Source organism: Micromonospora sp. NPDC049102, assembly GCF_043197485.1.
In the GTDB taxonomy this organism is placed as follows: domain Bacteria; phylum Actinomycetota; class Actinomycetes; order Mycobacteriales; family Micromonosporaceae; genus Micromonospora.
In genome coordinates this window covers 112,620-226,431 of the sequence record NZ_JBICTE010000005.1, presented here as the reverse complement: position 1 = coordinate 226,431, position 113,812 = coordinate 112,620, and the positions used below count along the sequence as shown (strand labels likewise).

Annotated in this window: 106 protein-coding genes, 1 tRNA gene and 4 pseudogenes (1 of these 111 running past the window's edge); 50 read left to right on the top strand and 61 right to left on the bottom strand. The window is 70.6% G+C overall.

Annotated elements, in window-relative coordinates:
* Nucleotides 1–63 precede the first annotated feature (63 nt).
* The 4 genes from ACGFH9_RS08545 to ACGFH9_RS08530 all read left to right on the top strand — a co-directional run bounded on the left by ACGFH9_RS08545 (nt 64) and on the right by ACGFH9_RS08530 (nt 2,184).
* Nucleotides 64–591, top strand: a complete 528-nt coding sequence (locus ACGFH9_RS08545; protein WP_393216962.1) for a DUF6244 family protein — start codon at nt 64–66, stop codon at nt 589–591.
* A gap of 209 nt (nt 592–800) precedes the next feature.
* The gene (locus ACGFH9_RS08540) at nt 801–1,187 is read left to right on the top strand and encodes a hypothetical protein (protein WP_393217019.1); all 387 of its coding nucleotides are present in this window, start codon (nt 801–803) and stop codon (nt 1,185–1,187) included.
* Between the two features lie 13 nt (nt 1,188–1,200).
* Entirely contained in the window at nt 1,201–1,650 is a 450-nt protein-coding gene (locus ACGFH9_RS08535; protein WP_393216960.1) for a SitI3 family protein, read from the top strand.
* A 69-nt stretch (nt 1,651–1,719) separates the two neighbouring features.
* Nucleotides 1,720–2,184 carry a PPC domain-containing DNA-binding protein gene (locus ACGFH9_RS08530; protein ID WP_393216958.1) on the top strand — a complete coding sequence of 155 codons (465 nt, stop codon included), beginning with the start codon at nt 1,720–1,722 and terminating at the stop codon, nt 2,182–2,184.
* A 37-nt stretch (nt 2,185–2,221) separates the two neighbouring features.
* Here ACGFH9_RS08530 and ACGFH9_RS08525 read toward each other — a convergent pair whose 3' ends face one another.
* Nucleotides 2,222–2,956: an HAD family hydrolase gene (locus tag ACGFH9_RS08525; protein ID WP_393216956.1), complete on the bottom strand. Its 735-nt coding sequence runs from the start codon at nt 2,954–2,956 to the stop codon at nt 2,222–2,224.
* Nucleotides 2,957–3,416: 460 nt separating this feature from the next.
* Here ACGFH9_RS08525 and ACGFH9_RS08520 point away from each other — a divergent pair, with 460 nt between their 5' ends.
* The 4 genes from ACGFH9_RS08520 (at nt 3,417) to ACGFH9_RS08505 (ending at nt 6,014) form a co-directional block, all read left to right on the top strand.
* Entirely contained in the window at nt 3,417–3,950 is a 534-nt protein-coding gene (locus ACGFH9_RS08520; protein WP_393216954.1) for an AAA family ATPase, read from the top strand.
* A gap of 71 nt (nt 3,951–4,021) precedes the next feature.
* On the top strand, nt 4,022–4,468 hold the full coding sequence (locus tag ACGFH9_RS08515; RefSeq protein ID WP_393216952.1) for a hypothetical protein: 447 nt from the start codon (nt 4,022–4,024) through the stop codon (nt 4,466–4,468).
* 74 nt (nt 4,469–4,542) lie between these two features.
* Entirely contained in the window at nt 4,543–4,968 is a 426-nt protein-coding gene (locus ACGFH9_RS08510) for a PadR family transcriptional regulator (protein ID WP_393216951.1), read from the top strand.
* Nucleotides 4,965–6,014, top strand: a complete 1,050-nt coding sequence (locus tag ACGFH9_RS08505) for a GlsB/YeaQ/YmgE family stress response membrane protein (protein ID WP_393216949.1) — start codon at nt 4,965–4,967, stop codon at nt 6,012–6,014. Before ACGFH9_RS08510 ends, ACGFH9_RS08505 begins: the two co-directional genes overlap by 4 nt.
* Nucleotides 6,015–6,074: 60 nt before the next feature.
* Here ACGFH9_RS08505 and ACGFH9_RS08500 read toward each other — a convergent pair whose 3' ends face one another.
* Nucleotides 6,075–6,674, bottom strand: coding sequence for a hypothetical protein (locus tag ACGFH9_RS08500; RefSeq protein ID WP_393216947.1), 600 nt, complete (start codon nt 6,672–6,674; stop codon nt 6,075–6,077).
* A 70-nt stretch (nt 6,675–6,744) separates the two neighbouring features.
* Nucleotides 6,745–7,554, bottom strand: coding sequence for a helix-turn-helix domain-containing protein (locus ACGFH9_RS08495; RefSeq protein WP_393216946.1), 810 nt, complete (start codon nt 7,552–7,554; stop codon nt 6,745–6,747).
* A 274-nt stretch (nt 7,555–7,828) separates the two neighbouring features.
* On the opposite strand from ACGFH9_RS08495, the gene ACGFH9_RS08490 reads away from it, so the two are divergent.
* Nucleotides 7,829–8,311 carry an NUDIX domain-containing protein gene (locus tag ACGFH9_RS08490; RefSeq protein ID WP_393216944.1) on the top strand — a complete coding sequence of 161 codons (483 nt, stop codon included), beginning with the start codon at nt 7,829–7,831 and terminating at the stop codon, nt 8,309–8,311.
* Nucleotides 8,312–8,371: 60 nt separating this feature from the next.
* Here ACGFH9_RS08490 and ACGFH9_RS08485 read toward each other — a convergent pair.
* Both ACGFH9_RS08485 and ACGFH9_RS08480 read right to left on the bottom strand, forming a co-directional pair.
* Nucleotides 8,372–8,659: pseudogene (locus ACGFH9_RS08485) on the bottom strand (transposase); the annotation flags it as partial.
* A gap of 8 nt (nt 8,660–8,667) precedes the next feature.
* Complete coding sequence (locus ACGFH9_RS08480) at nt 8,668–8,916, bottom strand: hypothetical protein (protein WP_393216942.1); 249 nt, start codon at nt 8,914–8,916, stop codon at nt 8,668–8,670.
* A gap of 497 nt (nt 8,917–9,413) precedes the next feature.
* On the opposite strand from ACGFH9_RS08480, the gene ACGFH9_RS08475 reads away from it, so the two are divergent.
* The 14 genes from ACGFH9_RS08475 to ACGFH9_RS08410 all read left to right on the top strand — a co-directional run bounded on the left by ACGFH9_RS08475 (nt 9,414) and on the right by ACGFH9_RS08410 (nt 24,699).
* Entirely contained in the window at nt 9,414–10,124 is a 711-nt protein-coding gene (locus tag ACGFH9_RS08475) for a GNAT family N-acetyltransferase (RefSeq protein ID WP_393217018.1), read from the top strand.
* Nucleotides 10,125–10,671: 547 nt separating this feature from the next.
* Nucleotides 10,672–11,784: a polyprenyl synthetase family protein gene (locus tag ACGFH9_RS08470; RefSeq protein WP_393216940.1), complete on the top strand. Its 1,113-nt coding sequence runs from the start codon at nt 10,672–10,674 to the stop codon at nt 11,782–11,784.
* 56 nt (nt 11,785–11,840) lie between these two features.
* Entirely contained in the window at nt 11,841–12,857 is a 1,017-nt protein-coding gene (locus ACGFH9_RS08465; protein ID WP_393216938.1) for a hypothetical protein, read from the top strand.
* Between the two features lie 2 nt (nt 12,858–12,859).
* Nucleotides 12,860–13,654, top strand: coding sequence for a class I SAM-dependent methyltransferase (locus ACGFH9_RS08460; RefSeq protein ID WP_393216936.1), 795 nt, complete (start codon nt 12,860–12,862; stop codon nt 13,652–13,654).
* A complete protein-coding gene (locus ACGFH9_RS08455) occupies nt 13,542–14,705 on the top strand; it encodes a Rieske 2Fe-2S domain-containing protein (RefSeq protein WP_393216934.1) in 1,164 nt (387 codons plus the stop codon). The genes ACGFH9_RS08460 and ACGFH9_RS08455 overlap by 113 nt, the downstream gene beginning before the upstream one ends.
* Before the next feature lie 62 nt (nt 14,706–14,767).
* Nucleotides 14,768–15,973: a cytochrome P450 gene (locus ACGFH9_RS08450; protein WP_393216932.1), complete on the top strand. Its 1,206-nt coding sequence runs from the start codon at nt 14,768–14,770 to the stop codon at nt 15,971–15,973.
* A gap of 37 nt (nt 15,974–16,010) precedes the next feature.
* On the top strand, nt 16,011–17,099 hold the full coding sequence (locus ACGFH9_RS08445; RefSeq protein WP_393216930.1) for a polyprenyl synthetase family protein: 1,089 nt from the start codon (nt 16,011–16,013) through the stop codon (nt 17,097–17,099).
* Nucleotides 17,096–18,142, top strand: a complete 1,047-nt coding sequence (mvk, locus tag ACGFH9_RS08440) for a mevalonate kinase (protein ID WP_393216928.1) — start codon at nt 17,096–17,098, stop codon at nt 18,140–18,142. Before ACGFH9_RS08445 ends, mvk begins: the two co-directional genes overlap by 4 nt.
* Nucleotides 18,132–19,178, top strand: coding sequence for a diphosphomevalonate decarboxylase (gene mvaD / locus ACGFH9_RS08435; protein WP_393216926.1), 1,047 nt, complete (start codon nt 18,132–18,134; stop codon nt 19,176–19,178). Before mvk ends, mvaD begins: the two co-directional genes overlap by 11 nt.
* A complete protein-coding gene (locus ACGFH9_RS08430; RefSeq protein WP_393216924.1) occupies nt 19,175–20,284 on the top strand; it encodes a phosphomevalonate kinase in 1,110 nt (369 codons plus the stop codon). The genes mvaD and ACGFH9_RS08430 overlap by 4 nt, the downstream gene beginning before the upstream one ends.
* Entirely contained in the window at nt 20,281–21,366 is a 1,086-nt protein-coding gene (gene fni, locus ACGFH9_RS08425; protein WP_393216922.1) for a type 2 isopentenyl-diphosphate Delta-isomerase, read from the top strand. Before ACGFH9_RS08430 ends, fni begins: the two co-directional genes overlap by 4 nt.
* A 3-nt stretch (nt 21,367–21,369) precedes the next feature.
* The gene (locus tag ACGFH9_RS08420; protein WP_393216920.1) at nt 21,370–22,431 is read left to right on the top strand and encodes a hydroxymethylglutaryl-CoA reductase; all 1,062 of its coding nucleotides are present in this window, start codon (nt 21,370–21,372) and stop codon (nt 22,429–22,431) included.
* 2 nt (nt 22,432–22,433) lie between these two features.
* On the top strand, nt 22,434–23,630 hold the full coding sequence (locus tag ACGFH9_RS08415) for a hydroxymethylglutaryl-CoA synthase (RefSeq protein ID WP_393216918.1): 1,197 nt from the start codon (nt 22,434–22,436) through the stop codon (nt 23,628–23,630).
* Nucleotides 23,623–24,699: a 3-oxoacyl-ACP synthase III family protein gene (locus ACGFH9_RS08410; RefSeq protein WP_393216916.1), complete on the top strand. Its 1,077-nt coding sequence runs from the start codon at nt 23,623–23,625 to the stop codon at nt 24,697–24,699. Before ACGFH9_RS08415 ends, ACGFH9_RS08410 begins: the two co-directional genes overlap by 8 nt.
* 28 nt (nt 24,700–24,727) lie before the next feature.
* Here ACGFH9_RS08410 and ACGFH9_RS08405 read toward each other — a convergent pair whose 3' ends face one another.
* Both ACGFH9_RS08405 and ACGFH9_RS08400 read right to left on the bottom strand, forming a co-directional pair.
* Nucleotides 24,728–24,931, bottom strand: a complete 204-nt coding sequence (locus ACGFH9_RS08405; RefSeq protein ID WP_393216914.1) for a ferredoxin — start codon at nt 24,929–24,931, stop codon at nt 24,728–24,730.
* Nucleotides 24,932–24,967: 36 nt separating this feature from the next.
* Complete coding sequence (locus tag ACGFH9_RS08400) at nt 24,968–26,179, bottom strand: cytochrome P450 (RefSeq protein ID WP_393216912.1); 1,212 nt, start codon at nt 26,177–26,179, stop codon at nt 24,968–24,970.
* A gap of 200 nt (nt 26,180–26,379) precedes the next feature.
* On the opposite strand from ACGFH9_RS08400, the gene ACGFH9_RS08395 reads away from it, so the two are divergent.
* Nucleotides 26,380–27,585: a pyridoxal phosphate-dependent aminotransferase gene (locus tag ACGFH9_RS08395; protein WP_393216910.1), complete on the top strand. Its 1,206-nt coding sequence runs from the start codon at nt 26,380–26,382 to the stop codon at nt 27,583–27,585.
* Here the strand turns inward: ACGFH9_RS08395 and ACGFH9_RS08390 are convergent.
* From ACGFH9_RS08390 to ACGFH9_RS08380, 3 genes are read right to left on the bottom strand one after another with little or no spacing between them, the layout of a single operon-like run.
* Nucleotides 27,579–27,734 carry a hypothetical protein gene (locus tag ACGFH9_RS08390; protein ID WP_393216908.1) on the bottom strand — a complete coding sequence of 52 codons (156 nt, stop codon included), beginning with the start codon at nt 27,732–27,734 and terminating at the stop codon, nt 27,579–27,581. The genes ACGFH9_RS08395 and ACGFH9_RS08390 overlap by 7 nt on opposite strands.
* A complete protein-coding gene (locus ACGFH9_RS08385; RefSeq protein WP_393217020.1) occupies nt 27,731–28,123 on the bottom strand; it encodes a hypothetical protein in 393 nt (130 codons plus the stop codon). Before ACGFH9_RS08385 ends, ACGFH9_RS08390 begins: the two co-directional genes overlap by 4 nt.
* On the bottom strand, nt 28,102–28,527 hold the full coding sequence (locus tag ACGFH9_RS08380) for a hypothetical protein (protein ID WP_393216906.1): 426 nt from the start codon (nt 28,525–28,527) through the stop codon (nt 28,102–28,104). Before ACGFH9_RS08380 ends, ACGFH9_RS08385 begins: the two co-directional genes overlap by 22 nt.
* A gap of 336 nt (nt 28,528–28,863) precedes the next feature.
* Here ACGFH9_RS08380 and ACGFH9_RS08375 point away from each other — a divergent pair, with 336 nt between their 5' ends.
* Nucleotides 28,864–29,346: an ATP-binding cassette domain-containing protein gene (locus ACGFH9_RS08375; RefSeq protein WP_393216904.1), complete on the top strand. Its 483-nt coding sequence runs from the start codon at nt 28,864–28,866 to the stop codon at nt 29,344–29,346.
* 11 nt (nt 29,347–29,357) lie between these two features.
* Nucleotides 29,358–29,658 (top strand): annotated as a pseudogene (locus tag ACGFH9_RS08370) (kinase); the annotation flags it as partial.
* Nucleotides 29,659–29,868: 210 nt separating this feature from the next.
* Here the strand turns inward: ACGFH9_RS08370 and ACGFH9_RS08365 are convergent.
* The 10 genes and pseudogenes from ACGFH9_RS08365 to ACGFH9_RS08320 form a co-directional block, all read right to left on the bottom strand.
* Nucleotides 29,869–30,870, bottom strand: a pseudogene (locus tag ACGFH9_RS08365) (ISAs1 family transposase); the annotation flags it as partial.
* Nucleotides 30,871–32,087: 1,217 nt separating this feature from the next.
* The gene (locus ACGFH9_RS08360) at nt 32,088–32,360 is read right to left on the bottom strand and encodes a hypothetical protein (RefSeq protein WP_393216902.1); all 273 of its coding nucleotides are present in this window, start codon (nt 32,358–32,360) and stop codon (nt 32,088–32,090) included.
* A gap of 14 nt (nt 32,361–32,374) precedes the next feature.
* A complete protein-coding gene (locus ACGFH9_RS08355) occupies nt 32,375–33,352 on the bottom strand; it encodes a DnaB-like helicase N-terminal domain-containing protein (protein ID WP_393216900.1) in 978 nt (325 codons plus the stop codon).
* Nucleotides 33,353–33,361: 9 nt separating this feature from the next.
* Entirely contained in the window at nt 33,362–34,057 is a 696-nt protein-coding gene (locus ACGFH9_RS08350) for a hypothetical protein (RefSeq protein WP_393216898.1), read from the bottom strand.
* Nucleotides 34,054–35,835, bottom strand: a complete 1,782-nt coding sequence (locus ACGFH9_RS08345) for a type IV secretory system conjugative DNA transfer family protein (RefSeq protein ID WP_393216896.1) — start codon at nt 35,833–35,835, stop codon at nt 34,054–34,056. The genes ACGFH9_RS08350 and ACGFH9_RS08345 overlap by 4 nt, the downstream gene beginning before the upstream one ends.
* Nucleotides 35,836–37,332, bottom strand: a complete 1,497-nt coding sequence (locus ACGFH9_RS08340) for a VirB4 family type IV secretion system protein (RefSeq protein WP_393216894.1) — start codon at nt 37,330–37,332, stop codon at nt 35,836–35,838.
* A gap of 5 nt (nt 37,333–37,337) precedes the next feature.
* Nucleotides 37,338–38,873, bottom strand: a complete 1,536-nt coding sequence (locus ACGFH9_RS08335; RefSeq protein ID WP_393216892.1) for an SCO6880 family protein — start codon at nt 38,871–38,873, stop codon at nt 37,338–37,340.
* Nucleotides 38,870–40,438 carry a type IV secretion system protein gene (locus ACGFH9_RS08330; RefSeq protein WP_393216890.1) on the bottom strand — a complete coding sequence of 523 codons (1,569 nt, stop codon included), beginning with the start codon at nt 40,436–40,438 and terminating at the stop codon, nt 38,870–38,872. Before ACGFH9_RS08330 ends, ACGFH9_RS08335 begins: the two co-directional genes overlap by 4 nt.
* Nucleotides 40,435–41,160, bottom strand: coding sequence for a hypothetical protein (locus tag ACGFH9_RS08325; protein ID WP_393216888.1), 726 nt, complete (start codon nt 41,158–41,160; stop codon nt 40,435–40,437). Before ACGFH9_RS08325 ends, ACGFH9_RS08330 begins: the two co-directional genes overlap by 4 nt.
* Before the next feature lie 8 nt (nt 41,161–41,168).
* Nucleotides 41,169–41,468 (bottom strand): hypothetical protein, encoded by a 300-nt coding sequence (locus ACGFH9_RS08320; protein WP_328654499.1) that lies wholly within the window; start codon nt 41,466–41,468, stop codon nt 41,169–41,171.
* 206 nt (nt 41,469–41,674) lie between these two features.
* Here ACGFH9_RS08320 and ACGFH9_RS08315 point away from each other — a divergent pair, with 206 nt between their 5' ends.
* The 7 genes and pseudogenes from ACGFH9_RS08315 (at nt 41,675) to ACGFH9_RS08285 (ending at nt 46,632) form a co-directional block, all read left to right on the top strand.
* Nucleotides 41,675–42,136, top strand: a complete 462-nt coding sequence (locus ACGFH9_RS08315) for an XRE family transcriptional regulator (protein ID WP_393216886.1) — start codon at nt 41,675–41,677, stop codon at nt 42,134–42,136.
* A gap of 117 nt (nt 42,137–42,253) precedes the next feature.
* Complete coding sequence (locus ACGFH9_RS08310; RefSeq protein WP_357396172.1) at nt 42,254–42,790, top strand: hypothetical protein; 537 nt, start codon at nt 42,254–42,256, stop codon at nt 42,788–42,790.
* The gene (locus tag ACGFH9_RS08305) at nt 42,783–43,931 is read left to right on the top strand and encodes an MAB_1171c family putative transporter (RefSeq protein WP_393216883.1); all 1,149 of its coding nucleotides are present in this window, start codon (nt 42,783–42,785) and stop codon (nt 43,929–43,931) included. The genes ACGFH9_RS08310 and ACGFH9_RS08305 overlap by 8 nt, the downstream gene beginning before the upstream one ends.
* On the top strand, nt 43,928–44,521 hold the full coding sequence (locus ACGFH9_RS08300) for a phosphoesterase PA-phosphatase (RefSeq protein WP_393216881.1): 594 nt from the start codon (nt 43,928–43,930) through the stop codon (nt 44,519–44,521). Before ACGFH9_RS08305 ends, ACGFH9_RS08300 begins: the two co-directional genes overlap by 4 nt.
* A gap of 135 nt (nt 44,522–44,656) precedes the next feature.
* The gene (locus tag ACGFH9_RS08295) at nt 44,657–45,469 is read left to right on the top strand and encodes a M23 family metallopeptidase (protein ID WP_393216879.1); all 813 of its coding nucleotides are present in this window, start codon (nt 44,657–44,659) and stop codon (nt 45,467–45,469) included.
* Nucleotides 45,470–45,481: 12 nt separating this feature from the next.
* Nucleotides 45,482–45,715 (top strand): annotated as a pseudogene (locus tag ACGFH9_RS08290) (M23 family metallopeptidase); the annotation flags it as partial.
* A gap of 170 nt (nt 45,716–45,885) precedes the next feature.
* Complete coding sequence (locus ACGFH9_RS08285; RefSeq protein ID WP_393216877.1) at nt 45,886–46,632, top strand: hypothetical protein; 747 nt, start codon at nt 45,886–45,888, stop codon at nt 46,630–46,632.
* A 269-nt stretch (nt 46,633–46,901) separates the two neighbouring features.
* Here ACGFH9_RS08285 and ACGFH9_RS08280 read toward each other — a convergent pair whose 3' ends face one another.
* The 3 genes from ACGFH9_RS08280 to ACGFH9_RS08270 all read right to left on the bottom strand — a co-directional run bounded on the left by ACGFH9_RS08280 (nt 46,902) and on the right by ACGFH9_RS08270 (nt 50,648).
* Nucleotides 46,902–47,924: a DUF5954 family protein gene (locus ACGFH9_RS08280; protein ID WP_393216875.1), complete on the bottom strand. Its 1,023-nt coding sequence runs from the start codon at nt 47,922–47,924 to the stop codon at nt 46,902–46,904.
* Nucleotides 47,925–48,167: 243 nt separating this feature from the next.
* Nucleotides 48,168–48,881 carry a sulfotransferase domain-containing protein gene (locus tag ACGFH9_RS08275; RefSeq protein WP_393216873.1) on the bottom strand — a complete coding sequence of 238 codons (714 nt, stop codon included), beginning with the start codon at nt 48,879–48,881 and terminating at the stop codon, nt 48,168–48,170.
* Nucleotides 48,882–49,484: 603 nt separating this feature from the next.
* A complete protein-coding gene (locus tag ACGFH9_RS08270; RefSeq protein WP_393216871.1) occupies nt 49,485–50,648 on the bottom strand; it encodes an acyl-CoA dehydrogenase family protein in 1,164 nt (387 codons plus the stop codon).
* A 251-nt stretch (nt 50,649–50,899) separates the two neighbouring features.
* Here ACGFH9_RS08270 and ACGFH9_RS08265 point away from each other — a divergent pair, with 251 nt between their 5' ends.
* Entirely contained in the window at nt 50,900–52,327 is a 1,428-nt protein-coding gene (locus ACGFH9_RS08265) for a UDP-glucose dehydrogenase family protein (RefSeq protein WP_393216869.1), read from the top strand.
* A gap of 151 nt (nt 52,328–52,478) precedes the next feature.
* A complete protein-coding gene (locus ACGFH9_RS08260; RefSeq protein ID WP_393216867.1) occupies nt 52,479–57,380 on the top strand; it encodes an SCO7613 C-terminal domain-containing membrane protein in 4,902 nt (1,633 codons plus the stop codon).
* A gap of 169 nt (nt 57,381–57,549) precedes the next feature.
* Here the strand turns inward: ACGFH9_RS08260 and purE are convergent, their stop codons facing one another.
* The 6 genes from purE to mca form a co-directional block, all read right to left on the bottom strand.
* Nucleotides 57,550–58,041, bottom strand: coding sequence for a 5-(carboxyamino)imidazole ribonucleotide mutase (purE, locus tag ACGFH9_RS08255; RefSeq protein ID WP_355621975.1), 492 nt, complete (start codon nt 58,039–58,041; stop codon nt 57,550–57,552).
* A 31-nt stretch (nt 58,042–58,072) separates the two neighbouring features.
* Entirely contained in the window at nt 58,073–59,248 is a 1,176-nt protein-coding gene (locus tag ACGFH9_RS08250; RefSeq protein ID WP_393216865.1) for a 5-(carboxyamino)imidazole ribonucleotide synthase, read from the bottom strand.
* A gap of 28 nt (nt 59,249–59,276) precedes the next feature.
* Nucleotides 59,277–61,370 carry a thioredoxin domain-containing protein gene (locus ACGFH9_RS08245; protein ID WP_393216863.1) on the bottom strand — a complete coding sequence of 698 codons (2,094 nt, stop codon included), beginning with the start codon at nt 61,368–61,370 and terminating at the stop codon, nt 59,277–59,279.
* A gap of 40 nt (nt 61,371–61,410) precedes the next feature.
* The gene (locus ACGFH9_RS08240; RefSeq protein ID WP_393217017.1) at nt 61,411–63,891 is read right to left on the bottom strand and encodes a putative bifunctional diguanylate cyclase/phosphodiesterase; all 2,481 of its coding nucleotides are present in this window, start codon (nt 63,889–63,891) and stop codon (nt 61,411–61,413) included.
* A 229-nt stretch (nt 63,892–64,120) separates the two neighbouring features.
* Nucleotides 64,121–64,414, bottom strand: coding sequence for a hypothetical protein (locus ACGFH9_RS08235; protein WP_355239615.1), 294 nt, complete (start codon nt 64,412–64,414; stop codon nt 64,121–64,123).
* A gap of 48 nt (nt 64,415–64,462) precedes the next feature.
* Nucleotides 64,463–65,344: a mycothiol conjugate amidase Mca gene (mca, locus tag ACGFH9_RS08230; RefSeq protein ID WP_393216861.1), complete on the bottom strand. Its 882-nt coding sequence runs from the start codon at nt 65,342–65,344 to the stop codon at nt 64,463–64,465.
* A 201-nt stretch (nt 65,345–65,545) separates the two neighbouring features.
* On the opposite strand from mca, the gene ACGFH9_RS08225 reads away from it, so the two are divergent.
* Both ACGFH9_RS08225 and greA read left to right on the top strand, forming a co-directional pair.
* Nucleotides 65,546–65,986, top strand: a complete 441-nt coding sequence (locus ACGFH9_RS08225; protein WP_393216859.1) for a DUF4307 domain-containing protein — start codon at nt 65,546–65,548, stop codon at nt 65,984–65,986.
* A gap of 167 nt (nt 65,987–66,153) precedes the next feature.
* Nucleotides 66,154–66,651: a transcription elongation factor GreA gene (gene greA / locus ACGFH9_RS08220; protein WP_151490837.1), complete on the top strand. Its 498-nt coding sequence runs from the start codon at nt 66,154–66,156 to the stop codon at nt 66,649–66,651.
* A gap of 48 nt (nt 66,652–66,699) precedes the next feature.
* Here the strand turns inward: greA and ilvA are convergent, their stop codons facing one another.
* The 5 genes from ilvA to ACGFH9_RS08195 all read right to left on the bottom strand — a co-directional run bounded on the left by ilvA (nt 66,700) and on the right by ACGFH9_RS08195 (nt 72,744).
* Complete coding sequence (gene ilvA / locus ACGFH9_RS08215) at nt 66,700–67,920, bottom strand: threonine ammonia-lyase (RefSeq protein WP_393216857.1); 1,221 nt, start codon at nt 67,918–67,920, stop codon at nt 66,700–66,702.
* A gap of 26 nt (nt 67,921–67,946) precedes the next feature.
* Nucleotides 67,947–68,966, bottom strand: a complete 1,020-nt coding sequence (locus tag ACGFH9_RS08210) for a DUF4328 domain-containing protein (RefSeq protein WP_393216855.1) — start codon at nt 68,964–68,966, stop codon at nt 67,947–67,949.
* A 47-nt stretch (nt 68,967–69,013) separates the two neighbouring features.
* Nucleotides 69,014–70,405 (bottom strand): amidase, encoded by a 1,392-nt coding sequence (locus ACGFH9_RS08205; protein ID WP_393217016.1) that lies wholly within the window; start codon nt 70,403–70,405, stop codon nt 69,014–69,016.
* 30 nt (nt 70,406–70,435) lie between these two features.
* Nucleotides 70,436–71,578, bottom strand: a complete 1,143-nt coding sequence (locus ACGFH9_RS08200) for a cystathionine gamma-synthase (protein WP_393216853.1) — start codon at nt 71,576–71,578, stop codon at nt 70,436–70,438.
* A 113-nt stretch (nt 71,579–71,691) separates the two neighbouring features.
* The gene (locus tag ACGFH9_RS08195) at nt 71,692–72,744 is read right to left on the bottom strand and encodes a YncE family protein (protein ID WP_393216851.1); all 1,053 of its coding nucleotides are present in this window, start codon (nt 72,742–72,744) and stop codon (nt 71,692–71,694) included.
* 102 nt (nt 72,745–72,846) lie between these two features.
* On the opposite strand from ACGFH9_RS08195, the gene ACGFH9_RS08190 reads away from it, so the two are divergent.
* From ACGFH9_RS08190 to ACGFH9_RS08175, 4 genes are all read left to right on the top strand, one after another.
* Nucleotides 72,847–73,269 (top strand): HIT family protein, encoded by a 423-nt coding sequence (locus ACGFH9_RS08190; protein ID WP_393216849.1) that lies wholly within the window; start codon nt 72,847–72,849, stop codon nt 73,267–73,269.
* Nucleotides 73,270–73,342: 73 nt separating this feature from the next.
* Nucleotides 73,343–74,005 carry a peptide-methionine (S)-S-oxide reductase MsrA gene (gene msrA, locus ACGFH9_RS08185; protein WP_393216847.1) on the top strand — a complete coding sequence of 221 codons (663 nt, stop codon included), beginning with the start codon at nt 73,343–73,345 and terminating at the stop codon, nt 74,003–74,005.
* A gap of 368 nt (nt 74,006–74,373) precedes the next feature.
* The gene (locus tag ACGFH9_RS08180; protein ID WP_393216845.1) at nt 74,374–75,303 is read left to right on the top strand and encodes a ribonuclease Z; all 930 of its coding nucleotides are present in this window, start codon (nt 74,374–74,376) and stop codon (nt 75,301–75,303) included.
* On the top strand, nt 75,300–75,809 hold the full coding sequence (locus tag ACGFH9_RS08175; RefSeq protein WP_393216843.1) for a GNAT family N-acetyltransferase: 510 nt from the start codon (nt 75,300–75,302) through the stop codon (nt 75,807–75,809). Before ACGFH9_RS08180 ends, ACGFH9_RS08175 begins: the two co-directional genes overlap by 4 nt.
* A gap of 230 nt (nt 75,810–76,039) precedes the next feature.
* Here ACGFH9_RS08175 and ACGFH9_RS08170 read toward each other — a convergent pair whose 3' ends face one another.
* Together ACGFH9_RS08170 and ACGFH9_RS08165 are read right to left on the bottom strand one after the other, a co-directional pair.
* Nucleotides 76,040–77,410: a cystathionine beta-synthase gene (locus tag ACGFH9_RS08170; protein ID WP_393216841.1), complete on the bottom strand. Its 1,371-nt coding sequence runs from the start codon at nt 77,408–77,410 to the stop codon at nt 76,040–76,042.
* Nucleotides 77,411–77,482: 72 nt separating this feature from the next.
* The gene (locus ACGFH9_RS08165; RefSeq protein ID WP_355239578.1) at nt 77,483–77,839 is read right to left on the bottom strand and encodes a YkvA family protein; all 357 of its coding nucleotides are present in this window, start codon (nt 77,837–77,839) and stop codon (nt 77,483–77,485) included.
* 150 nt (nt 77,840–77,989) lie between these two features.
* Here ACGFH9_RS08165 and ACGFH9_RS08160 point away from each other — a divergent pair, with 150 nt between their 5' ends.
* The 3 genes from ACGFH9_RS08160 (at nt 77,990) to ACGFH9_RS08150 (ending at nt 81,189) form a co-directional block, all read left to right on the top strand.
* The gene (locus ACGFH9_RS08160) at nt 77,990–79,039 is read left to right on the top strand and encodes an SGNH/GDSL hydrolase family protein (protein ID WP_393216839.1); all 1,050 of its coding nucleotides are present in this window, start codon (nt 77,990–77,992) and stop codon (nt 79,037–79,039) included.
* Entirely contained in the window at nt 79,036–79,848 is an 813-nt protein-coding gene (locus ACGFH9_RS08155) for an SGNH/GDSL hydrolase family protein (RefSeq protein WP_393216837.1), read from the top strand. Before ACGFH9_RS08160 ends, ACGFH9_RS08155 begins: the two co-directional genes overlap by 4 nt.
* Nucleotides 79,849–79,926: 78 nt before the next feature.
* Nucleotides 79,927–81,189, top strand: a complete 1,263-nt coding sequence (locus tag ACGFH9_RS08150) for an acetyl-CoA C-acetyltransferase (RefSeq protein WP_393216835.1) — start codon at nt 79,927–79,929, stop codon at nt 81,187–81,189.
* Between the two features lie 10 nt (nt 81,190–81,199).
* Here ACGFH9_RS08150 and ACGFH9_RS08145 read toward each other — a convergent pair whose 3' ends face one another.
* From ACGFH9_RS08145 to ACGFH9_RS08130, 4 genes are all read right to left on the bottom strand, one after another.
* Entirely contained in the window at nt 81,200–81,520 is a 321-nt protein-coding gene (locus ACGFH9_RS08145; protein WP_393216833.1) for a hypothetical protein, read from the bottom strand.
* A gap of 35 nt (nt 81,521–81,555) precedes the next feature.
* Complete coding sequence (locus tag ACGFH9_RS08140; RefSeq protein ID WP_393216831.1) at nt 81,556–82,314, bottom strand: Bax inhibitor-1/YccA family protein; 759 nt, start codon at nt 82,312–82,314, stop codon at nt 81,556–81,558.
* A gap of 137 nt (nt 82,315–82,451) precedes the next feature.
* A complete protein-coding gene (locus ACGFH9_RS08135; RefSeq protein WP_355239563.1) occupies nt 82,452–83,267 on the bottom strand; it encodes a Bax inhibitor-1/YccA family protein in 816 nt (271 codons plus the stop codon).
* A 111-nt stretch (nt 83,268–83,378) separates the two neighbouring features.
* A tRNA-Leu gene (locus tag ACGFH9_RS08130) sits at nt 83,379–83,459 on the bottom strand.
* Between the two features lie 101 nt (nt 83,460–83,560).
* Between ACGFH9_RS08130 and ACGFH9_RS08125 the strand changes: the two genes are divergently transcribed.
* Nucleotides 83,561–85,420, top strand: coding sequence for a hypothetical protein (locus ACGFH9_RS08125; RefSeq protein ID WP_393216828.1), 1,860 nt, complete (start codon nt 83,561–83,563; stop codon nt 85,418–85,420).
* Nucleotides 85,421–85,479: 59 nt separating this feature from the next.
* Here the strand turns inward: ACGFH9_RS08125 and ACGFH9_RS08120 are convergent, their stop codons facing one another.
* The 11 genes from ACGFH9_RS08120 to ACGFH9_RS08070 all read right to left on the bottom strand — a co-directional run bounded on the left by ACGFH9_RS08120 (nt 85,480) and on the right by ACGFH9_RS08070 (nt 94,950).
* Nucleotides 85,480–86,811 (bottom strand): NAD(P)/FAD-dependent oxidoreductase, encoded by a 1,332-nt coding sequence (locus tag ACGFH9_RS08120; RefSeq protein ID WP_393216826.1) that lies wholly within the window; start codon nt 86,809–86,811, stop codon nt 85,480–85,482.
* 103 nt (nt 86,812–86,914) lie between these two features.
* A complete protein-coding gene (locus tag ACGFH9_RS08115) occupies nt 86,915–87,475 on the bottom strand; it encodes a hypothetical protein (protein WP_393216824.1) in 561 nt (186 codons plus the stop codon).
* A gap of 55 nt (nt 87,476–87,530) precedes the next feature.
* On the bottom strand, nt 87,531–88,961 hold the full coding sequence (locus ACGFH9_RS08110) for a DUF58 domain-containing protein (protein WP_393216822.1): 1,431 nt from the start codon (nt 88,959–88,961) through the stop codon (nt 87,531–87,533).
* On the bottom strand, nt 88,961–89,968 hold the full coding sequence (locus ACGFH9_RS08105; RefSeq protein ID WP_393216820.1) for an AAA family ATPase: 1,008 nt from the start codon (nt 89,966–89,968) through the stop codon (nt 88,961–88,963). Before ACGFH9_RS08105 ends, ACGFH9_RS08110 begins: the two co-directional genes overlap by 1 nt.
* Nucleotides 89,968–90,552: a hypothetical protein gene (locus ACGFH9_RS08100; protein WP_355239537.1), complete on the bottom strand. Its 585-nt coding sequence runs from the start codon at nt 90,550–90,552 to the stop codon at nt 89,968–89,970. Before ACGFH9_RS08100 ends, ACGFH9_RS08105 begins: the two co-directional genes overlap by 1 nt.
* Entirely contained in the window at nt 90,549–91,352 is an 804-nt protein-coding gene (locus ACGFH9_RS08095; protein ID WP_355622020.1) for a DUF4129 domain-containing protein, read from the bottom strand. The genes ACGFH9_RS08100 and ACGFH9_RS08095 overlap by 4 nt, the downstream gene beginning before the upstream one ends.
* A gap of 20 nt (nt 91,353–91,372) precedes the next feature.
* Nucleotides 91,373–92,113, bottom strand: a complete 741-nt coding sequence (locus tag ACGFH9_RS08090; protein WP_393216818.1) for a uracil-DNA glycosylase — start codon at nt 92,111–92,113, stop codon at nt 91,373–91,375.
* The gene (locus tag ACGFH9_RS08085) at nt 92,106–92,789 is read right to left on the bottom strand and encodes a dienelactone hydrolase family protein (RefSeq protein ID WP_393216816.1); all 684 of its coding nucleotides are present in this window, start codon (nt 92,787–92,789) and stop codon (nt 92,106–92,108) included. The genes ACGFH9_RS08090 and ACGFH9_RS08085 overlap by 8 nt, the downstream gene beginning before the upstream one ends.
* Before the next feature lie 202 nt (nt 92,790–92,991).
* Nucleotides 92,992–93,495 carry a hypothetical protein gene (locus ACGFH9_RS08080; RefSeq protein WP_393216814.1) on the bottom strand — a complete coding sequence of 168 codons (504 nt, stop codon included), beginning with the start codon at nt 93,493–93,495 and terminating at the stop codon, nt 92,992–92,994.
* Nucleotides 93,496–93,625: 130 nt separating this feature from the next.
* Nucleotides 93,626–94,621: an HAAS signaling domain-containing protein gene (locus ACGFH9_RS08075; protein ID WP_393216812.1), complete on the bottom strand. Its 996-nt coding sequence runs from the start codon at nt 94,619–94,621 to the stop codon at nt 93,626–93,628.
* Nucleotides 94,618–94,950 carry a PadR family transcriptional regulator gene (locus ACGFH9_RS08070; RefSeq protein ID WP_007455685.1) on the bottom strand — a complete coding sequence of 111 codons (333 nt, stop codon included), beginning with the start codon at nt 94,948–94,950 and terminating at the stop codon, nt 94,618–94,620. Before ACGFH9_RS08070 ends, ACGFH9_RS08075 begins: the two co-directional genes overlap by 4 nt.
* A gap of 269 nt (nt 94,951–95,219) precedes the next feature.
* Here ACGFH9_RS08070 and ACGFH9_RS08065 point away from each other — a divergent pair, with 269 nt between their 5' ends.
* Nucleotides 95,220–95,411 carry a hypothetical protein gene (locus ACGFH9_RS08065; protein ID WP_355048846.1) on the top strand — a complete coding sequence of 64 codons (192 nt, stop codon included), beginning with the start codon at nt 95,220–95,222 and terminating at the stop codon, nt 95,409–95,411.
* A gap of 96 nt (nt 95,412–95,507) precedes the next feature.
* On the opposite strand, the gene ACGFH9_RS08060 is transcribed toward ACGFH9_RS08065, so the two are convergent.
* The 5 genes from ACGFH9_RS08060 to eno all read right to left on the bottom strand — a co-directional run bounded on the left by ACGFH9_RS08060 (nt 95,508) and on the right by eno (nt 99,604).
* Complete coding sequence (locus tag ACGFH9_RS08060; protein WP_393217015.1) at nt 95,508–96,434, bottom strand: exopolyphosphatase; 927 nt, start codon at nt 96,432–96,434, stop codon at nt 95,508–95,510.
* A gap of 49 nt (nt 96,435–96,483) precedes the next feature.
* Nucleotides 96,484–97,005 (bottom strand): amino-acid N-acetyltransferase, encoded by a 522-nt coding sequence (locus tag ACGFH9_RS08055; protein ID WP_355239520.1) that lies wholly within the window; start codon nt 97,003–97,005, stop codon nt 96,484–96,486.
* Nucleotides 97,002–97,559, bottom strand: a complete 558-nt coding sequence (locus ACGFH9_RS08050) for a DUF501 domain-containing protein (RefSeq protein ID WP_355239517.1) — start codon at nt 97,557–97,559, stop codon at nt 97,002–97,004. The genes ACGFH9_RS08055 and ACGFH9_RS08050 overlap by 4 nt, the downstream gene beginning before the upstream one ends.
* Before the next feature lie 34 nt (nt 97,560–97,593).
* Nucleotides 97,594–98,235 carry a septum formation initiator family protein gene (locus ACGFH9_RS08045; RefSeq protein ID WP_393216809.1) on the bottom strand — a complete coding sequence of 214 codons (642 nt, stop codon included), beginning with the start codon at nt 98,233–98,235 and terminating at the stop codon, nt 97,594–97,596.
* An 85-nt stretch (nt 98,236–98,320) separates the two neighbouring features.
* Nucleotides 98,321–99,604, bottom strand: coding sequence for a phosphopyruvate hydratase (eno, locus tag ACGFH9_RS08040; RefSeq protein ID WP_355239512.1), 1,284 nt, complete (start codon nt 99,602–99,604; stop codon nt 98,321–98,323).
* A gap of 213 nt (nt 99,605–99,817) precedes the next feature.
* Here eno and ACGFH9_RS08035 point away from each other — a divergent pair, with 213 nt between their 5' ends.
* Nucleotides 99,818–100,510, top strand: coding sequence for a hypothetical protein (locus ACGFH9_RS08035; RefSeq protein WP_393216807.1), 693 nt, complete (start codon nt 99,818–99,820; stop codon nt 100,508–100,510).
* 66 nt (nt 100,511–100,576) lie between these two features.
* Here the strand turns inward: ACGFH9_RS08035 and ACGFH9_RS08030 are convergent, their stop codons facing one another.
* The 4 genes from ACGFH9_RS08030 to mfd form a co-directional block, all read right to left on the bottom strand.
* Complete coding sequence (locus ACGFH9_RS08030) at nt 100,577–102,196, bottom strand: DUF885 domain-containing protein (RefSeq protein WP_393216805.1); 1,620 nt, start codon at nt 102,194–102,196, stop codon at nt 100,577–100,579.
* Nucleotides 102,197–102,286: 90 nt separating this feature from the next.
* Nucleotides 102,287–103,273, bottom strand: a complete 987-nt coding sequence (locus ACGFH9_RS08025) for a nucleoside triphosphate pyrophosphohydrolase (RefSeq protein ID WP_393216803.1) — start codon at nt 103,271–103,273, stop codon at nt 102,287–102,289.
* A 2-nt stretch (nt 103,274–103,275) separates the two neighbouring features.
* Complete coding sequence (locus ACGFH9_RS08020) at nt 103,276–104,064, bottom strand: hypothetical protein (RefSeq protein ID WP_393216801.1); 789 nt, start codon at nt 104,062–104,064, stop codon at nt 103,276–103,278.
* Nucleotides 104,065–104,307: 243 nt separating this feature from the next.
* The gene (mfd, locus tag ACGFH9_RS08015; protein WP_393216799.1) at nt 104,308–107,946 is read right to left on the bottom strand and encodes a transcription-repair coupling factor; all 3,639 of its coding nucleotides are present in this window, start codon (nt 107,944–107,946) and stop codon (nt 104,308–104,310) included.
* Between the two features lie 303 nt (nt 107,947–108,249).
* Here mfd and ACGFH9_RS08010 point away from each other — a divergent pair, with 303 nt between their 5' ends.
* The 3 genes from ACGFH9_RS08010 (at nt 108,250) to ppc (ending at nt 113,041) form a co-directional block, all read left to right on the top strand.
* Nucleotides 108,250–108,837: a helix-turn-helix domain-containing protein gene (locus tag ACGFH9_RS08010; protein ID WP_393216797.1), complete on the top strand. Its 588-nt coding sequence runs from the start codon at nt 108,250–108,252 to the stop codon at nt 108,835–108,837.
* Between the two features lie 275 nt (nt 108,838–109,112).
* Nucleotides 109,113–110,126: a hypothetical protein gene (locus ACGFH9_RS08005; protein WP_393216795.1), complete on the top strand. Its 1,014-nt coding sequence runs from the start codon at nt 109,113–109,115 to the stop codon at nt 110,124–110,126.
* A 128-nt stretch (nt 110,127–110,254) separates the two neighbouring features.
* A complete protein-coding gene (ppc, locus tag ACGFH9_RS08000) occupies nt 110,255–113,041 on the top strand; it encodes a phosphoenolpyruvate carboxylase (protein WP_393216793.1) in 2,787 nt (928 codons plus the stop codon).
* A gap of 109 nt (nt 113,042–113,150) precedes the next feature.
* Here the strand turns inward: ppc and ACGFH9_RS07995 are convergent, their stop codons facing one another.
* On the bottom strand, nt 113,151–113,812 hold the 3' portion of the coding sequence (locus tag ACGFH9_RS07995) for a hypothetical protein (RefSeq protein WP_393216791.1). It continues 154 nt past the right edge of the window; the window shows 662 of its 816 coding nt (coding positions 155–816); its start codon lies beyond the right edge, outside the window — the gene reads right to left on this strand; the stop codon is at nt 113,151–113,153.

The following is a 113,812-nucleotide window of genomic DNA, read 5'->3' as shown; positions in this document are numbered from 1 at the left end:
GGAACGCCAGGTAGTTTCAGCTGTCGAGCACTTCTACTGTCATCGATTGGGGATGCCGCCCACGTGTCGCAGATCGAGAAGATCACCGGTGAACTCCGCGCGATGATGACCGGAGTCGAACGCGCGCAGGGGTTGGCAGCCGCCGCCGACAGTCAGGCGCAGGAGGTGGCGTTGCGGGCCGCGGGTGCGGGCTTCGTCGCCGTGGCGGCGGGTGTGGCGCGGGTGCGTAACGCGATCACGGGCATCCAGGGCGGCCTGGGAAGTCTTGCCGGTTCGATCGGTGAGGCGACGAAGGCGACCGCGGCGGTGCCGAACGAGGCCACCCCGCAGGAGACGATCGCCGGGTTGGCGCCCGTGCTGAGCGCCGTGGACGCTGCTCGTGAGGCGGCGGCCGGGGTCATCACCGGAGTCGGTGAGGCGCAGCAGCTCGTCGCCGTGGTCCTGCAGGGTGGGCAGCCCGGGCCGCTGTTGCAGGCTCTGGAGGCCATCAAGCAGGTCCTGGTGCTGGTCGTTCAGCGCACCGGCGGGGCCCGGCAGGCCATCGAAGGGGCGATCGCGCAGGCCCGGCAGTTGGGGTCGTCGGGAAACTGACGGGGGCTGGCGGTCATCCACCGGCCAGCCCCGCCCCTGCTACCACCGGCAGCCCATCCCCGACGACCCCCACCCTGGGCGGAACGGTCTTCACAGAGACTGACGCGTCAAACCCGTGGACCAGGCGTCCCACCGGCGTCGTCGGCGGGTCGCCTACCGGACGTCGAACCCGGATTTCCGCGAACGAGAAGCCGCGGGAGCGGCGTGCCCTGGAGTTGGAGAACGAGTGTGCCGACAGGGTCGCCGGCAAGGGGTACCGGGTTCACCAGAACCCCACGAGGCAGGAGGTCGCGGACGCGCGACTCGAAACCGGGGATTCTGGGAGGCCGGAAAAGGCACCCGACTTCCTCATCGAGGGGCATGTCTTCGACTGCTACGCGCCCACTGCTCCCGTGCCGGCCCGCGCCGTCTGGAGCGCGGTGTCCAGGAAGGTCGACACGGAGCAGACCCAACGCGTCATGTTGAACCTCCACGACTGGCGGGGCGACCTCGCCGCCCTGCACAAGCAGTTCCACGACTGGCCCATCACAGGGCTGAAGGAACTGGCAGCGGTAACGCGCGACGGTGCGATCATTCAGATCATCCGGCGAGACTGATGAAGGGGTGCAAATGGCTGTCGAGTACCGGCTGACGCTGGCGGGCAACATCCCACTCAAACAGGTAGCGGAGCTTGCTGCTCCCGGAGCAGTCGAGACGTCCACGGCGTCCGGCGGCAGGATGCTCAGCGCCGACCTGAACGACGAGCACGGGTACGTCGTGGACATCACCGGCGGCCGGCACGGCTACTACAGCGCCGAGGACGACGGTGGCGCTCTGTGGGAATGGGAGCCGGAGACCTACGTCGACGTCAGCTTCTACATGCGCAAGGACACCCTGGTCGACACGGGCAAGGCCCACATGCTGGCGACCGTGGCCAGAATCCTCACCGGCAGAGCTGAAGACGCCGCCCTGACCCTCAACGGCGACGTGCTGATGCTGACACGCGTCGCGGGGACCATCCAGAAGCACAACACCGACGGCTGGTACGACGAAGACTACGACAGGATTCTTCACCTCTGACGGGCATGCGTCCCCGGCTGGACCCACCACAGCCACTCCCCCGACCAACCCGACCGGAAGTGCCTCAGTATGCGCAGCCATGACCTCACGCCCGGACGGATGATCGGCGTCACCTTCGATCATGGCGAGGACTTCTTCACCGCCCTCGCCGACGCCTGCCGCACCAACGGCATCCGGCACGGCTACATCCCCGTCTTCATCGCCGGGTTCAGCACGGTCGAGATCGTCGGCACCTGCCAGCGTCTGGACGACCCCCAAGCCCCGGTCTGGGACCGGGTGCACCTGACCAACGTCGAAGCGCTCGGCGGCGGCACCATCGCCTACGACGACGCCCACGACCGGATCTCGGCGCACATCCACGTCAGCGTCGGGCTCAAGGAGCACAGCGCGACCGGCCCCACCAGTCACCTGCTCGCCGCTACGGTCCAGTTCCTGACCGAGATGCTGATTCTCGAGGTCGCTGCGCCCGTCATGCGTCGTATCCCCGAGGCGAGCCTCTACGACGTGCCGCTGTTTCGGATCGGCGACAACTGACGCTGGTTATGCTCGAACTTGAAGAGCAGATGAGCGGCTAACAGGCAGTCGACGACCCACCCGACATCAACAGCGAACTGACGGCAGCCACCACCTTCTTTGGTTCAAGACTGTCGAACACCAGGTCAGGTTCGTAGGTAGTCAACTCTTGCCGTCCAATTCGGTGAGCGACGACGGCGATATGAAAGTCGGCATGGCGCGCGCAGGCGATATCGTTGGGCGCATCCCCGATGACGATGACGCGCGCAGAATCGAGCTGATCACCGTAGATCGCGGAGTAGCGTCGGGCGACGACTGCCGGAAGCTGAAAGCGATCGCGCTCGTCTGAACCGAACCCGCCGATGCGGAGATCAAGAAACTCATCCAAGCCCGCCACGTGCAGCTTTACCTCGGCGGCCGATCGCAGATTGCCGGTCAGCACGGTCTGGATGAAGCCACGGTCGTGCAACTCCGCGATGCTCGCCGCAGCACCTGGATACGGCGGCTGGACCTCAGCGAGCTCCTGCCGGTCCTCTTGCATGACCGCGGCAATGGCCTGACGGAAGGCGGGTATGCCCGCCTCCGCAGCTAACGGGTCGACGCCCGAAGCGATCGCCGTGTCGATGGCGATCGACTCGTCCGTATACCCATGCACCTTCTTGTCAGGAAAGATAACCGCGGACTCCGCGAGACCGTACGCGCGAGCGATGGCGCGCGTCAGCCAGCGCAAGTCCGCGGGGATGAGGGTCCCGTCAACGTCCCAGATCACCAAGCCGGCGCTGCGGTGGTTCACAGAACCATCGTCGCACGGACGCACGGACGCACGGGCGGGCGAGTGAGGCCGATGACGGTGCCGAACTGGCTGCCGAGCGTCGGTGGTTCTCATTCGGGGTTGCCCGCGGCGACTTGATCGCCTACCGGGCATGGCGTCCGACCGACAATGAATCGGAGGCCGAACTCGGTGCCCACGCGTTCGGGCCGCACGGAAAGAACGCCGCTGCGGCTGTGACGGAACAGATCCAGGCATGGGACCAACGGGCTCGCCGCGGGCCAAGTCCGAGTTCGCCTACTGTCCAACGGGCACCAGCCCCGGGATGCCCACGCCGAGAACATAGCGGTGCTGGCAGAGACTCATGGTCTTCTTACGATCTCCTCGCTGGCGGTGAACCGGCCGCCCTCAACTGGGCGAGCCACCCCCTCGTTAGGTCAAGTAGTAGTGCAGCCGTTTGATGCCTGAGGAGCGACACGCGGGCATGATCTGGATCAACGGTGCGTTCGGCGCTGGGAAGACGACTCTGTCGCAGCAGTTGACGATGGAGGACCCTCGGCTGCTGATGTTCGATGCGGAGTTGCCAGGGTTCATGCTCCGCGAGATCGTTCCGCCACCCGTGAGCGGCGATTTTCAAGACCTGCGGGTATGGCGGCGTAGCGTCGCGGATACGGCAACAGCGCTGCTTGAGGAGTACGGACGGACGCTTGTCGTACCGATGACCGTGGTGGTGCCGTCGTATCTTGACGAGATTTTCGGCCAGCTGCGGGCCCACGACGTGCTTGTCGACCATTTCTTCATCGACGTGCCCACCGGCGTCCTACGGACGCGCATCGCGGCGCAGTCGGTCTGGCCGGATGACCCGGATCGTGATGCGCAGGTGCGTGCTTGGCGGCTGGAACAGGTAGCCCGCTGCGCTGCAGCTGTCAGCGTGCTGCCGGCCGACACGGTGGTGCTGGATGGTCAGCTGCCGGTGGCGCAATTGGCCTCGGAGATCCTGGCACGGTCAGCAACGTGATCTCTCGTAGCGGCCAACCGAGCTCATTCGGGAACGGCGGCGCGGCTGACGGCGGCCGCGAGCCCATCCTCATGTCGCTGAATCCCCTGTACTACGACCTCCTCTGGGCAGGCGAGAAGACGCACGAGTTCCGACGCCGGTTCCTGACCGGCCAGTCAGCGCGTTGGTACGTCTACCTCACCTGGCCCGTCGCCCGGCTCGGCGCGGTGATCGACCTCGGGCCCGCCATCATCGACACTCCGGAACGAATTGCCGAGATCGCCGAACGGTCTCGCCCCGGCAACGGCGCCTCGGTGCTCGAGTACGTACAGGACCGGGACCAGGCCTTCGCGATCCCGATCCAACGAGTCGCGGAGTACCCCGGGTTGTCGCTGGAGCAGCTCAGGGCTCAGCTGGGCGCATTCCATCCTCCCCAGGGGTACACCAAGTTGCGCAACCACCCTGAGCTGCTCAGCATCTGCGAAAAGATCACGGCCAGCTCACCGAGCCGCGAGATGACCGTGACTGATCGCACCTAGGCGGCGGCACCAACCGCGCGGCGTTTCTAACAACTTTGTCACCGATATAGCTTCATCACCGATACATTGAGGGCATGGCCACACCCACGCCACTTCGAGAGCCCACCTTCCTGATCCTCACCGCGCTCGCGCGGGAATCCATGCACGGCTACGGCATCATCAGCGACGTCGCGGCCCTCTCCGATGGGCGGCTAGCGCTGCGGCCCGGCACCCTCTACGGCGCACTCGATCGCCTCACTGACGAGGGGCTGGTGGAGCGGGACCACGAGGAGGTCGTCGAGGGACGACTACGCCGCTACTACCGGCTCACCGAAAACGGCCGGTCCGTGCTCACCGCCGAGACCGAACGGCTACGCCGCAACGTCGAGGCCGCCAGCCAGCGACTGCGGGCCCGGCCCGCCGGCATCCCCGCCGTCGGCGGCACCTCACGTGGCCCCCTCAAACTTCCCGGGGCGGCGGCGGCCCGCCCCATCCTTCGACCGACCGGAGGCCCCGCATGAACCAGCCCAACCCTGCGCCGGAACAGGCGGGGTCGCCGTTGGAGTCCCGCTACCGGCGGCTGCTGCGGGCCTACCCGGGCGCCTACCAGGCCGACCGGGGCGACGAGATCGTCGGGACGTACCTCGACACCGTCGAACCGGGGCGGCGCTGGCCCTCCCCACACGACGCCCTCGACCTGCTCGGCGCCGGACTCCGAGAGCGGCTGCGCGGGTACGGCGCCCTCGGACTGGCCGCCGCCTTCCCACTGGCCGCAACCGCCGCGCTCAACACCCTCATCGCGGTCGCGACCTTCCTACTCCTGCAGGTCGAGTTTGAAGACCCCCGCTTCGCCCGACTGGACCCGGTCGGCCCGGTCCAGACTCTCGGCGCCGTCATCTGGCTGGGCTGGCTTCTCGTCGGCCTCACCGCCACGGCGCTGCCCGGATCCTGGACCCGCACCGCCGCGGCCGGCGCTCTCCTGCTGACTGTCGCCGTGCCGCCCGTGGCCGCCTTCATCGGACAACCCGGGCCGCCGCTGTTCGTGCTACTCCCCGCCGCCGCGCTCGGCCTGGCAACCCTCGCGCTGCCCTCCCACCCCGGCTGGGTCGCACGGAGCCTGCCGCCGTTCACCGCCGGCTGCATAACAGCCGCATCCATGGCATTGAGCGCCGCCGAGAACGGCGGCAACATGTTCACCTCGTACAGTTCGACCCCAGAGCTGCTGGCGATGGCTGGTGGGCTGATGTTCACACTGGTCCTGCTCGTCGGCCTCGGCCGCGCTCTACGCGCCGACGACGCCGGCCTCTGGGCGGCCCTGCTGCTCGCCACCCCGGCCGGCCTGTTCGGTGCCGACCAGCTCAGCCAGGCGATCTGGGGTACCAGCGGCGGCGGACCCAGCCCGGCGGCCTTCGCCACCACAACCGGATCGATTTTCCTCGCCGGTGCAGCGCTGCTCGCCGCGGCGCTCGCCGGTCAGGCCGCACGACACCGGACCGTACGTCGACGAGTCCTCGACGAAGCCTGCCCGACCTGCGGACACCGGCCGGAGGTGACAGCGAAGGCGTGACCCTCCCCCAGACCTCAGCCACTCCCGGGTACCAAAGCGTGCCGTCGGGTCCGAGCGTGGTTAGCCGGTCGTCTCGTCGGTGTCGGGCCAGAGCCGGACTGCCCGCGCGGCGGCATCGAGGATCACCTGGCCGTCGACCTCCAGCCGCGACTCGGGCATGTCGTACGCCGGCCACTCGCAGACGAAGGTGACGGGCCCGGTCGGCGGCAGCGGCCAGACCCAGTAGTGCGCCACATGCCGCCGGGCGTCCGACTCAGCGTTGCCCGGAAACAACAACCGGCCAGGGGGCTCAGCATCCATCGGCGTGAGTGAGCGCCGATCCATGTTGGTGACGGTGCTCCCGTCGGCGAACTGCACACCCACCCGGAGGAAATCAGCTGGCACGGGCTGCCCGGCCCAGTACCCGACCCGGTGGTGGTGCATCAGGTCAACCCGACGATCCGGCGTGCGCAGAACCGCGGTCACGCTGAACTCAAAGCCCGCAGGGTAGGCGAGTAGACCGCTGATCGCGACCGCGACGCGATCGGTGTGGACCAGCACGTGGCTTTCGGCCACTACACTGGGGATCACCGCCTCGGGCTTCATCCAGGCGGGACGAGGCTCTCTGATCGGTTCTGGCTCGACGTCCGATGCCGCTACCTGGCGGTCGAAGAAGCCCATGTGGCCCCACCTTCCCACAATTCGGAGCTCTCGTACGGCCGGGTCTATCTGCCCTCCTCCGACTCGGTGCTTACCCGGCACCGCCGGCCCCCGACGCATCATCGCGCAGGTAAGCCGTGGCCCGACTGTCCATCGATAAGGCGGGATGTTTTCGGCGTAGTGCGATCAGTGTTGCCCGCACCTCAGGTTGCTGCGCGGCTTCGGCGAGGTCGAAGGCTTCGGCGGCGTAGGCGTGCGCGACACGGGTCGCGCCCAGGTCCAGGGCGAGGGCGCCGAGCAGCCCGGACAGGTGAACGGCGACGGTGTAGAGCCGGGCGCGCTGTGGTGGGTGCTGTTGCCCGGCCATGAGCTCATCCACACAGGTACGCAACGGCCGCAGGCGCGCCAGGCGGACTGCTGGCGGAAGGCGTTCATCGTCGGCGATCGCCTGTCGGACCTCGTCTTCGAGGTAGCTGAGCCGGGCGTCTTCGTCATTGCAGGACTTAAGCGCAGCCCGTCGGGCGTTGATGCTGTTCTCGTCTTCCCAGAGAGCCGATTCACCTTCTCCGCTGTCGTTGGAATCGGTGCTGGCGACGGGCTTCGGCCGGTTCGGGTTCTTCGCCGACGGGACCGACGGTGACTGTGGTTGGTGCCGCTGGATTCGCCTGGTGAGGCAGTCGTACTCCTGGGTGAGGGTGCCGTCGGTGTGCAGGGCGGTGTCGCAGCGTGCCCAGAACTCGCGCTCGGGGTGTTGGCGGCCGGTCTCGGTGTTGGCGACGGAGCTGCGGCCGTACTGCACGAGCCGGGCGAGGCCCTGCTGGGTGAGGTTGGCTTGCTTGCGCAGCTGTGCGAGGTGGCGGCCGAGTGCGCGCCGTGCCGTCGTGATCTCGTCGTCGGCCATGGTTTGCCACCCCCTGGCGGTGCCGAGATGCGGTCACGGTGCGGGCAGACCGTATCCGCCGCCTCCGACAATTCCTGGTCGGTTACTGAGGGCTGTCGGGGGTAGCGGGGTTTGGTCGACAGCCGGGCAGCCTAGTGGCTGCGTTGGCCGCCGGTAGAGGTCACGCGCGGCCGACGATGTCGCCGTCTTGTCGGAGTCGGCAGCGGAATCTGCCGACAATGTCGTGGCACGGCGCGGCGGGCGTGTCGGACGGCTGGCGTCCTACGGTCGACTCATGCCCGCCGAACGCCGTGACTTCACCGCCGATCTACCTCGCAAGCGGATGGCCGCAGGGCTGCTCCTGACCGATCCCCACGGTCGAGTGCTGCTTGTCGAGCCGGCATACAAGGCCTCGTGGGAGATCCCCGGTGGGTGCGTCGAGGCCGACGAGTCGCCCTACCAGGCGGTGGTCCGGGAGTGCCGTGAGGAACTCGGGCTGGCCCTGACGCCCGGCCGGCTGCTGGTCATGGACTGGGTGCCACCGCAGCCTGGCCGCACCGAGGGGGTCATGTTCGTCTTCGACGCGGGCACGCTCACGTCCGAGCAGACGGACCAGATCGTCTTGCCGCCGACCGAGTTGCGCACCTGGTCCTGGTGCGACCAGCCGGCGGCTAATGAACGCCTGCCGGCGCTGCTGGCCCGACGCGTCGCCGCGGCCCGGGAAGCACGCGGCCACGGGTTCACCAGGTACCTGGAGAACGGGCTGCCGGTCACCTGAGCCCCGGCCAGCCGCATCCACGATTCGACTCATAGCCCTCTGCTGAAAATCCGATCTGCGGGAGAGTTTTAGGAGTTCACGAGTGGCGCCGGCCCCGTCGACGCGGATGAGGATCTTGCGGCGATAGCCGGCGGGCAGCTGTGCGATCGCGTCGGTGAGGACCTGGACGTGATCGGCGACGGTGTTCGAGCCGGCCTTACCAGGCCGTAGCAGCATCGCCAGGGCCTCGCCGGTGTTCGCACACCATTCGCCGAGGGGATGGAATCCGAATCCTTTTTTGAAGGTGGCGGCCGCGCCCTGCTTGTTGCTGTGGGCGGTGATCAAGGTGGCGTCCAGGTCGATGACCACCCATCCGATCAACAGTTTCCCGGCCACGGTAAGCCACGGAAACCCTTGCGTGCGGCGGGCCAGGAGATCCCAGACCGGGCCCGGACCTTCGCCCGTGCCTTACCGATCCGTTTCAGGGCTGCCTCGTCGAGCCCGGACAGAGCGCGGCGCACGGTCGCTTCCGAGGGCGGCTCACCGAAGATCAGGCCCTGATGAGTGAGCATCTCGATGTCGGACATGCTCGTCGCGCCGAGCACGATCGCGACGGCCAGGGACACCAGAACCGTCCCCGATCCCACCAGCCCGGCCCGCCACCACGCGTGAGCACAGCGTTCAACCCGCTGGTCAACCCGGTCCGGTCCGCGCATTTACGCAGCAGCACCGCACCCGCGTGCCCGACCAGGCCGTTCCCGCCCGAGTCGACGACCAGCCGCTGATCCCACCCGCTACTCTTACTCACCAGAAAGGTGCACCCTGTTCTGCTGTGGACATGACCTAGACACTCATATCCTTGCAGGTCAGGTGCACCTTTCCTTCATCGGCCTCGATACGTTAGATTCGATCTGAATAGCCGAGGCCGATCCTTGAGGCCACGATCGACCAGGCGCTTGCGGATCCGGGAGACTTCCCGACGGCGGGTGCGGCTCTCGTACGGGTCACGGATCCACCGCGATCGTCCTGGGACGACCTGGCCGCGGCCGGATTCATCTGCAAGCCGGCGCGGCTGACCTGACTCACGCCCAGTGCCGGTAGTGACGCCGAGTACGCCGAGCGGCTGCCTCGCAAGAGCCGTCAGGATGTGCGCCGGGCGTGGAGCCACGCCGAGGGAGCCAGGCTCCGACTGGAGGTGCAGGAGCCGGTCGTCGAGGGCCACCTGGACATCTTCCTCGACCTGTACGAGCGGCGCGTGGATGACATGGCGTACGGCGTCGCGTTCGCCCGGCAGGCCAGGGATTCCGTACTCCACGGCGGCGACTACTTCGCCATCTTCGCGTTCGAGGGTGAGGACCTGGTCGGCGGCTGTCTTTGCCAGCGGTCGACCGAGTTCGACGCGGTCCTGCTGCGGTTCTCGGCCGTGGATCCGAAGTGGCGCAACGTGAGCCTGGCCAGGGTGCTGCACACGCGGGCCTTCCGGGTGACCCGCGAGCAGGGGTTCGGCCGGGTGACCCTGGGCGACGACCCGAACCTGTACGGGCACATGGTCAAGCCGGGCCTGTCCCCGTTCAAGGCGCGGCTCGGGTTCGACCCCGTACCGGCTGGCACGCTGGGTCCCCGCTTCAGCGGCGACGTCGCCGATCGGCTGATCTCGCTGGACCGGCTCACCGACCCGACGGTCATGCTCGGCTACACGGGCGCCACGGACGCGACCGGGGAGACGTCCGAGCTCATGGCGTATGTGGCCGGGGCGAACGAACCGGCCGACCTCGCCCGCTACACCACCCACTCGATCCGGACGGTACGGCCCCTCACGGCGCCTGCTCGCTGATCACCAAGGGTGGGCCGACGGATCGCTTCGACGCGAGCCGTCTGACCACAGTGATGCGTGTAAGAGCAGGGTCACGCCGAAAGCGTTGATGCGGAGCTGATCGAGCCGCCGAGCCGAGTTTCCCGTCGAGTCTACTCCCGACACTCGACCAGTCCCTCCTCGCGCCGGCCGAAGCTCGTAGGAGTAATCCCGGAACGCTTCCGCCCGGGCCGGCCGAACCCGCTTCGGTGTCCTGAAATGTGGGAATAGATCTGAATCATATATAACTTTGTGTGCGTGACCGACCACGAAGAGCCAGTTTCCTGACCGTGGGGTATCCGGTAGGGATGCCTGAGCGGAAAGGGTTTCGGTGACGTAGGGTAACTGTCGGCTGGCGGTCTTTCAAGAATGGTCTTGCCAAAGTCGTTGGACCGTTCTTAGTCTGGGTGCAACATCAAACCTATTGATCAAGTCCGGTGGGGCCGCGACTTCTTCACTCGTTTCGAATGGGTGCTCGCCTCGGCGGCCAAGTTCGGGTCAGCCCGATCGAATCCTGCAGGAGAAATGATTGAAACCTGCACGACCCAAACTCCTGACCTCGGAGTTCAACGACACCGTCCGCGGCTTTCTTAACGGGTTTCTCCGGGAGCGTGAATCGACCCTACAGGGTCTGGTAAATGGACTTAACGGCTCGGCCCCGGCGTGGTCGCACCCGATCATGGAAACCTGCAGAAATCTCATGGCCGGGGGGAAACTCCTGCGCCCGGCGTTCTGCTTCTGGGGGTGGCGGGCCGCCGGCGGGGAACCGTGCGACGAGGACGAGTCATCGATTATCAAGATCGCCGCGGCATTGGAGCTGCTTCACCTCTGCGCGATCATTCACGACGACATCATGGACGAGAGCTCGACCCGGCGAAGTTGTCCGAGCGCCCATCACCAACTGGCCGACCTTCACCTCGCCCGAGGCTGGCAGGGCTCGTCGAGCTCCTTCGGCAAGGCCGCGGCGATCCTTCTCGGCGATATCTGCCTCGTGTGGTCGTACGAGCTGATCCTGCATCAGGGACTGGACGCGGCGACCCGCTCCGCCCTGCTCGAGATCACGAATGTCGGCAACCAGAGCCTTATGGTCGGCCAGTACCTCGACCTGCAGATGGCGGCCCGGCGCGCGGACTCGAGCGACGACGCGTTGCTCGTGGCGTACTTCAAGACCACGAGCTACACCGTCGAGCGGCCGCTCATCGTCGGCGCGAAGGTGGCGGACCCGGACTCGCCGGCGGTCCCACTGCTGCGGAGGTTCGCCGGGCACGCAGGTGAGGCCTTCCAGCTGCGTGACGACATCCTGGGAGTCTTCGGAGACCCGGCGGTGACCGGTAAGCCGGTGGGCGACGATCTCACCGCCGGCAAGGGCAGCCTCCTCCTGACGCTGGCCCGCTCGCGGGCGACCCGAAGTCAGGTTCACGAGCTGGACCATGCGCGGGGGAAGAAAGAGCTGTCGGCTGAACATCTCGACTCCTGCCGCTCGGTGATCGTCGAAACCGGTGCGCTCGACACGGTCGAAAAGCGAATCGCCGACCAGTCCGAGAGGGCCTCGGAACTGTTGGACTCCTCCGTGGAGGTGCACGCCGACGGCAAGGAGGGCCTGCGATATCTACTCAAAATCCTCATTGACCGGGCGTCCTGAGCGATCCGATCGCGTGCGTCATTGTCGAGCTGAAACTCCCGGAGGCTGCATTCCCGATGTTCTCCCTTCCTGATCTTTCCGTGCCCTTTACAGAGCGCCAGAACCCACACGTCAACGAAGCAGAAGCGCATGTTCGCGAGTACCTTCGGGAATTCGGCATTCTTCGATCCGAGGAAGCGAAGTTCCATTACGATCGGACCCGGTTCGGCGAACTGGTCGGACGCGCCTATCCGTTCGCGCCGCTGCCGGAGCTGTGCATCATCACGGACTGGATGGCGGTCTGGGCGATCTTCGACGATTACCTGGAGCGAATCCCGGACGCGCAAAGCGACGAGCGCTTCGTCGAGCTGATCCGCGAGACGATCAGCTGGTTCCCGCTCGACCCGGCCGACGGCGTGCCCGAGTCGAGCAACCCGATCGAGACGGCTATCCGTGACATCTGGAGCCGGCTCACCGCCCGCAGCTCGCTCACCTGGCGCCGACGGTTCGTACGCCACCTGACCGACTACCTCGGGGGTTGCCATTGGGAGTCGCAGAACCGGCGCCGTGGCATCGCCCCGGACCTGGCGACGTACATCGAGACCCGGCGACGGTTCGGGGGCATGCGACCCAGCATGGACCTCTCGGAGATCGGTCTGGGCATCGAGCTCGCCGACGAGGTCCACGCTCACCCCAGTATCCAGAAGCTCCTCGACAACACCGCGGACCTCGTGCTTTGGGCCAACGACGTCTTCTCCGTCGAAGCCGAGAAGCGCGACGGCAACGTGAACAACATCGTTCAGGTGATCCAGCGGGTGCGCGGCTCCTCCCTTCAGCAGGCGGCGGCCGAGGTGGCTGGCATGCTCCGCGGACGGTGTGCCGACTTCGTCGCCGAGAGCGATTCGGCCGTGGCCTTCTTCGGATCGTCCGGCGAGTTCACCGCTGAGACGGCTCACGACGTCTCGCTCTACATCGATGCGATGAAATCCTGGATCCGCGGAAACATCGACTGGTCATCGGGCAACGAGCGGTACCGGAGCGAGCATCTGCGTTCCGGCGCGGACCAGCCGAACTTTCTGGAAAGGGTCGTCTAGAAGTGGCGACGGAGCATCGGGCGCCCGCGACCTTCGACTGGCAGGGCCGCACCTACGACGCCGAGTACGGTCATGTCCTCGACTCGGGCGAAAGCCTCGTCGACCTACTCGCTCCTCGGCCGGGAGAGCGGATCATCGACCTCGGTTGCGGGACGGGGACCCTCACGGCGCAGATCGCCGGGCGTGGCGCGACTGCTCGTGGCCTCGACATCTCGGAATCGATGATCTCTCAGGCCCGCCGACAGTACCCCGGCGTCCGGTTTGACCTCGGCGACGCCGGCACGCTACCGGCGGATGCGACACATGACGCCGTCTTCTGCAACTCCGCTCTGCACTGGATGGGCGCACCGGCGGAGGTGTTCGGCGCCGTCTTCGCGGCGGTCACGCCGGGCGGAAGATTCGTCGCCGAGGTTCCGGTTGTGGGCAGCCTGTCGGATCTCCGGGAATTGTTGCTGCGGGCCTGGACGGCGGCCGGGATCCTCGGCTCACCGCCGCCGACCCGCTGGCATCTGCGTGACCCACAGGTGTACCTGGGGAGCCTCGTCGATGCGGGGCTCACCGTGGCCGCGGCGAAGGTGTGGCAGCGCGATCGCCGATTGAACGGTGTCTCGCCCCGCGGATGGTGGTCGCAGTACGGCCCGGAGGTGTTCCAGGGCCTGAGCGAATCGCAACGAGCGGATGTGAATGCGGCGCTGGACGACCTGGCGCCGCCGGAATTTCCTTGCCACAGCACACTTTTGCGTTTTCTCGCCCACCGTTCGCGCGCGACAGCGAGCAGACACCCGTCTGACGCCTGAGGAGGCTCCAAGCGCAATGATCAACAACCGCACCATGAAGAGGAGTTCGTCCTCCGGCCCGACCCCGGCCGATGAAGTGATCGGGGCACCCCTGCCGTACGCCGAGGGCTGGTTCTGCGTCGGTACGGTCGGCGAGCTGCGGAAGACACCGGTCATCACCCGTAAGATCGGTGACCGCGACGTCGTCCTCTACCGAACCCAGAGCGGCGCCGTGCGGGCCACGAATCCGTTCTGCCCGCACCTGGGCGCTCACCTCGGGACCACGGGGCGTGTTGCCAAGGAGGCGATCGTCTGTGGCTTTCACGGCTTCGAGTTCGGATCGGACGGAGAGTGCGTCCGCACCGCATACACGGACGACAAACCCCCGATCGCACGGTTGGAGCAGTGGGCGGTGTGCGAGCGCGGAGGGCTGGTCTTCGTCTGGTTCTCGCCGAAGGGGCGACCTCCGTCGTGGGAGCCTGCGGCGCTGAACACCCGCGGGTTCCCGATGACCGCCATCCGGTGCCGGGTTCTGCCCGGACATCCTCAAGATGTCGTCGAGAACGCGGTCGACATCGGGCACCTCTCGGTCTTCCACAAGTTCTACGGCATCGAGATCGCCGAGCCGATCAATTTCGACGGAGCGCATTTCCATGCGAGGTACCGCTGGAAGCAGCGTTTTCCGTTAGTCGGTACCAGAAGTGTCGAGTACGAGACGACCGTGTCCGGCCTCGGCTACATCATGGTCAACGCGGAGGTTCCCAAGCTGGGACTGAGCGCCCGCATGTGGGCGCTGGCCACGCCGATCGCACCGTGGCGCATCGAGTTCCGTTTCGCCACCAGCATCTCCGCCATGAGTGCACGACGTGGTTCGGCGGTCGCGGACATCGCATCCGCGACGTTGTCGAAGGCGCTTACGCGGGCGGCGTTGCTCATCGTCTCGCCCGAAGCGACACGCGATGTGCCGGTCTGGGCCACGAAGACGTATCTGGAGCACCCACGACTGGTCAAGGGCGATGGTCCGATCGGCAAGTTCCGGCACTGGGCCGGCCAGTTCTATGCCGGCAACTGAGTCCTCGCGGTCGTGCCGCCGTTCGCCCAGCAAGTCGCCTCAGCAGGGAGGAAATAGAAGCCATGGTTGATATCACGCCGCCCGATCTCCTGTCGCCGGAGTTCGCCACGGACCCGTATCCGATCTACCGGACGATGCGAAACAAGTTTCCGATCCACCACGACCCGAGGCTGGGCTGGATCATCAGCCGAGCGGCCGAAGTGCGCCAGGCTCTGACTCATGAGGACTACTCGACCGCGAGCTACGCGGCGGTTCGGGAACTCGTGGGCCGAAGCATTCTGGAGATGGAAGGAGCCGAGCACGGGCGCCATCGCCGACTGGTCTCGCCGTCGTTCCGGGGGAAGCCTCTGGCCTCGTACGGTGAGGTCATCACGGCGGCAGCCGCCGAGTTGCTGGACGAGCTGGCTGCGAAGCCGGATCCGGACCTGGTACGGGACTACTGCGCCCTGCTTCCGATCCGGGTGATCATGGGAATCATGGACCTGCCCCGACAGGACTACGCCATGTTCCAGGTGTGGTACCGGGCGGCCGCGAACTACGTGGGGAACTACACGCAGGACCCGGATGTCGCCGAAGCCGGGCTCCGGGCGAAGCGTGAGCTGCACAAATACCTGCAGGAAGTCATCGATGCCCGCAGGGCGGAACCGGGCGCCGATCTGATGTCGTCGATGTGTACGGCGACGATCAACGACGCGGCGCTGACCGATCGCGAGATTCTGGACTTCTGCAGCCTCCTTCTCGCCGCGGGCGGTGAGACGACGGAACGGGGCCTGGCGTCCACCTTCCGGAATCTCCTCGATCACCCTGCGCAGATGACGGATGTCAGGACGGATCCCGGCCTCTCGCTGCTGGCGTTCGCGGAGTCTCTGCGCCTGAATCCACCCACCCACATCCTGCTGCGCCGACTGGCCGCCACGCGCGAGATCGCCGGTGTCAGCGTGCCCGAAGGATCGACCATCTTCTGCCTGATCGGCGCGGCCAATCGGGACGAGGACGAATTCGTCGACTCGGAGGAGTTCAACCTTCACCGGTCAGAGATCGACGTGAGCACGGCGTTCAGCGCGGGCAGCAATCACCTTTCGTTCGGTGCCGGACGCCACTTCTGCGTCGGCGCCATGTTGGCTCGGGCCGAGGCCGCGATCGGCATCCCCGCCCTGCTGCGGCACTTTCCCGTGATCAACTATCGGGACGGATTCGTCCCGGTCGAAGAGGGAATGCTCACCCGGGCACCTCGCTCCATCCAGGTGACATTCGGCTCCGGCCGATGACACCGCCCGCCCGTAGCTCGGCCCGGGGGATCACGACATGACGGTCACCTATGACGCGGGTGCGATCGACGCGGCCGTCATCGACGCGGCGCTCGGCGACTTCTTCGCCGGCCGCCGGGACGAGACCGAGGCACTCGGTCCGGACTTCGCGGCGACCATCTCGGAACTCGAGCGCTTCGTGCTGCGCGGCGGCAAGCGGGTTCGGCCGGTCTTCGCGTGGCTGGGCTGGCTGGGCGCCGGCGGCGATCCGGGTGATCCGCAGGCCCAGGCAGTACTGCGGGCCTGCGCGGCGTTCGAGCTGCTGCACGCCTCCGGGCTGATCCACGACGACATCATCGACGACTCCCTGACTCGCCGGGGGCATCCGGCGGCGCACGTGGCGTTCGCCGAGCGGCACCGCACACGCCGCTTTTCGGGTGACTCCGCCGCCTTCGGCGTGGGTACCGCGATCGTGATCGGGGACCTGGCGCTGATCTGGGCCGATGCGCTGGTGCGCGCGTCCGGGTTGCCGGCCGACGCGCACGTCCGGGTCTCGCCGGTGTGGTCGGCGGTGCGCTCGGAGGTGATGTCCGGACAACTGCTCGACCTGATCAACCAGGCGAGCGACAACGAGGACGTCGAGTCGGCGCTGCGGGTCAATCAGTACAAGACGGCGTCGTACACGGTCCAGCGTCCGTTGCAGTTCGGCGGCGCCATAGCCGGGGCCGATGTCGAGCTCGAGACGGCGTACGGGTCCTTCGGTTTCGACATCGGCATCGCCTTTCAGCTGCGCGACGATCTGCTCGGCGTCTTCGGCGACCCCACGGTCACGGGCAAGCCCTCCGGTGACGACATCCGTGAGGGCAAGCGCACCGTGCTGTTCGCCACCGCGCTCGCGCTCGCAGGCGAACGTGATGCCGCGGCGGCGGACTACCTCCGGGCGAGGATCGGCACCCACGTCACCGCGGACGAGCTCGACCGGGTGCGGAACATCCTCGTCGACGTCGGTGCGGTGAAGCAGGTCGAGGCGCAGATATCGGTTCGCGCCGAGCGCGCGATGGCGGTGCTGGAGGCAAGCAACGCCACCGGTCTCGCCAAACGGCACATCGCCGACATGGCGGTCAAAGCGCTGCAGAGGGTGCGATGAGGTCGCGGGCCGCCGCGATCGCGGCCGCCGCTGAGGGCCGGGCGGGCGCCGGGCGCTCCCACGGCAAGGCGATCCTGCTCGGTGAGCACGCCGTGGTCTACGGAGCTCCGGCGCTGGCCCTTCCGTTGCCGCAGCTTCCGGTCACGGCGACCGCCACGGTGGTACGCGACTCCGGCGCCGGTCAGGACGAGATCTCCATCGCGATCGCGCGGCCCGGCAACGAGTCGCCAGTGCCGCTTCCGCTGGAATACCAGCGGCACCTGGTGTCGACGTTCAAGAGAAGTACCGAGGTCACGCACCGTCTCCGGGTTGAGGTCCTGATCGAGTGCCTGGTTCCGCCGGGCCGAGGGCTCGGTTCCAGCGCCGCGTACGCCCGGGCATCGATTTTGGCTCTCGCCGGCGCCTGCGACCGCCGGCTGGACGACGAGAGCGTGTTCGAGTTGGTGCAGGCGTCGGAGACCCTGGTGCACGGCCGTGCGAGCGGCATCGACGCACGCGCCACGGCTGCCACGGCGCCGATCTACTTCACGTCCGGTACAGCCCGTGAACTGCCCGTGGCGATGGCGGGAACCGGCCATCGCCCGGACGGTGACGATGCGGGTGCCTTCCACGCGGTGTTCGTCATCGCCGACAGCGGCGTCGACGGCAGCACCAAGGAAGCGGTTTCGCTCGTACGGCAGAGGTTCGAGCGGGTCCCGGGCGTGCGGGAGTCGTTCGTACACGGGGTGTCCGAGCTGACCCGGGCAGCGCTGGACCACCTTCTGCGGGGCCGGGTCGACGACTTCGGCACGTGCATGACCGAGAACCAGAGGCTGCTGCGGGATGTCGGGGTGAGCACCGACCGTATCGACGCGCTGGTGCGGGCCGCCCGCGCGGGCGGGGCTGCGGGCGCCAAGCTCAGCGGCGGCGGCCTCGGCGGTTGCGTGATCGCAGTCGCGGACGGGCCGGCGCGGTCCGTGGCGGTGGCACAGCATCTTCGGGCCGCCGGCGCCGAGCACATCTGGACCGTACGGACGGGAAGGTTCGCTGGTTGTGACCACTGAGCTGTCGGAACCGGGAGCGCCGGCCGACGAGGGGCGCGAGCACCGTGCGACCGCCGTCGCCCACCCGAACATCGCCTTGATCAAGTACTGGGGCAAGCGTGACGAGCAACTGCTGATCCCGTACGTCGACAGCCTCTCGATGACGCTGGACGTCTTCCCGACGACCACGACCGTCCGGCTGACGCCCGGGGCGGACACCGACCGCGTCGCCCTCGACGGCTCGGCCGCGGTGGGCGAACAACGGCAACGCGTCGTCGCGTTCCTGGGACTCATCCGGACGATGGCGGGACGCGCCGAGCCGGCCGACGTCGACACCCGTAACTCCGTTCCCACCGGGGCAGGCCTCGCGTCGTCGGCGAGTGGGTTCGCGGCGCTGGCACTCGCCGGGGCGTCCGCGTACGGCCTCGATCTCGACGCCATCGCCCTGTCGCGCCTGGCCCGGCGTGGGTCCGCCTCGGCGTCGCGGTCGATCTTCGGTGACTTCGCAATCCTGTATGCCGGCAGGGGCACCGGATCAGAGGCCGACCGGAGCGCGTACGCCGAGCCGGTGGCCGTTCCCGACTTCGCGCCCGCCATGGTGATCGCGGTGGTGAACGGCGGACCCAAGCTGGTTTCCAGCCGCGCCGCGATGCGGAGAACGTTCGACACTTCTCCGCTTTACCGCGCCTGGGCGTCGTCGAGCGCGGTCGACCTCGCCGACATGCGGACGGCACTGCGCCGCGCCGATCTCGACGCGGTCGGGGAGATCGCCGAGCGGAACGCGCTCGGTATGCACGCGACGATGCTGGGGGCACGGCCCCCGGTCCGCTACTTCACGCCGGCCACGATGGCCGTACTGGACGCGGTGGCGGGACTGCGGGCGGAGGGCGTTTCCGCGTACGCGACCATGGACGCGGGCCCGAATGTCAAAGTGCTCTGCCACCCCGAGGACGCCGCCCGGGTCGTGACCGAGGTAGGCCGAGCCGCACCGGGCAGCGCCGCCGTCATCGCCCGCTGCGGCCCTGGCGCTCGGCTGCGGCCCCGGGTCGAGCCGTGACCGGTCCCGCGACGGCCGGCTGGCGTGCCCCGGGCAAACTCTTCGTCGCCGGCGAATACGCCGTGTTGGAGCCGGGCCGTCACGCGATCCTGATCGCGATCGACCGGTGGGTCGAAGCCACCGTGTCGGCATCCGGGGGTGCCGACGTCGAGATCCGATCCGATCTCCGACCCGGCGTGACCCGTCTGCGTCGTGGTGACGGCGGGCTGCGGGCCGAGGACGAGCGGACCGAGACAGGCGGCCTGCGGCATGTGATGTCGGCGATCGAGGTACTCCACGCGCTCCTCGAAGAACAGGGACGCCGGCCCACCCCGATCCGGGTGACCGTCACCAGCCGGCTGCACCGCGAGGGTGCCAAGCTCGGTCTGGGGTCCAGCGGGGCGGTCACGGTCGCCACGGTCTCCGCGGTCGCGGCCTACCTCGGAGTGGAGCTTTCCCCCGAGCGCCGGTACCGCCTGGCGATGCTCGCGACCGCGCGCCTCGATCCGCTCGCTTCGGGAGGTGATCTGGCCGCCAGCGTCTGGGGCGGGTGGATCGCCTACCAGGCACCGGATCGAGCCGCCGTGGTCGATCTCGCGCGGCGCCGGGGGATCACCGAGGCGTTGCGGGCACCCTGGCCGGGCTTCGGCGCGCGACGACTGCCGCCACCGCGCGACCTCGCGTTGGAGGTGGGCTGGACAGGTGAACCGGCCAGCACAGCGGCGCTGTCGGCGAGACTGGCGTCGGGCCCGTGGTGGGGCAGCGCGGCGCACCGGGCCTTCGCGGCGACAAGTGACGAGTGCGTGGGAGCCGCGATCGGGGCGCTCGACCACGGCGACGACGACGCCCTCCTGCGCCGGATCCGCGCCGCCCGCGAGGTGCTCGCGCGGTTGGACGACGAGGTTCGACTCGGGATCTTCACGCCTCGGCTGAACGCGCTCTGCGCCGCCGCCGAGTCGGTCGGCGGAGCGGCCAAGCCGTCCGGCGCCGGTGGTGGCGACTGCGGCATCGCACTGTTAAACGCCGCCGCCCGGGGAGAGCTTTCCCGCATGCGGCAGGACTGGTACGCCGCCGGGTTGCTGCCGATGCCCATTCACGTCTCGACGACGATCGGGAGCACAGCATGATTGCCGACCGCAAGAACGATCACGTGCGGTTAGCCGCCGAGCAGCAACGTGATACCGGTGTCCACAGCGAGTTCGACGACGTGTCCTTCGTGCACCACGCCCTGGCCGGCATCGATCGTTCCGCGGTGACGCTGAACACGAGCTTCGGTGGCATCGACTGGCCGGTGCCCCTCTGCGTCAACGCGATGACCGGTGGCAGCGTGGAGACCGGCATCATCAACCGGGACCTGGCGATCGCCGCGCGCGAGACCGGGGTGCCGATCGCGACCGGATCCATGAGCGCGTACTTCGCCGACGAGTCGGTGGCCGACACCTTCAGCGTGATGCGCCGGGAGAACCCCGACGGATTCATCATGGCGAACGTCAACGCCACTGCCTCGGTCGAACAGGCCCGCCGGGCGATCGATCTGCTGCGAGCCGACGCGCTGCAGATCCACCTGAACGCCATTCAGGAAACGGTGATGCCCGAGGGCGACCGGTCGTTCTCCGACTGGGGCCCGGGGATCGCCCGGATCGTGGCCGGCGTCGGCGTCCCGGTCATCGTCAAGGAGGTCGGCTTTGGGCTGAGCCGCGAGACGATTCGTCGGCTGGGCGAGCTCGGCGTACGGGTCGCCGATGTCGCCGGCCGCGGCGGAACGAACTTCGCGCGGATCGAGAACGGCCGTCGGGAGCATCACGACTACGCGTTCCTCGACGGCTGGGGCCAGTCCGCAGCCGCGTGTCTGCTCGACGCCCAGAGCTCGAATCTCGCGGTGCTGGCCTCGGGCGGTGTCCGCGATCCCCTCGACGTGGTGCGCGGACTGGCGCTTGGCGCGTCGGCCGGCGGAGTCTCCGGCCTGTTCCTCAAGGCGGTCCTCGACGGCGGTGTACCGGCGCTGATTTCCCTCATCTCGCGATGGCTCGACCAGATCGAGGCGCTGATGACCGCCCTCGGCGCAGCCACCCCCGCCGATCTCGGCCGCTGCGACGTGCTAATCCACGGCCGCCTGCGCGCCTTCTGCGAATTGCGGGGGATCGACATCGGGCGGCTCGCGAACCGTTCCGTGTCCGTGCCCGCCACGTCCACTCACCTCGGAGGCTAACGAATGACCGCACCTGAAGTCAGCGCGAACGTTCCCATGCAATGGGTCGGTCCGCTGCGCATCTCCGGCAACGTGGCGAACGACGAGACGCAGGTCCCGTTGGCCACCTACGAGTCCCCGCTGTGGCCCTCGGTGGCGCGCGGCGCGAAGCTTTCGATGATGACCGAGCGCGGCATCGTCGCCACGCTGATCGACGATCGGATGACGCGCTCGGTGTATGTCAAGGCCGAGGACGCACGAGCCGCCTACTCCGCCGCGTTGGAGATCGATGCGCGACTCGACGAGTTGCGCACGATCGTGCGTACCTGCGGCCGTTTCGTCGAGCTGATCGGATTCCGCCACGAGATCACGGCCAACCTGCTGTTTCTCCGATTCGAGTTCACCACCGGTGATGCCTCCGGGCATAACATGGCGACATTGGCCGCCGACACGCTCCTGACCCACATCTTGAGCACCATCCCCGGCATCTCGTACGGGTCGATCTCGGCCAACTACTGCACGGACAAGAAAGCCACCGCCATCAACGGAATTCTCGGCCGGGGCAAGAACGTGGTGACCGAACTGCTGATACCCCGCGCCGTCGTGCAGGACCGGCTGCGTACCTCGGCCGCCGCGATCGCCGAACTGAACGTGCACAAGAACCTGATCGGTACGCTGCTAGCCGGCGGCATCCGCTCGGCGAACGCGCACTACGCCAACATGCTGCTGGGCTTCTATCTGGCGACTGGGCAGGACGCCGCCAACATCGTCGAAGGCTCGCAGGGCGTGACCGTGGCCGAGGACCGCGACGGTGATCTCTACTTCTCGTGCACCCTGCCCAACCTGATCGTCGGCACGGTGGGCAACGGCAAGGGCCTCGACTTCGTCGAGGAGAACCTGGTCCGGTTGGGCTGCCGGCGATCCCGTGAACCCGGTGAGAACGCGCGCCGGCTCGCCGTCATCGCCGCCGCGACGGTGCTCTGCGGCGAACTCTCGCTCCTCGCGGCGCAGACGAATCCGGGCGAGTTGATGCGGACACATCTGCGGCTGGAGCGGCAGGCCGGCGCGGCGAAGGTAGGAGGCTGACCATGCCCGGAGATCTCGCCGTCGGCATCCACGATCTGTCGATCGCCACCACGCGGTACGTGCTCACCCACGAGACCCTGGCCGCCCGGAACGGCACCGACATCGCCAAGTACCACGAGGGCATCGGGCAGCGCTCGATGAGCGTGCCCGCCGTCGACGAGGACATCGTCACGATGGCGGCCGCCGCGGCCGCGCCGATCATCGACCGGCACGGTGCCGAGGGCATCCGGACGCTCTTCTTCGCGACGGAGTCCTCGGTCGACCAGTCGAAGGCCGCCGGTGTGCACGTACAGGCGCTGTTGGGTCTGCCCTCGGCCGTACGGGTCGTCGAGCTGAAGCAGGCGTGCTATGCCGGCACGGCGGCCCTGCAGTCCGCGGTCGGCCTGATCCACCGCGACCCCGCACAGCGTGTTCTCGTGATCGCCGCCGACGTGTCGAAATACGAGCTGGACAGCCCAGGCGAGGCGACCCAGGGCGCCGCGGCGGTGGCCATGCTGGTCAGTGCGGATCCGGCGCTCGTACGCCTGGAGAACCCCTCCGGGGTGTTCACCGCCGACGTCATGGATTTCTGGCGGCCCAACTACCGCACCACCGCGCTGGTCGAGGGGCGCGATTCCATCTCCGCGTATCTGCGGGCGGTGGAGGGCGCGTGGACGGATTACACGGAGCAGGGCGGCCGCAAGGTCAACGACTTCGACGCGTTCTGCTACCACCAGCCGTTCACGAAGATGGCCCGCAAGGCGCACCGGCACCTGCTCGCGTTCTGCGGATACGACGCCGATGACTCCGAGATCAGCCGTGCCCTCCGGCACACGACGGCGTACAACACCCTCGTCGGAAACAGCTACACGGTATCGATGTACCTCGGCCTGGCCTCGCTCCTCGACAACGCCGGCGAGCTGAGCGACAAGGCGATCGCCTTCTTCAGTTACGGCTCGGGCAGCGTGGCGGAGTTCTTCGGCGGCACGGTCGTACCGGGATATCGCGCGCACCTCCGGTCGGGAGCGCATCGCGACGCGATCAGCCGGCGGGTTCCGATCGACTACGCGCGGTACCGCGAGATCCACGAGTACGAGTTCCCGGACGACGGCGGAGACTACCCGGTACCGATCGAGAACGACGGCCCGTACCGGCTGACCGGCCTCTTCGGCCATAAGCGTGTGTACGAGACACGGCCGGCGCGGAGCCGAAATGGATAACCTACGTCGTGTAGGCATAGTCAGCACCGGCTCGTATCTCCCCGCGCGCGTGGTAGGAAATACCGAGGTCGGGGACGCCGCCGCCGTGTCAGCCGAGTGGATCGAGCGCAAGACCGCCATCCGGGAACGACGCTACGCCGCACCGCACGAGGCGACTTCGGACCTCGCCGCCGCGGCCGCCGTCCAGGCTCTCCGCGCGGCGAACCTCTCGGCCGGCGACATCCGCTACGTCGTGGTGGCGACCTCTACGCCCGACCACACGCAGCCCGCGACCGCGACCGCGACCATCGTTCAGCACCTTCTCGGTGCCCGGAACGCCGCCGCCTTCGATGTCAACGCGGTGTGCAGCGGCTTCGTGGTCGCCCTGACCGTGGCCGAGCGACTGTTGCGCGCCGAACCCGACCCGTCCGCGTACGCGCTGGTCATCGGGGCAGACATCTACTCGCGCATCATCAACCCGGCCGACCGGCGTACGGCGGTGCTTTTCGGTGACGGCGCCGGGGCGGTGGTGGTCGGCCCGGTAGCACCCGGCCACGGCACCGTCTCCACCAACCTCGTCTCCCACGGCGACCGGCACTCGCTGATCAACGTGCCGGCCGGTGGAAGCCGGTACCCCGCCAGCGCCGCGACTGTGGCGGACGGCAGCCACTACTTCCAGATGGACGGCCGGGCGGTGCGGGAGTTCGTCAACGACCATCTGCCGCAAGCGGTGGACGTCCTGCTCGACAACGCCGGCGTTCATCCCTCGCAGGTCCGGCACTTCATTCCCCACCAGGCCAACGGCGTCATGCTCGCCGAGGTGTGGCCGCGGCTGGGTCTGGCCGCCGCGTGTTGCCACCTGGAGGTCGAGCACCACGGCAACACGGGCGCGGCGTCGGTGCCGTTGACCCTCGACGTGGCCCATCGCCGCGGTGCCTTCGCGCCGGGTGAGCTCGTCGTCCTGGCCGCTTTCGGCGGAGGCATGTCGGTCGGCGCCACCGTACTGAGGTGGGCGGACACCTCCCACAGCCGGAACCGGCCGGTTCCCGCGAGACAGCATGCCGGCAGCCGCCGGGCGCCGACCGGCTGATCGCCGTGCACGGCGCCCGGCGGTACGGTCAGAGCGAGCCGTCGGCGCGCAGGCTCAGCGCGCCGGACGGACAGGTCGCGACCGCCCGGCGGACGTCGTCCTCGACCGGCGGTGACTCCACGAGCACGAGCACGATGCCGTCGTCGTCCTGGTCGAAGACGCTCGGCTGAGCTAGCACGCAGAGTCCGGCGCCGATGCAGACGTCCGAATCCACCGACAGGTGTTCAGGCACAGCACTACCTCCTGTTTGTCGGGCCGCGGGACGCGGCTACCAGCTCACGACCAGTTTTTCGAGGCCGTAGAAGACGTGGGACGGGCGGAAGACCGCCCCGTCCGGCTCAAGCCGCAGGCCGGGGAAGCGCTGCAGCAGTGCGGGCAGCCCGACCTTCAGCTCCATTCGCGCCAGCGGCGCGCCGATGCAGTGGTGAACGCCGTAGCCGAACGCGAGGTGACCGACCGCTCCACGCGATATGTCCAGCTCGTCCGGGCGCTCGACGGCGGCCGGATCCCGGTTGGCGGCCGGCAGCGACAGCAGGACGAGATCACCGGCCGGGATGCGTACGCCACCGAACTCGGTTTCCTCGCGGACCTGCCGCGCCACCGGTGCCTGCACGACGCTCAGCCACCGCAGCAGTTCCTCGACGGCCGGTCCCACCGCGGCCGGGTCGTCGCGCACCCGGGCGAGCTGGTCCGGGTGACGCAGCAGGGCCAGGGTGCCCAGGGCGAGCATGTTGGCGGTCGTCTCGTGGCCGGCGAGGAGCAGGAAGTTGGCCAGGCCCGCGAGCTCGGCCTGGGTGAGTTCGGGACCGTGATCGCGGATCAACATGCCGATGATGTCGTCACCGGGTGCGAGCCGGGCGCGGTCCACCAGGTCGGACATGTAGTCGCGCAGCTCGCGGCCGACTCGCAGCCGTTCCCGGATCGGCACCGAGACGTCGATGAGGCGGCACGTCAGCGCGTTGAAGCCGGCCCGGTCGGCGGTCGGGACGCCGAGCAGCTCGCAGACCACGAGGGAGGGCACGGGCAATGCGTACTCGGCGGCGAGATCGACCGGTGACCCGGCACGCTCCACCGCCGCCAGCTGATCGTCGACGATGCGCCGTACCTGCGGCTCGAGCGCGCGGATCCGGCGGACCGTGAACTCACCCGTCAGCATTCGCCGAAGCCGGGTGTGCTCGGGCGGGTCCAGGCCGAGCAGGTTACCGAAGCGGAGCGGCCAGCGTTCGTCCTCGGAGAGGTCGTCCAGCTCGGGCAGGTGCGGCACGACCCGTACCTCATTGCTGAACCGTGCCGTTTCGGTCAGTACGGTCCGCACGTCCTCGTGGCGGGTCAGCAACCAGGCGGTCGCGCCGAAAGGGGTGGTGACCCGTTCGACGCGGCCGGCGTCCCGGAGCCGGCTCAGGTCGGGTGCCGGGGTGAACCCGTCCCGACGGAGGTAGACCGGGACTTCGGGTACGGCCTGAGTGGTCGATGCGCTCACTAGTTCTTCTCCCGTTCGGGTATCGAAGAATCTCTCTGCCTATAATAGGTCACCGTGGATCTCTGCAATGCCCCTGCGGAGCGCGTCCGGCGCGGCGACCAGCGGCCGAACGCCACAACCGACAGCCCACGAAGGTTACGAAGGAGACAAAAGGCCGTTAGCATCGAGCGTCGGTACATGATGTTTCGCGGAGGGGTTCGATGCAGCAGGCACAGCGACTGAGAACTGTCCGGTACGACATCCGCGGCCCGGTCCTGCGCCGGGCCCATGAGCTGGAGGCTTCCGGGCACCGGATTCTCAAGCTGAACCTGGGCAACCCGGCGCCGTGGGGCCTGGCCACGCCGGATCCGATCGTCGCCGACGTCGTGCAGAACATCGTGAATGCCGAGGGGTACAGCGACGCACGCGGCATCTACTCCGCCCGCGTCGCGGTGGCCCAGCATTACCAGACGCTCGGCGTGACCGGCGTGCAACCGGACGACGTGCTGCTCGGCAACGGGGTCTCCGAGCTGATCGTGATGGTGCTCCAGGCGCTGCTGAACACGGGCGACGAGGTGCTGGTGCCGAGCCCGGACTATCCACTCTGGACCGGCGCGGTGAACCTGTGCAGCGGTCGCGCGATGCATTACCGCTGTGACGAGAGCGCTGGCTGGGCCCCTGACCTTGAGCACATGGCGTCGCAGATCACCGAACGTACCCGCGCGCTCGTGGTGATCAACCCGAACAACCCGACCGGCGCGGTCTACTCCGAGGAAGTGCTGCTCGGCATGATCGAGCTGGCCCGCAAGCACGGCCTGCTGATCTTCGCCGACGAGATCTACGACAAGATCGTGTACGACGGAGCGACGCACCACACGCTCGCCGCCCTCGCGCCGGACCTGCCGGTGGTCAGCATGGGCGGCCTTTCCAAGGTCTACCGAGCCGCGGGATTTCGCTCCGGCTGGCTCACCACCAGCGGCTTCGGCAGCAGCGACTCCGACTACCTGGACGGGCTTCAGCTGCTGGCCAACATGCGCGTGTGCCCGAACGTGCCGGCTCAGCACGCCATCCAGACCGCGCTCGGCGGCTACCAGAGCATCGACGAGCTAATCCGCCCCGGCGGCCGCCTGCTGGAACAGCGCGACCACGCCTGGCGAGCCCTTGTCGACATCCCCGGCGTCGACTGCTTCAAACCGGCCGGCGCCCTCTACCTCTTCGCCCGCCTCGATCCCCAGATCCACAAGATCCACGACGACGAACGCCTGGTGATCGACCTCTTGGAGCAGCAGCATCTTCTGATCTCCCACGGCACCGGCTTCAACCTCGATACACCCGACCATCTCCGTCTGGTCTTCCTGGCCCCGACGGAGGTCCTCGACGACGCTGTCTCCCGGATCCGCACCTTCCTCTCCACTTACCGTCAGTGATCGGACCGAGCCTCAGCTGGTGAATCGAAGAGGTCGTCGGAGCTGCGGAGTTCGGCCAGGTGTTGCTGCAGTGAGGTGATGAGCCAGTCCGCCCCGGCGCGAGTCGCGATGCTCTGCGCGGCGGCCGAGAACGCCTCGACGGTCGTCACGAATGGAATTCCCCGGGCGACCGCCTCCGCCCGGGCCCGACGCCCGGCCCGGCCCGGCGCCGGGCCGGGCCGGGCCGGGTGTCAACGACGAGACCGATGAGACCTCGGTGGATCAGGTCATCGATGTCGCCCGCCACCCCGTGCTCGACCGTGGTCGCCCGGATGCCGTGGCGCAGCAGCACCTTCGCCGTCTCGCCGTCCGACAGCAGCTCGAATCCCCGATCGACGAGCAACCGCGCCGGGTGCAGGGCGGCGCGGCAGTCCCTCCGGGCCAGGGCGAGGAAGGCCCGGCCGTGGCGGGGGAGCGCGCCCTGTGCGGCGATCTGCGCCTTTGCGAAGACCATACCGAAGTCCTCGTCGATGGCCATCACCTCGCCGGTGGACCGCATCTCGGGCCCGAGGCGCGGATCGAGCCCTCGCCCTCCGGGTCGCGGAACCGATTCCACGGCAGCACGGACTCCTTCACCGCGACCGGTCCGTGCAGCGGCGTGCTCCCACCGTCCCGCTGTTTGGGAAGGAGGCCTTCGCTTCGGAGTTCGGCGATGCTCACACCGGCGGCGATACGGGCCGCAGCCTTCGCCAGCGGGATGCCGGTGGTCTTGGAGACGAACGGGAGCGTACGAGAGGCCCACGGATTGGCCTCCAGAACGTAGAGCCCGTCGCCGGCCAGGGCCATCTGTATGTTGATCAGGCCCCGGACACCGCGTCGTACAGGGCGTCCACATCGATCTCGACAGCGTGGTCGAGGAACCGATCGATGAGTACGGGCCGGCCCTCCAGCAGTCCGGCCCATTTCCCGATGTAGTCGGCGACCGGTTCGCGGCGTACTCCGATCGACGCCCAACAGGCGCTACCGGACCAGGATTTCGGTCGCTGGTCGCCTTGTCTGCCGCCGGAAAGGCGCGGCGTCCCAACGATGCGCCCTCGTCGGCCGACCGGGTTTCTCCTGTGCGCGCAGTGTCCCGACGGGCAGTTTGGGGTGCAGCTCCCGCTGGCTGGATCAGGGGTACGGCGGCGGAGTCTGAGGGCCACGGCGAGAGCGTCTTTAGCTGTCGCCGTGTTCGCGTGGGAGCGGGATCGCGGACATGATCCTGGGTAGGTTGTCGACCACAGGGGCGCTCGGGACACGATGCTGCTTGCGTGCGAAGGTGCAACGTCTGTGCTCAGTTCCTGTAGACCCGTTTCGACCCCGTGCGGGAGGGACTCGATCGGCAATAACAACACGCAGGAACCATCAGGGGAACTCTCCGGCGGGCAGTGGCAGCGCATCACCGCCGCCCGCGGCTTCCTACGCGACGCCGAACTGCTCATCATGGACGAACCGTCCTCCGCGCTCGACCCCCGCGCCGAAGACGCCCTCTTCCAGGCCATCCGCGACCGCAAAGGACGAGCCACCACGATCCTCATCACCCACCGGCTCGCGAACGTCCGCCACGCCGACCGGATCTTCGTCCTGCACCACGGCCGGCTGGTCGAGGCCGGCAGCCACGACGACCTCATCGCCACCGGCGGCCGGTACGCCGAACTGTTCTCGCTCCAGGCCGCCGGCTACGACGCCACCCCGAGCGAGGACAGCCCCATCCCGCAACAGCACCTACCCGCCTCGCGTTGAGGAGAACCGTCATGGACCAAGCGGCGCCCACCGGCACCTCTGAGACGATCCTCATCAGCATCCGCGGCAACTCCGGCGCCGGGAAGAGCACCCTCGCCACGGCGTTGCGGCGTCGACACGGGCGCGGCTGCGCCATGGTCGGCCAAGACCACATCCGTCGGATCCTGCTCAGAGAACGCGACAAGCCAGGCGGCCTGGCACCCGCGCTCATCGCGCAGAACGTTCGCTTCTGCCTTCGACCACGGCTACCACGTGATCCTGGAAGGGATCATGCACACCGCCCGGTACCGCAGCATGTCTGCGAGCGTGCGCGCGTGGGCAAGGTGCCTGTGAGCCGCCCACAGGGCTGAGCTGGACCGGCGCGCCGGCGGTCGTCCGGTTCATGCCCATCGCATCAGCGCCTGAACGTCGCGGCGTGCCTGGCTGAGTAGCTGTGGTGACTCCGGTCAGGCGTAGGGCGCCGATGGCGGCGTTGCGCAGTGCGGCCATGACTTCGGGGCCGGTGCCGGTGCGGATCTGGGATCGGTCTTCGTCGTAGGTGACGTCGCGTACCCAGTGGACCTTGTTCTCGATCGACCAGTGGCCGCGGACCCAGGCGGCTAGTTGTGCTGGTTTGGCCTGGTGGACGCGGAGGTCGGTGATGGCGTAGACGGTCTCGGTGGTGAAGCGTTTCGGCTGGTCCAGGCGGCGTCTGCGGCGGCGGATCTGGATGGCCTGGGCGGCGTTCGGGAAGTCGATGCCGGTGGAGATGCTCAGGATCTTGCAGCTGCGGATCTCGCGGCGGCCGTGTCCGCGGTCGGTGTCACGGGTGGCGTCGGGCACTGCCCGCCAGGGCAGTGCGGTGAGTTGGGCGTGTAGGTGGGGTTGGTTGCCTTTGACGGTCAGGATCCAGTGGGCCCCGCGTTGCGCGAGGTAGGTGACGTGCTCGCGTTGGCAGTGCAGGGCATCAGCGGTGATCACGGTGTTGCGCAGGTCGGCGAGTTGGTCGAGCAGGGGCGCGAACCGGGTGATCTCGTTGGTCTTGCCGTCGACGTCGATGCTGCCCAGGACCACACCGGTGGCCTGGTCGCAGGCGGCCATCACATGCCGGGCCGGGGTGTTGGGGGTGCGGGAGCCGCGCAGGGCCTTGCCGTCGACGGCGATCGCCTGCGGGGTCGCCGCGGTGGTCCGGCCGGCGAGCCAGACGCCGATTGCCGCGGTCAGGAGCTGCGGGTCCATGGCCTGCAGCAGTCGACGGATCATCGCCTCCGATGGGCGCCGGTCGGGAGTCATGCCCAGGGCGAGAGCCGTCGGGGCCGGCACGTCGGCGACCCATTCGGCGATCGCGGCGTACGAGCGGTAGCCGGCGACCACGGCACACACGGCTGCGGTGACCACGACCGTCAGCCGGTGCCGGACACCTCGCCGGGCCCGTGGATCAGGCAGACCAGCGAGCGCCGTGGACAGCCCACCAGCGGTTTGCGACACGGTCAGAGCCGGTGCATGGGACAAGGACGAGATCAGCGATGATGGCAGCGCGGGCATGACTCACTTCGGCGATCAGAATGGCGTAGGAACCTTGATGATCTTCCGAACAGGTCATGCCCGTCTTGCTGCCACCAACAGCGGCGCTTCTACTTCAAGCCTCGCAAGTCAGACACCGTCACGACTTTGCCGGGACCCTGGGCCACCGAGGCTGCCGTTTAGCGCGTCATGGCTGACTGTTGGATTGCACTCGCAGACTACATTTGAGTGATGAGCGTCTACATCAGTGCAGCATCGCTTATTCTAAGTCTAATAGCGTTAGCCTGGAGCCGGCACCAATGGAAGGGGATCCGTGGGGCGCCCGAAGACCACTCTTCACTACGGCGTGCTGACCACGGGAGACAGGTTCTTTCGCGTTCCGTGGCCCCACGGACAACGCGCCAAAGACGACAGTTCATCCGGCCTTCCGGTACTAATGGTTACCGTGATGAACACGGGCAGAGGGGCCCTATTCGTCGAGCATGTCGAGATCGACGGTACGATTTGCGGCGTGTGCGGCCCCCACAAGCTTGAACTCCCTCTGACTGTAGAGCCGAATCGGCGCATTAAGATTTACTACCTTCCGCGCAGGCTCCTTGCGAACCGCCTGCAGCCGAGGGCTGACTGCCCGGCCGAATGGGCGAGAGCGTGGGTCATGGCCGAGGCTCGCCTTGGATGAGGGCATCCCGAGATTGACCGGCTAGGGCGGGAAAAGACGGCGGTCGAGGCTGGCCAACTCCGACCGAATGGCTTCGAGGCTGATCTGGAGACCTTGAACTTCGCCGAGCCAGTCGTTCGCTTTTGCCTCCTAATACGCTCTTCGAAGTTCGTGGTGATCTCGTCGAGGCGGCGGCGCTGCGAGGGGTCAACGCGGAGCGTTGGGCATCGGATGCACCCTATACCGAAAGAGTGGGCCGACATTCCAGCCTGGTAGTCCGGTCAATAGATCGCACGCCTTAACCTCGAAGGTTGGGTAGTCCTGACTCGGAGTGAAGAGCGACTCTCCCGGCATTAGGTGGATTTTGCGATAGACGCGGAGGAAATCACCGCCGGCCACGACGACCGCCAAGTTGAATACTGGCCCGCCCGTCGTTCGATGACACCGAGGACAAGGGTCTGCCCGATCTGGCCCACGCGGCGCAATAGCGCAGCTATCGACGCGGAGCGCAGATCCATAGCGTGAACGTCCAAGTGCCGCTTCAGCCGCAGCCGAGCCTCGGCGGGTCCCGTCCAATTTTTCAAGCCCAGAGCGCGCCGTTGTTGAGCCGCTCGTGCCACCGGTCGAGCCTGAGGGTCTGCTCCTCGCTGGTGATCTCGACGTAGCCGTCGTGGTCGCCAATCCACCAGGCGCCGTCGTGGTGGACGAACATGTGGTGTCGGTCTCGCGGGGAGAGGCGGGTGGCCCGCTGTTGCTCTTCGTGATGGCGCATCTCGTCGTGGCTGATGGTGCGCGGTGTGCGGGGCGGGGCGCCGGCGCTGGTGGTGGTCGCGGGTTCGGGGTTCGTGTTCATGGCTGGCACTCCCTTCACAGCTCGATACGAGGGGCGTCGAGGGTTGGGCTGGATTCGTGTGGCGGTTCCAGCCCGGCAACTGGGCCTTCGACTTCCGCGGAGCGGGCGGTAGCGGCGGCCTCGGCTGCGCTGGCACTGTGGGTGAGCGTGACCGTGACGTGTTCGGAGACAAGGTAGTGACCGATGGTGACGGCGGTCCCGACTGCGACGGCGGTGACCTCCAGGCGGGCGAGGTGGGTGTAGTGGTCCAGGGTCTCTGGACGCTGCTGGTGTGGGCCCCAGAGTGATTGGATCTCCCGTGCGCGTTCGACGTTCCAGGCGAGGATGACCGCGTCGATGGGGTCGTGGTCGTAGGCGATCGAGACCGCGAGTTCGTAGGTGAGGCGCCGTTCGTCGGTCGTGAAGACGTCGGAGGTCAGCCAGGCGGCAACGTCGCGGGCTTGCTCGGGATGCTGCAGAAGATCGGCGATGACCGCGTCTTCGGGATGCAGGTCGACGGCGGCCAGAGCCACGACTGCGGGTATGGAAAGGCCCCGGTCCGGATCGATCGTGCTGGCGGGGGCGAAGACTTCCGCTTGGACGGTGAGGGCCTGGCCGAGGCGGGCGAGTGCGTCCCGGGCGACCGGATCGGTGGTCTGCGTCGCGGCGGCGAGGTAGGGCTCGGCGAAGTCGATGGTGTCGCGGTCGAAGGCGGCTTGGATGACGATCTGGCTGTAGGCCCGAACACGCTGGTCATCCGGGGCGGCGGCGGCGAGGGCGTTGAGCAGGTTGGTGTCTACGTCGGGCCGGTCGACGATCGTGACGACAGCGGCAACGATCAGTCCGGGGTCGTCGCCGGTGGCGGGGGTGTCCAGGATGGCGCTGTAGATGGCTCGGTGGGCGGGGTGGCTGAAGTCGTCGCTGATGAGGTTGTCGGTGATGAGGGGCTGGTTCGGATCGGCGAGGAGGGCACCGAGAACGCCCTGCTCCGCGCGCATGATCAGGTCACTCATGGCGGGTCCTTACTGCTTTGTGAGCTGGTCGCGGATGGTGTCGGCGGCGCGCATGCGGGCGCTGGTGTCGTCGAGGTGTGCGTGGTGGTTGGGGTCGGTACACCGAAGCCACGTCGCGCCGTCGCTGCTGCGGGTCCACCACGCGCCGGCGAGGTGGGCGTAGTAGGGCATGCTGCGGCTGTGTGGCCGGGCCTCGCCTTGGTCAAGGGCCGTGGTCATCTCCGCGTCGGCGATCGTGTCGGGCAGGCTGCTGGCCGGGCCGGGGGCGGGGCTGGAGGCCATCAGCGGCGGCCCGTGGGCGTGCCAGCGTTGGGCGAGGTCGGGGTGCGCCTCGCTCAGTAGAGCGGCGCTGGTGTGACCCGCCCGGCAGGTCGGTGCCCAGAAGTTACCTGCGGCGGCGAGGGTTTGGCGCAGTTCTCCGTGCCAGGAGCGGGGGGAATGGGCGCCGCCGCTGTCGCGGCTGGTGTAGGTGACGTCGCGCCAGAACTTGAGGCTGCGGAGTTCTTCGACGAGGCCGGGGTGCTGTGGCCAGCACAGCGGCAGTCGCTCTTCTCGGGAGAGTTCGTAGAGGTCGTGGATCCAGGTGACCCAACCGACCAGTGCCGTCCACTCGGCGCTCTGCTCTTCGGTAGTGAGGGCGTGCCACTCTCGGATCGGCCGTACAGGAGCGTCTGATGCCGCAGCGGCCGGTGGGTCGATGGTCATCGCGGGGTCTCCGGGGTGTGGCCCATCAGGGTGCGGGCGTGGCGGACCGCGTCCGCGTACTCCTTGGCGTGTCGGCTTTCGTAGTGCCGGGCCATGCGGGTGAGGACGGCCGGGGTGGTGGCATGGATGACCAGTGCCTCCCGGCGCTGCTCGTTGAGGGTGCGGATCGCTTCGGGGGACATGGTTTTGCGGTCGGTGACGGTGGTCTGGACGGTGACGCCGCGGTCGTTGCGTTGCGGGACGAGGAGGGTTTCGCGGTAGGTGCCGGCGAGTTGGGAGAAGTCGTCGAGGTCGTCGCCGGCGAGGCCGCCGAGGGCGATCTTGATGGTGGAGTTGGCCCAGAGCATTCGGCGGCCCACGGCCCGCCAGCGTTGTTCGGCGGCGGCGAGGTTCTGCAGGACGGCGGTGACGAAGATGCCGCTGCCGGCGGCGTAGGACATCAGCTGCGGTAGGTCCGGAAGCGGGACGACGTTGGTGACCTCGTCGAGGATCAGACCCAGGGGCGGGTCCAGCCGGCCGGTGGGGGCGCGCAGTGCGAGGCGTTTCGCGGTGGTGGTGATCTCGTCGACGAAGGCGGTGACGAGTGGAGCGAGGGCTTCGGCCTGTTGTTCGTCAACGAGCAGGTACACGGTGTCGGTGCCGGAGCGCAGGAACGCCTCGATGTCGAAGGATTCGTTGACCGTCCCGGCGAAGACGTGGTGGGCGGCTTCGCCGAAGAGGCAACTGGTGCCGGTCTGGACGGTGGCCCACAGGTTGGACCGGGTGGTGTGCGGTTGGCGGTAGAACCCGTCGAGCATTTTCAGGACTCCGTCGCGGGCGCCGTAGGCGTCGCGGAGGAGCTTCACGGGCTGGTCGTTGGTGTCGTCGGTTGACCAGGCCAGGATGTCTGTCATGGTCCGGCCGGTGAGGGCGGCGGTGTGCAGCCAGGCGGCCGTCAGGTTGGTGGCGGTCATGCCGAAGAACCCGGCGTTGGTGGTGTCGGTGTTCTCCTGCTTTCCGACCTGGATCATCACGCCGGCCCGCTTGCGGGCGATGTCGTATCGGTCGCAGCCGGCGATGGGGCTCCAGGCGATGCGGTGCGGCCAGGTGAGGTCGCCGGTCAGCTCCATCACCCACGCCGTTCCGGCCCGAAGCGTGGCGGTGTTCTCCAGGACGTCGGGACGTACGGAGGTGACGACTGCGGCGCCGGGGAAACCGCGCAGCCACGGGATGATGACCTGGCTGGTCTTGCCCTGCCGGGGCGGTGCGACCAGGAGCACGGAGGATTCGAGCCCTGCGTGCAGGCGCATCGATCCGGCGTCGCCCAACGGCACCGCGACGTCCGCCAGCTTCGGCTTATCAGCCAGTCCGGGCCGCAGGCGCGGGGCCGACCGCAGGACGGCCTCGGCGGAGAGGGTGCGCCGCAGCTGCTGCCGCGATGCCATCCCCCGGGCCTGGCGTCCGTTGCCCCACCGCTGCCACAGCACCGCTCCCGCTGTGGAGAGGGTGCCGGTGACGAGCACGGCGGCGGTGTAGAAACGGATCGGACCTGGCAGCTGGCCCTGGTCGCGTGGTGGCCAGGCCAGTCGAGGGTCGCTGAGGTGCCGGGGCAGGGCGAGAGCGATGCCGTACGCGTCGGCTGGGGAGGTAGCCGGCCAGTGCAGCGCCAGCAGCCCGGCGACCTGGCCGGTCAGCCAGATGCCGAGCATGCTGCCAGCGGCCACCGCGACGATGGCACCCACCACCCAGTCAGAGCCGCTGGTGAGACTCCCACCGAGCCGCGTGGTGTTGCCGCTCATCTACACCGCCATTCGTTCGTTGGTGTAGAACAGCTGGCGTTCCTGCGGGGTGAGGATGGTCTGCACGATCTGGCTGGGCTGCCGGCCGATCTTCCACAGCGCCCGGCCGACGTGCTCGCCGGACCAGGAGGCGATGTGGGCGCACTCGGTGTCGGTGAGCCCGATCTGGTCCTTGGTCATGGCCAGCGGCGCGGTGTCCTGGCGCAGGCAGACCCGCACGTCGCAGGAGGCGATGAGGTTGCTGGCGATGGTGACCTCTTCGCTGCCGGCCGGGCCGACGGCTTCGAAGTCGGCGAGCCGGTGGGTGCTGAGCACCTGGATCGTTCCTTGGGCGCGGGACAGCCGCAGGTCGGAGTCGACCTTGCGGATCATGGCGGGGACGCGCATGGCCCGCCAGAGTTCGTCACGGATGACCATGCGGACGGGCCCGCCGGGTTCGTCGATGGCGGCCTGCCCCCAGGAGGAGACGCAGGCCAGGGTCATGGCGACGGTCTCGTCGCCGCGGCCGTCGATGCGGGACAGGTCGACGGTCTGGATGGGGGCGTCGAAGTCGAGGCGGATGGTCGTCGGCCCGTCGAACAGGCCGCTCAACGACCCCTGGACCATGTTGCCGAGGGCGTCGGCCGTCGGGCGGATCATCTCCCGTAGTTCCCCGATGTCGTCGCCACGGACCCGCAGTTCGGAGGCCATGTCCGGCAGCGGGTCGCGCAGCAGCGCCCAGACAGCGGGGATGGTCGGGTCGGTGAGGTCGCTGTCGCCGGTGGCCTCGCCGGAGGCGTGCTTGATGGCCAGGGACAGGGCCGCTTCCTCGGTCGGGGACAGTGCCCGACCAAGGCGCATCACCAGCAGCGAGGAGAGCAGAGTGATGCGCCTGCGGTGGATCTCGTCCAGCCGCTCGCGGAGCTTCTCCGTGTCGCCGGGAAGGTTGCGGCCGAGAGGTCCGCTGTCGAGGGGGTTGAGTCGGTTGCCGAGGCCCGGCCCGAGTTCGAGGGGCTCGACGCCGAGGTGGCGGGCAAGGGTGGCGTACTCGTTCTTGATGTCACCGAGGACGAAGGCGCGCACGCCGTAGGCCATCAGCCGGTAGCAGAGCAGTTTGATGGTGGCGGACTTCCCGGAGCCGGGTACGCCGGTGATGAGGAAGTTCGGGTTGGTGATCAGTTGCAGGCGTAGCCACTCGATGGGGTGGCAGGAGAAGCTGCCTCCGGACTGGGTGTCGATACCGATGTAGGTGCCAGCTGGGGGCATCGTCTGCCCGTACAGCCACGGGTAGAGGCCCTGCATCTGGCCGGTGGAGGCCCGGAAGACGGGGATCTGCGGGGCGCGGGCTGCCTGCCCGGCGAACGGTCGCGGCCATCCGCGCCGCGGCGGCGTCGGCTCCGGTCGGGCCCGCCCCGGCTTCGAGGGAGCAGCGGCAGGCGTGGTCGGGGTCGGGAGGTCGCCGAGGAGGTCGCTCAGGTCGGCGACCGGCAGGTTGTTGCGTCGGGTACGCCGCAGCATCGGGCTCACCACCGCTTCCGGGGCAGGCCGAAGCCGAGCGGGAGGGCGCCCATCACGAAGCCGGTGTCGTGGGCGTACCACATGCGGCGCAGCTCGATGCGGGCTGCGGCGGCGTCGGCCTCCAGTGCCGCGCAGGCGTCCTCGGTCTGGGCCGGGTCGGTGACGGTCACGGTGACGTAGCCGGTGAAGCGGACCAGGCCGTGGCCGGCGGCGAGTTCGGCGTCCTGCGCCTCGGCGCGCGCCAGGGCCTGCCGCTCGTGCTCGGGCACGATCTGCTGGGTGCGGTGCCGCATCCCCACGGCGACGGAGCGGCGGGTCCGCTCCCCCATCACCTTGCGGGACGCCTCGCGCGGCCCGAGCGGTTCGATGTGCATGGAGTACGCCCGTCGGTGCACGCCGTCGCCGAGGAGCGGGGCGAGGACGGTGGAGTAGACCTGGTTGCGGGGCCAGTCGTGGATCCAGTACGTGACGGAGTGGGCGCCGTCGTGGGCGTAGCTGCCCGGGGAGCTGAGCGCGGCGGCGGGGCCTGCGACGGCCGGGTCGACGCCGGCGGGCAGACCGTCGGCACCCGGGGTGGTGGCGTTGGCGCGGCGTTCGGCGAGGTGCCGGCCGGCGTGCGGGTCGTAGGCGGTGCGGATGACCTCGGCGAGGTCGCGGGGGCCTAGCCAGGACTCGATCTGCAGGTCCGCGCCGGCGATCGACGCGGACAGGGCTCGCAGGTGCCGGGTGAGGATGTCCGCGGCGGCGACGCTGCCCCCACCGGCGCTCTTGATCGCCCCGGCCGCGCGGCGGTGGTCCATCGTGAACGCCAGGTACGCCTCCCGGCCGCTGCTGGACAGGGCGGCGGCGGTGAGCAGATCGCTGGTGACCGCGACGGCCTCAGTCGGCGCGGTGGCGGCGACGTGGTCGACGTGCCAGCGGCGCAGCGCCGCTCCGGACTCTGGGACGATGCGCTGCAGCGCCTGCACCCGCACGATCGGGTTCCCCTCTGTGCACAGCCCGGCCAGCAGCGCGCCCCAGCCGGCGACGCGTTGGTCCCGGCGGGCGGAGTCGACCAGGCTGATTCCGGAGTACCGGACTCGCGCGACCGCGGTGTAGGTGCGGTCCAGACGGTGGTACGCCACCGCGAGCGGCTGCCCCGACGGACCCTGCGCCTCCAGAATCGTCAGCGGCGCCAGAACTCCGGGCAGGTCCATCGGTTTCGCGGCCGTCACGTCGGCCGGGGCAGGAGCGAACGCGGCGGAGAGGAAGCGGTGCCGGGTGCGGGAGCGGCCCCAGTGATAGGAGGTGAACGCCAGCACCCACTCGTCGGTGGTGCGGCCTCCGACGCGCAGGAACGCCAACGTCGCCAACACGACGGCGAGCGGCCAGAGCACCGCACCGGCGGCGGGTCGGGCGGCGGCGAGCGGCCAGATCCCCGCCAGGACGGCGCCGGCGAGCATCGTGACCCGTTGCAGGGTCATCCCGAACAGGAATGCGACCTTCTCGTGCTGCCATCCGAAGTAGCTGCGGGTGCGGTGCTCGGCGGTGGGGGTGCTCACCGGTCGGCCTCCTCGGTTGGGTTAGCGGATGGAGGGTCATGCGGGGCTGGCGGCGCTGGATCGGGTACGCCCGCCCCCCTTGGTTGGGTCGGAGGCGCGGCCGAACTCGCGGCGCTGGCCGAGAGTCTTGGCGTCTCGTTGGTCTCCGGGGCCGGTGGAGGCGTGTGGAGCGGCGGTGGAACGGCTTCGGCCGCTCGACTCGGCGCAGACGTCGGAGCGGGTCCGGTCATGTCACCGGAGGAGGCCGGGATTCGAGGGTTCGCTTCAGCCGTTGCGGTAGAGCTTCCGGTGGGGCCGGTTGATGCGGCGGAGCGGCCAGCGGTGCCGGTGAGGGCGCCAGTCCAGCTTCCGGCGTACCGGGAGTAGCCCGCCGGGCGGGCATGCGGGTTCGCACCGTGTACGCCAGCGTGCCCGGCGGTTTGTTCCATCCGCCCGGCCAGGGAGTTGACCGCCCGCTGGGCCAGGTCGACGCCGGCGGCGGCGACCGCGATCGGCGCGGCGACCGCCCCGAGTGCCGCGGTCGCGCCTCCCGCCGCGCCGGCGCTACCACCTGCCGCGCTGCCAGCGGCGCCGCTCTTGCCGGCAGCCGAGGCGAGGGTGCGTGCCTCACTGGCCTGGCTGAACTGAGCCGGGTTCACCCCGCTCGGCGGGCCGCTGGCGTTCGCCCTACCAGCGGCGAAGCCCAGCATCCCGGCGAGCCCGCCACCGGCGGCGGCCTGCACGGTGGCGAAGGTGAAGAAGCGGGCGATGACCGGCCACGCGACGACGGCCATGAGCAGCACCAACATGCCGGTCAGCAGGGTGGTCACGTCCTTGGCCCGAGTGGGGTCGGTCGGGTCTCCGAGAACGCCGAACCCGATCGCGAAGACCAGCGCGATCACCGGCTTGAGGATGATCAGCTGGATGGTGGCGCCGCAGAGCTTCGACCACCAACTCTGCGTCGTCTCCGACATGTTGCCGACGGCGGCGATGGGCGAGGTGGCCAGCAATACCGCGATCGCGGCGTTGCGCAGTAGCAGCTCAAACCACAGCACCAGCGTGAGCGCGATGCCGACCAGCGCGAGGATGAGCATCAGCGACCCCGAGGAGCCGGTGACCGAGCCCATCTGGAACAGGACGGTGAGTTTGGCCTTGAGGCCCTCGTTGCCGCCCAGGGATCGGTTGATGATGCCGCGGCTGACTTCGTCGGCGGCGATCAGGGCGGCGTTGGCGACGACCATCGTGACGAGGAACGCCAGCACCGCCTTACCCGCGCCGACGAGTCCCTGTGCCAGCGGGGAGCCGTCGCGGGTGGCGACGGTCCGGACGACCTGGAGGAGCAGTAGTAGGGCGGCAATGCCCATCGCCAGCCACCGCGAGATCGCCAGTGGCTGGTCGATGCTCATCAGGTCGAGGTTGGGAAACGCGACGAACGCATCGGCGAAGGTCTTCAGCAGCGATGTCGCGGCGTCGGCGAACGAGCGGCAGACTGACTCCCAGGCGTTGGCCGCAGCGCCGTCGATGATGCCGCCCGGGGTGCAGCCGCTGATCTGGCCGTTGAGCGGGTCGCAGGCTGCGGCGTTCACGAGGTGATTTCCTGCCAACCTCGGGCGGCGGCCTCGACACTGCCGGGCTGAGCCGCAAGGCTGGTGTAGTCGGTGGCGTCCGCCGGGTCCGGCGGGAGGACCTTCCAGTCGGTGGCGGCCCAGTGCAGCCGGATCGGGTACACGCCGATGGTGGAGGCGACCTGCCGGCCGGGCGCGGTGGTGGACAGGTAGCCGAGGACCAGCACGGTCGTCGTGTCCGGTGTGGCGTCGCGAAGCTGGTAGGCGGCCGGTCCGAAGGTGAGCGACGCGCCCAGCGGCACCGGCCCGATCGTGGACACGCCGAGGGTTCGCCGCAGGTTCACCGCCCCCTCGGCGAGGTAGTCGCTGGCGTCGGCGAACGAGGGGTCGGCGATCACGGTGGCGATCGTCCGCGCGCGATCCGGATCCAGGTTCGACAGCACCTGCGTGAGGTATTCCGTGCCGGCCGTCACCGCACCCGCTGGTGAGTGCGGGTGCCCCACCGCGATGCCCTGCACCATCTGGCTACCGGCGCCCAGCTGAACCGGCCCGCTCGGAACTGACGTTGAGGATCCGGTGGCCGTGGGCGCCAACGCGCCCGGCGTCGCCGTTTTGGCGTCACCGGGATGGGGTTTCAGCACCCAGACGATCAGTCCGGTGGCCGCGACCAGGGCCGCGAGTGCTCCGCAGGCGATGACGACCCACCGGGCGCGGCGCGGTCCCGGATCAATGAAGGCGTTCACGGCTCGGCTCAGTTCGCTGCGCCGAAGACGGTGTTGACCAGGGGGATCGCCATGGCGGTGACGATCACCCCTCCGAGCGACCAGATGAAGGCGCTCTTGCCCATCTCAGCGGTGCCGGGCCGGTTGGAGAGCTTCCCGACGGCCATCAGGCCGCCCGAGGCGAGGGCGGCGATGGCGCACCCGATCAGTGCACCCCACTTGACGTACGACAGCAGCAGCGAGATGCCGTTGCTGCCACCCGTCGGGTCAGCCGGAGCCGGGTTGGGCACGTCGGCGAGCACGGACAGGGCCGAGGAAAGGGTGTGCATGAGGAACTCCTTGCAGAGCGGAGGGACACGCCGCCGCGAGCTGACCAGGGGTGTTAGCAATCGCGTACAGCAGGATCAGACTTTAAGCAGCCCGCCGTCCGCAGGGGTAGACCCGACTGGGTGACAAAGGTCATGTGGCAACTTGCGTCTGCGATTGCTGTCATTGCAGGCTTGACCGACGCGCGTACAGGAAGGCCAATGCCGGGATGACGACCGACGACAGGACCCACCGCGTCGCCGCACGCCTGGATCACCTGTTCCGCACGGTCTACCCCGCGACGCTGGGCCGCCCTTACAGCTACCGCGAGGCGGCGGCGAAGATCGCCGAACTGGCCGGTGGCGAAGCGGTGATCTCTCCGGTCTACCTCCAACAGATCCGCACCGGCCAGCGCAAAACCCCGAGCCTGGACAAGCTCGCCTGGGTTTCCCAGCTGTTCGGCGTCCCGGTGACCTACTTCAGCGATGACATCGTCGCGGAACGTGTTGACGCGCAACTGGAGATCGTCACCGAGCTGCGCGACGACGGGGTGCGGGAACTCGCCCGGCTCGCCACCGGGCTGTCGGCCGAGGCCCTCGAGCCGATCAAGGCGCAGCTACGGTACGCCCGCCGCATTGAGGGTCTGTCGGAGGTCGACAGCGATGGGACGCTCCCACCCAACCAAGTGTGAAATGCCTCTGACCTGGGACTTCGGCTTGACGCCGCACCACGGCAGGCCACTAGCCTGACTCATCGCCCCACAGCCGGATTGCCCTGTGCCCCGGCTCGCCAGTCGATGGGAGAGGCAATGCGCCGACCACGGGCCGCCGGACCCGAGAGTCAGGCACACCTACGCGATCTGCGGCGGCGGTGCGAGCAGCTACTCGATGACAACGGCATCGTGGTCCCGTCCCCCTTTGACCGGCACGCTCTCGCCGCCGCCATCGCCCGGCACCGACGACGGCCCGTGACCCTGCGCGACCTTCCCGCGCCCTCGCGGTCGGGCCAGCACTCCGGGCTGTGGGTGCACACCGCCACCCAGGACCTGATCTTCGTGGACCCCACCCGCAGCTCGTGGGAGCAGGACCACATCACGGCGCACGAGGTCGGCCACATGCTGTGGGGCCACGAGGCATCCGACGTCGACCTCGGCGAGATTCTGCTGCCGGACCTCGACATGACCGTCGTACGCGCCATGCTCGGCCGACACGACTTCACCAGCGACCAGGAGCGCGAAGCCGAGATGATGGCCACCGTCATCATCGACCGTGCCGGCCGTGCCGCGCCTGGCGCGCCCGCCGGGCTGTCTCAGGTGGCATCCGCCCTCGCGCTCGACGATGTCTGAACCCTCCGCCGCCGAACTCGTCGTGGTGGCCGCGTTGTGGATCGTGTCAGTCGCTCGGGTACACGCCCTACACAGCGGGCCCGCTCACCGTGCGGTGTGGGCGGCCATCACCGGGCTGGCCGTGTCGATGACGGTCCGCGTCGAGCCGATCGCGCACGCAATCGACCAGCTCGCTGGCGTACACGGCGCGGGCGTCCTGGTGAAACACGTCGCCGGACTCGTGGCGGTGGCGGCCCTGTTCGACCTTGCCGTCCTGGGCATGGCCACCCATGTCCGGCGTCGCGTTTCCCTGGCCGGCCTGGCGGTCACCGTCGTCATCATGACCTGCCTGTTCTGGACGATGCCCCGCGTCGATTCCGAGGACTTCGCTGACCAGGCGGCCGGCAAACCCATCGCCACCGCGTACATCCTGAGCTGGACGGTGTACCTCGGCGTCGCGATAACCCTGTCCGCCCGGCTGTTCCGCCGCGCCCACCGGGCCAGCCGACACCGCGTCGTACGCGCCGGTCAACTGGTGCTCGTCGTCGGATGCAGCATCGGCACCGGGTACGCCCTCTATCGGGCCGCCTACTTCGGCGCACGTCTCGCCGTCGGCCCACCAAGCCGCGGTGACATCTTCTACGTCGACCTCTCCGACGGCATCAAGTACCTGGCCATGCTGTTCATCACGGCCGGGCTCACCATCGCCGGTGCGCCCGGAACGCGAGCCAACCTGAGAGCCCGCTGGCATCTACGGACACTCGGCCCGCTCTGGCACGATCTCGTGCCTGCCGACCACCGCCTCGATCCACCCGGGCTCAGTCCCCGCGAACGGCTCTCCCGTCACGTCGTCGAACTCCACGACACGATCCACGACCTGTACCGCCGTACCGATGGGCAGCTCGTCCACCGCATCCACGACCGCCTTGCCACCCAAGGGCTCACCAGCCATCTCGCGGCAACGACCGAAGCCAGCCTGCTCCGCATCGCCCAGGCCCTGCCGCCCACGGTTACGCCCGCCGCCCCCTACACCCCGCCGCCCACGTCGCCAAACCCGGTCGAACGGCTCACCCGGCTGCTTGACCTCGCCCGCGTCTGGGACACCACGGCGGTGCGGGATGCCCTGACCCACGCAAGCACCGCACCGGAGCCGCACCGATGACCGCCACCCTCACCGCCGATTCCCGCACTGCCCGCCGGGTCACCGACTGGCTCGACCCGAAAACCTGGATCATCGCCGTCAGCTTCATCACCGGCTGGACCGCCGGCCGGTGGACGGGCCTCGGATGGGGCATCGTCAGCGCGGTGTTCGCCGCAGTCATCCCGGTCCTGCTGATCAAGCGGGGCGTCAGCGCCGGGCGATGGGCCGACCGGCATCTCGGCGTACGCAGCCACCGCCTCACCGTCATGACCCTCATCCTCACCTCGGTCGGGATCGGCATCGGCGCCATGGCCGTCGGCGACGCACCCCGTGCCGTCATCGCCCTCACCCTGGCCATGTTCGCCACCCTCGCGGCACTCGCCGTCGTCACCCTGCGCTGGAAGATCAGCGTGCACACCGCCGTGGCCGCCGGCGCCACGACCATGCTGGCCAGCCAGCTACCCGCCCTCGCGATCGCCGCCCTGGCCGTCGTCGTGGCGGCAGTGGGATGGTCCCGCGTCGCGCTGCACGACCACACCACGGCGCAGGTCGTCGACGGCGGGCTCCTCGGCACCATCGTCGCGGGCCTGATCTTCGCCGGTCTCACCTGATCCCGTTAGCGATAGTTGACAGCTGAGTGCCTCGCTCGGCTATCCTCGGCGACACTTCGTGCCGTTTGCAATCGCATACAGGCTGACCTGCGTCCGTCCGAGGTGCCCCATGCCTACGCCCCCGCCGAGGCGGCGATGAGACCGCTCACGCTCGCACCCCTCGTACCCCTGGCGCTCGCCCTCAGCGTCGCCGTCGCGGCCACTGGCAGCGGCAGCCTCGAACCCGCCGCCTCCACCACCGGCTGCCTACCCGCCCTGGCACCCGGAAGCACAGCACAGGCCGAGTTGAAGGACCTCGCGCCGACCGCTCTGGCGCACGCCCAGAGCATTTACACCGCGTCTGTTCAGATGAAGCTGCCCGCCAGAGCCGCCGTGATCGGCATCGCCACCGCCCTGCAGGAGTCCCACCTCAGGAACCTTGCCAACGCGAACGTCCCCCGGTCCCTGACCCTCCCCCACGACGGCGTCGGCGCCGACCATGACAGCGTCGGACTCTTTCAACAACGACCGCTCCCGCCCGACGGAGCAGGCGGATGGGGCACCGTCCAGGAACTCATGACCCCGGCCATCTCCGCCACCAAGTTCTTCACCAAGATGCGTGGCATACCAGGCTGGGAAACCCTCCCCCTGACCGTCGTAGCCCAGCGCGTCCAGGTCAGCGCCTTCCCCGACGCCTACGCCCAACACGAACCCCTCGCCACCGCCATCGTCAACGCCCTCACCGACGGCAGCCTCACCTGCTCACCAGGAGCCGGCACCTGGGTCAAGCCCGTCAACGGCACCTTCACCAGCGGCTTCCGCACACCCGAACGCCCCACCCACGACGGCGTGGACGTCGCCGCACCCAAGGGAACACCGATCTACGCCGCCAGCGCCGGAATCGTCATCACCGCCAAATGCGGCAGCGCCAACTGCGACATCGACGGCTCACTCAACACGCCAGGCTGAGGATGGTACGTCCAGATCCGCCACGCCGACGACACCGCGACCCGCTACTGCCACATGCTCCACCGCCCGTACGTCGCCGTCGGGCAAACCGTCAGCACCGGACAACAGATCGGCGTCGTCGGCACCAGCGGCCACTCCAGTGGCCCTCACCTGCACTTCGAAACCCACACCAGCAACCCACCAGGTAGCGCCAACGCCACCGAACCATTCGCGTTCATGGCCGCTCGCGGTGTCCGCTTGAGTTGATCATGAATGTTGGTACTCACTAGATCTTTCGGTTTCTCATCGGCCTGTCGGTGCACTTGTCGGTGTCGGCATGTCGATGAGGCGCCGATGGCGCGGCGGAGGTCCACCCGGTCCCGGGGTGCTGGCGGGTTCACAGGGATCCGTGGCCGCAGCAACTACAGTTCGGCGACATGGGGCGCATCAAGGGGCACTACGAGTGGGACGACGATGACCTCACGCCGGGACAGAAGAGGGAAGGCGGCCTCCACCAGAACCTCTTCGACAGCGAAGGCAACCTCAAGGGCAGCGCTCGGTTCATCCCCGACGACGGATGCGAACCCGAGCCTCTTGTCGTCACTGAGACGGTCTACGTCCCCGTCGAACGGCGCCGCCGAACTCGGGAAGAGGAAGAACTCAATCAGGCCATCCATGACCTGGTCTACCACTTGATCGACCGTGGGATCGCCAAAGCCAAGCCCTTCGCGGAGCTGTGGTGGCGGGAAACGGCTCGTCCAGCCATCGATGCCCATCGGGCCAAGATGCTTGAGCGTCGCTCGCGGCGCAAGGCGCAGAAGAAGGCCCCTGTTATGGAGGGGACCGCTGTCGAGCCGTCTCAGAAACTGACTGAGGAGTCTGAAGAAGGCCGCCCCAATATGTCGAGTGCAGAGGCGCAGGCTCGGTACCTAGCGGCCCTCGCTGCTCGAGCGTACAGCGACGAGCAGATGAGGCTCGTGACTAGCGCCAACATCGTCGGTGGCGAAGGCCTTGCGGAGTTGACGCACTCGCTAGCAGAACTTCCGTCCGATCAGGTCAAGAGCTTGCTCGAGGCAATGGCGACCAACCCCTCCATGCTGGGCGAGGACACCCTGGCAGAACTGGCAAGCATCCTCGGACGGCAAGACCGCTCGGGATCTGACAAGTTGCGTCAACTTCGCTGAGGCGGATCGCTGGCCCTGCGTCTCATTCGTTCTGGCGACACCGCCAGGGAAACGACAGATCGATGGCAAAGAATGACCGACATCCGGTGAGAACCTCCGACGCGGCCAAAGGTCAGCCGGCTGCCCGCCGACAAGACCGCCGAGAACCTGCAATGGATCGCAGGACTCCTCGGTACGCACACGTGCGGCAGATCCACTTGACGTGAGGCAGATGCGGCTGCCAGTCGCCGCGAACGCCTCGCGGCTTGCCTTACGCGGCTGTAGCCGGGTCAGTCTGGATCGGGCATCAAACCCTGCTCGCGAAGGTCGTGGACCTGCCGAGCGGGCGGTGGATACGAGTCCCGGTCTGATGGGCGTGGCCCTTCCGGACCGTCGGGGCCGACCCGGACGAAGATCTCGACCCGGGTCACCCGGCACAGCACGCCCTGCACCTCGAAGTCGTCAGTACGTGGAGGCTGGTGCGCTGCGCGGGCGCGTTCGTACGCCGCCATGACGTGCTCGAACGGGGTGTTCTCGTCAAGCGCGACGTCTCCCATAGAGAAGGAACCTGCGTCCCGTGCCGCCTGCGGCGTCGGGTACATGGCCGCCGTTCGGGGCCGCCAACCGCCGTCGACGTAACCCCCGATGGTGTAACAGACGGGGAGCAGCACCACGTTCGGATGGGTGGTGAGCGCCCGCCGGGAGTCTGCGCGCACATTGTCCGAGACGACCTCCGACGTCAGGTAACCCGAGATCATTTCCATCCGGACGAGTCCGTCGGTGAGCCCGGTGCCCACGGTCGGGTCGATGACGAACCCGTCGATGGACGACGCGACCCGTTCCGCTTTGCCCGGTGGGTACGGGTCGGGGTCGGTAGGTCGGGGCGGCTCGGGCCCATCCGGGCCCATCCGGATGAACGGTTGGGCGCGAATGATCCGGTAGTGCAGGCCGTTGACGGTGAGCTCATCGAGCGGCTCCCAGTCGAGCAGCTCGTACGCCGCCTCGTACGCCGCCTCGTACGCCGCCCGCTCGGTTGCGTGCTCGTCGATCTTTGGCAGTTCGCTGTGAAGCTTGCGGAAGTGGGACGCGAGGCCGTCGCGGGCATGCTGAGGCTCGTCGGCGGTGAGCCGAAGGATCCGCCATCGGCCATCGACCTGCTGGGCGAAGCCAAAGATTGGCATGCTCCACATGAGCGTCGGATAGGCGATCGAGCGTTTCCGGGCGTCGTCCTCCGAGACCACCGACACCGGGTCGTCCCGCTGCTCAATCCTGACCAGTAGGTGATCAGGCACCCGCTCACCGTGATGCGTCACCTACGCATTGTGTCCCTATGATCGTTGGAACGCCATGCCACGTCGCCGCGAGTCGCACATCAGCAAGGCGCCGGCTCTGCGGCCATCTCTACGGCCCAGCGCAGACCTTCACCACGTTCCAGGAGCGCTACCTGGTACTGCGCACCGGCCTTACCTGCTCGGCATCGACGCTCCCGATCAGCCGCAACGTCAATCTTGGCCTGCCGGTCGTCGGCGGCCATCCGCTGAGCGAAGGACGGGCCCTCACGTTCGTTGCGAATCCTTCGTCTTGGTGCCGTAACCGAGTAGCTGCATCGCGGCGACGTTGTCGGACTGCGCCCAGAAGAGTTGGTGAAGCTCTGCGGGCAGTTCGTCGCGGTGGGTGTTGGTTAGTCCTCTACGGAAGAAACGGTCGTCGGATTGTTTAAGCTCGGCGAACGACGGGATCTGGGCGTCGGCGAGGGGTCCGAGCTGGGGTACCAACGTTTGCATTACTCGTTCGATGGCAGCCCTCGGCCGCAGGACGAGTTCCTCGTACCGCAGTGCCACTCGGTGAGGCGCCTCTGGCAGCAGCCAGCTCAGTACGTTGCGTCCCCAACTGCCGGTTCCGACCGTGCTCCGCTGGGTGATCATGGCGCGCAACTCCGTCTCGAACCTTGTGGCATCTGTTTCGCTCGTTTGGCGAGCCCACGAGACAAGCGCATCGCGGCCATCCCTGACCAGGCACATAACCTTGTCCATCTCGTCGATCTGGTCGTCGCGCTGTCGGTGCGTCTTCACGAAGTGAAGCTCACACGACTCGCGCATGACCTCGATTGGTGCGGGACGTTCTGTGAAGCCGACCAGATCGGCGCCCAGGCGCTGAGCCACGCCATCGACGTCATAGACGACGGATGTCCTTAGGCCGTAGAGCCGGTTGAGGACAATCCGAAGGAAGGTGTTGCCTGACCGGGGAAAGGAGGACACCCAGACAATCACCTATGCATAGTAGTGGGTGCAGGCGGTCGCGCGGTTCACCTCGGCTCACCGCTGCCTCCTGCGCCAGCCCCTTCGCCGTGGGTGAGCTATGAGGGTCGTCGGCGCCGCCGACCCCGCCCGCCTGCCTTTCGTGCCGCCCCGCCGCCAAGCGTCGCTCAGTCGATCACAGCACTTTGGCGAAGCCTGCCGCTCCCTGTCGGCGAAGGTCGACGCCTGCGCGCAGGGACGCCTGCCACGACATCTGCCCATTCGGCGATTCGGCGATTCGGCGGGCAGCCCTCGCATCAGACCCGACATGGCGAACATCGCCCGCCACTCTCACTCTAGGTGACCGCCGCTCCGATCCACACCAAGCAGCCCATCGATCGAACTCAAGCACATCCTTCGATGAACCAACCCGCGTTTCAGTGGGGCACGACGGTCCACTATGTAATCCACCCATGCAGATAGGCCGTTAGAGTTCCCCAGGATTTCCCCAGAACGCCAACCGAAAGCGTTCTGGGGCGACCGAAAATATCCCGCAAGGTAACCAGTCAGTCACGCTTCGCGATCGCATTGATCAGCTCAGCTACACCCGCTCTGAGCTGCGGAAACAGGCCGCGATCAGCCCTTCAGGAGCTGCCGGGCCATGACGATCCGCTGCACCTGGTTCGTGCCTTCGTAGATCTGGGTGATCTTGGCGTCGCGCATCATCCGCTCGACCGGGTAGTCGCGGGTGTAGCCGTAGCCGCCCAGCAGTTGCACCGCGTCGGTGGTGATCTCCATGGCGGCATCGGAGGCGAAGCACTTGGCCGCCGCGCCGAAGTAGGTCAGGTCGGCGTCGCCCCGCTCGGACTTGCCGGCGGCGGCGTACGTGAGCTGCCGGGCCGCCTCCAGCTTCATGCCCATGTCGGCGAGCATGAACTGGATGCCCTGGAACTCGGCGATCGCCTTGCCGAACTGGCGGCGCTCGGCGACGTACCCCTTGGCGTAGTCGAGCGCGCCCTGCGCGATCCCGACGGCCTGCGCCGCGATGGTGACCCGGGTGTGGTCCAGGGTCTTCATGGCGGTGGCGAAGCCGGTGCCCTCCGCGCCGATCATCCGGTCGGCGGGAATCCGGACGTTGTCCAGGTAGACCTCGCGGGTCGGCGAGCCCTTGATGCCGAGCTTCTTCTCCGGCGCGCCGAAGCTCACCCCGGCGTCGGACTTCTCCACCACGAAGGCGGAAATGCCCCGGGAGCGGGCAGCGGCGTCGGTAACGGCGAAGACGGTGTAGAACTCGGAGACACCGGCGTTGGTGATCCAGCGCTTCACGCCGTTGAGGACCCAGTGATCCCCGTCACGTACCGCTCGGGTCGTCATGGACGCCGCGTCGCTGCCCGCCTCGGGCTCGGAGAGGCAGTACGAGAACATGGCGTCGCCCGCCGCGACCGGTGTCAGGTAGCGGCGCTTGATGTCCTCGTCACCGGACAACAGCAGCGGCATCGTGCCGAGCTTGTTCACCGCCGGGATCAGCGAGGAGGACGCGCAGGCGCGCGCCACCTCCTCGATCACGATGGCGGTGGCCAGGGCATCCGCGCCCGCCCCGCCGTACTCCTCGGGGATGTGCGGCGCGTGGAAGTCGGCGGCCCGCAGCGCGTCGTACGACGCCTTCGGGAACTCACCGGTCTCGTCGGCCTCGGCGGCGTGCGGCGCCACCTTGGCGGCACAGACATCCCGGACGGCCTCCCGGATCGCCTCGTGCTCCTCGGGCAACCGGTAGACGTCGAACGACTCCCCTGCGGCCATGTCGGCCCCTCCCCTTCACCGCTATCATGCGCAGTCTGTGGCCTCCCCTGACCGCCGACCGCGCAGACTGAAGGATAGCGACTGCAGTTCAGGTGATGTTACCGGCGCGTAGGTATGGGCATGACGGAGCACCCGCGCCGCTGGGCGATGATGGAAGGCAGACAGTTGAGCCACCCCTCCGGTGCCCGGCCAGGCGCCGCAGCAGAATGCGACGCGACGACGCGCCGCCAGTGCGAGCGGAGAAGACAGGCGTGACGATCCCCTACCCCACCATCCAGCCGACCCCCGCCATCGCCGCGGTGACCCCGCCTTCGGGCGCGCCTCGGCCGCGGGTGACGTTCCTGGGGACCGGTTACCTCGGTGCGACGTACGCCATCTGCTACGCCGAACTGGGCTACGAGGTGCTCGGGTTCGACGTCGACGCGGACAAGATCGCGATGCTGAACGCCGGCGAGGTGCCGATCCACGAGCCCGGCCTGGACGAGCTGCTCAAGCGCAACCTGGCCGCCGGCCGGCTGCGGTTCTCGACCGACATCGCGGAGACCGCCGAGTTCGGTGACGTGCACTTCATCTGCGTCGGCACCCCCCAGCGGGCCGACGGGATGGGCGCCGACCTGTCGTACGTCGAGGCGTCGGTCACCAGCCTCGCGCAGCACCTGACCCGCAAGGCGCTGATCGTCGGCAAGTCCACCGTGCCGGTGGGCACCGCCGAGTGGGTCGAGCAGCTCGTCGGCAAGCACACCCCCGGCGACCTGGGCGTCGAGGTGGCGTGGAGCCCCGAGTTCCTCCAGGAGGGTTTCGCCGTCGACGACGTGCTGCGGCCCAACCGGATCGTGGTCGGCGTCAAGAGCGAGTGGGCCAACGGCATGCTCTACGCCGCGCACAAGGGCGTCTTCGACCTGGCCGCCACCGAGGACCGCGAGGTGCCGCTGGTGGTCAGCGACTTCGCCACGGCCGAGCTGGTCAAGGTTGCGGCGAACGCCTTCCTGGCCACCAAGATCTCGTTCATCAACGCCATGGCCGAGGTCTGCGAGGCCAGCGGCGGCGACGTCACCCAGCTCGCTCGGGCCATCGGGTACGACCCCCGCATCGGCAACCGTTTCCTCCAGGCCGGCCTCGGCTTCGGCGGCGCCTGCCTGCCCAAGGACATCCGCGCATTCCAGGCCCGTGCGCAGGAGCTGGGCGCCGGTGAGGCTCTGCGCTTCCTGCACGAGGTCGACCTGATCAACCTGCGTCGCCGGACCCGCGTGCTCCAGCTCGCGGCGGACCTGCTCGGCCGCCGCTCCGGGCCGGCCGGCCCGGACTTCTCCGGCACGCGGATCGCCGTGCTGGGCGCGACCTTCAAGCCCAACACCGACGACGTCCGCGACGCCCCGGCGCTCGCCGTCGCCGCGCTGTTGCAGAAGGCCGGGGCCGACGTCCACGTGTACGACCCGCAGGGCACCGAGAACGCCCGCCGAGCGGTGCCCGAGCTGACCTACGAGCCCGGCATCAACGAGGCCGTCGCCGGCGCCGACCTGGTCTGCGTCCTCACCGAGTGGGCGGACTTCCGCAACGCCGACCCGGTCGCCCTGGGCGAGCTGGTCGGCGGCCGCAAGGTCGTCGACGGGCGCAACTGTCTCGACTCGGCACTGTGGACCCAGGCCGGCTGGGAGTACCGGGGCATGGGCCGCCCCTGACGATCCACCACATCATCGGCCGGTCGCGAAGTGCTTTTCGCGGCCGGCCGGTGATGTTCTTTGCCACGGACCCGCCGACAAGTGTCGAAATCCGCGCCAGCTTTGGGCATGCTGCGACAGTGGGAGTCCACAGTGCGGGTGGAGGGGTGTCGTGGCGACCTTTCAATGCTCCTCGTGCGGCCGGGAGATCAAGCCGGCCGTACAGTGCCCGCACTGCGGGGCCGACCAGCCCCAGTGGGTCGAACATCTGGCGGACATCGAGCGCTCGATCGCGGAGATGAAGGCGCGCGACGCCGCCATCGCCAGCGAACAGCGGCAGATCGCCGCCAAGATGCAGGCCGCGCTGTTCCAGCGGGACATCCTCTCCCACGCCGGTGAGGAGCGGATCAAGCAGGCCACCCGACCTCGACGGGTGCTGCGCCGCCGCCCCGGTCGCCGTCCGCCGACGGTTACCACCGGCGCGCCGCCGCCCCGGGTTCCCCGCCAGGGCACGCCGCCCGTCCCGGAGGACCCGCCGCCGCCCCCGCCCCCCCGGGCCTCCTGGCTGGACGCCGACGACCCCGAACACCCCCGGGAGGCGTCGTCCCGGGAGGTGCAGAACATCCCGCTCGGACTGGGCGCGCTGCTGCTCGCCGTGGCCGCGGTGGTCTTCGCCGCGGTGGCGACCAGTTCGATGGACGCGCTGGCCCGCCTCGGTGTCCTGCTGCTCGCCACGGCGCTGATGCTGCTCGCCCCGCCGGTGCTGGCGCGGCGCGGGCTCACCTCCACCGCGGAGACGATCTCGGCGGTGGGTCTGCTGCTCGTGCCGCTGGCCGGGTACGCGCTCTGGGCGGTGGACCGGGTCGGCGGCGGCTCGTCGGGAGCCGTCTTCGCCGGATTGATCTTCGCGGCCACCGCCGCCGTGTCCGTCGGGTACGCCGCCTGGACGGGCCTGCGCGCACCTCGCTTCGCGACGGTGGTCGCCGCGCAGCCGGCGCTGCCGTTGCTCGCGTACGACCGGATCACCGGGCCGGCCGGCTGGGCGCTGGTGCTGACCCTGGTGGCTCTCCTCGACCTCTGGCTGGCCCGCTCCCCGGTCGTGGTGGAGCGCCCCGTCCCGCCGGACCTGCCGGCACCCTCCGGCGGATCGGCAGCACCCCGGCAGCGCGACGCCGAGGCCCGGCCGGAGGGCGACCCGGAAGAGGCCGGCGAGGTGCTCGACGCCGACCCGGGCACCGCCGACACCCGGCCGGCCCGCCCGGTGCCCGGCCTTCGCGAGCTGACCTGGGCGCTGCACGCCGTAGCCGTCGCGGTCGCCCTGGCGTACGCGGTGACCGCCCTGCTGCGGGCAGAGACCGTGCCCACGGCGACCGGTGCCGGGCTGGTCCTCCTGCTCGCCGCCGTCGTCGGACTGGCCGGCGCGCTGGTGCTGCGCCGCCCCCCGCTGCCGGACGTGGCGGCAGGCATCGTCACCCTGGCCGTGATCGGCTCGTTCGGCCGGATCGTCTCGGTGGCACTGCCCGACCAGTCGTTACTGCTGATCGCGGCCGTGATCACGGCGACCGGGCTGGCCGTACGCGCGGTCCCCGAGGCAGCCCGACGCGGTCCGCAGATCGCCTCGGCGGTCGCACTCACCGTCAGCGGGCTGGTGGTCGCCGGAGGAGCGCTCCGGGCCGGCGTGGCCCCTGTCCGGGCGGCACTGCCCGCCTGGGACGCCGACCTCGACCGGTACGCCACCGAGCTGGCCGCCGCCGTCGGCCCGACCACGTGGCAGCTCGCCGCCGCCGCGTTCCTGCTCACCATCGCCGCGGTGCTGGCCCTGCCGCCGGAGATCCGCCGCGAGTTCGCGGTCGCCGGTGCCGCGTTGACGGCGCTCGCCGTACCGGCGTCGTTCAGCCTCGGGTGGGCGTCCGCCCCCTGGCCGATGGTGGTCACCGCGATCGGCATCGGGGTCATCGGCCTCTCCGCGCGTACCACCCGGGCTGCCCTGGCCCACGCGGTCGGCGCCGCCGTGGTGGGCCTGTTCGGCGCGGGCGCCGGCCTGTCCCGGCCCGCGCTCACGGCCGCGGTCCTGCTCACCCTGTTCGCGGCCGGCGCGCTGGTCGCCCTGGCACCCCGGGTCCGGATCGCGTCGGCCGCAGCCGACACGGTCACGGCCTGGGCCGCCGGAGGCGCGGCCTTCGCGCTGCCCGGAGCGGTGGCCGCCTTCGTGGCCGCCACCATGCCCGTCGACGAGACACCCACCCCGGCCAGCCTCCGCGAGGTGACCGTCCCGGTGCTGGCGGCGAGCTTCCTGGCCGTCTGCGTGACCCTCGGGTACGCCGCGATGGTGCAGGTCTCGCAGCGGCGGATCCCGGTGCCCCTGTCGGTGGGCACCGGGCTGGGCGGGCTCGTCGTCACCGCCGCCGCCTTCGGCGCACCCGGTGCGACGGTCGCCGACGCTTGGGTCGGGGCGCTGCTGCTGGTCGCCGCGGTACTGCTCTTCCTGGCTCCCTCGATCGACGCCGGCCGCCGTTCCGACCTCGCCCTGGACGGCTCCGACCTGGCCGCCGCGGCGGTGACCACCGCCCTGATCGCCACGATGGTGCGGATCGCCGCGGTCCTCGCCCCGGGTGGACAGCTGGCGGTGGCCGCCGGCCTGCTCCTGGTCGTGGCCGTGGCCGCCCGCGCCATGCCCGAGGATTGGCGACGCGGCCCGATCCTCGGCATCGCCGTCGGCGGCGTACTCATCGGAGTGTTGGCGGGTTGGACGGCGCTGCGCGGTGGGGTGGGTGTGCTGGCCACGCCCGGTCCGATCTGGAACGGCGACCTGAGCAACTGGCCTGCGGCGCCGACCGGAGGTGCGACCTGGCAGGCGCCGATCGCACTGCTGCTGCTGGCCGTCGCCGCCGGCGTCCTGCTTCCGCCGCCCTGGCGGTGGGACGCGTCCGGCGTGGCCGTGGTGCTCGCCACCATCGGCGCGCCGGCCGCCTTCGACCTGCCCTGGTGGTCACCGGTGCTCGTCGGGGCCATGGTCGCCACCGTCTTCGGAATGGCGGCGGTGGCCACCGTGGAGGGTCGGGCCGGGCTGTCCCGGGCCACCGTGGCCGGAGTGGTCGCGCTGCACGGTACCGGCGCCGGCCTGGTCCGCCCGTGGACCACCGCGCTGGCGCTGGGCAGCATCGCGCTGATCGGAGTCGTGGTGGCCACGCTGGCGCGTGTGCTGGCCGCGCGACAGGTCGACGACCTGGAGACCGAGGGCATGCCGCCGCACCTGGCGCAGATCGGGGGCGCGGCCGCCGGCGCGGCGCTGCTCGCACTGCCCGGCGCGGTGGCGGCGTTGGCCGTCGAGTTCCAGCACACGGCAGAGGTGGTGCTGACCGCCGCGCTGGCCGCGTCCAGCCTCGGCCTGGCCGGCGTGGCCGCCGTACGCCGGCACGTGCCGCAGTACCTGCCCTGGGTCAGCGTGGCCGTGGTCGGCGGTGCGAGCATCAGCGCGCTCGCCGCCATCCCGACCGGCCTGCCCGTCGGGGTGTACGCGGCCGCCGCCGCGCTGCTCGGTGTCCTCGCCGAGCTGATCCGCGCGGCGACCGTGCCGCCCACCGCCGCCGCCCAGCCGGTCCGCCGCTGGGCGATGCTGCTCGACGGCGCGTTGCGCCGGCTACCGGACGACCCGGATCGGCGGCGGTGGCGGGTCAGCCCCTCCGCCGGCGCGCTCGCAGCCGCCGCCCTGCCGACCGCCCTGGCCCTCGTCTCGATCGCGCCCGCGCTGGTCTTCGCCCTGGTCGAGCCGCAGCGCACGTTGAATCGGATCTGGCAGGGTCCACCGCCGGAACTGCTCACCCCGCCGCCGGACGTGGTCAATCCGACCCACGTGCTGACCGCGCTGCTGCTCACGGCGACAGCGGCCCTGGCCGCCACCGGGTTCAGTGGCGGGCGGCGGTCCCGAGCCGTACCTGTGGTGCTCCCCGGCGCCGCCGTCACGCTGCTGATCGCGCCCATCGCGCTGGGCAGCAGCTGGCCGGCGAGCACCCTCGCCGCGCTGTCCGTGTTCACCATCTCCATGCTCGGTCTCGCCCTGACCCCGCCACCGCCGCTCGTCGAGCCGGCCCGTTCGCTGCGGCTGGCCCGGGTGCTGGTGTTCGTCATCGGTCTGGCCGCCGGTGGCGCCGGCCTGGCCGGCAGCCTGGCCGACCGGCAACTGACCCTGTTCACCCTCGGTGGCGCGGTGGGTGTGGGCGCGGTGGCGGCCCTGTTCGGCACCACCCAGCGGGCGCGCATCCTCGGCTGGCTCTTCGCCTCGCTGATGGCGCAGCTCTTCGTGCTGACCGCCGGCCTGATCGCCGGGCTCGCCGCGGTCTGGTCCGCGTTCGGAGTGCTCGCCGTCGGCGCGATACTCCAGGTCCTCGCGGCGACCCTGCCCCAACTGCGCCGTCCCGAGGCGCAGCGCGAGGCGGCCACCGTGCAGTGGACCGGGTACGCGGCGGCCCTGATCGCGCTGGCGCTCGCCTTCGACTCACCGCGGCACATCGCCGCCCTGCTGGCGGCCTGGGGTGCGGTCCTCGGCGTGGCGGCGACCCGACCCGGCCGACGGCCCGTGGAGCGGCGGATCCTCTTCTGGGCGGTGGTGTTCTGCGAGATCACCGCCTGGTGGATCCTGATGCGCGTCGCCGACGTGGCGCTGCCCGAGGCGTACACGCTGCCGTTCGCCGCGCTGGCCCTGCTGGTCGGCGTGCTGGAACTGCGCCACCGCCCGGATCTGAGCAGTTGGGTGGCGTACGGGCCGGCGCTGGTCGCCGCGTTCGTGCCGACGCTGGCGATCGTGCTGGCCACCGAATCCAGCACACTGCGGCAGATGCTGTTGCTGCTCGGTGCGGTGGCGGTGCTGATCTTCGGCTCGTCCAGCCGGCAACAGGCCCCGGTGATCGTCGGCGCGTCGGTCACCGCGATCGCCGCGATCCACGCACTGGTCAGCCTCGGCCCGTGGCTGGCGCTGATCCCCGTGGGCATCCTGCTGCTCGTCCTCGGTGCCAGCAACGAACGCCGCCGCCGAGCTCAGGAACGCCTCCAGACCGCCCTACGCGGCATGAGATAAATCGGAGGGTCACGGCGGTGCGGGTCGGTGGGCACGGTGAGCGTGCCGGGTCCGCGCGGTCCGGGTCTCCCGCGATCTTGCACTTTCTGTCGCCGCATAGGTGGACAAATGCCGCTTAGCGACCACCGAAAGTGCAAGATCGCGGGGGCGGGAGGGCGCGGGGTGCGGGTTAGGGCAGGGTGGCTTGGAGGGCTGCGTCCTTGGTCTTGATGAGCTGCTCCAGGTCCTGCTGGTACTTCGCCATGCGGGTCCGCAGCGTCTCGTCGGACGCGCCGAGGATCCGGACGGCCAGCAGGCCGGCGTTGCGGGCGTTGCCGATCGACACGGTGGCCACCGGAATCCCTGCCGGCATCTGCACGATGGACAGCAGCGAGTCCATGCCGTCGAGGTGCTTCAACGGCACCGGCACGCCGATCACCGGCAGCGGTGTCACCGAGGCGACCATGCCCGGCAGCGCGGCGGCGCCACCCGCACCGGCGATGATCACCTTGAGCCCACGGTCGACGGCGTCCCGGCCGTAGTCGATCATCGCGACCGGGGTCCGGTGTGCCGAGATGACCCGCACCTCGTACGACACCTCGAAGTCGTCCAGCACCTCTGCGGCAGCCCGCATCGTCGGCCAGTCCGAGTCGCTGCCCATGATCAGTCCGACCGTGGTCACCGGAATCCTCCTTGGTTCGCGGCCGCCCGGGTCACTCGTGCCCCTCGCGGAGCCAGCGCGCGGCCCGCGCCGCCCGGGCCCGTACGTCGTCCAGATCGTCGCCGAGCACCGTGACGTGCCCGATCTTGCGGCCGGGGCGTACCTGCTTGCCGTAGAGGTGCACCTTGGCCCCCGGCTCGGCGGCGAAGAGGTGGTGCAGCCGCTCGTCGATCGAGATCCCGCCCGGCTCGCCACCGAGGACGTTCGCCGAGACCACCACCGGTGCCGTCAGCGCCGTGTCGCCCATCGGGTAGTCCAGTACCGCCCGCACATGCTGCTCGAACTGGGAGGTCCGGGCACCCTCGATGGTCCAGTGCCCCGAGTTGTGCGGACGCATCGCCAGCTCGTTGACCACGATCGCCGGCCGGCCGGCGTCGTCGCGCACCTCGAAGAGCTCCACGGCGAGCAGACCGACCACGCCGAGCGCGGTTGCCAGGTCGATGGCGAGCTGCTGGGCGGCGACGGCCAGGTCCTCGTCCAGGCCGGGTGCCGGGGCCAGCACCTCGACGTTGATGCCGTCGCGCTGGACCGTCTCGACCACCGGGTACGCGGCCACCTGCCCGAACGGCGAACGGGCCACCTGCACGGCGAGTTCCCGGCGCAGCGGCACCCGCTCCTCGACGAGCAGCCGGGTGCCTCCGGCGAGCAGCGTGGTCGCCAGCTCGGTCGCCTCGGTGGCGTCGTCGACCATCCAGACGCCCCGGCCGTCGTAGCCGCCCCGGGCCGCCTTGAGCACCACCGGCCCGCCGACCTGCTCGCCGAAGCCGACCAGGTCGGCGGGTTCGCCGACCGGCCGCCACGCGGGGTTGGGAGCGCCCAGCTCGGTCAGACGCTCCCGCATCACCTGCTTGTCCTGGGCGTGCAGCAGCGCGTCCGCTGGCGGGTACAGGGTCACCCCTTCGGCCGTCAGGGTGCGGATGTGCTCGTTGGGCACGTGCTCGTGGTCGAAGGTGACCACGTCACAGCCCTTGGCGAAGGTACGCAGGGCGACCAGGTCGGTGTGGTCGCCGTACTGGACGTCGGCGGCGACGAGCGCCGCACCGTCGTCGGGGGTGCTCGCGAGCACACGCAGTGACTGGCCGAGGGCGATCGCGGCCTGGTGGGTCATCCGGGCCAACTGGCCGCCACCCACCATGCCGACAACAGGCAGACCGGTACGGGAATCCATAGCGCGGCCAGCCTACCGGGTGCCCGACTCAGCCCAGCTCGGCGATCAACTCATCGACGGTGGTGACCGGCCGCTGGCAGACAAAACTCCGGCAGACGTACGCGGCGGACCGGCCGTCGACCAGCGGACGGTCGGCGAGCAACGGCACACCGGGCTGGTCCGGAAGGCCGGCGACCACCACCGCGCCGGGCGGTGCGTACCGGTGGGCGGCGGCCACCAGCGGGTCGCCGGCCGGGTCGTCGGTTGCCACCGCGATCTCGTACGGCCCCGACAGCAGCGCCTCGCCGACGGTCGCCGCGTACCCGGCGAAGCGGGCGTGCCGCCCCACGATCGGTGCCACGGTGGCGAGCGCCGCCTCGGCGGCCTCGCGGTAGCGGGTCTCCCTGGTCAGCGCGGAGTACGCCACCAGCCCGGCCACCAGCGCCGACCGTCCCGACGGGGTGGCGTTGTCGGTCGGATCGGCCGGCCGGGCGACCAACTGCTCCGCATCGTCGGCCGTGTCGTAGTAGGCGCCACCGGGCGCGGCGAAGCGCTCCAGCGCGGTGTCCAGCAGCTGACCGGCCAGGGTCAGCCAGCGTCCCTCGCCGGTGAACTGGTGCAGCGCGCAGAACGCCTCGGCCACGCAGCCGTAGTCCTCCAGAACCCCGGCCGGCTCGCCGACCCTGCCGTCGCGGGAGACCCGACGCAGCCGGCCGTCGACCACGTGCACGGAGGCCAGATGCTCGGCGGCGTCACGCATCGCGCCGTCCGCGACGATGGTGACGCCCTCCAACAGGTTGGCGCCCTCGTCCCGCGTCTTCAGGAACAGCGCGGCGACCTGGAGGAACTCGACGATCGCGGTGATCGCCAGGCCGTTCCACGCGGCCACCACCTTGTCGTCGCGGGCCGGCTGGGGACGGGTGTCGCGGGCCGCGAGCAGTTGCCCGACCACACCCTGCCAGCGGGTACGGATCTCGGGCGCGACATCGTCGACGTCCCGCGCGAGCTTGAGCACGCTCGTGCCGTGTTCGACGCCTCTCCTTCCGTCCGGAGCGCCGCCTTGCGGCGCGGAGGCGGAATGAGGGGCGAAGGTGCCGTCGTCGGTGACCGCGAACAGGTCGGCGGCGAAGCGGCCGTCGTCCTCGCCGAGCGCCTCGACGAGCTGCGCGGGCGTCCAGGCGTAGGTGAGGCCCTCGACGCCCTCGGTGTCGGCGTCCAGCGCGGACGCGAACCCCTCCCCCGGCCGGTGCAGCTCGTCGGCGAGGAACCGGGCCGTGTCCCGGGCGACGCGACGGGCCAGCGGATCGCCGGTCAGCCGCCAGAGCTGCGTGTAGACGCGCAGCAGCAGCGCGTTGTCGTAGAGCATCTTCTCGAAGTGCGGCACCGTCCAGTGCGCGTCCACCGAGTACCTGGCGAAGCCACCGGCGAGCTGGTCGTAGATGCCGCCCCGGGCCATCGCCTCGGCGGTGTGCCGCACGATCTCCAGGCTGCGCGGGTCACCGGTGCGCTGGTGGTGGCGCAGCAGGAAGAGCAGGTTCATGTGCGGCGGGAACTTCGGGGCGCCCCCGAACCCGCCGTTCGTCTCGTCGTACTCACCGGCCAGGTTGCCGGCCGCGGCGTCGAGCAGTGGGCCGTCCAGCGGCGCGGTGGGGCCGCCCACGGCCTGCGCGCCACCGATCGCCTCGACCACGGCGGCGCCCTGGCGCAGCACCTCGTCGCGCTGATCCCGCCAGGCGGTGGTGACCGACTGGAGCAGGCGGGTGAAGTTGGCGCGCGGGAAGTAGGTGCCGCAGAAGAACGGCGTGCCGTCTCCGGTGGCGAAGACCGTCATCGGCCAACCGCCCTGACCGGTCATCGCCTGGGTGGCGGTCATGTAGACGGCGTCGACGTCGGGACGCTCCTCGCGGTCCACCTTGATCGACACGAAGTTGTCGTTCATCAGCTTGCCGACCTGCTCGTTCTCGAACGACTCGTGCGCCATGACGTGACACCAGTGGCAGGCCGCGTAGCCAACCGAGATGAGCACCGGCACGTCACGCCGTTTCGCCTCGGCGAACGCCTCGTCGCACCAGGGCCACCAGTCGACCGGATTGTCGGCGTGCTGGAGCAGGTACGGGGAGGTGGCGTCGGCGAGTCGATTCACCCGACGACCATAACCACCCCGGCCGGGACGCGCCGGGCGGTCAGGATGCGCCGTCGGCGCGCAGGCGGAAGACGTTCGAGTCGGCCGAGTCGCGCAGCGAACCCAGCACCGCGCCGATCTTGTCCGCCGGCATGGGCTTGAAGAAGTGGTAGCCCTGCGCGGACGTACAGCCCAGCTCGGCCAGGGCCAGCCGTTGCTCGGCCGTCTCCACGCCCTCGGCGACCACCCGCAGCCCCAACTCGTGGGCGAGCCCGACGGTGGTCCGGACGATCGCCGCGGCCTCCGGCGAGTCGGCCATCCGGATCACGAAGGAGCGGTCCACCTTCAACTCGTCCACCGCGATCCGGGTGAGGAAGGTCAACGAGGAGAAGCCGGTGCCGAAGTCGTCGACCGCGAGCTGCACGCCCATCGATCGGAGCTTGGCGAGCACCTCGTCGATGATCTCCAGCTCGCTCATCACCACCGTCTCGGTGATCTCCAGGACCAGCCGGTGGGGTGGCACCTGGTGTCGGCGCAGCGCGTCGGCGATCTCCGCCGGCAGGCGGGGATCGAGCAGGCTACGCGCGGACAGGTTGACCGAGATCGGGACGTCCAGCCCCTCGCGGGCCCAGCTCGCAGCCACGCCGAGCGCCTTGTCGAGCACATAGCGGGTGAAGGTGCCGAGCTGCTCGCTGTTCTCCACGGGGCGGATGAAGTCGGCCGGGTTGAGCCAGCCCCGCCGGGGGTGCTGCCAGCGGATCAGCGCCTCCACGCCGGTGGGCGCGCCGGTGGCCAGGTCGACCGCCGGCTGCAACGCCAGCACCAACTGGTCGTCGACCTTCAACGCCTCGCGCAGCTCCGCCAGCAGGGCCAACTGGTCGGTGCTGGCCGCGTCCCGGGTGCTGTCGTACGCGGCAACGCTGCCGCCGCCCTCCTTGGCCTGGTACATCGCGATGTCCGCGCGGCGCAGCAGCTCGGTCAGGTCGGCGGTGCCGGCGTCGGCGACGACCACGCCGACGGAGACCTCGATGGACATCCGTACCCCGGCCACCTCGGTCGGCGCGGCCAGCCGCTCGGCGATCTCGCGGGCCTGACGCAGCGCGTGTGCCATCGGCGCGGCCCGGTCACCGAGCACGGGGACCGAGGTGACCAGCAGCGCGAACTCGTCGCCTCCGAGCCGGCCGAGCAGGTCACCGGGGCGGGTCAGCGCGCTGAGCCGGTTGGCGGTCAGCCGCAGCAACTGGTCGCCGGCCGCATGCCCAAGGGTGTCGTTGACTTCCTTGAACTGGTTGATGTCCAGCAGCAGCAGCGCCACCGGGTGGTCGTGTGCGAGCTGCCGCAGCGACTGGTCGCCCTTGCCGAGCATCGCCGCGCGGTTCGCCAGCCCGGTGAGCGGGTCGTGCACCGCCTCGTATGACGATCGGGCGGTGACCAGCCGCAGCTCCCGGTGGGTCGCCGCGTCGTGCAGGGCGGCGGCGAGCGCATCCCCGAACGCGGCCACCGCGTCGCGTTCCCGGGTCGACGGTGGAGCGGAGCGGGGGAACCGGACCCGTAGCTGACCGACCGGCGCGGCACCCACCGACAGGGGACGGACCAGCTCGTACTCGTCGGGCTCGGACCGCTCGGGCGGGCCGACCTCCCGGTCGAGCAACTGACCCCCGGCGTCCCCCCGGTAGCGGCGCCACCTGCCGTCCGGCCGGGCCACGTCGACATCGACCAGCTCGGCGTTGAACAGCGTCAGCGCGCCGGTCACCGCCGCGCTGGCCACGCCCCGCTCGTCGAGCTGGTTGAGGGCCGCGGTCGCCTCGGCGAAGGCACGCCACGTCCGGCGTTCCTGGTCCGCCCGCAGGCGGTAGCGGTACGTCTGTTGCAGCAGCCAGAGCAGCGGTGGGAGCAGCAGCAACCAGCGCGGGTCCAACTCCAGCAGCGCGATCACCACCAGACCGACCGCCACGTTGCCGACGAACATCAGCAGCTTGCCCCGCAGCGCGGCCAGCAGCGGCGGCCCGACCGGCAGCCCGTGCCGCAGGCTCAGGGCGACCCCACCGAGCCAGGCCGTCACCATCAGGTACGTCACCGACCCCGCGACCACGGCCAGCGCCAGCATCGGGTTCGGCGGGGTGAGCAGGGGATGCCCGAGGGCGGTGGTCACGGTCACGGCCAGCGCCGACGCGGCGGCCAGCGACGCGGCGATCCGGACGATCTCCAGCGGCGGGCGGCGGTCACTGTGCAGGGACAGCCCGGTCCAGGCCAGCCCGGTACCGAGGAGCGTGGCCGACGGCAGCCAGCCGGCCGGGGCGAGGTAGAGGCAGACGATCAGGGCGGCCTCACCCCAGGTGATGCTGACCATGCCGGCCGCGCCGCGGAACCGGAGCCGGGCCAGTTGGGCCACGGCCAGGACGCCGACGGCGATACCGAAGCGGGCCGGACCACCCAGCGGGTCATCGGCCGGCAGGCCGGACGGAAGAGTCAACCCGACCACGGCGGCAACCAGCGCGGTCACCGTGACCGCGAGGGTCAGCACGCGCAGCCGGGCAGGCATGCCGTGCGCCCCGAGCCGGTCGAACGGGTCGCCGGCCGGGCCGGAGGTCATCGACCTCTCCCGTCAGCCGGTCGAACGTCGGTACGGCGGGCGGCCGGTGCTGTGCTGGTCATCGGCGCCCCCTTCCGCGCACGGCTCGGAGACTTTTGGTCCCCCGGCGGAAGGCTAAGCCAAACCGGGTGGTCGCAACAGGGGTCCACCACCCGGTTCGGCGTGAATCATGGGCGGACTACCCGTTCCGCTGCTGCTGGTGCCCATTGGGAGCGGGCGTGGATGAATCATCCGTGCCGGTCCCGTCTGTCGGATCGACGACTGAAGCGTCGGCCCTGGTCGGATCGGCCGGCCGACCCGGCTGCGGGAACCGGTCGGGCAGACGCCGCAGTCGGGCATTCATGTTGCGGATCAGCAGGATCGTCGCCGCGGCCAGCAGCAGGATGAGGAGGAGGCCCATCGGTCCGGCCAGACCACCCGTGCGGGTGTCCCCGAAGTTGTTCTCCGCGAGCACCTGGGCAGCGGTCAGCATGGTGTTCCTCCGATGTGCGATTGCCTACCAGGGTAGCCCCGGCCGGAATCAGCGCGCGTGCGCCGTCTCCCGCACTCCGGCGAAGAGGTCCGACTCGGGCAGCGGGCTCTCCACCATGGTGCGCGCCAACTCGAAATCCTCCGTCGGCCAGGCCTGCTGCTGCATCTCCATGGGCACGTGGAACCAGAAGCCGTCCGGGTCGACCTGGGTGGCGTGGGCGCGCAGCGCGTCGTCCCGAACCGGGAAGTATTCGGCGCAGTCGACGCGGGTGGTGATCCGTGGGCCCTTGTCCGGGCGCTCGTCCCAGCGCTTGAGCCACTCCTCGTACGGCGACTCGGCGCCGGTCGCGAGCACCGCCTCGTGCAGGGCCATGATCTTGGCCTTGGAGAAGCCGATGTCGTAGTAGAGCTTCAGCGGCTGCCAGGGCGCCCCCAGCTCGGGATAGCGCTCCGGGTCGCCGGCCGCCTCGAACGCGGCCACGCTCACCTTGTGGCACATGATGTGGTCGGGGTGCGGGTAGCCACCCTCCTCGTCGTACGTGGTCACCACGTGCGGACGGAACTCCCGCATCAACCGGACCAGAGGGCCGGCGGCAACCTCGACGTCCTGGAGGGCGAAGCAGCCCTCGGGGAGCGGCGGCAGCGGGTCGCCCTCGGGCAGGCCGGAGTCGACGAACCCGAGCCAGGCCTGGTCGACGCCGAGGATCGCCCGCGCGGCGTCCATCTCGGCGCGCCGGATGTCCGCGATGTTGGCCCACACGTCGGGCCGGTCGAGCTTGGGGTTGAGCACGCTGCCGCGCTCACCGCCGGTGCACGTCACCACCAGCACGTCGACCCCCTGGGCGACGTACTTCGCCATGGTCGCCGCACCCTTGCTCGACTCGTCGTCCGGGTGCGCGTGGACGGCCATGAGACGCAGCTGCTCTGCCAACTTTCGGCGCTCCTCGTCTGTGCCGGCCGGTGGACCCGACCGGGCTCGACCGGCTGACCTGCCGGTATTCCCCCACGCCCCGCCGCCGCTTGGCACCTGCGGGACCCGACCTGCCATTCCTGGCTCTCGGCCGGGCTGGGAGGATGGACTCCTGCCATTCTTGCCGATGCCGCCGACAACAACGCCAGGAGATACCCGCCGGTGACCGAGACGCACGCCACAATTTCACCGGGCACGCCGGTCTTCCCGGCCGGCCGCTACGGCCGCCGCCGTGCGCCCGGTGGCGCCCGTCGCCGTACGCTGCTGGCCGCGCTGGTGCTCCTGGTGCTGGTGGTGGGGCTGAGTCTGATCTCGCTGCGGCTCTACCGCCAGTACGGCGACCCGCTCTACGACGCCCAGGTGATCACCTACACCGACATCACGGAAAGTCAGGTGGTGGTCGACTTCCGGGTACGGGTGCCGGAGGGCGGCTCGGCGATCTGTGTCCTGCGCGCCCGGGATCGCGCGGGCGTCGAGGTGGCCCGCGACGAGGTCACCGTCACCGCCTCCCCCGGCGACCGGCACGTCGGCGCCCGGCACCGGTTGGGCACCAGCGCCCGACCGTTCATCGGTGAGGTGCTGCGTTGTCGGGCTCCTGCCTGAACTGCTGAAACGCCCTTCGATGACGGCGGCGGACGACCGCCGCGCGCTGGCGACGGGGAGTGCCGGATCCGGACACCGCCGGTGATCGCCGACACGCTGTGTCGTACCGCACTGGTAACTTGGTAGTTCACCTGTCAGCCAGCCACGCACAACCGAGGAGAACGCCTGTGTCCACTGGCAACGAGGCGCCCGCCACCTGGCTGTCCCAGGATGCGTACGACCGCCTCCAGGCAGAGCTCGACGAGCACATCGCCAACCGGCCGGCGATCGCGGCCGAGATCAACGCTCGCCGCGAGGAGGGCGACCTGCGCGAGAACGGCGGCTACCACGCCGCCCGTGAGGAGCAGGGCAAGGCCGAGGGTCGCATCCGCTACCTGCAGGAGCTGCTGCGCACCGCGAAGGTCGGCGAGGCGCCGACGGCGGACGCGGTGTCGCCCGGCATGGTCGTGACGATCTACTTCGACGACGATACCGACGACACCGAGACCTTCCTGCTCGGCTCACGGGAGATCGCCGCCACCACCGACCTGACCGTGTACAGCCCCGAGTCGGCCCTGGGCAAGGCGATCCTGGGTGGCCGCGCAGGCCAGACCTGCACCTACACGGCACCCAGCGGCGCCGACATCAAGGTGACAGTGGTCAGCTTCGAGCCGTTCTCCGGCTGAGCGCCAACTCCCCCTACGCTGTAACGCCGCCGGGGCGTGACACCACCGTCACGCCTCGGCGGCGAAGACCACCTGGTAGCCACTGGCCCGCAGCGCACTGATCAGCGTGTCGGAGTGCTCCACACCACGGGTCTCGACCGACAGCGCCACCTCCACCTCGCCGAGGCCGAGGTGCGGGTTGGCCCGCTGGTGCTCCACGTCCACCACGTTGGCCCGGTGCTCGGCGATCTGGCTCAGCAGTGAGGCGAGCTGCCCGGGCCGGTCCGAGCAGCGGACGGTCACACGCAGGTAGCGGCCGGCGGCGGCCAGACCGTGCTCGATCACCCGCATCATCAGCAGTGGGTCGATGTTGCCGCCGGAGAGCACGGCGACCACCGGCGTCTCCACCTCGACCGCGCCGGCCAGGAGCGCGGCCACGCCAACCGCCCCGGCCGGCTCGACGACCTGCTTGCCGCGCTCCAGCAGCATCAGCAGAGCCCGCGAGATGTCCTCCTCGGAGACCGTGACGATCTCGTCGACCAGCTTGCGGACATGGTTGAAGGTGATCTCCCCCGGCCGCCCGACCGCGATGCCGTCCGCGATGGTGGCGAATGCGGGCAGCCGGACCGGCTCCCCGGCCACCAGGGAGGGCGGGAAGGCCGCCGCGCCCGCAGCCTGCACACCGACGATGCGTACGTCCGGGCGCAGCGCCTTGGCGGCCACCGCCATGCCCGAGATCAGGCCACCGCCGCCCACCCCCGTGATGATCGTCCGCACGTCCGGGCACTGGTCGAGGATCTCCAGCGCCACCGTGCCCTGCCCGGCGATCACGTCCGCGTGGTCGAACGGGTGGATGAGCACCGCACCGGTCAGCTCGGCGTACGTCTGCGCGGCCACCAGCGACTCGTCGACCGTGTTACCGGCCAACTCGACCTGCGCGCCGTACCCCTTGGTGGCGGCGACCTTCGGCAGCGGCGCGTTGACCGGCATGAAGACCGTCGCGTGCGTGCCGACCAGTCCGGCGGCGAGAGCCACGCCCTGGGCGTGGTTCCCGGCGCTCGCCGCGACCACGCCGCGTTCGCGCTCCGCCGCCGACAGCCGCGAGATCCGCACGTACGCACCACGCACCTTGTACGAGCCGGCGCGCTGCACGTTCTCGCACTTGAGCCAGACCGGCCCGCCCAGCGCCGCGCTCAGCGGTCGGGAGGGCTCCAGCGGGGTGGTCCGGACGACGTCGGCGAGCAGTTTCCGCGCAGCCCGTACGTCGTCGAGGCCAACCAGTTCCGTCATGCCCCGATCGTGCCACCCGACTCCGGCTACTCCGTCGGCGACACCGGGGTGGGCGACGACGGCGCGATCACCGGCGCCTGCAAGGCCACGGCAGCGGGCGGAGCGGACTGGGCCGCCGGGGCCGGGACGGCGGCCGGCGAGGGCTGCGCCGGCACGACCGGCGGGGCCGGCGGGGCCGGCGGGGCCGGCGGGGCCGGCGGGGCCGGCGGGGCCGGCGGGGCCGGCGGGGCCGGCGGGGCCGGCGGCCATGCTTGCGCCGGCCAGACCGGGGCAGTCGGCCACGCCGGGGCAGCGCGGGCGATCCGGGCCTCCTGCGCGGCGGAGATCCGGTGGATCAGCAGGATCAGCGTCACCGCCGCGATCACGCAGCCCAGCGCGGGCAGCGTGTTGCGGAGCAGGGAGTCCCGGTAATGGTCGACGTACGCCTGGTAGCCGACGTCGTTGAACGGGGTCTCCGGCAGCTTCTCGTACGCCTTGTCGCCGACGCGGCTGCTTAGCCTCTCACCGACGCTGAACACCAGCCAGGAGCACCACCAGACGCTCACGAGGGCCGGCGTGAACCGCCGCCAGAGGCTGTCCCGCGCCACGCCAGCCACGACCCGGGCCGGCACCACGAAGTTCGCGAACGGCACCAGCCAGCCGGCGATCGCCCAGCCCGCTCCGAGTGTGGGCAGCGCACCGGGGAAGGCGTCGGTGTTCTTGCGTGCCCGCCACGTCCAGATGATCACCAGGACGGCGGCGGTGAGGTAGACCACCGTCATGGCCAGCCCCGCCACCACCTCGACGAGCACCGCTGCGAGGAGCAGATCCGGGTCGTCGTCGGCCTTGGCCCGCCGGGCCAGCATCATCCCGATTACCGGCGACAGCGCCACCAGCAGATAGAGCACGGCGGTCGCGCCGACAGCGACGTTGGCCGCCAGCCCGATCCCCCGTACCCGATAGGTCGGCAGCCCCGGCGTGACCGCCGGCTGCCCGAGCGGCGTGTGGCAGCGCGGACATTCGTTGTGCTCGGGGGACGGCGCGTCCCCGCAGGTCTGGCAGCGCATTCGTGTCCCTCGTGGTTCGCGCGACGGTGCGCGTACACGCTAGACGATCATGCGCTGGCCGGTGACCCCGTGCCGACGAGGGGATAACCGGGGGCGTGGCGCGACCACGGGGCGGTCATCTCGAACTGACCGGCCACGCCGAGCAGCAGCAACTCCGAGCCGGGCGGGCCGACGAGCTGCACGGCGACCGGCAGGCCGTCCGGGCGGCGGCCCACCGGCACCACGATCGCCGGGAGGCCGGCGACGTTCCACGGCGCGGCGTACGGGGCGTACCTGATGTTGGCCGACAAATTCGCGCGCCAGGACCGCTCGGACCAGCGGCCGGCCTCCGGCGGCGTGCTCGCCAGGGCGGGCGTGAGCAGCAGGTCGACCGAGTGGTCGGTGAAGAAGTCGACCGACCGCTGTCGCCAGGCGGCCCGGTCGGCCTCCCGGACGTAGCCGCGGCGCTGCGCCCACTCGCCGAGCGTGACGTGCCGCCGGGTACGACGCTGCAGGCCGCGCCGGTCCAGCCCGGCGGCCCGGACGTCGGCGGCGGCAGCGGCGAACCAGGTGGCGAGGCCCTGGAGGCCCAGAGCCGTGGGGTAGACCGGATCGGCCGGCACGGTGTCGTGGCCGGCGGCGGCGAGCAGTCGGCCGGCGGCGGCCACCGCGTCCCGGTTGGGCGCGTCCGGCGCGACTCCGCGCACCGGCGAGCGCAGCGAGACGCCCACCCGCAGCCGCTGCGGCGGCACCAGCTTCTCCGGGCGTCGACCGGCGAGCACCGAGAAACCGACAGCGGCGTCCGCGACCGTGCTGGTGAGCATTCCGTGCTCGGTGAGGCCGAACCAGTCGTCAGCGCCGAGCTGGCAGGGCACCACACCGCGGCCGGGCTTGAGGCCGACCAGGCCGCAGCAGGCCGCCGGGATGCGGATCGAGCCGAGGCCGTCGTTGCCGTGCGCGATCGGCACCAGGCCGGCCGCGACCGCGGCGGCGGCACCGCCCGAAGATCCTCCGGGGGTACGCGTGTTGTCCCACGGGTTGCGGGTCACCGCACTCTCGTCGTCGGTGAGTGCCCACAGCCCCAACTCGGGCATCCGGGTGACCCCGAGGATCACCGCGCCCGCGCCGCGCAGCCGGCGGACCACCTCGTGGTCGGCCTCGGCGACGTCGGTCCGTGCGGCGGCCGACCCGTTCCAGGTCGGCAGGCCGGCGACCGGGGTGTTCTCCTTGACCGCCACCGGCACCCCGGCCAAAGGGAGGTTGGCAAGGTCCTCCTGCTCGTCGACCTTCTCCGCCTCGGTGATCGCCTCGCCGCCGCGAACGGCGCGGAACGCGGCCAGTTCGCGGTCGGCCGAGGCGATGTACTCGAGGTGGTCGGCAACGACCTGGGTGGCCGAGACGTCACCCCGGCGTACGCCCCGGGCGATCTGCTTGGCGGTCGCCCCGACCCAGGTCGCCATGATGTCCTGCACGGCCGTCCTCCCCAGCGGTCAGCCCAGCGCCTGCTCCAGATCGGCGAGCAGGTCGTCGACCGTCTCGATGCCGACAGACAGTCGCACGAGATCGCCGGGAACTTCAAGCGGCGAGCCGGCAGCACTTGCGTGTGTCATCCGACCCGGGTGTTCGATAAGCGACTCGACACCGCCCAGCGACTCGGCGAGCACGAAGAGCTTGGCCCGGTTGCAGATCTCCACGGCGTGCTCCTCACCTCCCGAGGCACGGAACGAGATCATGCCGCCGAAACGGCGCATCTGCTTGGCCGCCACCTCGTGACCAGGGTGCGAAGGCAGCCCGGGATAGATCACCTCGGACACCTTGGCGTGCCCGTCGAGGTACGCGGCGAGGCGCTCGGCGTTGTCGCAGTGCCGGTCCATGCGTACGCCGAGGGTCTTGATGCCGCGCAGGGTGAGCCAGGCGTCGAACGGGCCGTTGATCGCGCCCATCGCGTTCTGGTGGTACCGCAGTTCCTCGCCGAGCGCGGCGTCGGCGACGACGAGCGCGCCCCCGACCACGTCGGAGTGGCCGCCGATGTACTTGGTGGTGGAGTGCACCACCACGTCCGCGCCGAAGGCGATCGGCTGCTGGAGGTACGGCGAGGCGAAGGTGTTGTCGACCACGAGCAGCGCACCGGCGTCGTGCGCCACAGCGGCCAGGGCCGCGATGTCGGCGATGCCGAGCAGCGGGTTCGTCGGCGTCTCCACCCAGATGATCTTCGTCCGGCCGGGCTGCACGGCGGCCCGGACCGCTGCCGCGTCGGAGACCTTGGCCGGCGTGAACTCCAGACCCCAGCGCTGGGCCACGCGGGCGAAGAGTCGATAGGTGCCGCCGTACGCGTCGTCCGGGATGATCACGTGGTCGCCCGGCTGGCAGACCGCCCGCAGCAGGGTGTCCTCCGCGGCCAGACCACTGGCGAAGGCGAGACCCACCGGCCCGCCCTCCAACGCGGCCAGGCACTCCTGGAGGGCGTCGCGGGTCGGGTTGCCGGAGCGGCTGTACTCGTAGCCGAGCCGGGGCGCGCCGACGGCGTCCTGGGCGTACGTGCTGGTCTGGTAGATCGGCGGGATCACCGCGCCGGTGCGGGCCTCAGGGTCCTGACCGGCGTGAATGGCGAGCGTCTCGAAGCCGTGACTCATTCTGGTGAGGCTAGTGCCCCGTCGCGGCGACCTGGAACGGAACCCGTGCTCCGGGCGGGAGCCGGACCGATCGGTCCGACCCCCGCGCTCCGGTTCGGGGTCGTCGAAGGCCCTCAGCCGGCCGGGACGGGCAGGACGTGCAGGGTGACCGGGTGGGCGCCGGTCCAGTCGTAGGAGACCGCGTAGAGCCGGGCGCCGTTCGGCGCCCAGGCCAGCGCGCCGGAGCTGAGATCGTCGCCCAGCTCGAAGTGGGCCAACTCCGTGCCGGCCGTGGTGAAGACGAACACGTCCGGGTCGTAGGAGGCGTCGGCACCGCCGGCGACCCGGGTGCCGTCGCGCGAGACCTCGACAGCATTGGGGTACGCACCGGTGGGGTAGGTCGCCGAGGGCGTGGTGATGTCCGCGAACGGGAACGCCTGCACCTCGTACGGGGCGCCGGACGCGGTGAACACGGTGGCGCCGGTCGGGTCGAGGGCGATGTCGCGCAGGTTGCTGCCGATCGCCATGAACTCGTTGGTGCCCGGCGCGCTCAGCACGCCACCCGCGCCGATGGTGTACGTGTAGACCGAGGCGGGGCTCAGTCCCGGCTGCCCGGCCAGCAGCACCGAACGGTTCTGGCTGGCGGCGGTCAGCAGCGGAGCGCCGTAGAAGCCGCTGCCGGTGTCCAGGCCGGTGGTCACGCGAGCCGGCTGGCGGCCCAGGTCGATTCGGCCGATGTTGCCGTCCCAACCGCCACAGCCGTACCCGAACCACAGGTAGCGCCCGGTCACCGCCAGCGACGACGGGCACGCGCCCGCGCCGGTGTCGTACCGGGCCGACTCGACGAGCGTGCCGGTGTCGAAGGCGGCGATGGCATTGGCGGTGGGCAGCGCCACGTAGAGGGTCTGCCGGTCACCACTGAGCACCAGGTCGGACGGACCGGGCAGGCCGGACAGGGTGCCGACGACCGCGCCCGTCGCGCTGGCCACCACGACGTCGGTCGACGAGGGGCCGCCGCTGACGAAGACCCGATCGCCAGCCGAGACCACGTCGGACACCGCCGGCAGCGACAGCGTGGTGGCCGTCGGCGCGGCGGCGGCCTGGGCGGGGCCCGGGAGACCGGCGGTGAGCAGCCCGGCGGCGGCCAGTGTCGCCAGCGCCAGGGTCGTGCCTCTCTTGATGTACACGTGCGTTCCCCCCATGTTTTGATCCAGACGGGTCAATGAGTACCACAGTCGATGCGTGCGTGGGGGGCACGTTCCGGGAGATCGGGGCTATAGCCTGGCGCGATGAGCGGGTGCGTGTTCTGCGGGATCGTGGCGGGTGACGTTCCGGCGTTCCGGGTCGCCGACGAGCCGGACGGGGTGGCGTTCCTGGACACCCGTCCGGTCTTCGCGGGGCACGTGCTGGTGGTGCCGAGGACGCACCTGGTCACCCTTGCCGAACTGCCGGCCGACCTGCTGCCCGGCTACTTCGCGCTGGTCCAGCGACTGGCGGTGGCGGTGGAGGCCGGTCTGGGCGCCGGTGGGACGTTCGTGGCGATGAACAACAGGGTGTCCCAGTCCGTTCCGCACCTGCACACCCACGTGGTCCCCCGCACCAAGGGTGACGGGCTGCGGGGCTTCTTCTGGCCGCGCACCCGGTACACCGACGACACCGAGGCACAGACCTACGCCGACCGGATCGCGGCCGCCCTCGGCAGCGGGGCCTGAGTCACAGCGGCGCGGGTAAGGAAGCACGACTAACCGGTGTTACACGCTGGGAGAGGCATGAGAGGAGTCCCACGTGTTCCTGCGCCGTATGAACGCCGAGATGATTTCGCCCGAGCAGGCCCTGCCGGGCCGGCCGATCGCGATGCCGGTCGCCGACCGCCACGAGGTGCTGGGCACCCCGCTGAAGGGCCCGTTCCCGGAGGGCCTTCAGGTCGCCGTCTTCGGCATGGGCTGTTTCTGGGGCGCCGAGCGGCTGTTCTGGACGCTGCCCGGCGTGTACACGACCTCCGCCGGCTACGCGGGCGGCTTCACAACCAACCCGACGTACGAGGAGACGTGTTCCGGCCGGACCGGGCACGCCGAGGTCGTCCAGGTGGTGTACGACCCCAGCAAGATCACGTACGAGGACCTGCTGAAGGTCTTCTGGGAGAACCACGACCCGACCCAGGGCATGCGTCAGGGCAACGACGTGGGCACCCAGTACCGGTCGGCGATCTACACGACCACCGACGAGCAGCGGGCGATCGCGGAGTCGTCCCGGGACGCCTTCCAGCCGATCGTGACCCGGGCCGGCAAGGGTGAGATCACCACCGAGATCGCCCCGCTCGGCAGCTATTTCCTCGCCGAGGACCATCACCAGCAGTACCTGGCACCGACCAAGAACCCGAACGGGTACTGCAACCACGGCCCGAACGGGCTGAGCTGCCCGGTCGGCGTGGCCCGTACCGCAGGCTGACCCCCGCACACCTGCTGGAGCGCGATGCCCGGCCGCCGACACGGCGGCCGGGCATTCCCGTTCGGCCCTGTGATCGAAATCCGTTGCCGAGGCCGCGGGTACTGGATAGCGTGGCAGTACACGTGAAAGGAGGTGGTCCAGACTTGTATAGCAATCGGACTCGTGAGGTGGCTGTCCGCTAGCCGCTGTCCTCGACAGTGAACCGTCCGCCGCGAGGCGGGCAACCAGTACGACCGTCGAGACCGTGTGGCAGCGGTGCGGCGAATCCACGACAGCCACCCGACCCCCGGGGTGCCGGCATAGTCCAGCCGGCCCACGCGACAGCGTGGAGCGCCCCGGGGGTCGCTTCATATCCGCGGGAGATCAGCGTGTCGATGCGCGAGCTGGTGATTCTCGGGACGGCCAGCCAGACGCCCACCCGGCAGCGCAACCACAACGGTTACGTGCTGCGCTGGGACGATGAGGTGATCCTCTTCGACCCCGGCGAGGGCAGTCAGCGCCAACTCCTGCACACCACGGTCACCGCCACCGACCTGACCAGGATCTGTGTGACGCACTTCCACGGCGACCACTGCCTCGGCCTGCCCGGCACCATCCAGCGACTCTCGCTGGACCGGGTGTCACGTCCGGTCGCCGTGCACTTCCCCGCGGGCGGCGCCGAGTACTTCGCCCGACTGCGGCACGCCACCTCCTTCCACGAGACCGCGGAGCTGGCGGTCACCCCGATCGAGGCCGACGGCCAACGGATCACCTTGAGCTGCGGCACGCTGGAGGCCCGCCGGCTGCGACACCCCGTCGAGACGTACGGCTATCGGCTCGTCGAGCCGGACGGCTGCCGGATGCTGCCGGAGAAGCTGGCCGCGTACGGCATCGCCGGTCCGGCCGTCGGGGAGCTGATCCGCGTCGGACACCTGGACCTCGATGGGCGTCGCGTCACCCGGGACGAGGTGAGCGTGCCCCGACCGGGGCAGCGGTTCGCCTTCGTGATGGACACCGGCCTCTGCGACGGCGTGTACGCCCTGGCCGAGCACGCCGACCTGCTGGTCATCGAGTCGACGTTCCTGGAGTCGGAGGCCGCGTTGGCCGCCGAGGTCGGCCACCTGACGGCGGCGCAGGCCGCGCGGGTGGCGACCGAATCGGGGGTACGAACGCTGGTGCTGACGCACTTCTCGCAGCGCTACCCCGACCCGCGCCGGTTCTTCGACGAGGCCCGCGCGCACTTCGACGGTGATCTGGTCGTCGCCGAGGATCTGACCACCGTGCAGGTCCCGCCGCGCCGGGTAGCCTCGGCCGGGTGACCGTCACGCTCCGCCCCGCCAACGATCAGGACCTGATGGGGATCGGTGCCCTGCACCAGCGCTCCCGGGTCGCCGCGTACTCGTCGTTCCTGCCGGCCGCGGCGCTGGCCGAGCCGACCGGTGAGGCGATGGGGCGGTACTGGGCCGAGCGGTGGCGTTGGGAGCGCGACGACCACCGGCTGACCGTGGCCGAGCGGGCAGGGACGCTGGTGGGCTTCAGCTACCTGGGCCCGGACGACGAGGACGACCCAGCCACCGGGCTGCTCAACGCGATCCACCTTGACCCACGCGAGCAGGGCCGGGGCATCGGTCGCGCGCTGATGGTGGACGCCCTGGACGACATGCGTGCCCGGGGTTGGCGTCACGCAGCGCTCTGGGTGCTGCGGGAAAATGCCCACGCCCGCTCGTTCTACGAGCGCGGCGGCTGGACGTCGACGGGCACGGAACGCGAGGAGCACATCGGCGCGGCCCTCACGCCTCAACTCCGCTACAGCCGCCCTCTCTGAGGGCAGCGCCGCGGTCCGACCGCTCTGAGCACGGCGCGACGGCACCCGGCCCACCGCACCCCACCCAGGGCCGCCCACCCCCACCCGGGCCCTTTGCTCTGCTTCAACGGAGGCAACAGTGACGGGGCGTCTTCGTTGCCTGGGTTGAAGCAGAGCAAAGGACGGGGACGAGGTGGTGCGGTGCCCACCCGCAGGTGGACACCCGGTGACGCGCGGTGGGGTAGAAGCAGCTAGTGGGCGCCGAGGTGGGACAGGAGGTCCTGGCGCGTCAGGACGCCCTTGGGCTTGCCGTCGACCAGGACCAGGGCGGCGTCGGACTTGTCCAGCAGGCCCACGGCCTCGCTGACCGGCTGGCCGCCACCGATCATCGGCAACGGCTCGCCCATGTGCCGCTCGATGGTGTCGTGCAGGTGGGCCTGGCCGGTGAACAGCGCGTCGAGCAGGTCCCGTTCGGCGATCGAGCCGGCGACCTCGCCGGTCACGACCGGCGGCTCGGCCTTGAGCACCGGCAACTGCGAGACGCCGTACTCACGCATGTAGTCGATCGCGTCGCGGACCGTTTCGGTCGGGTGCACGTGCACCAGTTCCGGCAGCCCGCCCGGCTTGCTGGCCAGCGCGTCGGCCACCGTCGGCTCGGCGCCGGAGTTGTCGAGGAAGCCGTACCGGGCCATCCACGAATCGTTGAAGATCTTCGAGAGGTAGCCCCGCCCACCATCGGGCAGCAGGACCACCACGACGTCGTCCGGGCCGGCCTTGCGCGCGACCTCCAGGGCGGCAACCACTGCCATCCCGCAGGAGCCGCCGACCAGCAGCCCTTCCTCGCGGGCCAGCCGCCGGGTCATCTCGAACGACGCCTTGTCGGACACCTCGACGATCTCGTCGGCGACACTGCGGTCGTACGTCTCCGGCCAGAAGTCCTCGCCGACACCCTCCACCAGGTACGGCCGACCGGTGCCGCCGGAGTAGACCGAACCCTCCGGGTCGGCCCCGACGATGCGAACCCGACCCTCGGACGCCTCCTTGAGGTAGCGGCCGATACCGGAGATCGTGCCGCCGGTGCCGACGCCCGTCACAAAGTGGGTGAGCCCGCCCTCGGTCTGCTTCCACAGCTCCGGGCCGGTCGTCTCGTAGTGCGAGCGCGGGTTCGCCGGGTTGCTGTACTGGTTGGGCTTCCACGCGCCGGGGATTTCGCGGGTCAGCCGGTCGGAGACGTTGTAGTAGGAGCGCGGGTCCTCCGGGGCGACCGCGGTCGGGCAGACCACCACCTCGGCGCCGTACGCCCGCAGCACGTCCTGCTTGTCCTGACTGACCTTGTCGGGGCAGACGAACACGCACCGGTAACCCTTGAGCTGTGCCACCAGGGCCAGCCCGACGCCGGTGTTGCCGCTGGTCGGCTCGACGATGGTCCCGCCCGGCTTGAGCAGACCGGCGGCCTCGGCGTCCTCGACCATCCGCAGGGCGATCCGGTCCTTGACCGAGCCCCCCGGGTTGACGTACTCGACCTTGGCGAGCACGGTGGCCTGGATGCCCTCGGTGACGTTGCGCAGGCGTACCAGCGGGGTGTTGCCGATCATGTCGACGACGTTGTCGTAGTACTGCACGGTGTGCCCTTCGTTGCGGCGCCGGCGACGGCGGCCGGGCAGACGTATCCTCGCCGCCCAGCGTACGTGTCGTCAGTGCACCAGACCCCCGGGGATGACCGAGCTGCGCCGGGCCTCCCACTCCAGGAAGCGGTCGGTCTCGGAGAGCACGCTGCCCGCCAGCCAGGTGACCATGACGGCGTCGTCGGCCAGCCCGAAGATCGCCAGCGGGATCTCCGGCAGGAAGTCGATGGGCGAGACGATGTACGCCGTGGCCGCCGTCATCAGGGCCAGCCGGAGCCCACCGTCGTACTCCCCCCTGGTGGTGGCCCGGATCATCCGGGGCAGCGCCGCCAGCCGGGTGCCCAGCGACGGCCCGCCGCGTGCCCCCGCCGCCAGTGCCCGCGCCAGGGCCGCGAACGCCGCGCTGCGCTTCAGTGTCTTCCCCATCGTCGCGCTCCTCTCCGCCGGATCAGCGTGGCGGGTCGGCGCAAGTCCGCCGGCCTCCACCGGACAGGTACCCCGTCGCGTCGGTTTCCAGGCACCCGCGAGCCGTGACGACGACAGCGGTGTGTCGGGCCGGCGCGATAATGTCGCCATATGGGGGTGGCTGGTTCTGTCGTACCCGTTGGTCCGCGCTGGCGGCAGGCCTGGCGGATCGCCCGGCTGGCGGCGATCGGCACGGGCGCCACGGCGGCGGCCGCGATGGCGACCGGCGGGGTGCTGCTCGGCCAGGCCCGCCAGGCCCGTCGCACCATCCCGATGGCCGAGGCGCCACCACCGCGCTGCGACGGGATGTACGGCGCGAAGTTCCCCGGCCCCGCGCTCACCATGGTCGTGCTCGGCGACTCGTCGGCGGCCGGCTACGGGGTGCACCGTCGCCGGGAGACACCCGGAGCGCTGCTCGCCACCGGCCTGTCTCGACGGCTGCACCGCCCGGTGCTGCTGCGCCGGTTCGCGGTGGTCGGTGCCATCTCCGCGGCCCTGCGGCACCAGGTGGAGGCGGCGCTGGAATGCGCCCCGGACATCGCGGTGATCCTGATCGGCGGCAACGACATCACCAACCGCACCCCGCGCGGCCTGGCCGTGCGCTACCTGGTCGAGGCGGTCCACTCGCTGCGCGACGCCGGCTGCGAGGTGGTCGTCGGTACCTGCCCCGACCTCGGCGCGATCCGACCCATCCAGCCGCCGCTGCGCTGGCTGGCGCACCGGTGGAGTCGCCAGCTCGCCGCCGCCCAGACGGTGGCCGTGGTCGAGGCGGGCGGCTGGACGGTGTCCCTGGGCGACCTGCTCGGCCCACGGTTCGCGGCCGAGCCGCTGCGGATGTTCGCCTGGGACCGGTTCCACCCGTCCGCCGAGGGGTACGCGATGGCCGCCGCCGCCCTGCTGCCGACGATGTTGTCCGCGCTCGGCGCGGGGCAGGAACGACGGGTCACACCGGCGCGGGGCGAGGGCGTACGGTCGCTGCCAGAGGCCGCGCAGGAGGCGGCCCGGCACGCCGGCACCGAGGTCAGCGGCACCCAGGTCCGGGGCCGCGACCGGGGTCCGGCCGGCCGGTGGGCGCAGCTGCGTCGCCGGGCGTTCTTCGGTGTGCACGCGGTGCCGCAGCCAGGCCCCGCGGACACCTCGACAGTGGAGGGACTGGCATGAACCAGCGCAGCGAGCGGGACGTGACAGCCGGCCTCCCCGGCCGCCTGGGTCGGGCGGCGGCGCTCTCGCTGCTGGCCGGCACTGTTGGCAGCGCCGCCGTCCTGGCGGGCGAGGCGTTCGTCGCGCGCCACCGGCGCTACGCCCAGCCGGAACTGGGGCTTGCGCTGCGCGCCACGATCGGCCGGGCCGATGCCGCACCGCTGCGCCTGGTGCTGCTCGGTGACTCGTCGGCACTGGGTGTCGGCGTCGACCGCCTCGACGACACCATCGGTGGGCAGTTGGCCAACCTCCTCGCCGAGGGTCCGTCCGGCCGTCGGGTGCACCTGTCCAGCGTCGGCGTCTCGGGGTCCCGCTCGACGGACCTGACCACCCAGGTCGCCCGGGCCCTGCTCGGCGAGCGGCCCGACGTGGCGCTGATCCTGATCGGCGCGAACGACGCCACCGGGCTGCGCCGGCCCGGCGACGCATCCGCCTACCTGGGCGCGGCCGTGCACCGGCTGCGGGAGGCACGCGTCGAGGTGGTGGTGGGAACCTGCCCCGACCTCGGGGCCGTACGCGCCATCGCGCCACCGCTGCGTCAACTCGTCGGCTGGTCCGGCCGGAGGATGGCCCGCGCGCAGACCACGGCGGTGCTGGAGGCGGGCGGGACGGTGGTCGACCTGGCCACCGAGACCGGGCCGGTGTTCCGGGCCGACGCGGGCACGCTGTGCCACGACGGCTTCCACCCGTCGGCCGACGGCTACCGGGTGTGGGCGCACGCCCTGCTGCCGGCCGTCGTGGCCGCCGCGGCGGTCGCCTCCCGGCGGTGACGCACGCCCGGCGAGGGTGACATTTCCCGCCGTGCCCGCTTCTTCCGCGCCATGTTACCGGCGGGTTAACGTTGACTCATGCCGATTGAGTCGTCCCGCGACGCTGTCATCGTCGCTACCGCCCGATCCCCCATCGGCCGGGCGCACAAGGGGTCCCTGCGCGATGTCCGCTCCGACGACCTGGCCGCGACCATCGTCCAGGCCGCCCTCGACAAGGTCCCCCAGCTCGACCCGACCACCATCGACGACATCTACCTCGGGTGCGGCCTGCCCGGCGGCGAGCAGGGCTTCAACATGGCCCGCGTGGTGGCCACGCTGCTCGGTCTGGACACCGTGCCGGGTGCCACGTTGACCCGCTACTGCGCCTCGTCGTTGCAGACCACGCGGATGGCCCTGCACGCGATCCGTGCCGGGGAGGGCGACGTGTTCGTCTCCGCCGGCGTCGAGATGGTCTCCCGCTACGCCCGGGGCAGCTCCGACGGCCTGCCACCGGAGGCTCAGGCGCTGGTCGGCGGCGGCTGGGAGAACGCGCGCTTCGCGTCCGCCGCCGAGCGCTCGAAGCGCCGCGCGCAGGGCGACGCCGAGGTGTGGACCGACCCGCGCGACGCCGGCGACCTGCCGGACATCTACCTGACCATGGGGCAGACCGCGGAGAACCTGGCCCAGGTGTACGACGTCACCCGCGCCGACATGGACGAGTTCGGCGTACGCAGTCAGAACCTCGCCGAGAAGGCCATCGCCGACGGTTTCTGGGCCCGGGAGATCACCCCGGTCACCACGCCGGACGGCACTCTGGTGAGCACCGACGACGGCCCCCGACCCGGCGTCATTCTCGACGCGGTCGCCGGCCTGAAGCCCGTGTTCCGCCCGGACGGCCGGATCACCGCGGGCAACTGCTGTCCGCTCAACGACGGTGCTGCCGCCGTCGTCGTCATGAGCGCCCAGCGGGCCGAGGAGCTGGGTCTGACCCCGCTGGCCCGGATCGTCTCCACCGGCGTGACCGCGCTGTCGCCGGAGATCATGGGCCTCGGACCGGTCGAGGCGTCCCGGCAGGCGCTGCGTCGCGCCGGCATGACCATCGACGACGTCGACCTGGTCGAGATCAACGAGGCGTTCGCCGCCCAGGTCATCCCGTCCTACCGCCAGTTGGGCATCCCCGAGGAGAAGCTCAATGTCATGGGCGGGGCGATCGCGGTCGGCCACCCGTTCGGCATGACCGGCGCCCGGATCACCGGCACCCTGCTCAACGCCCTCGAATGGCACGACAAGACGATCGGTCTGGAGACCATGTGCGTCGGCGGTGGCCAGGGCATGGCCATGGTGCTCGAACGGCTGAGCTGAGCCGTAGTCGTCAGAGCGCGTTGCGGGTCGCCGTCACCTCGGCGGCGGCCCGCGCCAGCACCTCGGGGTCGGCCCCGGCGGCCAACAGGTCCGCCGTCACCACCCGCATTTGGTCGGGCAGCGCCAGGTCGTTGTCCAGCCGCGGCACCGTCCGGCGCGGTTGCCCCTCGGCGTCGGCGGCCAGATTGGCGATCTCCTGCGCCAGCCGGTGGACCAGGTCGGCGCGGGGCACGTTGCCGGTGGTCGCGGTCGCGGCCCAGCGCGGCTGTTCCCAGTGCCCGACCTGGCCGACCAGCAACCGCACGGCCTGCTCCAACTCCGCTACGCTCACCGCGCCGATTCTACGGTCGGGCGGCGGACGGCCGGTCAGCGGCGCAGGTAGCTGAGCAGTCGCAGCAGCTGCCAGTAGAGGAACACCAGACCGGTCACCAGGCCGAACGCGCTCAGCCACGCGTACCGGCGGGGCCGGCCGTCGCGCACCGACCGCTCGACCAGGTCGAAGTCGAGGATGAAGCTGAACGCGCCGGCGATGATCGCCACGACCGAGAACGCGTACGGCAGCCAGCCCACCTGGCCACTGACGCTGTAGACCGCCAGCCCCGGCCGACCGGTGACCAGGTAGGAGACGAGGTTGACCACGCTCAGCACCGCGATGCCGAGGAGTGTGCCGATCACCAGGCGGGCCAGCCGGGGCGTCGCGCGGATGACCCGGGCCCGGTACAGCGCGGCCATGCCGAGGAAGACGCCGAAGGTGCCGGCCACCGCCTGTACGACGATCCCCGGGTAGACCTGCTCGAAGGTGCGGCTGGCCACCCCGAGCAGCAGCCCCTGGAGCAGCGCGTAGCCGACGATCGGCACCGGGTTGGTGATCCCCCGTAGCGAGATGACCAGGACCAGCACGATCGAGGCGATGGCGGTGCCGGCCAGGGCCGCCCCCAGCCACACCGCGTCGGGCACCACCGCCCAGGACACCGCGGCGGCCGCGCCGGTGAGCAGGAGCAGTCCGACGGTACGCACCACCACGTCGTCGACGGTCATCGGCTCGACATCGCGGGAGCTGACCACCCGGGACTCCAACCGGCTGGTCTCCTCCAGTCGGTTGAGCACCGGGTTGTTGCTGCGCACCGTCGCCTCCTTCGCCCGCGTACCCCTGGCAGTCACTCTGCCAAGGGTGGCCCGGCGGTGGCGGCGAAACGGCGCGGACGACGGCGCCCGCCCCTGCGGGAAGCGGGAGCGGGCGCCGGTCAGCGGTGCGGACCAGGTCAGTCGTCGCCCTGGAAGTAGCTCAGCAGGCGCAGGATCTCGATGTAGAGCCAGACCAGGCTGACCAGGATGCCGAAGGCGGCGACCCAGGAGTAGCGCTGCGGCAGGCCCATCCGGACGCCGTCCTCGATCTCCTTGAAGCTGAGCACGAAGCTCAGCGAGGCGACCACGATGCAGACGAGGCTGAAGCCGATGGCCAGCGGGCTGCCGTCCCGCAGACCCGTGTTGACGCCGAACAGCGCCAGCACCAGGTTGATCAGCATGACGGCGGCGAGGCCGACGATGGCCGTCGACACGACCTTCACGAACATCGGGGTGGCCCGGATGATCTTCGCCTTGTAGATCATCGTCATCAGGAAGAAGATGCCGAAGCTCGCCACGGCGGCCTGGAGCACGATGCCGTCGTAGAAGGTCTCGAACGCCTTGCTGACCATGCCGACGAAGACACCCTCGACCACCGCGTACGCGATGACGAGCGCCGGGTTTGCCATCCGGGAGAACGAGATGATCAAACCGAGGACCAGGCCGACGACTGCCGCGCCGATCCAGGCGGTACTGACCAGCGCGTCGGGCACGAGCACCCAGGCGGCCGCGGCGGTGACGCCGAGGATGCCGAGCAGGGTGACCGTCTTGACGACCACGTCGTCGACGGTCATCGGCGCCACGGCGGGCGGTGCGGCCGGGTAGCCGGCCTGGGACGGGTACTGCTGGGGAATGCCGGGCTGTCCGTACGGCCCAGCCGGGGCGTACCCGGCGGAGCGCTCCCGCTCGGCCGCCTGGCCGAGCCGGGCGAGCACCGGGTTCGAGGTCTTCACTGTCTGGCCTCCCTCAGGGGGTCGTTTGCACGTGAACGTGCACTCCAAGAGTAAACTGCCCGACCCACTCCTGGTGATCACGAATGGGAACGCGAGGCCGTGGGCGACCGGTGCCCGGGGCGGGGGTCGAACCCGCACGCCTTTCGGCAGCCGCTTTTAAGGCGGCCGTGTCTGCCGTTCCACCACCCGGGCGGGTGGCACCCGCGCGTCGACGCGCACGATGCAGTGTCACCGTAGCCGGTCGGCGGTGACCCGGCGTACCCCGCCGGGCTGGCCACATTAGGGTCGATGCCGTGAGCAGCGCAGCCCCAACGGCCCCCGACGCCAGCCCTGACCAAGCCATCCGCCTCGCCGATCGCGTCGAGGGCACCACCCGCGCCGTACGGCTGCGCACCGGCGTGCGCCGCCACCGGACGGACCTACTGGTCGCGCTGGTGTGGGTGGCATTGGCCGGTTGGTTGACCCACGGGCTGTGGCCCGACCCGGGTGGACGCACGTTGGCGCTCAATCCCGAGGACCAGACGCTCTACGAATGGTTCCTGGCGGTCGACGCGAGAGCGCTGCTCGGTGACTTCCACCTGCTGACCGACCGGCTCAACGCCCCGGACGGCGTCAACCTGATGGCCAACACCACGATCATCGCGCTTGGCGTGCTCTGTGCGCCCGTCACCCTGCTGTTCGGCGCGCCCACCACCTTCGCGCTGCTCGCCGCCGCCAACCTGGCCGGCACCGCCCTCGCCTGGTACCTGCTGTTCCACCGGACGCTGCGCGTGCGCCGCCTCGCCGCCGCACTCGGCGGGAGCCTGTGCGGCTTCGGTCCCGGCATGGTCTCGCAGACCAACAGCCATCTGCACATGACGGCGCAGTGGCTGGTGCCGGTGATCGTCTGGTTGGTCGTACGGCTGCTGCGGGCGTCCGACCCCGGCCCCACCGCGCTCGACGAGACCGGGCGCGCCCGTTCGGCCGGCCCCGACGGACGGCGGACGGTCAGCTCCGCCGTCGGGCTGGCGGCCGCCGTCACCGCGCAGGTGTTCATCGGCGAAGAGGTGCTCTTCCTCTGCGCCGTCACCCTGCTGGTGATGGCGGTCGGCTACGCCGCCGCGGACCGGAACCTCGCCCGGCGGGCACTGCCCGGGTTCCTGGGCGGGCTGGCCATCGCCGCCGGCCTGGCGTTGCTGGTGCTCGGCTACCCGCTGTGGTTCCAGTTCGCCGGACCACAGGGTGTCGCCGACGGGATGTTCAGCCCGGACTACTTCTCCGCCGACCTCAGTAGTTGGTGGGCGGTCTCCCCGCTGTCGATCGCCGGCAGCGACGAGGCCTCCCGGCTCACCACCGGCCCGGCCGAATACAACAGCTTCCTCGGCTGGCCCCTGCTGCTGGTCACCGCCGCCTGCGCGATCTGGGCCGGGCGCCGCCGGATCGTGCTCCCGTGCGTGGTGGCGGCGCTCGTGATGGGCGCACTCTCGCTCGGCCCGGAGGTCGTGCTCGGCGGCACCCGCACCGCGCTGCCCGGCCCGTACGCCCTGCTGGCCGGCCTGCCGGTGGTGGACGGCGCCCTGCCGATGCGGTTCGGCCTGGCGCTGCTCCCGATCGTGGCGACGCTGCTGACCCTCGCCGTCGACCGGGCACTGAGCGGCACCGGGCGGGCACGCAGGCTGGTGCCGCTGGCCGTCGTCGCGGCCCTGCTGCCGATCTTCCCGACCCCGCTGCCCACCGCCGGCCGACCCGCCGTGCCGGAGTTCATCACCGGCGGGCACTGGCGGCAGTGCGTCGAGCCCGGTGGTGTGCTGGTTCCGGTGCCGCTGCCCACTCCCCAGGATCCGTGGCCGATGCGCTGGGCGGCCGCAGCCGACGCCGGCTTCGGCCTACCCGAGGGGTTCTTCATCGGCCCGTACGGACAGGGTGGCACCGCCGCCATGGGCACCTTCAAGCAGCCCACCTCGGCGCTGCTGGAGGACGTCGCCCGCCGCGGCGACCAGCCGGCCATCGGTGACGAGCAGCGCCGGCAGGCCGCGAGGGACGCGGACTTCTGGGGCGCGTCCTGCGTGGCGCTGGCCGACGACGCCCCGCACGCGGCGAGCCTCAAGACCACCCTGGAGCAGCTCTACGGCCCGGCCACCAGGATCGCCGACGCGTGGACCTGGAAGGTCTGACCCACCCCGGACAGCGCGAAAGGGCCCCTCCGCAAGGAGGGGCCCTTTCGTCACAGCTGTCAGACGCGCGGAGCCCCGACCGGCTGGGACGCCTCGACGAACTCCTCGCGGGGGTCGTGGAGCTGACCCAACGCGACGACCTCACGCTTGAGGAAGAACGCCAGCGACCAGTCCACCACCACACGGACCTTGCGGTTGAACGAGGGAATCCGGCTCATGTGGTACGTCCGGTGCATGAACCAGGCCGGCCAGCCGGTCATCTTGATGCCGTACACCTGGGCGACGCCCTTGTGCAGGCCGAGGCTGGCGACGCTGCCCGCGTGCTTGTGCTTGTAGTCGACCGGCTCGCGCCCCCGGATCACCGCGACGATGTTGTCGGCCATCCGCGCCGCCTGACGCACGGCGTGCTGCGCGCTCGGCGAGCAGAAGTTGCCCGGCTCCTTGGTCAGGTCCGGCACGGCCGCGCAGTCACCGGCGCTCCACGCGCCCTCGATGACCCGGTCACCGTCGACCACCTGGAGAGTGGGGATACAGGTGACCCGTCGGCGCTCGTCACGCGGGAAGTCCGTCGCGTCCAGCATCGGCGACGGCTTCACACCCGCCGTCCAGACGATCGTGTCGGACCGGAAGCTGTCCCCGTCGGAGAGCTTCACCACCCCGTCGACACAGGACTCCAGGCGGGTGTCCAGCCGGATGTCCATGTTGCGCTTCATGAGCTGTTGCACCGTGTAGGCGCCCATGTCCCGGTCGACCTCGGGCAGCACCCGCTGGGTCGCCTCGACGAGCACCCAGCGCAAGTCCTCGGGCTTCAGCTCCGGGTAGTAGCGCAGGGCGTCGCGGGCCATGTCCTCCATCTCGGCGAGCGCCTCGATGCCCGCGTACCCGCCGCCGACGAACGTGAAGGTCAACGCCGAGCGGCGGACCTCCGCATCCGGGGTCACGGCCGCGACGTCCAGCCGGTCCAGCACGTGGTTGCGGAGGTAGATCGCCTCACCGATGGTCTTGAACCCGATGCCCTGTTCGTGCAGGCCCGGAATCGGCAGCGTCCGGGACACCGAACCCGGCGCGACGATCACGTGGTCGTACGCGATCTCCCGAGCCGGGCCGACGATCGGCTGCACGGTCGCCACCTTGCGGTCGTGCTCGACGCGCGTCACGGTCCCCGCCACCACCGTGCACCGGCGCAGCTCGCGACGCAGCGGCACCACGGCGTGCCGCGGGGAGATGTTCCCCGCCGCGGCCTCGGGGAGGAACGGCTGATAGGTCATGTGGGGCTGGGGGTCCACGACGATGACCTCAGCCTCACGGGAGCTGAGCTTCTTCGACAGGCGCAGGGCGGCGTAGAGACCGACGTGCCCGGCACCCACCACAAGGATCCGCTTCGGATTCACGTCATCTATCTTTCCCCGCCCTGCTCAGGTAATCCCGCTCGCGCCCCCCATCTGTGACGGAACACAACCCCTGTGACCTGCGTAACCCTGTTGCATCACTGGTTCACCTACGCCGCAGCAGCCAACCCAGCAACGCGGCGACACCCACCGCCACCAGCAGCCCCAGCACCGTCACCCACTGGTGCCCGACCTCCCCGCCCAGGCCCGCCACCCGCAACAGCAGCACCCCCAACACCGCCGTACCCAGCAGCACCGCTCCCACCCGCAGCAACCACCGGGTGATCAGCTCCGGATCCACCACCCCGTCGTACGGCAGCAGCGCCGCCAGCGCGCACAGGGAGTGCCCCAGGTACAACAGCGCGGCGACGGCGAGCAGCCGCCACAACGCCACCGGTCGGCCGTACCCGTCGGTGGCGAGCAACCAGCCGCCAGCCATCACCAGCGCCGCGAAGGTGGGCCACAACCGCCGCGGACCCGCCGCGGGCAGCAGCGCGGCCACCGCCAGGAACAGCAGCGGTCGACCGGTCAACACCTCGCCGGGGAACGCCAGCGCGAACCCGACAAGCGTCGTGACGAAGATCGCGGCCCGCACCAGCAGCGGGACGGCGCTGATCCGGGCAACGGCGTCCCGAGCAGCTCGCACCCGCTCGATGATGGCGCTCACCGTGCTCCTGTCGTTCGCGACTGCGGGGCTCGCAAACCCGGCTCACTCCTCGCGCTCACCGGCCACCGACCCTTGGGGCCGTCGCCAGTCGCGCCACGTCCCGCAGCACCTCGTCGAGGCTGCCCGCGCCGGCCCAGCGCACGACGGGTACGCCGTGCTCACGGAGCTGCCCGATCATCGTCTCCCGGTCCAGTCGCCAGAGGCGGTACGCCACCTCGGCCCAACCCCGGTCCTTCGGCGGCGTCAGGTCGGCCGGCAACGTGTCGACCGCCACCACGAACCGGCCGGCGCGGGCCAGCCGTGCCAGCATCTGCGCCGAACGCTCGTCCAGCAGCGGGGTGAGGACGACCACCAGCGCGTCCGAGGACAGCAACTGTGGGCCGAAGACCTGGTCGTACGGCTCGTGCTGGGCCGCCTCGGCGCGTACGTCGAGCAGCCATTCCAGCACCGTCAGGTACTGCCGACGGCCGGCGGCGGGGCGTAGCCGGCGGGCTCCCGGCCCGTACTCCAGCAGCGACACCCGGTCTCCCCGGTGCAGGTAGTGCTCGGCGATCGCGGCGGTGGCCCGCACTGTGGTGTCCAGCACGGACGCGGCACCGTCCACACCACCGGAGCGGCCCGCCTCGGCGAGCACGTCGAGCAACACCACCACCTCCGCGTCGCGGTCGGACAGGGTGGCCGCCACGTGCAACTGCCGGGCCCGCAGGGACACCCGCCAGTCGACGCGGCGGAGCCGGTCGCCCGGGGCGAAGACCCGCACTCCGGCCAGTTCACCGCCCTCTCCGGGACGTCGGGAGTGGTGCGCGCCCACCAGACCGGCGGCACGGGGCATCGCCTCCACCGCCTCGAACGGCTCGGTACGCGGGTAGACCCGCACACCGACCGGTTCGGTGATCACCGCTCGGGACACCAGCAGCCCACCCGCCGCGGCGACCCGCGCCCCGGCCGGTCCGACGGGGTGCCGACCCCAGCGCAGAGCCCGCCCGGCCAGTTCCAGGTCCACTGCCGCCGAAGCGGGCACCGACGTCACGAACGGCCGATCGGCGACCGAGCGTCCCCTGCCGGCTGCCGACGGGGTCTCGGCGGGCGGCGGTGCGTCGGTGGGTTCGGCGCTGGCGAAGCCGGCACGGGCGATCCGCAGCCACGGCGAGACCCGTGACCGCACCACCACGAGGTCGTAGTCGACCGTGTCCGGGTTGCCGACACTCACCGCGGCCGACACCTCGCCGCCCTCGACAAGCGGGCCGTCCTCCGCACTGGTGATCCAGACCTGCGGCAGTGCGGTGGGCCGGCGACGCAGCGCGTACGCGGTGCCCAGCGCGAACGGCGCGGCCAGCACGACGAGGTCGACGCGTCCCAGCAGCACCCCCGCCACCAGCAACAAACCGGTGAGCAGCACGGCGCGACCGAGCGCAGGGGTGGGCGCCCAGCCGGCGGTCGACTCCGGCTCGGTGGATCGCGGCGCGGATGCGGTCGGGCCGGACATCAGTGCCGGAGCCCGCCGGCGGCGTAGCTGGGCAGCGCGCCACTGGCCGGGGCGGGCGTCGCCTCCAGCACCTCACCGACCACGAACGCCGGGTCGACGCGACGTAGCCACATCTCGGGACGCAGGGTGATCCGGTGGGCGAGCGCGGGCGCGGCGACCGCCTTGACGTCCTCCGGCACCACGTAGTCCCGGCCGTCGAACACCGCCCGTACCCGGGACAGCAGCAGCAACGCCAACGAACCACGCGGCGATGCACCGACCAGCACCGACGGGTGTTCCCGGGTGGCCGCGGTGAGCGCCACGATGTAGCGGCCGATCGAGTCCTCCACCACCACGTCCTCCAGGGCGGCCTGCATCGCCCGCAGGGTGGCGGCGTCCACCACCGGTTTGATGTCCGCCTCCTCGCGGCGGCGGCCCATCCGGCGGCGCAGCACCTCCCACTCCTCCTCCTGCAGCGGGTAGCCGAAGGAGACCCGCAGCAGGAACCGGTCGAGCTGCGCCTCGGGCAGCGGGTAGGTGCCCTCGTACTCGATGGGGTTCGCGGTCGCCAGCACGTGGAAGGGTTCGTCCAGCTTGTACGTCACGCCCTCGACCGAGACCTGCTTCTCCTGCATGGCCTCGAGCAGCGCGGACTGGGTCTTCGGCGGCGTCCGGTTGATCTCGTCGGCGAGGAGCAGGTTGGTGAAGACGGGCCCCGCTCGGAAGGTGAAGTCGCCGCTGCGCTGGTCGTAGAGGAACGAGCCGGTGACGTCGGCGGGGAGCAGGTCCGGGGTGAACTGGAGACGGCGGAAGTCCAGCCCGAGCGCCTGCGCGAACGAGCGCGCGGTGAGCGTCTTGCCCAGGCCGGGCAGATCCTCCAGGAGCACGTGCCCACCGGCCAGGATTCCGGCGAGGACCAACTCCAACGCGTCGCGCTTGCCGACCACGACGGTGCCGACGGCGTCCAGGACGGCCCGGGCCAGGCGGCCGACCTCGGCGGCGGGCATGCTCCGGTCCACGTCGTTCATCAGATCTTCTCCAGTTCGGCGACGATCACCGCGAGATCGCGCGGCGACGGGGGGCGTCGGGGCGGGGTTTCCAGGAACGTCCACAGCCGGTCGCCCAGCAGGGCGCGAGCGCGGACCGGGTCCGACTCACGGGTCACGGAGTGCTTCAGGCGAAGCCGCTCGTCGGCCAGTTCCGCGAGCCGGGGCAGGATGACCTCGGTGAAGCGTTCGGGTCGGGTCGTGGACCAGTCCAGCGGCAGTTCCCAGCCGTTGATCGCGGCGCGCAGCGCATCCCGGGCACCCCAGTTCCAGGAGCCGTCGTCGTGCTGGGCGAGCGAAGGGCGGGACCTCGCCGCCGGCGTCGGTGCCAGCGCGGCGGCGACCCGGCGCACCCCGGACACGGCGAACACCCCGGCGATGAGGATCGCCAGCGAGACCTGTAGGCCGACCGCCCGGAGACCGACGACGAGCACGGCGACCAGGGCCGCGTTGCCGGCCAGGGCTCGGAACACGCGTCCGAACCGGCCGCCCTTGGCCCGTTCGTCGTGCCGTGGCCCCTCCTCCTCGAAGGTGAGCAGGTCGTCGATGCTGGCGCTGCCGCTCATGCCGGCACCTCGGGAGCACCCGTCGTCACGATGGCGAGTTCGCCGCGCAGCCGCCGCAGCGCGGCACGGGCGTCGTCGCGGGTGCCCTCGCCGACCTCACGTGTGGCGTACCGGGCCTCGCGGTAGACGTGTGCGAACTCGGCCAGCACGTCGGCGCTGACGATCGCCGGCACCCCGGCCGACTCGTCGCCCCGCAGCAACCGCGTGACCAGGTCGGTCGGTGTGTCGCCGGGACGCCGGGACACACCTGCCGCGGCGGCCGCCTCCTCCAGGCGTACCCAGCAGGCGATCACCGCGACACGGGGGTCGGTGGCCTGGTCGTCCAGCTCGACGAGGCCGGCGTCCAGGGCGGCGACCACCTCGCGGGCGGTGCCCTCGGCCGTACGCCGGGCCCGCTGCGCCGGCAGGGCCCGCGAGGTACGGCGCAGCGCGCCACGCAGCAGGATCCAGGTGAGGTAGCCCAGCACCGCGAGGATGGCCAGCCCGAGCAGGGCCATCGCCACGGTGGCGATCCACTGCGGGATGTGCGCCTGGGTGGCCTCGCCGGCATCCCTCGGCTCGACCGGGATCGACGGGGACGGCACGTCGGTCGGGTATTCCGGCACCCAGGGCACGTTCTCGGCAGCGGGCGGAATCCGGCTGGCGCCGATCGACGAGTGGGCGGACGCCAGCGCGGCCGCCGCGAGCAGCGCCGCCACCGCGCCCACCGGCCACCAGCGGCGCAGCAGGCCGAGCACCGGGCGGACCACACCTGGTCCGGCGGGTGGCGACGGAGCGGGCGGGCGTGTTCCGTTCGTCATCGCCACCACCCCACGCGTTCTCAGTCCACTTCGGCCAGTTGCTTGGCCCGGCCGAAGACGTCGTCCAACATCCCCGGTGTCAGCCGGCCGGTGAAGGTGTTCTGCTGGCTGACGTGGTAACAACCGAGCAAGTCCGGCACGGCCGCGCCGGACCAGTGTGCCCCATGGCCGAACGCGGGTCGCGGGCTGGGCGGGCGCTGCTCGTACACCTGGCGCAGCACCGGCCAGAACGCGGCCCAGGCGAACGCGCCCAGCGCGACCACGACGCGCAGGGTGGGTCGGATCAGCGTGACCTCGCGGTGCAGCCAGGGAGCGCAGGTGTCCCGTTCGTCCGGGGTGGGCTTGTTGTCCGGTGGTGCGCAGCGGACCGCCGAGAAGATCCGGGTGTCGCGCAGGGCGAGGCCGTCGTCGGCGGCGACGCTTGTCGGCTGGTTGGCCAACCCGGCCCGGTGCAGGGCCGCGAAGAGCACGTCGCCCGAGCGGTCGCCGGTGAAGATCCGGCCGGTGCGGTTGCCGCCGTGCGCGGCGGGCGCGAGCCCGAGGATGGCGATCCGCGCGTCGCCGGGGCCGAAGCCGGGCACCGGCCGGCCCCAGTACTCCTGGTCGCGGAAGGCGGCCCGCCGGACGCGGGCCACCTCCTCCCGCCACCGGACGAGGCGGGGACAGGCGAAACAGTCGTTGACCGCCGCGTCGAGGTCGGCCAGGTCGGTCGCCCGCGCGGCGCGGGCGACGACCTGATCGGGGGTACGCGACTCAGCCAAGTTTGGCCCGGAAGAGTTCCAGGGTGCGCGCCCAGGCGCTGGCGGCGGCACGCTGGTCGAACGCCTCGGGCCGGTCGTCGTCGAAGAACGCGTGCGAGGTGCCCGGGTAGTCGTAGAGCTGGCAGGTGCCGCCGGCCTCCTCGATGGCCCTGCGTACGGCCTGCACACCCTCGCCGGTCGAGGTGCCGTCCTCTTCGGAGCAGTGGATGACCGCCGCCTTGCCGGCGTAGTCGACCCGGTCGGTGGGCATCGACCCACCGGACAGCACGGGATAGAACCCGGCGGTGGCCACGATCCGCTCGGAGAGGGACGCCGACCTGAGGGCCAGGCTGCCACCGGCGCCGAACCCGACCGCGCCGACCTTTCCGGTGACCTCCGGGCGCCCGGCGAGGTAGTCGGCCGCGTCGGCGATGTCCTTCGCCGCCTCGTCCAGGCGCGTCGCCAGCAGGCCCTGCGCCTCGACGGGCTCGTCGGTCGCCGTACCGTGCCGGACGTCCGGGGCGAGAGCGACGAAGCCGGCCTCGGCGAACCGGTCCGCGACCGACCGGATGTGCGGGACCAGGCCCCACGACTCCTGCAGGACGATGACGGCGGGGCTGGCCGTGCCGCTCGCGGGTATCGCGAGATACCCCTCGCTCGTACCCCCGTTGCTGCGGTAACCCACCATTTCGCCCATCGGCCGTCCTCCTAGCGGTCAGTCATCGTTGGCTGGTCGCCCAGTGGTCCTACGTGCCGGTAGCCTGCCACGCCGTGACCCCGACCGGGAAGACGTCGGAACAGTGGCATTCACCTCCTGTTCGCCGGATGGTGACCGCGGGTACGCCGACGGCGGCGGGGAACATTCCCCCGCCGCCGTCATCGGTGCCTCAGGCGTGTGGTCAGGCCTTCTTGGTCAGGCAGAGCACGTAGCCCTTCTTGCCGGACTCGATGCTGTAGAAGACGTACCCCTCCTCGCCTTCCTTGAAGAAATCGTTGCAGGCGGTGTCGGCCTTGGCCTGGGCCTCGGTCTGCCCGTCGACCCGACCGACCACGTTGTACGCCGCGTCGGTGGAGGTGCACTTGACGACCTTGGCGCCGTCGACCTCCTCCTCCTTGTCACCCTTGATCTCGGGCAGTTCGGCGATGCAGTCGCCGGCCTTCGCGTCGGCGGTCTCGTCCTTGTTCACGAAGTTGCCGATGGCCGTGCCCAGGCCGAACTTCAGACCTGCGATGACGAGGAAGATGACGATCGCGCCGATGATGCCGAGCGCCTTCTTGGCACCGGACTTACCCTCCGGCTCGGCCGGCGGCGGCGTCTCGGCGGCCGGCTGAGCCGGCGTCTCGGCGGCCGGCTGAGCCGGCGCTGCGTCGGACGCGGGGGGCGGTGCGACCTGCTCTGACACGGGGGTTCCTTCCGAGGGATGGATGAGCAGACGACACCGTAACGATCATTGATTTCTGGTGCCGTCCCGCTCACCTCGTCCGTTCAGCTATTTCCCAGCATCGTGTGCATGATCTGGTTCACATCGCCCATCAGCTCGTCGGGGTCGGAGTCGGCTCGTCACTCGGCGTCGCGCTCGGACTCGCCGGAGTCGCCGTCGGCGTCGCCACGGTCGGTGACTCGCTTGCCGACGGCGTGCTGGTCGGCACCGCTGGCGCCCCGGGCATGTCCGGACCCCGGGGCGGCCCGAAGGGCGCCCGGTCGGGGCAGTACGGGTACGGCCGCAACAGCGGGTTGTTGTACGCCTCGGCGGGGTCGAGACAGTCCGGGTAGCCGAGTCGGATGGGGTTGCCGTTCTCGTCGAACAGGCGGGCGTTCTCCACCAGCCGACCGTCGCTGTCGTAGACGAAGACGTCCCGGATCCGGTCGTACGGGTTGTCGACCGAGGTCGGGTTGTAGCCGTAGTCGCCGTACCGCATCCGGTCCTCCGCCTGCACGAGGGCGGAGAGCGCGAAGACGACGAGCACCGCGCTGCCGACCTGCACCGCCGAGCGCGGCCAGCGGGCGAGTTGCGCCGAACGGCGACCGAGCCAGATCGAGGCGAGCACGAACCCGATCAGCATGATCAGCCCGGCGAGCAACTCCCCACCGAACCGGGGCAGCACACCGAAGCTGCCGCCCGTGCTGATCGCGGTGAGCAGCATGGCCGCCAGGTAGCCGCGCAGCACCCACCAGCCGGGGCGCAGCAGGCGAAGGAAGTCGCTCGCCGTCGCGTACCCCAGAGGTGGGCCGAGCCGGGAGTCGATCGCGCGCAGCCGGCCGCGGACCCGGATTACGGCGGCGGCGACCCGGTGGTCCAGGTTGCGACCGCCGCCGACACCGACGCCGGCAGCGGCGCGCAGCTCGGCGGCGTACGTCTCCGGCTCGCCCAGTCGCTCGACGAGGGTGCCCTCACCCTCGGCGGCGACCTCGGTGAGGTGGTCGGCGAGGTCCTCGGTCAGCTCGGCGCGCCGGTCGGGCGGCACGTCGGCCAGGGCGGCCCGGACCCGTGCCACATAGTCGGTGATCTCCTGCTCCGTGACGGTCATGCCGCCAGCCCCCGATCGTCGAGCAGCGTGTCCATGGTGGTGGCGAACGAGCGCCAGAGCTTGCCGGAGCGGGTCAACTGGTCACGCCCGGCGGCGTTGAGCGAGTAGTACTTGCGGTGCGGGCCGGTCTCGCTCGGCACCACGTACGTGGTGAGCAGGCCGGCGGCGAAGAGACGGCGCAGCGTGCCGTAGACCGAGGCGTCGCCGATCTCCTCCAGGCCGGCCTCGCGGAGCCGACGCAGGATGTCGTAGCCGTAACCGTCCTCCTCCCGGAGGACCGCCAGGACGGCCAGATCGAGCACGCCCTTCAACAACTGTGTGGTGTCCACGCATCGCACACTAGTGTGCAATGCGAAGTAGCGTCAACGACTCGCCGATGCGCGGGGCGGTGATCGACTCGAAGTCGCCGATGTGGGGGCATCCGGCCGGCGAGTCACCCCGACATCGGCGATGTGGGCGCATCGCCCCACGCCGACGGTCATGAACCGGGGAATCGCTAGGTGTCGCCATCCCTCGATCGTGCTACCTGCGTATACGATCGTCAACCCCTATCGCTGTTACCGATCGTCGGACAACCGCCGGTACCTACCGTCAACCCATGGGCGAGTTTGTGGGGATCGCGGAGATACGAGACATGCTCGGCGGCGTTTCGCGCGCCCGGGCTTCCGTGGTCGCCTCCCGGCGCGACTTTCCCGCACCCCACCAGGTGTTGCGGATGGGGCAGATCTGGCGTCGCACCGACGTCGAAGAGTGGATTCGTCAGCACCGGCCAGACCTGGCGACGGACTGAGCCTTAGATCAACACGACATCGCTGATGTCGGGGTGTCCCAGTGGCCCGGATACCGCGATATCGGTGATGTCGAGTCGATCAAGGACGCGGGTGGCCTACTGGAGGCTCCAGGCGATGCCGTCCAGGATGTCGTGCTCGGAGGCGACCACAGACGGCATGCCGGCTCGCTCCATGATCACGCGCAGCACCAGCGCCCCCGCGCCGATCACGTCGGCCCGTCCGGGGTGCATCACCGGGATCTCCAGCCGCTGCGCGCTGGTGCGCGCGAGCAGGTCCGCGGTCACCCGCGCCACCTCCTCGTACGACACGCGGGCGTGGTGGATGCGCTCCGGGTCGTACCCCTGAAGGTTCTGGGCGATGGCGACCACGGTGGTGACCGAACCGGCGAGACCGATGAGGGTGGCGGCCTCCCGGCCGGGCACCGCCGCGAGCGCCCGGTCCACGACGACGGCGATGTCGGCCTCCGCGGCCGCGACCTGCTCCGGCGTCGGCGGGTCACCCGGCAGGTGCCGTTCGGTCATCCGGACGCAGCCGATGTCGACCGACACCGCCGACCGCACACCGGCCCGGTCACCGACCACGAACTCGGTCGAGCCGCCGCCGATGTCGACGACGAGGAAGGGCTCCTCGGCGTCGGACGGCAGCCCGCGCACCGCCCCGGTGAACGACAGCCGGGCCTCCTCGTCGCCGCTCACCACCTCGGGCGCCACGCCCAGCGTCTGCTGCACCATCTCGGTGAAGTCCGCGGCGTTGGCGGCGTCCCGGGAGGCCGAGGTCGCGCACATGCGTACCCGCTGAGCGCCCAGCTTCTCGATGTCGGCGGCGTAGGACGCCAGCGCCACCCGGGTCCGTTCGATCGCCTCCGGCGCGAGCCGGCCGGTCCGGTCGACGCCCTGCCCCAGCCGGACGATCTCCATCCGCCGGGTCACGTCGGTCAGCGGGGCCTGCGGCCCGGCCGACTCCTCCGGCAGGTCGGCGACCAGCAGTCGGATCGAGTTGGTCCCGCAGTCGATGGCCGCCACACGCGTCGTCACCCGGCAACCCTACGACATCCCGCCGACCGGCTCCGGCTCAGAGGCGGAGCAGCATCCGGGTGTTGCCGAGTGTGTTCGGCTTGACCCGCTCCAGGTCCAGGAACTCCGCGACACCCTCGTCGTACGAACGCAGAAGCTGCTCGTAGACCGGCTGCGGCACCGGCGCGCCGTCGATCTCCCGGAAGCCGAACGAGCCGAAGAACCGGGTCTCGAAGGTGAGCACGAAGATCCGCGCCACGCCCAGTGTGCGGGCCGCGTCGATCAGTTCGCTGACCAGCCGGTGCCCGATCCGCTGACCCCGGCAGGACGGGTCCACGGCCACCGTACGGATCTCGGCCAGGTCCTCCCACATGACGTGCAGCGCGCCGCACCCCACCACGACACCGTCGTCGGGCCGGACCGCCACCCGGAACTCCTGCACGTCCTCGTACAGGGTCACGGTGGCCTTGCTCAGCAACCGCCGGTCGTCGGTGTACGTGTCGACCAGCCGGCGGATGCCCCGCACATCCCGGGTGCGGGCGCGCCGCACCAGGATCTGCCCCTCGGCCTGTGCGGTCATTCGCTGTCGGGCACGTCCACGCAGGGGCCCGCCGTCCACCAGGGCTCGACCAGCGCCAACGTCTCGTCGCCGAACGGGTTCACGCCGGGGCCCGCGCCCAGGGCGTGGCCGAGGTGCACGTGCAGGCACTTCACCCGCCCCGGCATCCCACCGGCGGAGATGCCGGCGATCTCCGGCACCTCGCCGATCGCGTCCCGGCGGGCGAGGTAGTCCTCGTGCGCCGCCCGGTAGTGGGCGGCCAGCTCCGGATCGGTCGCCAACCGGTCGGCCATCTCCCGCATCAGCCCCGCCGACTCCAACCTGCTGCACGCCGCGGTCGCCCGGGGGCAGGTCAGGTAGAACAGCGTCGGGAAGGGGGTGCCGTCGGCGAGGCGCGGCGTCGTCTCCACCACGTCGGGCAGGCCGCACGGGCAGCGGTGGGCCACCGCCCGGGTGCCCCGGGGCGGTCGGCCGAGCTGCGCGGCCACCGCGGCCAGGTCGGCCTCGGTCGCCGGTTCCCGCTGCGGCAGGGGTACGGAATCCGCCGCCGGCTCCGACGGGGGTACGACAGTCACGGTGCTCGTCTCTCCTGGTGTGCTGGTCGGTGGGTCACTTGCCCGGCTGCTGGCTGTCCGCCGCGCGCACGCTCGACCAGAGGGTGTCGTACCAGGTCGAAGGCCCTGCCGGGGCACCCGAACCGGCCGGCTTGCCGGCGTCGCGGGCCGCGCCCTCGGCGTCGTTCATGACCACCATCATCTTCTCGCCCGGCCGACCCATGAAGAACCGCTCCCGGGCCTGCGTCATCTTGTACTCGTCGTCCTGCCACTTGGCGGCCTCGGCGGCGAGCTCGGCGATCTCCTTCTCCTGCGCCGACTGGGCCGCCTCCATCCGCTCGATGTCGGCCTGCTGGTCCAGGTAGACCCGCACCGGATAGGTGTACGCCAGGGCGAGCGCGATCAGCACCGCGAAGAGCACCGTGGCGCGGCCGGTGAAACGGCGGGGATGGGGTGCGGCGAGCCGCTTGACCGCGCCACCACCGGCGGCGGTACGTCGGGCGGCGGCCGGACGGCTCGCGGAGCGCACACCCTCGGCGCCCCGGACCGCGCCCGGAGCCCGACCGGCGGCGCCTCGCGGCTCGGCGCGTACGCCGGCGTCCCGGAGCGACCCGCGGGTGGCCCGCCCGGCGCCCGGCCGGCCGGACTGACCCGGTCGGCGGGCGGGTCGTTGACCACCCGGTGTGCGGCGCTGCATCGTCACACCCCTCCCCCGAGGCTACGTCTGTCGCGTACGTCCGCCGGGAAGCCCCACCGCATGTGAGGCTTCCCGACAACCACACTCAGGCCGAACGGTAACGCGGGAACGCACCCGCGCCCGCGTAGCGCGCCGCGTCGGCCAGCTCCTCCTCGATGCGGAGCAGCTGGTTGTACTTGGCGACCCGGTCCGAGCGGGCCGGAGCGCCGGTCTTGATCTGACCGCAGCCGGTGGCGACCGCCAGGTCGGCGATGGTGGTGTCCTCGGTCTCGCCGGAGCGGTGGCTCATCATGCACTTGAAGCCGGCCCGGTGGGCCAGGTCCACCGCGTCCAGGGTCTCGGTCAGCGAACCGATCTGGTTGACCTTCACCAGGACGGCGTTGGCCGCCTTCTCGGCGATACCGCGGGCGATGCGCTGCGGGTTGGTCACGAACAGGTCGTCACCGACGATCTGCACCCGGTCGCCGATCGACGCGGTCAGGGTCTGCCAGCCGGACCAGTCGTCCTCCGCCAGCGGGTCCTCGATCGACACGATCGGGTACTCGTCGGCGAGCTTGGTGTAGTACGTGCTCATGTCCTCGGCGGACTTCGCGGCGCCCTCGAACGTGTAGGTGCCGTTGTCGAAGAACTCGGTGGCCGCCACGTCGAGCGCGAACACGATGTCGGTGCCGAGCCGGTAGCCGGCCTTCTCGACCGCCTCGGCGATCAGGTCCAGGGCGGCGGCGTTGGTGGGCAGGTTCGGCGCGAAGCCGCCCTCGTCACCCAGCCCGGTCGACAGGCCCTTCTTCTTCAGCACCGACTTCAGCGCGTGGTAGACCTCCGCGCCGGAGCGCAGCGCCTCGCGGAAGGTGGGCGCGCCGATCGGCGCGACCATGAACTCCTGGACGTCGACGTTGGAGTCGGCGTGCGCGCCACCGTTGAGGATGTTCATCATCGGCACCGGCAGCAGGTGCGCGTTCGGGCCACCCAGGTAGCGGAAGAGGCTCAGCTCGGCGCTGCTGGCGGCGGCCTTCGCCACCGCCAGGGAGACCCCGAGGATGGCGTTCGCGCCCAGCTCCGACTTGCTGTCGGTGCCGTCGATGTCGAGCATCTTCTGGTCGATGAGCCGCTGCTCGCTGGCCTCGTAGCCGATGAGCTGGTCGACGATCTTGTCTTCGACGTTGGAGACCGCCTTCTCCACGCCCTTGCCCTGGTAGCGGTCGGCGTCACCGTCGCGCAGCTCGATCGCCTCGAACGCGCCGGTGGAGGCGCCGGAGGGCACCGCGGCGCGAGCCACCGTGCCGTCGTCCAGGCCGATCTCGACCTCGACCGTCGGGTTGCCCCGCGAGTCGAGAATCTCCCGGGCGACGATTCCCTCGATGGTTGCCACTGAGTCGCTCCTCGTTGTTGTGATCCGGTCCGTGGGTGGGCCGCGACGGTGCGGCTGAGGCAGGTGTTGAACGCAGCGTATCGGGCGGCGAGATCGGGCACGGCGTCGCCCGCGCACCCGAGTAGCCCCGCGATGACGGACATTCCCGGATTTCCGGGAGTCAACCGGCAACGGGTTTGCGCTGCGCCGACTAGATCCACCAGGCTGGTCGCCATGCCCGCCGCCACGACCACCCTCCGCATGCTCGCCGTGTCGGTCATCGCGTCGCTCACGGTCACCGGCTGTCAGAATTTCGAGGACGCCGGCAGCGCCATGGGGCGCTCGGATCTCGTCAACGACCTCGCCGCTCGCCTCGACCGGGCGCTGGAGTTGACCTACACGGCCGACTACCAACTGCCCGGCGGTCAGACCGCCGCGATCGTGCAGGCGCAGGACCCGGCCCGCTCCGCGTACACCTACCCGGGTGGACGGCTCACCGTCACTCCCGACGCCGTCACCCGCTGCACAGCGACCGACGGCCGGACGGCGTGCACGCTCGTCGCGCCACCCACCCCCGGCAGCAAGCCCACCGTGGCGCTGTTCAGCGAGGCGAACCAGCAGGGTCTCGTCACCCCGCCGGTGGTGGTCGGCCTGCTGACCGCCGCCGCCCTCGACCCGCAGGCGGTGATCAAGCAGAGCGACACCACAGTCGCGGGGCACCACGCCGCCTGCGTCGAGGTGCAGCGTTCGGACGGCGACTTCAGCGCCTGCGTCACCACCGAAGGCGTGCTCGGTAGCTTCCTCGGCTCGGTCGACGGCAAACCGATGGAGCTGGCGCTGAGCGACTACTCCGAGACGGTCGAGAAGGACGCGTTCGACCCGCCCGCCGGAGCAGGCGTGGTGGACAACCGCCCCGGCGGCTCCTGACCCCGTACCCCGGCTCCTGCTGGCTGTGCCGGCGCGACGGGCGATCGCCCGGCGGCCCGGTGGGCGTCAGACGCCGAGCAGGGTGCGCAGGTGTCGTGGGGGCGGGCAGTCGTGGGCGAGCATCGCGTCGTGCCAGTCGCGTGCCGACACGCCCTCCGGACGGGCGGCGGCGATCTCGGCCACCTCGCTGTACCCGACGAAGTACGTGGAGAGCTGCGTCGAGGTGAGCAGGGACCGGCGCCACTTGCCGGCCGCCTCGCCCTCCTCCTGGAAGCCGCGACCGGTCATCAACGCCATCGCCTCGGCCTCGGGCAGCTCCTCGGCGTGCACCAACTGGTCGAGCAACGCGTTGATGGTCATCCGGAGCTGTATCTTGAGTTGCTGCAACCGCACCGGCAGACCGCCGAAGCCGAGACCGGCCATCAGCTCCTCGGCGTACACCGCCCAGCCCTCGACGAACGGGCCGGAACGGGCCAGCGCCCGCACCCGCGTACCGCCGACGTGACGTCGGGCGTGGGCGAGCTGGAGGAAGTGGCCGGGCATCGCCTCGTGCACGGTCAGGTTGCGGACCAGGTGGTCGTTGTACTCGCGATAGAAGGAGTCCACGCGCTGCGCCGACCAGTCCGCCGGGGTGGGCGCGATGCAGTAGAACGTCGGCACCGCCGCGGTCTCCAACGGGCCGGGCGAGTCGCAGTACGCCACCGCCACACCCCGCGCGAACTCCGGCATCTCCTGGATCACGCATCGGTCGTCGACAAGGGTGACCAGGTCGTGCAGCCGGACGAAGTCGGTCGCCTCGTCGAGCGTCACACCGGCCAGCTCGACGATCGTCGAGTCGTCCGGATGTTCGGCGGCGAGCACGTCCAACGCCCGGCGTACCGTCTCGTCGTCGGCCGGACCACCGACCAGCTCGACGGCCGCCGCGCGGATCTCCTCGGTGACCCGGTCCAGGTTGGCCCACGCCCGTCGCTGGATCTCGGCGGCCCCCAGCTCGGTGTCGAGGGTGTGCCAGAGCCGCGCCTCCCAGCGGCGGCGGCCCAGGCGCGGGTCACGGCCGGGACCGCTGTCGGCGGCCAGTCGAGTTCGCAGCCACGCGACGAACTCGTCGAGCGCGGCGATCGCGGCGGTGGCCGCCGGCTCGACCTTCCCGAGGCTGCCCGGCGCCTGCGCGATCAGCCCCGGCAGCTCGTCGCGGATGAGCGCGGCCGTGCCGGTGAACTGCCCGACCGCCGTCTCGGCGTGGATCCGCGGCATGTCGCGCAGCGTCGCGCGGGCGGTGGCGAGGGCATCCGGTACGGCGGCGAGCCGGCCGGCCACCTGCGTTAACCGCACCTCGGCCGGGGCGTACGAGCGGGCCAGCAGCGGGTGCAGCAGCGGGCCGGGGTTGTGGTGCAGCGGGTCCCACTCGTGCGACCGGATGTCGGTCAGCTCGAACAGCTCCCGGTCGACGAAGGAGGTGAGCAGCGCGTGGTCGACCTGCTCGTCGACGTCCAGCGAGTCGGGGTCCAGTTCGGACAGCGCGTTCGCCGCGTCGGTGAGCATCACCCGGTCGGCGGCCAGCGCGTCGGCGGACAGATCGGGAAGCCGGTCGTCGAACCGGTGATCCCCGGCCGAGGTGGCGACCCCCGGCCGCGCTTCCAGCAGTGCCTCGACAACCCGCTCGGCCAGCACTCCAAACTCTTCCACCCGGCAACCCTACCGACCACCCCGCGCCCCTTTCGTTGATCATGAAGTTGTTGCCCGCCGTGTCGGCGTGTCACGGCAACAACTTCATGATCAACGCGGTGGGGTGGGTGGGGGTTCGGCGGCGCGGATGGTTTCGGCGTGGGTTAGGGTCGCGCTGCGCAGGGCCGACTCCGGGTCCAGGCCGGCCTTGCGGGCTTCCGTCACCAGGGCCAGGAGGGTTGCTCCCAGCTTCGCCTCCTCGTCCACCTCGGTGTCGGGCGGTGCGAGCGGGACGGTCAGGCCCGCACGGGCGGCGCGGTCGAGGATCTGCGCGGCCAGGGACAGGGCGGGTTGGCTGAACGCCACGCCGTCCAGCACGGAGTCACGCGCCTTCTCGACCCGCTTGATCCGCTCCCAGTTGGCGGTGATCTCCTCCAGGGTGCCCGCCTCCGCACCGGCGAAGACGTGCGGGTTGCGCCGGATCATCTTGTCGACCAGGCCACCGGCCACGTCGTCGATGCTCCACCGCTCACCCTCCGGCAACTCCTCGGCCAGCCGCGCGTGCAACACCACCTGGAGCAGGACGTCGCCCAACTCCTCACGGAGCGCGTCGGTGTCGTCGGCCTTGATCGCGTCGTACGCCTCGTAGCTCTCCTCGAGCAGGTAACCCGCGAGGCTACGGTGCGTCTGCGCCCGCTTCCACGGGTCGCCGCCCGGCGAGGCCAGCCGGTCCAGCACGGCCACCGCGTCGAGCAGCCGGGCCCCCGGCGGGTCCCACGAGCCGTACATCAGCTCCATCTCGGCCAGCCCCGGCTCGCGAGCCAGCCGCAGACCCAACTCCCGGGCCAACGACTCGTCGCCGGCCGGGCCGGCCAACCAGACCGCCGTGCCGTGCGCCGCCACCGTGTCCAGCAGCGCCTGCGTGGCCGGGCCGTCGACGACGGTCACCTCGCCGCCCGCCTGACGCACGGCCGTGGCCAACTCGCTCTCCGCACCGGCGAGAACCGGATACCCGCGTACGACGTCCCAGGCGGCCGAGGTCAGCAGGCCGGCCGGCAGCCGCGGTGACGTGACCAGCAGGACGATCCGTGCCGTCATGCTCAGCTGGCCGTGCCCTCGGTGTCGGGGTCGGGGCTCGACGGCGACGCGTCCGGGGTCGAGATGTCGGTGACCGGCCCCTCCTCGTTGATGAACGGCAGCGAGTAGAAGATGACCGACTGACCGCTGCTCACCAGCGAGGGCACGCCCACCTCCCGGTAACGGGGGTTGATCGAGACGTCGGCCCGGTCCGCCTCGTCCTCCAGGGCGGCACTGAGCGCGGTGGCGCTGCCGACGAAGGCTCCCTCGCCGAACTTCTGGCGGACCTCGGCCACCTGCAGCCCGCCCTGGATCGCCCCGACCTTGGCCAGCGCCTGGTAGACGGCCATCACCGAATCGTCGCTCACCTCGGCCGGCGGGAGCTGCTGGTTGAACGCCTGAAGCAGGTCGACCCACTCACCCCAGAGCTTGGTGTACTCGGTGGTGGCCGGCACCCGCAGGCTCTGCTCCAACTGCTGCGGGCTGACCTCGTCGGGCACCTGGATGTTCTTGGCCTTCGCCACCCGCTTGCCCAGCTCCAGGCTGACCAGCAGGTTCACCACGTCCTGCCGGGTGACGGGCGACCGCAACTGCTCGGGCGAGGGAGTCGCGCCGGTCTGACCGGCCGCCTGACGGACCACGTCGCCGTACTTCGTCTGCACCTCGTCGTAGATCCCGTCGACCCGGTCGAGCGAATAGCTCGTGTCACCGACGTACGCGGCGACGTCCGGCGCGGACCTCTCGCACGCGGCGAGGGAGAGGACAGCCAAAGCCGCGACGCTGGCGGCGGCGATCACACGGCGAGCACGCATGCCCGTCACTCTCTCATGCCCTCCTGGTGGCTGTGACGGCCCCCACCTCACCACGCGGTCGGCGTGCCACGGCGCGCAGGCGGTCGTGGCGCGGCACACGGCCGTCGCCCGCACAGAGCCGTCGCCCGCAGAGAGCCGTCGCCCGCGCGCGGCCTGACCCGCACACCACTGTGGCCTGCACGCCACCTCGATGCGCGCGCCGACCTCGGAGGCGCGCGGTCCTGGGCCGCCCGCACGCCGCCGTCAGGCGGTCGCGGCCGCCAGCGGGGCGGGGGCGCCCAGCACGTCGGAGAGCAGTTGCGCGCACCATTCGAGCAGCGCCTGGTCGCGCAGCGGTTCGCCACCGATCCGGCGGGTGCTCGGCCGGGGCACGCTGACCTGGTCGGTGGCCTGCTTGTAGACGGCGTCCGGGTGGTAGCGCTTGAGCCGCAACTGCTTCGAGTCCGGCAGCGGCAGCGGCCCGAACCGCACGTGCTTGCCCTGCATGGACACGTCGCTGAGGCCGTACCGGCGGGCCAGCAGGCGGAACCGCGCCACCGCCACCAGGTTCTGCACCGGGGCGGGCGGCTCGCCGTACCGGTCGGTCATCTCGGCGACGACCTCCCCCAGACGGGCCTCGTCGCGCGCCTCGGCGAGCTTGCGGTACATCTCCAGACGCAGCCGCTCCACGCTCACGTAGTCGTGCGGCAGGTGCGCGTCGATCGGCAGGTCGATCTTGACGTCGGCCTCCTCCTCCGGACGCTCACCCTTGAACGCGGAGACAGCCTCGCCGACCATGCGCACGTACAGGTCGAAGCCCACGCCCTCGATGTGGCCGGACTGCTCGCCGCCGAGCAGGTTGCCCGCGCCGCGGATCTCCAGGTCCTTCATCGCGACGTACATGCCCGCGCCCAGCTCGGTGTGCTGGGCGATGGTCGCCAGCCGCTCGTGTGCGTGCTCGGTGAGCGGCTTCTCCGGCGGGTAGAGGAAGTACGCGTACGCCCGCTCGCGGCCCCGGCCGACCCGACCACGGATCTGGTGCAGCTGGGCCAGGCCGAGCAGGTCGGCCCGCTCGACGATCAGGGTGTTGGCGTTCGGGATGTCGATGCCGGACTCCACGATGGTCGTGCAGACCAGGACGTCGAACTCCTTCTCCCAGAAGCCGACCATGACCTTCTCCAGGGCCTCCTCGCCCATCTGCCCGTGCGCCACGGCGACCCGCGCCTCGGGCACCAGCTCGCGCAGCCGCCGCGCCGCCCGGTCGATCGACTCGACCCGGTTGTGCAGGTAGAAGACCTGCCCGTCGCGCAGCAGCTCGCGGTGGATGGAGGCGGCGACCTGCCGGTCGTCCTGCGCGCCCACGAAGGTGAGCACCGGGTGCCGCTCCTCCGGCGGGGTGGCGATGGTGGACATCTCCCGGATGCCGGTGATGGCCATCTCCAGGGTGCGCGGGATCGGGGTGGCCGACATGCTCAGCACGTCCACCGACGCGCGCAGCGTCTTCAGGTGCTCCTTGTGCTCGACACCGAAGCGCTGCTCCTCGTCGACGATGACCAGACCCAACTGCTTGAACCGGGTCGCCGTCTGCAGGAGCCGGTGCGTGCCGATGACGATGTCGACGGTGCCGTCGGCGACCATCTCCAACGTCCGCTCGGTCTCCTTGGGAGTCTGGAACCGGGAGAGCTGCCGGATCTGCACCGGGAACTGGCTCATCCGCTCGGCGAACGTGTTGTAGTGCTGCTGCACCAGCAGGGTCGTCGGCACGAGCACCGCCACCTGCTTGCCGTCCTGCACCGCCTTGAACGCCGCCCGTACCGCGATCTCGGTCTTGCCGTAGCCGACGTCGCCGCAGATCAGCCGGTCCATCGGGACGGTCTGCTCCATGTCCCGCTTGACCTCGTCGATCGCGGCGAGCTGGTCGGGCGTCTCCTGCCACGGGAAGGCGTCCTCCAACTCCCGCTGCCACGGGGTGTCCGGGCCGAACGAGTGACCCTTGGACGCCTTGCGTGCGGCGTAGAGCTGGATGAGCTGCGCGGCGATCTCCCGGACCGCCTTGCGCGCCCGAGCCTTGGACTTCTGCCAGTCCGAGCCGCCCATCTTGTGCAGGGTCGGCTGCTCACCGCCGACATAACGGGAGAGCTGGTCGAGCTGGTCGGTCGGCACGAACAGCCGGTCGCCGGGCTGGCCGCGCTTACTGGCCGCGTACTCGATGACCAGGTATTCCCTGCTGGCGCCGTTGACTGTGCGCTGCACCAGCTCGACGTACCGGCCGATGCCGTGTTGCTCGTGCACCACGAAGTCGCCGGCCTTGAGCTCCAGCGGGTCGATGGTGTTGCGCCGGCGGCTCGGCATCTTGCGCATGTCCCGCGTCGAGGTGCCCCGGCCACCGGTGACGTCGTTGCCGGTCAGCAGCACGAAACGGGACGCCTCGTCGACGAAGCCGGCGCTGAGCGCACCACAGGTGACCACCAGCTCGCCGGGGGTGGGCGCGGTCGGCACCTCCTCGGTGAGCCGGGCGCCCAGCCCGGCGTCGCGCAGCACCTCCACCGCCCGCTGGGCGGGGCCGTGCCCCTCGAAGACCAGCGCGATCGACCAGCCCTCGCCGGCCCAACGCTTGAGGTCGTCGACCACCCGCGCGGTCTCACCGTGGTAGAGCGGGGCCGGCTGGGCGGAGAGAGTCACCGCGATGGTGTCGTCCGGGGTGACGCTGGCCTGCTCGGGCGCGTCCTCCCAGGGCTGCCGCGCCTCGGCCGTCCCGGTCGTCTCGGCCTCGACGAGACCGAACGGGGACAGCGTCCACCAGGGCTGGTGGAGCGTGCCGGCGGTGGCGCGTACCTCGGCCAGGGTGCGGAAGGCGGCGGCGCCGACGTCCACCGGGGCCTGGCCGCCCACGGCGGCGGCGGCCCAGCTGGCCTGCAGAAATTCCTCAGAGGTACGCACCAGGTCGTGCGCCCTCGTGCGAATGCGCTCCGGGTCGCACAGCAGGACGTGGGTGCCGGCCGGCATCGCGTCCAGCAGCAGCTCCAGCGAGTCGGGGCCGACCAGCACCGGGGCCAGCGACTCCATCCCCTCCACCGGGATGCCCTCGGCCAGCTTGTCCAGGATCTCGGCCAGTTCGGGATGCTGCTCGGCGAGCGCGGCGGCCCGCTCACGGACCTCCGGGGTGAGCAGCAGCTCGCGGCAGGGCGGCGCCCACAGCAGCGGCACCTGCTCGATGGTGCGCTGGTCGGCGACGGCGAAGGTGCGGATCTCCTCCACCTCGTCACCCCAGAACTCGACCCGGGACGGGTGCTCGTCGGTGGGCGGGAAGACGTCCAGGATGCCGCCGCGCACCGCGAACTCGCCGCGCTTGGTGACCAGGTCGACCCGGGCGTACGCCATGTCGGTGAGCCGGCGGGCGACCTCCTCCAGGTCGGCCTCCTCGCCGGCGGCGAGCTGCACCGGCTCCAGGTCACCCAGACCCTTGAGCTGCGGTTGCAGCAGCGACCGGACCGGGGCGACCACCACCCGCAGCGGCCCGGTCCGGCCGTGCGCGTCGGCCGACCCGGGGTGCGCGAGGCGGCGCAGGACAGCCAGCCGTCGACCCACCGTGTCCGAGCGTGGGGACAGCCGCTCGTGCGGCAACGTCTCCCAGGAGGGGAAGACCACCACCTGCTCCGGAGGCAGCAACCCACCCAGCGCGGCGGCCAGGTCGTCGGCCTCACGGGAGGTGGCGGTCACGGCCAGTACCGGTCGCCCGGCGCCCTCGGTGTCGGCGGCGACAGCCGCCACAGCGAACGGGCGCAGCGCGGCGGGAGCGGTGATGTCGAGGCCGTCGACCTGGGCAGCACCGGAGCGCGCCAGGTCACGCGCCCGGGCCAGCCCGGGATCGGCCAGGGCGGCGGAGAACAGACCGGTGAGCAAGGGAAACCTTCCAGGGGAGTGGACGCACACGAGCGCGGCCCCTCGTCCAGCCGGACGGGGGGTGCACGCCATCAAGCCTATCCCCGTCCACCGACACCCACCCCGTTCCGTCCAGGTCCCGCGCGTCCCCACCCGCGTCACACGGCCGCACGCGTCACTGCCCGAGCCCGCCATGATCGGGCTTGATCCAGGATGTAGTGGCTTGTCGACGCCGCGAGGCCACTACATCCTGGATTGAGCGCGATCATGAGGAAGCCCACCGCACGGATCTTGACCAGGGTGGGGAGCCGGTCGAGTGCGGGGATGGGTGAGCAGGCGGGGACGGGTGAGCAGTGGAGGGCGCAGTTTGACGCGCAGGTGAGCTTCGCCAACGGAGGCGGCCTGCGCACCGAGGGGTTCCGGCTGGACGTCCCGGGGCAGGAGATCAGCGACGACGACCTCGCCGCGCTCTTCGTCCGGTACCTCGGGCTGCTCATGGTCGCCGAGGTGGACGCCGATGTCGGGCGGGCCGTGCGCCGACGACCGGCGACGCTGGCCGCGCACCGGCGGCTCGCCGACCGGGCACGCGAGGTGCTGGCCCACTCCGATTTCACACTCGGCCTGGGCGAGGTGGCCCGGGAGGTGGGCAGCTCACCGCACCACCTCAGCCGGGTGTTCCAGCGGATGACCGGCAGCAGCCTGACCGCCTACCGCAACCGCCTGCGGGTGCGCGCCGTCCTGGACACCCCCGCCGAACCCGACGGCCGTCCGCTGGGCGCGCTCGCCGCCGACTACGGCTTCGCCGACCAGGCGCACCTGACCCGGGTGGTCCGTGAGCAGGTGGGTCATCCACCCGCGCGCCTGCGTCGACTGCTCGCCACTCCCGGGACGGACCCGGCCTCCACCGCCTGACCCCGGACGCGGGATGGAGGTGCCGTACCTGGGGGTGTACGGCACCTCCACGGGCGCGGGCCCGGCCGGGCTTCGGGCCTCCCCGAACAGGCCCGCGTGCTCCGGGTTGGCACCCTGGGCGGGGCGACCTCCGGACCGACGAGAACCATCGTCGCCGCGAAGGCTTGGACAGTTCTTGAAGAAAATTGCTCGTTCCCCCCGGACGGCGATCAGGCATCGAATGGACGCCGGCAGAAACACCGTAAGCAGGGCAAACGGCCCCCTAGGCTGATCTGGTGGACGAGGCGCAGGAGGTCCGACTACGCGACCAGCTCCCCCGTACCGCCGGACTACTGCTCGGCACCCTCGCCCTGGCCGTCGCGTTCATCGCCGCGTACGTCGGCGCGCTGCACCAGCCCCGCCCCCGCGACGTGCCGGTCGGCGTGGCGACCGGCGACCAGGCCGCACGCCGGGTCCTGGTCGCCGTCCGCGATCGGACCGACAAGATCAAAGCCATCGAGTACGCCGACCCGGGCGCCGCCGAGGACGCCCTAACCAGGCGCGCGGTGTACGGGGTGCTCGGCTCCACCCCCGACGGCGGCCTCGTCCTGACCACCGCCAGCGCCAGCGCGCCGGCCGCCACCGACGTGGTCATCCAGGTGCTCACCACCGCCGCCGGGCAGGCCCGGATGCCACTGCGGGTGGCCGACGACGTGCCGGTCGCCGACACCGATCCCCGTGGTCTGGTTCCGTTCTACCTGGCGATCGGGTACGTCCTCGGCGGGTACCTGGCCTCGACCGCGCTCGGCATCTCGGTCGGCACCACCCCGCGCACCCTGCGCCGCGCGGGCCTGCGGATCGGGGCGCTCGCCGTCTACAGCGTGGTGCTCGGCATCGCCGGCGCGGTGATCGTCGGCCCGGTGCTGGACGTCTGGCACCACGACCTGCCAGCCGTCGCCGGCACCGGCATGCTGGCCGCCTTCGCCGCCGCGATGGTGGCCGCCGCCGTACAGGGATGGTTGGGCGTGCTCGGCACCGGACTGGTCATCCTGCTGCTGGTGGTGCTCGGCAATCCCGGCTCCGGCGGCATCTACGCACCGGAGTTCCTGCCCACCTGGCTGCGCGGCATGCACCGGTGGAACGTACCCGGCCTGGCCACCGACCTGATCAAGTCGGCGGTGTACTTCGACCGGCGCTCGATCGGCTGGCCGCTGACCGGACTGGCGCTGTGGGCGGTGCTCGCCCTGGCGGCCCTGCTCGCCGCGACAGTGGTGCGGGGAGGTCGGGCAACCGCCCGCGCAAGACCCTGAGGTGATCTCCGGGGTGTTCCGTCTCACGGCGCGGCATGTGGAGAGCCCCTCCTGCGGGACGGCCAGACGCGGATACCATCCAGGGAGTCGGACAGCGCTGTCCTTCGTACTCACGTAAGGAGCGCATCGTGACCGACCAGCACGACCACGACGGCCCGGACGCCGCGCTGCGCGCTGACATCCGCCGGCTCGGCACCCTCCTCGGCCAGACCCTGGCCCGCCAGGAGGGTCGCCCACTGCTCGACCTCGTCGAGGAGATCCGCGCCCAGGTACGCACCGACGTCCCGGCCGCCGCCCAGCGGCTCGGCGGGCTCGATGTGACGACCGGCACCAAGCTGGCCCGCGCCTTCTCCACCTACTTCCACCTGGCCAACATCACCGAGCAGGTGCACCGCGCCCGGGATCTGCGCCGTCGCCGCGCCGTGCAGGGCGGCTGGCTGGACCAGGCGGCCAAGATGATCGCCGAACGCGGGGTACCGGCCGAGGAGATCGCCGCCGCCGCTCGCCGCCTGGCGGTCCGGCCGGTCTTCACCGCCCACCCGACCGAGGCCGCCCGCCGCTCGATCCTGTCGAAGCTGCGGGCCATCGCCGACGAGCTGGACACCGAGACCGCCAACGCGATCCTCTACGGCGCGAGCGACGAGGGCCCGGCCAACCGCCGGCTGGCCGAGCTGCTGGACCTCATGTGGCAGACCGACGAGCTGCGACTGGACCGGCCGGATCCGACCGACGAGGCGCGTAACGCCATCTACTACCTGCGCGACCTGTACGCCGAGGCCGCCCCGCAGGTGCTCGACGACCTGGCCGACACGCTGCGCGCCCTCGGCGTGGAGACGTCGCCGACGGCCCGCCCGCTGAGCTTCGGCACCTGGATCGGCGGCGACCGGGACGGCAACCCGTTCGTCACCCCGGCGGTCACCCGCGAGGTGCTGACCATTCAGCACGAGCACGGCATCGCCGCCACCGAGAAGGCGATGGACCACCTGATCAACGAGGTCTCGGTCTCGCGCCGGCTACGTGGGGTGTCCCTGGACCTCTCCGCCAGCCTCGCCGCCGACCTCGACGCGCTGCCCGAGGTGGCGCCCCGGTTCCGTCGGGTCAATGCCGAGGAGCCCTACCGGCTCAAGGCGCGCTGCGTGAAGGCGAAGCTCGCCAACACCCGCCAGCGGCTGCGCCAGGGCACCGCCCACGTCCCGGGTCGGGACTACCGCGGCTCCGCCGAGCTGATCGCCGACCTGGACCTGCTGCGCGCGTCGCTGGCCCGCAACTCGGGGCAGCTCACGGCCGTCGGCCGGCTGGCCTCCACCATCCGTACGGTGTCCGCGTTCGGCCTGCACCTGGCGACCCTGGACGTCCGGGAGCACGCCGAGGCGCACCACGCCGTCCTCGCCCAGCTCTACGAGGCGGTCGGCGAGGTGTCCGACTACCCGTCGTTGAGCCGGCTGGAACGCACCAAGCTGCTCGCCGACGAGCTGACCGGCCGCCGGCCGCTGTCCACCGCGGACACTCCGCTCTCCGAGCTGTCCCGCAAGACGTTCGACGTGTTCAGCACGATCCGGGAGGCGCAGGACCGGTTCGGCGGCGAGGTCATCGAGTCGTACATCATCTCGATGACCCTGGGCGTCGACGACGTCCTCGCCGCCGTGGTGCTCGCCCGCGAGGCCGGGCTGGTCGACGTGCACAGCGGCCGGGCCCGCATCGGTTTCGTGCCGCTCCTGGAGACCCCGGGCGAGCTGGACGCCGGCGGCGAGATCCTCGACGAGCTGCTGTCGCTGCCCGCGTACCGGGCGCTGGTCGCGGCCCGCGGCGACGTGCAGGAGGTGATGCTCGGCTACTCCGACTCGAACAAGGAGGCCGGGATCACCACCAGCCAGTGGTCGATCCACCGGGCGCAGCGCGCGTTGCGTGACGTGGCCGCCCGGCACGGCGTACACCTGCGGCTCTTCCACGGCCGTGGCGGCACGGTCGGACGCGGCGGTGGGCCGACGCACGAGGCGATCCTGGCCCAGCCGTACGGCACGCTGGACGGTGCGATCAAGGTTACCGAGCAGGGCGAGGTCATCTCCGACAAGTACACCCTGCCCTCGCTGGCCCGGGAGAACCTGGAGCTGACCCTCGCCGCGGTGCTCCAGGCGACGCTTCTGCACACCGCACCCCGGCAGCCGGCCGAGATGTTGGAGCGCTGGGACGCGACGATGGACGTGGTGTCCGAGTCGGCGTTCCGGTCGTACCGGTCGCTCGTCGAGGACCCGGACCTGCCGGCGTACTTCTGGGCGTCCACACCCACCGAGCTGCTCGGCGCGCTCAACATCGGCTCGCGTCCGGCGAAGCGCCCGAACACCGGCGCCGGGCTGTCCGGGCTGCGGGCCATCCCGTGGGTGTTCGGCTGGACGCAGACCCGGCAGATCGTGCCGGGCTGGTTCGGCGTCGGCTCCGGCCTGGCCGCCGCTCGGGAGGCCGGGTTGGCGGACGTGCTGGCCGAGATGCACCGCAACTGGCACTTCTTCCGCACGTTCCTGTCGAACGTCGAGATGATGCTGACCAAGACCGACCTCAGCATCGCCCGCCGGTACGTCGAGACCCTCGTGCCGAAGAAGCTGCACCCGATCTTCGAGCAGATCGAGCGGGAGTACGAGCTGACCAAGCGTGAGGTGCTGGCGGTGACCGCCTCGCCGGCCCTGCTGGAGAACTCTCCGGTGCTCCAGCGCACCCTGGCCGTCCGCGACACCTACCTGGAGCCGCTGCACCACCTCCAGGTGGCGCTGCTGCGCCAGTACCGGGAGTCCGGGGCGGCGGGCCGGGCGGTCGCCACCGCACCGGGTGGGCGACGCGCTCCCAGCGACGGCACCGCTCTGGAGCGGGCGCTGCTCACCACCGTGAACGGCATCGCTGCCGGCATGCGCAACACCGGCTGACCAGACAGCACGGCAACGGGCCCCGGTCGAGCCGACCGGGGCCCGTTTTCGCAATGGTGGTCAGCGGTGCGTGCCCGTTACGAGCGGGTGCCCGGCCGTCGCGTCATCATTAGTCGCCGCCGCCGAAATCGCCACCACCGAAGTCACCGCCGCCGAAATCGCCGCCGGCATAGTCAGCGCCGCCGCCGAAATCACCCGCCTGGTCGCCGCCGCCGAAGTCGCCGCCCTGGTCGCCGGCGTCGGCACCCTGGTCGTCGGCGTAGTCGGCACCGTCGCCGAAGCCCTCCTGGTAGCCCTGGTCATAGCCGTACCCCGGATCGGCGAAGGCCGGCGAGAACAGCGCGTCGGCGATCAGCATGCCGCCGAGCACGCCGGCGCCGGCGCCGAGCGCGGTCTTCCACCACGGGGTGGAGTACCAACCGGCCGGCACCGGTCGGCCCTGGTACCGCCCGCCGGGGTAGTAGTAGGGCGTCTCCCGACCCGGCTGCGGGCCCGCCCGGAAGGTCTGGCCCTGCACGTCGACCTCGCGCTCCTTGGTGAGCTGCCCGACGCCCCGCGCGGCGGCGAGCGCCGGCAACTCGGGGCCGGGGTCGATGCCCAGCGCGGTCCGCGCCGCCCTGATGTACGCCAATCCCTCCAGCGCGGTCTCCCGGGCGAGCGCGAACTGGTGCGGCGTACCCGCCTGCTCCAACTGGGAACCGGCCGCGTTGTAGCGCTCCCCCGCGTCGGCCAGCGCCTGCCGGACGGCGGGCTCCTCGCCGTGCAGGGTCA

Excerpts from the sequence above, each read along its gene's own strand:
- ACGFH9_RS08210 (WP_393216855.1), bottom strand. The coding sequence starts at position 68,966 with ATGCGCTGCCAGACCTGCGGGGACGCGCCGTCCCCCGAGCACAACGAA.
- ACGFH9_RS08095 (WP_355622020.1), bottom strand. The coding sequence starts at position 91,352 with ATGACGAACGGAACACGCCCGCCCGCTCCGTCGCCACCCGCCGGACCA.
- ACGFH9_RS08205 (WP_393217016.1), bottom strand. The coding sequence starts at position 70,405 with ATGGCGACCTGGGTCGGGGCGACCGCCAAGCAGATCGCCCGGGGCGTA.
- ACGFH9_RS08045 (WP_393216809.1), bottom strand. The coding sequence starts at position 98,235 with ATGCAGCGCCGCACACCGGGTGGTCAACGACCCGCCCGCCGACCGGGT.
- ACGFH9_RS08025 (WP_393216803.1), bottom strand. The coding sequence starts at position 103,273 with ATGACGGCACGGATCGTCCTGCTGGTCACGTCACCGCGGCTGCCGGCC.
- ACGFH9_RS08500 (WP_393216947.1), bottom strand. The coding sequence starts at position 6,674 with ATGGGCTTCTTCGACCGCCAGGTAGCGGCATCGGACGTCGAGCCAGAA.
- ACGFH9_RS08235 (WP_355239615.1), bottom strand. The coding sequence starts at position 64,414 with ATGCTGACCGCTGCCCAGGTGCTCGCGGAGAACAACTTCGGGGACACC.
- ACGFH9_RS08450 (WP_393216932.1), top strand. The coding sequence starts at position 14,768 with ATGGTTGATATCACGCCGCCCGATCTCCTGTCGCCGGAGTTCGCCACG.
- ACGFH9_RS08085 (WP_393216816.1), bottom strand. The coding sequence starts at position 92,789 with ATGGGCGAAATGGTGGGTTACCGCAGCAACGGGGGTACGAGCGAGGGG.
- ACGFH9_RS08270 (WP_393216871.1), bottom strand. The coding sequence starts at position 50,648 with ATGGCCGCAGGGGAGTCGTTCGACGTCTACCGGTTGCCCGAGGAGCAC.
- ACGFH9_RS08110 (WP_393216822.1), bottom strand. The coding sequence starts at position 88,961 with ATGTCCGGCCCGACCGCATCCGCGCCGCGATCCACCGAGCCGGAGTCG.
- ACGFH9_RS08240 (WP_393217017.1), bottom strand. The coding sequence starts at position 63,891 with ATGCCTGCCCGGCTGCGCGTGCTGACCCTCGCGGTCACGGTGACCGCG.
- ACGFH9_RS08410 (WP_393216916.1), top strand. The coding sequence starts at position 23,623 with ATGGATAACCTACGTCGTGTAGGCATAGTCAGCACCGGCTCGTATCTC.
- ACGFH9_RS08310 (WP_357396172.1), top strand. The coding sequence starts at position 42,254 with ATGCGCCGACCACGGGCCGCCGGACCCGAGAGTCAGGCACACCTACGC.
- ACGFH9_RS08150 (WP_393216835.1), top strand. The coding sequence starts at position 79,927 with ATGCCGATTGAGTCGTCCCGCGACGCTGTCATCGTCGCTACCGCCCGA.
- ACGFH9_RS08250 (WP_393216865.1), bottom strand. The coding sequence starts at position 59,248 with ATGGATTCCCGTACCGGTCTGCCTGTTGTCGGCATGGTGGGTGGCGGC.
- ACGFH9_RS08200 (WP_393216853.1), bottom strand. The coding sequence starts at position 71,578 with ATGAGTCACGGCTTCGAGACGCTCGCCATTCACGCCGGTCAGGACCCT.
- ACGFH9_RS08515 (WP_393216952.1), top strand. The coding sequence starts at position 4,022 with ATGTCGCTGAATCCCCTGTACTACGACCTCCTCTGGGCAGGCGAGAAG.
- ACGFH9_RS08345 (WP_393216896.1), bottom strand. The coding sequence starts at position 35,835 with ATGAGCGGCAACACCACGCGGCTCGGTGGGAGTCTCACCAGCGGCTCT.
- fni (WP_393216922.1), top strand. The coding sequence starts at position 20,281 with ATGATTGCCGACCGCAAGAACGATCACGTGCGGTTAGCCGCCGAGCAG.
- ACGFH9_RS08355 (WP_393216900.1), bottom strand. The coding sequence starts at position 33,352 with ATGAGTGACCTGATCATGCGCGCGGAGCAGGGCGTTCTCGGTGCCCTC.
- ACGFH9_RS08505 (WP_393216949.1), top strand. The coding sequence starts at position 4,965 with ATGAACCAGCCCAACCCTGCGCCGGAACAGGCGGGGTCGCCGTTGGAG.
- mvk (WP_393216928.1), top strand. The coding sequence starts at position 17,096 with ATGAGGTCGCGGGCCGCCGCGATCGCGGCCGCCGCTGAGGGCCGGGCG.
- ACGFH9_RS08415 (WP_393216918.1), top strand. The coding sequence starts at position 22,434 with ATGCCCGGAGATCTCGCCGTCGGCATCCACGATCTGTCGATCGCCACC.
- ACGFH9_RS08375 (WP_393216904.1), top strand. The coding sequence starts at position 28,864 with ATGCTGCTTGCGTGCGAAGGTGCAACGTCTGTGCTCAGTTCCTGTAGA.
- ACGFH9_RS08510 (WP_393216951.1), top strand. The coding sequence starts at position 4,543 with ATGGCCACACCCACGCCACTTCGAGAGCCCACCTTCCTGATCCTCACC.
- ACGFH9_RS08075 (WP_393216812.1), bottom strand. The coding sequence starts at position 94,621 with ATGACCGTCACGGAGCAGGAGATCACCGACTATGTGGCACGGGTCCGG.
- ACGFH9_RS08155 (WP_393216837.1), top strand. The coding sequence starts at position 79,036 with ATGAACCAGCGCAGCGAGCGGGACGTGACAGCCGGCCTCCCCGGCCGC.
- ACGFH9_RS08380 (WP_393216906.1), bottom strand. The coding sequence starts at position 28,527 with ATGGGCCGGACTGCTGGAGGGCCGGCCCGTACTCATCGATCGGTTCCT.
- ACGFH9_RS08445 (WP_393216930.1), top strand. The coding sequence starts at position 16,011 with ATGACGGTCACCTATGACGCGGGTGCGATCGACGCGGCCGTCATCGAC.
- ACGFH9_RS08010 (WP_393216797.1), top strand. The coding sequence starts at position 108,250 with ATGGGTGAGCAGGCGGGGACGGGTGAGCAGTGGAGGGCGCAGTTTGAC.
- ACGFH9_RS08520 (WP_393216954.1), top strand. The coding sequence starts at position 3,417 with ATGATCTGGATCAACGGTGCGTTCGGCGCTGGGAAGACGACTCTGTCG.
- ACGFH9_RS08360 (WP_393216902.1), bottom strand. The coding sequence starts at position 32,360 with ATGAACACGAACCCCGAACCCGCGACCACCACCAGCGCCGGCGCCCCG.
- ACGFH9_RS08105 (WP_393216820.1), bottom strand. The coding sequence starts at position 89,968 with ATGAACGACGTGGACCGGAGCATGCCCGCCGCCGAGGTCGGCCGCCTG.
- ACGFH9_RS08320 (WP_328654499.1), bottom strand. The coding sequence starts at position 41,468 with ATGCACACCCTTTCCTCGGCCCTGTCCGTGCTCGCCGACGTGCCCAAC.
- ACGFH9_RS08065 (WP_355048846.1), top strand. The coding sequence starts at position 95,220 with ATGGGCGAGTTTGTGGGGATCGCGGAGATACGAGACATGCTCGGCGGC.
- ACGFH9_RS08465 (WP_393216938.1), top strand. The coding sequence starts at position 11,841 with ATGTTCTCCCTTCCTGATCTTTCCGTGCCCTTTACAGAGCGCCAGAAC.
- ACGFH9_RS08395 (WP_393216910.1), top strand. The coding sequence starts at position 26,380 with ATGCAGCAGGCACAGCGACTGAGAACTGTCCGGTACGACATCCGCGGC.
- ACGFH9_RS08385 (WP_393217020.1), bottom strand. The coding sequence starts at position 28,123 with ATGCGGTCCACCGGCGAGGTGATGGCCATCGACGAGGACTTCGGTATG.
- ACGFH9_RS08165 (WP_355239578.1), bottom strand. The coding sequence starts at position 77,839 with ATGGGGAAGACACTGAAGCGCAGCGCGGCGTTCGCGGCCCTGGCGCGG.
- ilvA (WP_393216857.1), bottom strand. The coding sequence starts at position 67,920 with ATGACGGAACTGGTTGGCCTCGACGACGTACGGGCTGCGCGGAAACTG.
- ACGFH9_RS08350 (WP_393216898.1), bottom strand. The coding sequence starts at position 34,057 with ATGACCATCGACCCACCGGCCGCTGCGGCATCAGACGCTCCTGTACGG.
- ACGFH9_RS08055 (WP_355239520.1), bottom strand. The coding sequence starts at position 97,005 with ATGACCGCACAGGCCGAGGGGCAGATCCTGGTGCGGCGCGCCCGCACC.
- ACGFH9_RS08295 (WP_393216879.1), top strand. The coding sequence starts at position 44,657 with ATGAGACCGCTCACGCTCGCACCCCTCGTACCCCTGGCGCTCGCCCTC.
- ACGFH9_RS08305 (WP_393216883.1), top strand. The coding sequence starts at position 42,783 with ATGTCTGAACCCTCCGCCGCCGAACTCGTCGTGGTGGCCGCGTTGTGG.
- ACGFH9_RS08495 (WP_393216946.1), bottom strand. The coding sequence starts at position 7,554 with ATGGCCGACGACGAGATCACGACGGCACGGCGCGCACTCGGCCGCCAC.
- ACGFH9_RS08020 (WP_393216801.1), bottom strand. The coding sequence starts at position 104,064 with ATGCGTGCTCGCCGTGTGATCGCCGCCGCCAGCGTCGCGGCTTTGGCT.
- ACGFH9_RS08420 (WP_393216920.1), top strand. The coding sequence starts at position 21,370 with ATGACCGCACCTGAAGTCAGCGCGAACGTTCCCATGCAATGGGTCGGT.
- ACGFH9_RS08535 (WP_393216960.1), top strand. The coding sequence starts at position 1,201 with ATGGCTGTCGAGTACCGGCTGACGCTGGCGGGCAACATCCCACTCAAA.
- ACGFH9_RS08300 (WP_393216881.1), top strand. The coding sequence starts at position 43,928 with ATGACCGCCACCCTCACCGCCGATTCCCGCACTGCCCGCCGGGTCACC.
- ACGFH9_RS08100 (WP_355239537.1), bottom strand. The coding sequence starts at position 90,552 with ATGAGCGGCAGCGCCAGCATCGACGACCTGCTCACCTTCGAGGAGGAG.
- ACGFH9_RS08455 (WP_393216934.1), top strand. The coding sequence starts at position 13,542 with ATGCGGCGCTGGACGACCTGGCGCCGCCGGAATTTCCTTGCCACAGCA.
- ACGFH9_RS08490 (WP_393216944.1), top strand. The coding sequence starts at position 7,829 with ATGCCCGCCGAACGCCGTGACTTCACCGCCGATCTACCTCGCAAGCGG.
- ACGFH9_RS08190 (WP_393216849.1), top strand. The coding sequence starts at position 72,847 with ATGAGCGGGTGCGTGTTCTGCGGGATCGTGGCGGGTGACGTTCCGGCG.
- ACGFH9_RS08160 (WP_393216839.1), top strand. The coding sequence starts at position 77,990 with ATGGGGGTGGCTGGTTCTGTCGTACCCGTTGGTCCGCGCTGGCGGCAG.
- ACGFH9_RS08340 (WP_393216894.1), bottom strand. The coding sequence starts at position 37,332 with ATGCTGCGGCGTACCCGACGCAACAACCTGCCGGTCGCCGACCTGAGC.
- ACGFH9_RS08315 (WP_393216886.1), top strand. The coding sequence starts at position 41,675 with ATGACGACCGACGACAGGACCCACCGCGTCGCCGCACGCCTGGATCAC.
- ACGFH9_RS08530 (WP_393216958.1), top strand. The coding sequence starts at position 1,720 with ATGCGCAGCCATGACCTCACGCCCGGACGGATGATCGGCGTCACCTTC.
- ACGFH9_RS08285 (WP_393216877.1), top strand. The coding sequence starts at position 45,886 with ATGGGGCGCATCAAGGGGCACTACGAGTGGGACGACGATGACCTCACG.
- ACGFH9_RS08035 (WP_393216807.1), top strand. The coding sequence starts at position 99,818 with ATGCCCGCCGCCACGACCACCCTCCGCATGCTCGCCGTGTCGGTCATC.